Source organism: Pseudoxanthomonas suwonensis J47 (genome assembly GCF_000513955.1).
Taxonomy (GTDB): domain Bacteria; phylum Pseudomonadota; class Gammaproteobacteria; order Xanthomonadales; family Xanthomonadaceae; genus Pseudoxanthomonas; species Pseudoxanthomonas suwonensis_C.
This window is the reverse complement of sequence record NZ_AZUZ01000001.1, coordinates 171,684-283,938: the sequence shown is the minus strand read 5'-3', so window position 1 is coordinate 283,938 and position 112,255 is coordinate 171,684. Positions and strand designations below refer to the sequence as shown.

Sequence of the window (112,255 nt, the reverse complement as noted above, 5' to 3'; positions counted from 1 at the left end):
CGCGCCTGCGCGGGAACCCGGCCCCGCATGCGCCCGGCCGTGGCCGGCCGGGCGCCGGGGCGCTTACTTGGCTTCGACGAAGACGTAGTCGGCACCGGTCGGCTGCAGGGCGACCTGCACGCGCGGGTTGTCGGCCGCGTCGCCGATGAACAGGATGCGCACGCCCTTCATGGTGTCCGGCGGCACGTCCTTGAACGCGATCTCGATCAGGTCGGCCATCTTCGCCGAGGCCGGCGAACCGAAGGCCAGCAGGTTGCCCTTCTGCACGCCGCGGGCCATCGCGGTCCTGGCCGCTTCCACCTGGCGCTCGTACTTGGCCTCGAACTCCGGATCGGTCTCCGGCGGCAGGTAGTACAGGAACGGGTTGGTGGTGATGTTGCCCATGTTCTCCTGCACCACCGCAGGCAGGTACGCCTTCCAGCCGGCGTCGTCGTCCTTGGCGGGCGCGGTCAGCACCTTGGCCTCGGCGGCTTCGTTGGACACCGGCGCCTCCTTCTTGCAGGCAGTCAGCGCCAGCGGCGAAACCAGCAGGCTTGCGAGCAGAAGCGCGCGCGTCGTGTTGTTCATCAGGAACCTCCCGTCGTTGCTAATGTGAAGTTACTCGGTGTTTCCGGTGCCGCCCTCTGTCACGCACCGCCGCGCCTGGCATCCCGCAGGGCCGAAGCCACCTCCGGGGTCACGAAGCCGGACACGTCGCCCCCCAGGCGCGCGATCTCGCGCACCAGCGAAGAGGAAATGAAGCTGTACTGCTCGGCCGGGGTGAGGAACAGCGTCTCCACCTCCGGGATCAGGTGGCGGTTCATGCTCGCCATCTGGAACTCGTATTCGAAGTCCGACACCGCGCGCAGCCCGCGCAGCAGCACGCCGGCGCCGACGTCGCGGACGAAGTGGGCCAGCAGCGAATCGAAGCCGCGCACCTCGACGTTGTCGTGCGACGACAGCGCGGTGCGGGCCAGGTCCACGCGAAGGTCCAGCGGCAGGGTCGGGCCCTTGGCCTGGCTGGCGGCCACGCCGACGATCACCTTCTCGAACAGCGGGGCGGCGCGCGCGACCAGGTCGATGTGGCCGTTGGTGATCGGGTCGAAGGTGCCGGGGTATACGGCGATGCGGCGATGGGCCACGGTTCGGGTCTTTCAGGTCGCCGGATTGGCACCGGCAAGTGTATCAGCGCCTTCACGCGAGGGTGTATCGCCCTCCGGCGCCGGCACCGGGCCGCGGTAGAGCGCCGCGCGCGCCTGCGCGGTGCGCAGCTCGCGATGCAGCGTCCAGCCCGGCGGCAGCGTGGGCGCCTGCGTGGCCGGCGATTCGACGTAGAGCCAGCCACCGGGCGCGATGCGCGGCAGCAGCGCCGCCAGCGCCGGCTCCCACAGGTCGCCGGCGAAGGGCGGATCGACGAAGGCCAGGTCGAAGCGCTGCGGCCCGGCCTGTGCCAGCCAGCGCAACGCATCGTCCTGCACCACCTGCACCTTCCCGCCGGCATCCAGCCTGTCGACGATCGCGCGGAGCCCCCCGGCCTGGGCGGGGTCGCGCTCGACCAGCACTGCGCTGGCCGCGCCGCGCGATACCGCCTCCAGTCCCAGCGCGCCGCTGCCGGCGAACAGGTCCAGCACCACCGCGCCCGGGGTCACCGCCTGCAACCAGTTGAACAGGGTCTCGCGGACCCGGTCGGAGGTCGGGCGCAGGCCGTCGACGTCCGGCACCGGCAGCCGGGTCCCGCGCCAGCGGCCGCCGACGATGCGCACGCTGCCGGCGCCGCGCGCAGGCGCGGCCGGGCGTCGCGCGGGACGGCGCGGAGGCAATCTGTTCATCGGGGAAATGCGGGGCGCGGTGCTAGCATGACGCGCATTCTCCGACATCCGCAGGCAATGGTCAGTTTCTTCCGCCGCAAGAAGCCGCAGGACACGCCGTCCAGCACCCAGGGCAACCGGTTCACGGCCGAGGAACTGGCCGCGGCGTTCCCGCAGGCGCCCTCCGCTCCCTCCGCTCCCTCCGCTCCCGCCGTCCCGGTCGCGCCCGAAGAACCCGCCGCCGCGCCGGTGGAGCCGGCCGCGACCGTGGTCGAGCCGGTCGTGGTCGAGCAGGCGCCGGTGGAGGAAACCGCGACCGCGGTGGTCGAACCGGAGGCCGGCAACATCGCCGATGCCGAGGCCGCGATCGCCCCGCCCGCCCCCGCGGGCAAGCCCGGCTGGCGCGAGCGCCTGCGCAACAGCGTGTTCGCACGCAGCTTCGGCGGCCTGTTCTCGCGCAATCCGAAGCTCGACGACGACCTGCTCGACGAGATCGAGACCGCCCTGCTCACCGCCGACGTCGGCGTCACCGCCACCACCGCGCTGGTCGAAAGCCTGCGCAAGCGGATGAAGGCGCGCGAGTTCGCCGACGCCAACGCCCTGCTGGCCGCGCTGCGCGCCGAGCTGGTGGCGATGCTCAAGCCGGTGGCCGTGCCGCTGGTCATCGACCGCGGCGCGAATCCTTTCGTGCTGCTGACCGTGGGCGTCAACGGCGTCGGCAAGACCACGACCATCGGCAAGCTGGCGCGCCGTTTCAAGGACGAGGGGCGCGGCCTGATGCTCGCCGCCGGCGACACCTTCCGCGCCGCCGCCGTGGCCCAGCTGCAGGCCTGGGGCGAGCGCAACGGCGTCACCGTGATCGCGCAGGGCCAGAACGCCGATGCCGCCTCGGTCGCCTACGACGCGCTGCAGGCGGCGAAGGCCCGCGGCACCGAAGTGCTGATCGCCGACACCGCCGGGCGCCTGCACACCCAGGTCGGCCTGATGAACGAGCTGGGCAAGATCAAGCGCGTGCTGCAGAAGCTCGACCCGGCCGCACCGCACGAGGTGCTGATGGTGATCGACGGTACCACCGGCCAGAACGCGCTCAACCAGCTGCGCCAGTTCAACGCCGCCGTCGGCGTCACCGGCCTGGTGGTGACCAAGCTCGACGGCACCGCCAAGGGCGGCGTGGTCTTCGCCCTGGCCCGCGAGTTCGGCATCCCGATCCGCTTCGCCGGCATCGGCGAACGCCCCGAGGACTTGCGCGTGTTCGATGCCGAAGCCTTCGTCGACGCGCTGCTGCCGGAAGCGCTGGGCGGCAACTGAGGATGGACGCGACCCGGCGTGGCGCGCGCCGCGCCCGCGGCGCGCCGGCAGTGGCAACCGATGCCCCGCCGTCGATCGACGGCGACAGCTTCGCCCGTCCGCTGCTGGCCTGGTTCGACCGGCACGGCCGCCACGACCTGCCCTGGCAGCATCCGCGCACGCCGTACCGGGTGTGGCTGTCGGAGATCATGCTGCAGCAAACCCAGGTCGCCACGGTCGTTCCCTATTTCCTGCGCTTCGTCGGGCGCTTCCCCACCCTGCCCGACCTGGCCGCGGCGTCCACCGACGAGGTGATGGCGCACTGGGCCGGCCTGGGCTACTACGCCCGCGCCCGCAACCTGCACGCGGCCGCGCGCCGCTGCGTCGAACTGCACGGCGGCGACCTGCCGCGCGATGTCGAGGCGCTGCAGGCGCTGCCCGGCATCGGCCGCAGTACCGCCGCGGCGATCCTGGCGCAGGCCTGGGGCGACCGCTTCGCGATCCTCGACGGCAACGTCAAGCGCGTGCTGGCCCGCTGGCATGGCGTGCATGGCTGGCCCGGCACGCCGGCGGTGGAGAAGCAGCTGTGGGTGCTGGCCGAAGCGCACGTCGCCGCCGTCCCGGAGGGACGCCTGGCCGACTACACCCAGGCGCAGATGGATTTCGGCGCCACGCTTTGCAGGCGCGCGCGCCCGGCCTGCAGCGAATGCCCGGTGTCTTCCGGCTGCACCGCGCTGCGCGAAGGCCTGGTCGAAGCGCTGCCGACGCCGCGTCCCGGCAAGACCCTGCCCGAACGCGAGGCGGTGGCGCTGCTGCTGGAGAACGCACGCGGCGAACTGCTGCTGCAGCGCCGCCCGCCGACCGGCATCTGGGCCTCGTTGTGGACCCTGCCGCAGGCCGACACCGAAGCCGAACTGCGCGCCTGGTTCGAACGCCAGGTCGAAGGCGACTACGATGCCGCCGACGAACTGCCGCTGATCGTCCACACCTTCAGCCACTACCGCCTGCACCTGCAGCCGCGCCGCCTGCGCCGCGCCACCCCGCGACCCGGCGTGGGCGACAATGACGACCAGCGCTGGGTATCGCGCGCCGAACTGGCCACGCTGGGCCTGCCTGCGCCGATCCGCCGCCTGCTCGACAGCCTCTGACCACGGAAACCGCCATGACCCGCACCGTCTTCTGCCAGTACGAACAACGCGAGACCGAAGGCCTGGACTTCGCGCCCTGGCCCGGCGAGCTGGGCCGGCGCATCCACGACAACATCGGCAAGGCCGCCTGGGCCAAGTGGCTGGCGCACCAGACCATGCTGATCAACGAGAACCGGCTGTCGCCGCGCGACCCGCAGCACCGCGCCTTCCTGCAGGCGGAAATGGAGAAGTTCCTGTTCGGCGGCGGCGCGGAGAAGCCGGCCGGTTACGTGCCGCCGGAAGAATGATCCAGCGATGCGCGGCATCGCCGCGCGCCGCCCGGCAACGGAGCGGCAACGGACAGGCAAAAAGAAAGGCGCCATCGGCGCCTTTTCTCGCTACCACCTGTTGTGAATGGTGGCCGGGGAGGGAATCGAACCCCCGACACGGGGATTTTCAATCCCCTGCTCTACCAACTGAGCTACCCGGCCATGCGCGGCATGACCGCGGCGAGGTGCGGAATCATACCGGGGTAAAAAGCGAACGACAAGCATGTCGTGCATCGGTCATCCGGATCGGCCGCCACGCACCTTCTATTGGCAACCTCCACGGCCGGGCGCATGATCGCCGCGGGGAACCCACCGCAGGGAGGAAACCATGAAGAGGATCCTGTCACTGATGGTGCTGTCGATTGCCGTGGTCGCGGGCCTGGCGGGATGCAGGAGCACGCCGCGGGCTACCGATGCGGAACGGCTTGCGTTCTACGAAGCCCACGCCGGCGAACCGGTGCGCAACTTCCGCCTGTTCGGGCGGCTGACCGGGTGGACTCCCCTGGGCAATTCGGCGCTGCTGGTCTGGCCCCGGCCCAACCAGGCCTACCTCCTGGACGTGACCACCTGCCAGGACCTGCCGTTCGCCTCGGCGATCTCGCTGTCGCACTTCGCCAGCACGGTCACTGCCCGCTTCGATACGGTGACCCCGCATGGTGCAGGGCTGACCGCGCCCGGGCGCATCCCGTGCCGGATCACCCAGATCAGGCCGATCGACACCCAGGCCGTCAGGGATACCCGCGAGGAGATGCGGCAGGCCGACGCCGAGGCGCGCTCCGAGGCGCCGCCGGCCGAGGAACCGCCGTCCAACTGAGCGCTGCCGGGGGACCGGGCACGGTCTGCCCGTGCCCGCTCCTTCGCGTGCTGACGAAGACCGCCGGCACCGCGCCGCAAGGCGCGGGGACCGGGTTTGTCTGCGACGCGGCAGGACGGATTCGGACCTTTCCTACAGCAACTTCCATGGAAGCCTGATTCCAGCGGCGGCGCGACGCGCTCCAGACTGGGCCGGTCCGGCGCACCACCGCGTGCCGGCAAGCCCGGGGACCGACCATGGACCAGCGACAGCTCGTCGTACGCAGGGACCTCCGCGGCTGCACGCTCCTCGACGGCGGCAGGCCGCTGGCGTGGTATCCGCAGCTCGGCCAGGCTTTGGCGATGGCGCGGCTGCTGGCCGAGGCCAATGCCCTGCGCTTCGGCGCGCCGGCGCGGGTGGAACTGTGCGAGCGCGGCCAGGCACCCCGGCACCTCTACTGGCGCGTCTGAGCCGAAGGCCGCGGCCGCGGCAACCCCGTCCCGCCTCCCGGCAGCCACCCTGGCGGCCGATGCTAGGATCGCCCGGTCGATCCGTGGAGGCTCCATGCGCGCCCCGACCACGCTGCTCCTGGCCTGCGCCGCTGCGCTGGCCGCGCCCTTCGCGCTCCCGGCCCATGCCGCCGAACCGGTCGTGTCCGTGCCGGAGATGGACCTGACCCGCTACGCCGGGCACTGGTACGAAATCGCCCACCTGCCGGTCTCGTTCCAGCGCAGGTGCGCGGCCGACATCACCACCAGCTACGCCCTGCGCGCCGACGGTCGCATCGAGGTGCGCAACACCTGCCGCACCGGCGACGGCGAGCAGCTCCAGGTCCACGGCACCGCCCGCACCGTGCCCGGCCACCCCGGCCGGCTGCAGGTGCGCTTCGCCCCGGCGTGGATGTCCTGGCTGCCGTGGACCTGGGCGGACTACTGGGTGATCGAGCTGGACCCGGACTACCGGTGGGCGATGGTCGGCGACCCGGACCGCGAATACCTGTGGATCCTCGCGCGCGAACCGTCGATGGACGCGGCGCTGTTCGCCCGCCTGCAGGCCCGGGCCAAGGCGATGGGTTACGACCTGGCGCCGCTGGTGGTGGCCGCCCCGCTGCGCTGAATGCCCCGCGCCGGCTAACATCGCCCGACCTGTGATCCCGGAGCCGGCATGAAGTCGACCCTCAAGCTGTTCGCGACCCTCTGCGCCCTGCTCGTCCTCGCCTCGTGCGGGGGCAACGTCCGCCGCGTCTCGCCGCCGGCGGCGGCGATCCAGCAGCTGACCGTGCAGGCCAACGGCGACTGGCTGGTCGACCTGCGCCTGCACAACTACAGCAGCATCTCCATGCGCTTCGACAGCGTGCGCCTGGAACTTAGCGTGGACGAACACGCCGCCGGCACCGTGCAGGCCGCGCCGGCGATGTCGATCGGCCCGACCTCCGCCGACGTGGTGCAGGTGACGCTGAAGCCGTCGGCGATGGCGAAGATCGCGGTGGCCGACGCCCTGGCCACGCGCCGCTCGCTGTCGTACCGGCTGCAAGGCAAGGTCAGCGCCACCCCGGACGAGGCGAGCAAGCCGCGCGAGTTCGACGTCGACGGACGCAGCGCGCTCAATCCCGCCCCCGGCCTCGACGGCGTGCTGCGCTGACCCGGCACCCGCCTACCCAAGTCCGCACCATTCGGGTATAAGCTGTTTCCCCGATGGAGACGGACACAGCGCAAGCAGGTCTGGTCTGCACCGGGGCCCCGGCCCCGGTTGCCGCCCCTCCCCCGCGGGAGCATGCCCCGGCGGTGAGGGTACTGTCGCTGGACGCCCATGGCCGCGCCATGGACTGGATCGGCTGGCAGGACGCCACCTGCCTCTACGCACGCGATGCCGTCGCCTGGACCCTCGGCGATCCCTGCCTGCGCATCCGCGGCGGCGTGTGCCGGCTGACCGGCGCGCGCAGCATCATCGAACTGCACCCGATCATCGCCACCCGCGGCCACGCCCATGCGCGCGCCCTGGACCCGACCCCGAGCCTCACCAACACCGCGCTGTTCGCCCGCGACTCGCACCTGTGCCTGTACTGCGGCCAGCAGTTCCCGCGCCCGCACCTGACCCGCGACCACGTCGTGCCCCTGTCCAGGGGCGGCCGCGACGTCTGGGAAAACGTGGTCACCGCCTGCTTCCACTGCAACTCGCGCAAGGGCAACCGCACCCCGCAGCAGGCGCACATGCCGCTGCTGGCCGTGCCCTACCGGCCCAGCTGGATCGAGCACCTGATCCTGTCCAACCGCAACATCCTGGCCGACCAAATGGCCTTCCTGCGGGCCCAGCTGCCCAAGCGCTCCAAGCTCGCCGCCTGACCCCTGCCCCGCCGCTGAACGGCCTTGCTTGCCCCGTCACGCCCGCGGGGAGGAAAATGGGCACCCGTATGGTGCCTGCCCGATGAGTATCGACGCCTCCCGTTACCCGCGCCTGTCGCGCATCGATTCGCCCGCCGACCTGCGCCGGTTCGACGAGGCCGAGCTGCCGGCCATCGCCGCGGAGCTGCGCGCCTACCTGATCGAATCGGTCGGCCGCAGCGGCGGCCACTTCGGCGCCGGCCTGGGCGTGGTCGAACTGACCGTCGCCCTGCACTGGCTCTACGAGACGCCGGTCGACCAGCTGGTGTGGGACGTGGGCCACCAGACCTACCCGCACAAGATCCTCACCGGCCGCCGCGACCGCATCCACACGGTCAAGCAGAAGGACGGCGTGGCGCCGTTCCCGAAGCGCGAGGAAAGCGAGTTCGACACCTTCGGTGTCGGCCATTCCTCGACCTCGATCTCCGCCGCATTGGGCATGGCCATCGCCCTGCAGCAGGCCGGCGACGACCGCAAGGTGGTCGCGGTGATCGGCGACGGCGCGATGACCGCCGGCATGGCCTACGAGGCGCTCAACCATGCCGGCGGCATGGACGAGGAGCCGAACCTGCTGGTCATCCTCAACGACAACCGCATGTCGATCTCCGAGGCGGTCGGCGGGCTGACCAAGATGCTCGGCCGCATGTCCGGCAGCGCCACCCTCAACAAGCTGCGCGAGGGCGGCAAGAAGCTGCTGGGCGACAAGAACAAGCCGCCGGCGCGCTTCGTGCGCCGCTGGGAAGAACACTGGAAGGGCATGTTCGTGCCGTCCACGCTGTTCGAGGAAATGGGCTTCCACTACACCGGCCCGATCGACGGCCACGACCTGCCCTCGCTGATAAGCGCGCTGCGCACGCTCAAGACCCTCAAGGGTCCGCAGCTGCTGCACGTGATCACCACCAAGGGCAAGGGCTACGAACTGGCCGAAGGCGACCAGATCGGCTACCACGCGGTCGGCCCGTTCGACCCGGCCAAGGGCCTGGTCGCCAAGCCCGGCGCGAAGAAGCCGACCTACACCGACGTCTTCAGCGACTGGCTGTGCGACGCCGCCGCGGCCGAACCGAAGCTGCTGGCGATCACCCCGGCGATGCGCGAAGGCTCCGGCCTGGTCCGCTTCAGCAAGGAATATCCGCAGCGCTACTTCGACGTGGCCATTGCCGAGCAGCACGCGGTGACCCTGGCCGCGGGCATGGCCACCCAGGGCGCCAAGCCGGTCGTGGCGATCTATTCGACCTTCTTGCAGCGCGGCTACGACCAGCTCGTCCACGACGTGGCGACCCAGCACCTGGACGTGCTGTTCGCGATCGACCGCGGCGGCGTGGTCGGCCCGGACGGCGCCACCCACGCCGGCAACCTCGACCTGAGTTTCCTGCGCTGCGTGCCGGGCATGGTGGTGATGGCCCCGGCCGACGAGAACGAGTGCCGGCAGATGCTCAGCACCGGCCTGGCCCATGAAGGCCCGGCGGCGGTGCGTTATCCGCGCGGCACCGGCCCGGGCGTGGCCGTGCAGCCGACCCTCGATACCCTGCCGATCGGCAAGGCGCAGCTGCGCCGCAGCGGTTCGCGCGTGGCCCTGCTCGCCTTCGGCGCGACGGTGCCGGCCGCCGAGGCGGTGGGCGCGGAGCTGGGCCTGACCGTGGTCAACATGCGTTTCATCAAGCCGCTGGACCGCGCCCTGCTGCTGGAACTGGCGCGCACCCACGAAGGCTTCGTCACCATCGAGGACAACGTGGTGGCCGGTGGCGCCGGTTCGGCCGTGTCCGAGCTGCTCAACGCCGAAGGCGCGACCATGCCGATCCTGCAGCTGGGCCTGCCGGACGCGTTCCAGCACCACGCCAGCCGCGAGGAGCTGCTGGCCGAAGCCGGCATCGACGCGGCCGGCATCCGCGAGGCGGTGCTCAGGCGCTGGCCGCAGCTGGCCGCGCACGACGGCGACCTGCCGCTGGCGGCGGGGGCCTGATCCGGAGGGGGCCCGCTGGTCCCCTCGTATGGCAGACCTGGTTCCGCGGCCGCCCGAGGCGGCGACGCTGGGCGGCGCGTGCTGACGCCGCACGCGCCTGGGCTTCAGGAAGCGGCTGCCGGTTCCAGGTCGTCCTCGAGCACCGCGTCCGCTGCCTCGTCTGATTCCTCCACCTCGTCCGGCGCCTGGATCCGGTAGCCCTTCGCGGCCAGCGCGGCGAGGTAGCCCTCGCGGTCATGCAGCAGCGTGTCGATGCCCATCGTCGCGAACGAGACCCGGTGTTCGGCCAGCGCCTTCTCGGCGGCGGCCAGCCAGCGGTCGCGGATCCTCGTGTCGACATCGGTGAAGCCACGCTTGCGCGCCGCCTCCGTCTGCATCCACGCGTCCATGCAGTCGGCCAGCTGCTGGCGGTTCTGCGGCATCGCGCGCAGCGCGGCGACGTCGCCCACCGCCCAGGCATTGGCGCGCGCGGCGATGCGCGGCAGGTCCTGCTCGATCACGTCCAGGGTGCCGGCGAAGCACTCCAGGTCCTGCGGCTTGAGTCCCTCGCCGCGGAAATCGGCCAGCGCCTGGCGGGGATCGTCGATCTTCAGGGCCAGTACGGTCGAGGTGGACTCGAGGCCGCGCGCCTTCATCTCCTTCGCCAGCACCGGGCCGACGATGCCGCCCTGGCGCAGGCGGTTGCGCTCCAGCGCGGCCTTGTAGAGCTCGTAGACGGCGATCAGCGGACGCTTCTTCTCCACGCCCCGGTCGCGGCCCATGTAGCGCTGCCTGAGCACCGACCAGCGCGCGTACAGTTCCGGCGGCAGTACTTCGTCGAGGGTGGCGCCACCGGGATTGCGCATCGCCTTCAGCGCCGCCGGCGCCAGGGTGAGCCCGCGGAAGAAGCCGATGTCCGCGCCCACCGAGATCCCCGGCGAGCCGAGCACCGCGCCGGCCCCGGCCAGCACCCCGCGCACTTCGCGCGCATCCCAGTCCATGTCGCGCGGCAGCGGCGACTGGGTACCGAGGATGTAGAGGACGTGGCCGTCCCTGCTGACCCGCCACAGCCCGGGGCCGGGCTGGACGCCGCTGACCACCACCGCGTCCATGTCGACGACCGGCGGATCGGCCTGCTGCGCCCCCAGCGGGGCGGCGACCGCCAATGCAGAACCGAAGACCAGCGCCAACATCCGTGCCGACATCCCTGCCCTCGCACCAGCGGAAGATCGCCGGAGCATAAGCAGCGCGACGGCGCCTTTGTTAAGCGTGGTGGGCAACGTTCAGCTTCGACCACGGCGCAGCGTGCCACGGCGTCCGGCGCCGCCACGAGGGTGGACACTGGCGGGCTTCAGGGCGCGGATGACAAGTCTCGCCGCGCCGCCGGACGCGACGATGCTCGCCGAAGCGGGCCGGGCATGCAACGCGCCGGCGGGAACGCCGGGCAACAAAAAAGCCCCGGTTCCCCGGGGCTTCTTCGGGATCCCTGGCGGATCCGTGTCGCTGGATTTGGTCGGGGTAGCCGGATTCGAACCGACGACCACTTGTCCCCCAGACAAGTGCGCTACCAGGCTGCGCTATACCCCGGGAAGCATTCCCGCCCAGGCGGGAGGGCGGATTATACCGGTTTGGCGCCCGCCGGCGCGAGCCGGCCGTGAAACGACGCTCAGCGCCGCAGCAGCTGCAGCACTTCCTCCAGCTCCATGCGCACCTGGCGCACGATCTGGCTGCTCAGCGCCGATTCCTGCCTGGCGCCCTCGCCTTCCAGGCGCAGGCGCGCGCCGCCGATGGTGTAGCCCTGCTCGTACAGCAGGCCGCGGATCTGCCGGACCATCAGCACGTCGTGGCGCTGGTAGTAGCGGCGGTTGCCGCGGCGCTTGACCGGGCTGAGGCTGGGGAACTCGGTCTCCCAGTAGCGCAGCACGTGCGGCTTCACGTCGCACAGCTCGCTGACCTCGCCGATGGTGAAGTAGCGCTTGGCCGGGATCGGCGGAAGCTCGCGGTTGCTGCCGGGATCAAGCATGCGGCTCGGCTCCCGAATAGGCTTCCACGCGTTCCTTCAGCTTCTGGCCGGGACGGAAGGTGACCACGGTGCGCGCCGAGATCGGGATCTCCTCGCCGGTCTTCGGGTTGCGGCCGGGACGCTGGTTCTTGCGGCGCAGGTCGAAGTTGCCGAAGCCGGAGAGCTTCACCTGGCGGCCGTCCTGCAGCGCTTCGCGCAGCACGTCGAAGAAGGCGTCGACGAATTCCTTCGCCTCGCGCTTGTTCAGGCCCACTTCGTCGAAGAGACGTTCGGCCATTTCAGCCTTGGTCAATGCCATTCCCTGTCCCCTGTATCAGCCGCGGATCCGGGCGCCGTGGTCGCGGCCCAGTCCGGCCACCACCCGCTCCACGACCGCATCCGCGTCCTGGTCGGTCAGAGTGCGCGTGCTGTCCTGCAAAATCAAGCCCATAGCCAGACTCTTGCATCCGGATTCAACCCCGGGGCCCTGGTAGCGGTCGAACAGCAGCAGGTCGCGCAGGACCGGGCCAGCGGCCGCGCGGACGCTGGCGGCCAGGGCCGACCAGGCCACGTGCTCGGCGACCACGAAGGCCAGGTCGCGGCGCACGGCCGGGAAGCGCGACAGCGCCTCGGCGCGCGGCAGGGCGCGCGGCTGCAGCGCGTCCAGGTCCAGCTCGAAGCCGACCACCTCCACGTCCAGGTCCAGCGCCCTGGCCAGGCGCGGGTGCAGCTGGCCGATCCAGCCCAGCCGGATCTCGCCGCCTTCCAGGTCGGTGCGGAACACGTCGGCGCTGCGGCCCGGATGGCCGAACGGCTCGGCCGACGGGCGGAACTCCAGCCTCGCGCCGGCGCTGGCGGCCAGCGATTCCAGGTCGCCCTTCAGGTCATGGAAGTCGACCTTGCGCGCGGCCAGGCCCCACTGCTCGGCGGCGGCGTCGCCACAGGCGACGGCGGCGATGCGGCGGGTCTCCAGCGGCGCGCCGGCCACGCCCGCGGCGGGCGCGGCGAACACGCGGCCCAGTTCGAATAGGCGCACGCGGCCGGCCTGGCGCGCGGCGTTGCGCGCCAGCGCGTCGACCAGGCCGGGCAGCAGGCGCGGGCGCATCACCGCCAGCTCGGCGCTGAGCGGGTTGGCCAGCGGCACGGTGCCGGCGCTGCTTTGCCACTTCTCCAGCAGTTCTGCCTCGACGAAGGCGAAGCACACCGCCTCCAGGTAGTCGCGGGCGACCATCTGCCGGCGCAGGTCGGACTCGGCCACGCGCGACTCGCTCGGCGCGGCGATGCGCGCCGGACCACCGGGCACGGTGGCCGGGATGCGGTCGTAGCCGTGGATGCGCGCCAGCTCCTCGATCAGGTCTTCCTCGATGGCGATGTCGAAGCGGCGGCTCGGCGCGGTGACCTGCCAGCCCTCGCCGGTGGCGGCGACCTCCATGCCCAGCGCGCGCAGGATGCGCTCGACCTCGGCATCGTCGATGGCCACGCCCAGCACGCGGGCGATGCGCGCGCGACGCAGCAGGATCGTCGCCGGCTGCGGCAGGTGCTCCGGCAGCACCGCCTCGGTGACCGGGCCCGGCGTACCGCCGGCCAGCTGCATCACCAGGCGCGTGGCGTACTCGATGGCCACGCGCGGCAGCTGCGGATCGACGCCGCGCTCGAAGCGATGGCTGGCGTCGGTGTGCAGGCCCAGGCGGCGGCTGCGGCCCATGATCGCGGCCGGGGCGAAGTGCGCGGCCTCGAGGAACACGTTCCGGGTGGCGTCGCCGACCTTGGTGGTCTCGCCGCCCATGATGCCGGCCAGGCCGATGGCGCGGTCGCCGCCCTGCCCGTCGCAGATCACCAGGAAGGCGCCGTCGTCCAGCTTCGCTTCCTGGCCGTTGAGCAGGGGCAGCGACTCGCCGGCGCGCGAATGGCGCACGCCGATGGCGCCGTCGAGCTTGTCCAGGTCGTATGCGTGCATGGGCTGGCCCAGCTCCAGCATCACGTACTGGGTGATGTCGACCAGCAGCGACACCGGGCGCACGCCGGCGCGGCGCAGGCGCTCGGCCATCCACACCGGGGTCTTCGCCGCCGGATCCACGCCCTCGATGACGCGACCGACGAAACGCGGCGCATCGGCGCCGGCCTGCAGCCGCACCTCCAGCGCACGCGAACTGGCGACCGGGACCTCGGCCACGTCCAGCGCGACTACTTCGCTGGAGAGCGCGGCGGCCACGTCGTAGGCGATGCCGCGCACGCTGAAGCAGTCGGCGCGGTTCGGGGTCAGCTTGATCTCGATGCTGGCGTCCGGCAGGCCCAGGTACTCGACCAGCGGCGCACCGACCGGCGCGTCGTCCGACAGTTCCAGCAGGCCGGAGGCGTCGGCGTCCAGGCCCAGCTCCTTCGCCGAGCACAACATGCCGTTGGACTCCACGCCGCGCAGCTTCGCCGCCTTGATCGCGATGCCGCCGATGTTCGAACCCACCGTCGCCAGCGGCGCGACCAGGCCGGCGCGCGCGTTCGGCGCACCGCATACGATCTGCAGCGGCTCGCCCTGGCCGATGTCGACCTTGCACACCTGCAGGCGGTCGGCCTCGGGATGCTTCGCCGCTTCCACGATGCGCGCCACCACCACCCCGGCCAGGCCGTCGCCCAGCGCGGTGACGTCCTCGACTTCCAGGCCGATCGCGGTCAGCGTCGCGACCAGGTCGTCGCGGCTGGCGGAAGTGGGCACGTGGCTGCGCAGCCAGTTCTCGGAGAATTTCATTGGGAGCCGTGATTCGGGATTCGGGATTGGGGATTCGTCTTGCGCATCGATGCCGGGCCTGGGGTCCGGGCCGGGAACGAATCCCCAATCCCGAATCCCCAATCCCCGCCGTCAGGCAAACTGCCTGAGGAACCGCACGTCGTTCTCGAAGAAGGCGCGCAGGTCGTTGACGCCGTAGCGCAGCATGGCGAAGCGCTCCACGCCCAGGCCGAAGGCGAAGCCGGTGTAGCGCTCCGGGTCGATGCCGCAGTTGCGCAGCACGTTCGGGTGGACCATGCCGCAGCCGAGGACCTCCAGCCAGCGCATGCTGCCGTCCGGCTGCTGCCAGGCGATGTCGACCTCCGCGCCCGGCTCCACGAACGGGAAATAGCTGGGGCGGAAGCGCATCTCGAAGTCGCGCTCGAAGAACGCGCGCACGAACTCGCTCAGCGTGCCCTTGAGGTCGGCGAAGGTCGAATGCTCGTCGACCAGCAGGCCTTCGACCTGGTGGAACATCGGCGAATGGGTCTGGTCGCTGTCGCTTCGGTAGACCTTGCCGGCGGCGATCATGCGCAGCGGCGGCGCATGATCGTCCATGTAGCGCACCTGCACGCCGGAGGTGTGGGTGCGCAGCAGGCGCGACACGCCGCTGGCGTCCGGCGGGAAGTAGAAGGTGTCGTGCATGGCGCGCGCCGGGTGGTGCGGCGGGAAGTTCAGCGCCTCGAAGTTGTGCCAGTCGTCCTCGATCTCCGGGCCGTCGGCCAGCTCGTAGCCGAGGCGGCCGAAGATCTCGGCGATGCGTTCCAGCGTGCGCGAAACCGGGTGGATGCCGCCACGCGCGGCGCCACGGCCAGGCAGGGTCACGTCGACCGCCTCGCCGGCCAGGCGCGCGTCCAGCGCGGCCTCCTCCAGTACCGCCTTGCGCGCGGCCAGGGCCTGGCCGACCGCGTCGCGGGCGCGGTTGATCGCCTCGCCGGCGGCCTTGCGCTGCTCCGGCGGCAGCGCGCCCAGCTGCTTGAGCTGCGCGGTGATGCTGCCCTGCTTGCCGAGCAGGCCGACGCGCAGCGCTTCCACCGCCTCGGGGGTCTGCGCCGCGGCGATGTCGGCCAGCGCCTGCGCCGACAGGGATTCGATTTCGCTCATGGAGTTTCGCCTTCCGGAAAAACAAATGGGGAAGGACTCGCGCCCTTCCCCATGCTCAGTCGTGTCCTCGGACAGGGACCCGCGCACGGATGCGCGGGCGCCTGCGAGGGACTCGCACTTATGCCGCCAGGGCGCTCTTCGCCTTCTCCGCCAGCGCCGTAAACCCGGCCGCGTCGTGCACGGCGATGTCGGCCAGCACCTTGCGGTCGAGGGTGATGCCGGCCTTCAGCAGGCCGTTCATGAAGCGGCTGTAGCTCAGGCCGTTGCTGCGGGCAGCCGCGTTGATGCGGGTGATCCACAGCGAGCGGAAGTTGCGCTTCTTCTGCTTGCGGCCGATGTACGCGTACTGCTGCGCCTTGATGACCGCCTGCTTGGCGACGCGGAAGACCTTGCGGCGGGCGTTGTAATAGCCCTTGGCGAGGTTGAGGACCTTCTTGTGACGGCGGCGCGCCTGGACGCCACGCTTGACTCGTGCCATTTGTCAGTCCTCCTCAGAGATACGGCAGCATGCGGGTCAGACGGCCCGCGTCCTCGGCACGAACGTGGTTCGTCTGCCGCAGGTTGCGCTTCCGCTTGGTCGCCTTCTTGGTGAGGATGTGGCTACGGTTGGCGTGGCCGGCCTTGAACTTGCCGGAGGCGGTCTTGCGGAAACGCTTGGCCGCCGCCCGGTTGGTCTTGATCTTGGGCATTGCTATGTCCTTGATGGGATCTGTCACTGGTGCGGGCGGTGGTTCTCCTTAACGCTTTGCGACTTCGTCGCAAGCGTGTGGATACCCACGCTTTCCATCCATGCCCATACCGGTCTGTAAGCCTTTGATTCCCCTAAAGAATCTCGGCAGGTCCTATGGCTGTTGCCAGCCACTCCGGCGAACCGGAGCCGCGCATTATGGCAGGCGGCGGATTTCCATGCAAATCATGGGGTTCCGGGGCCTGGATTGGCGTGGGGGGCCTTGCGCCGTTGTGAAGCCGGGCGCCCAAGGGAACCCGACCCTCACCGCTGACCCCTCTCCCGGCGGGAGAGGGGAGCAAGAAACGAAGCCGCGCCCTGGACGCGCCCGAAGACGCGGTAGCGCAGGGGTGTCACCAGCAGGTCGCTGACTGTTGCGGTAAGGAGGCTGGCGCGTGGCGACGCGCCAGACGTCGCCAGCGCCCGGACTCATTCCCGGCGCGGTGCAAGCGGCACATGGATGCGCCGCGCTTGCGAACGCAGTACGAGCGGTGAGCCTGCTTGCGCGTGGCGACGCGCCAATCCTCGCCAGCGCCTGTGTTCATTCCCGGCGCGGCGGAACCGCACGATGCGCCATATCCCCGCGCCGCCCCGGCTCCGTCCGAAGCCGGCCACCCGGATGCCACCGGACCTGCCGACGCCCAGGCGAGCCGTAGCACGATGCAGTAATGAAGCCGCGCGTGGCGACACGCCGGGACGTCGCGGGGCCCACTCCGGCGCAGCGGCAAAAACGAAGGGCGCCCCGTGGGGACGCCCTTCGCCTGGGCCCGGGCGGTCCGGGCCGGTGTGCCGGTTACTTCTTCTTCGGCGCGATCATCATGACCATCTGCCGGCCTTCAAGGCGCGGACGCGATTCGATCACGATGTCTTCGCCCAGGTCGGCCTCGATCCGCGCCGCCATCTGCCGGCCGAGCTCCTGGTGGCTCATCTCGCGGCCACGGAAGCGGATGTTGACCTTGACCTTGTCGCCCTCTTCCAGGAAGCGGCGCATGTTGCGCAGCTTGATCTGGTAGTCGCCCTCGTCGGTGACCGGGCGGAACTTGAGTTCCTTGATCTCGACCTGCTTGGACTTCTTCTTGGCCTCGTTGGCCCGCTTCTGCTGTTCGAAGCGGAACTTGCCGAAATCCATGATCTTGCAGACCGGCGGGTCCGCATTCGGCTGGATCTCGACCAGGTCGAGGCCTTCGTCCTCGGCCATGCGCAGGGCTTCGTCGCGCGACAGGACGCCGATCATCTCGCCATCGGATCCGATCACGCGCACGCGCGGAACGCGGATCTCGTGGTTCTTTCGGTTTAGCTTCTCGGGGGTGCTGATTTTTCAGTCTCCGGGGGTGGTCTGGACGGCGCGCCGGCCGGGGGCCGGCGGCGCCTCTTGTCTTACGCCATCTGCTGCGAACGCAGCGTCTCGGCGAAGGCGGACACCGACATTGTGCCCAAATCTTCCCCGGAACGCGTACGCACCGCCACGGCGCCGTTCTCCTTTTCGCGGTCCCCGACCACGAGCAGGTACGGCACCCGCTGCAGCGTGTGCTCGCGGATCTTAAAGCCGATCTTCTCGTTGCGCAAATCGGCCTCGACCCTGAACCCTTGATTTGCAAGGGTTTTCCGGACCTCATCCACGTATTCAGCCTGGGCGTCGGTGATGTTCATCACCACCGCCTGGACCGGGGCCAGCCAGGCCGGGAAGGAACCGGCGTGGTGCTCGATCAGGATGCCGATGAAGCGCTCCATCGAGCCGACGATGGCCCGGTGCAGCATGACCGGGTGGCGGCGCTGGCTGTTCTCGTCCACGTACTCGGCGCCCAGGCGGCCGGGCATCATGAAGTCCACCTGCATGGTGCCCAGCTGCCAGGTACGGCCGATCGCGTCCTTGAGGTGGTACTCGATCTTCGGGCCGTAGAAGGCGCCCTCGCCCGGCAGCTCCTGCCACTCCACGCCGGAGGCGCGCAGCGCCGAACGCAGCGCGTCCTCGGCCTTGTCCCAGGTGGCGTCGTCGCCCAGTCGCGAATCCGGGCGCAGCGCGATCTTGATCTGGATGTCCTCGAAGCCGAAGTCGGCGTAGACCTTCAGCGCCTGCTCGTGGAACGCCCGCACCTCCGACTCGACCTGGTCCTCGGTGCAGAAGATGTGGCCGTCGTCCTGGGTGAAGCCGCGCACGCGCAGGATGCCGTGCAGCGCGCCGGACGGCTCGTTGCGGTGGCACGAACCGAACTCGCCGTAGCGGATCGGCAGGTCGCGGTAGCTGTGCAGGCCCTGGTTGAACACCTGGACGTGGCCCGGGCAGTTCATCGGCTTGACCGCGTAGGTGCGCTTCTCCGACTCGGTGAAGAACATGTTGTCCTGGTAGTTGTCCCAGTGGCCGGACTTCTTCCACAGCGACACGTCCAGGATCTGCGGGCAGCGCACCTCGCCGTAGCCGGTGTTGCGGTACACGCGGCGCATGTACTGCTCGACCACCTGCCACACCGACCAGCCCTTCGGGTGCCAGAACACCAGGCCCGGGGCCTCTTCCTGCAGGTGGAACAGGTTCTGTTGCTTGCCGATGCGGCGGTGGTCGCGCTTCTCGGCTTCCTCGATGCGCTGGATGTAGGCCTTCAGCTGCTTCTCGTCGGCCCAGGCGGTGCCGTAGATGCGCTGCAGCTGTTCGTTCTTCGCGTCGCCGCGCCAGTAGGCGCCGGAGATGCGGGTCAGCTTGAAGGCCTTCAGGAAGCGCGTGTTCGGCACGTGCGGGCCGCGGCACATGTCCACGTATTCCTGGTGGTAGTACAGGCCCATCGCCGTGACCTCCGGGCCCATGTCCTCGATCAGGCGCAGCTTGTAATCCTCGCCCCGCTCCTTGAAGACCTTGATGACCTCCTCGCGCGGGGTCATCTTCTTGATCACGTCGTAGTCCTGGGCGATCAGCTCGCGCATGCGCTGCTCGATCGCGGCCAGGTCCTCGGGGGTGAACGCGCGCTCTGAGTAGATGTCGTAGTAGAAGCCCTCGGCGATCACCGGGCCGATGACCATCTTCACTTCCGGGTACAGCTGCTTGACCGCGTGGCCGACCAGGTGTGCGCAGGAGTGGCGGATGATCTCCACGCCCTCCTCGTCCTTCGGGGTGATGATGCGCAGGGTGGCGTCGTGGTCGATGACGTCGGAGGCGTCGACCAGGCGGCCATCGACCTGGCCGGCCACGGTGGCCTTGGCCAGGCCGGCGCCGATCGACTGGGCGACCTGCATGACGGTGACGGGGGCTTCGAACTCGCGGCGGCTGCCGTCGGGGAGGGTGATCGTGATCATCTGGAGCCGGGATTCGGGATTCGGGATTGGAGAGTCGGATTTCGAGCGGCGGGATCCGGGCGAGCGGGACGGCCTGGCCATCCCCGATCTCGAATCCCGGATCCAGTCGGCCGCATCGCGGCCAACAAAAAAGCGCCTCGAGGGCGCCAGCTGGAAGTCCGGGGCCTCGGCGGCGTTCAGCGGTGGGCGGTGGTAGTGCTCATGTCGCACGCTCGGCCGGCGTTTCCGCGGGCCACCTTGTGACTGCCGCGCCGGCACCCTGCCGGCGGCGATGGCGCCGATTCTACCCCGCCCCCGGAGCGGCGCAAACCCGGCGCCGGCGGTGGCATGATGCCGCCACGCCACGGCAGCCGGCCCGGAGGGGGGCGGTCAATGACCATCAAGGGCAAGCCCACATCGCTGGACATCGCGCACCTGGCCGGGGTTTCCCAGCCGACGGTATCGCGTGCCCTGCGCGGCAGCCCTTCGGTCAACCCGGAGACCCGCGAGCGGATCCTGGCCATCGCCCGGCAGCTCAACTACAAGGTCGACAAGAACGCCTCCAACCTGCGGGCCCAGCAGTCCGGCACCCTCGCCCTGCTGTTCTTCGAGGACCCGACCCCGGACGACTCGCTGATCAACCCATTCTTCCACTCGATGCTCGGTTCGATCACCCGGGCCTGTGCCCTGCGCGGCTACGACCTGCTGGTCTCGTTCCAGCAGCTGTCGACCAACTGGCACGCCGACTTCGAGGACAGCCACAAGGCCGACGGCCTGATCCTGCTCGGCTACGGCGATTACCTGGAAGCGGAATCGAAGCTGCAGCAGCTGGTCGCCCAGGGCACCCACTTCGTGCGCTGGGGCGCGGCCCTGCCCGGCGAGCCCGGCGTGTCGATCGGCTGCGACAACTTCCAGGGCGGGCACGACATCACCGCCCACCTGCTCGGCCAGGGCCGGCGCCGGATCGCCTTCCTCGGCCACGCCTCGGCCCACTACCCGGAGTTCTTCGAGCGCTACCGCGGCTACGCCGGGGCGCTGCGCGAGGCCGGACTGGAACCGGACCCGGCGCTGCAGGCCGACGCCATCACTACCGAGCAGGCCGGCCATGCAGCGGCGCGGGCCCTGCTCGACGCTGGCGCAGGGTTTGACGCCGTGTTCGCCGCCAGCGACCTGATCGCGCTGGGCGCAATGAAGGCGCTGCGCGAACACGGCAGGCAGATCCCGGAAGACGTGGCCGTGGCCGGCTTCGACGACATCGCCATGGCCAGCTTCGTCCAGCCGGGGCTGTCCACCGTGCAGCAGGACACCAAGCAGGCCGGCGAGGTGCTGGTCGACAGCCTGATCCGGCTGATCCAGGGCGAGGCCGTGGAAAGCCGCACCCTGCCGGTGAAGGTGGTGCTGCGCGGCTCCAGCGGCGCGGGCTGAAGCCGGCGCCGCCTTCCAGGCAGGCTCAGCGCCCGGCCATCAACGCATCCAGTCGCTCGCGCAGGTCCGCGCGGCTCACCGGCGCGTCCAGGAAGAACACCCTTACCCCGTGCGCCGGCACCTCGACCCGCAGCTGGCGCCCGACCTCGAGCGTTTCGCCGCTGAAGCCATCGCGCCAGCGCCCCGGCTGCAGGTACTCGCGCACGGTGAAGTCCTGCGCGCGGTCGCCCTTGTTGAGCAGCACCAGCGCGGTCTGCGCCTGCCCGTCGTGCTGGTAGACGCGGTAGAACACCGCCTGGTCGCCCTGCAGGCGCACCGGCAGCTGCAGGCCGCGCTGCAGCGCCGGCGATTCCCGGCGCAGGCCGGCGATGCGCTTGAGGCTGGCGTGGATCGGGCTGGCCGGCGCGGCGGCGATGCGCTCCTGGCCGAAATAGGCGCGGTTGCCGCCGTGTTCGGCCTGGCCGCGCATGAAGCCGGTCTCCGAGCCGTAATAGACCACCGGGATGCCGCGCGCGGTGAACAGCCAGTTGTGCGCGTCGATGAAACCGCTGTCCTCGGCGTCGAGCCGGCGCATGTCGTGGTTGTCGTAGAACGTGGCCAGGTCGTAGACGTTCGCGTACGGGCCGCCGCTGAGGTGCAGCGCCTCTTCCAGGCGCTCGAAGCCGGCGCCCTTGCGCCCGAACACGTCTTCCATGGCCTGGCGCATCGGGAAGTCGAGCACGCTGATCGAGCCGTTCTCCGGGAGGGTGAACTGCGCGATCTTCGCCGGGTCGTAGTCGAAGGCCTCGCCGAACATGTACATGCCCGGGTGCTGCGCGCGGATGCGTCCGGCGAACTCCTTCCAGAACGCCAGCGGCTGGTGGCGGATGGTGTCGATGCGCAGCGCGTCCACGCCCTGCCCGATCCACTGCAGGTAGGCGCCGACCAGGTAGTCCATCACTGCCGGATTGGCAGCGTCCAGGTCGGACAGCTGCGCCAGGTCCGGCCGGGTGTTGTAGAAAGCGTGCAGCGGATTGCCGGCCGGGTCGAGCTGCTCCGGCGGCAGGTTCTGGTGGTCGGCCACCAGCTTCCCGTCCGCGTCGAACAGCTGGCCGTACTGCGGCTGCGCCACCGGCATGGTCCACGCCGGCGAGCCGTGGTTGCCGACGATGTCCAGCACCGTCTTCAGTCCGTGCGCGCGCAGGCCGGCGGTCAGCCCGGCGAAATCCAGGTCCGCACTCGGCAGGTGTTCGTCCAGCCGGTAGAAATTGATGCCCCAGTAGCCGTGGAAGCCGGACTTGCCGCGGTCGGTGAGGAAGCCGTCGCAGCTGATCTCGTCGCCGCCGGTGAAGGCCTGGTCCGGGTTGTCGACGATCGGCGTGATCCACACCGCGGTGAAGCCCAGGTCGCGGATGTAGCCGGCGTTGTCGAGCAGGCCGCGGAAGTCGCCGCCGAGGTAGCCGACGTTGCCGACCTCGCCGTCGCAGGCCTCCTTCAGGGGGATGTCGAAGGTGCGCAGCTCCGGCCGGGCCGGATCCACGCCCTGGTCGCGGTGGTCGTTGGCCGGGTCGCCGTTGGCGAAGCGGTCGGTCATCACGAAGTAGATCGACTCGCTGGCGAACGGCTCCAGCGTGCCGTAGTAGTCCGAAGCTGCGGCGCTGCCGGCCAGGCCCAGCGCCGTGCACAGCACCGCCTGACGCAGCCGGCTCATGCCCGCACCTCCACCGCGCGCGGCACCGCCAGCGTGCACAGCCCCGCCAGCAGCAGGCTGGCGCCGCCGATGGCCAGCGCCCACAGCGGCTGGTTGCCGAACAGCGACTTCAGCAGGAAGCCGAGCAGGCTGGCCGCGACCAGCTGCGGGATCACGATGAAGAAATTGAAGATGCCCATGTAGATGCCCATCTTGGCGGCCGGGACGCTGTCGGAGAGCATCGCGTACGGCAGGGAAAGGATCGACGCCCAGGCGAAACCGACCCCGACCATCGACAGCAGCAGCCATTGCGGGTCGCGCACGGCCAGGAAGGAAAGCAGGCCGGCCGCACCCAGCAGCAGGTTGACCAGGTGGGTGGCGCGCAGGCCGAGCGCGCGCACCATCCACGGGATGGCGATGGCGGCCAGCGCGGCGAAGCCGTTGTAGGCGGCGAACAGCACGCCGACCCAGTTGGCGCCCTCGTTGTAGACGGCCGACGTCGGATCGCTGCTGCCGAAGTGGGTCCCGGCCACGGCCGCGGTGGTGTAGATCCACATCGCGAACAGCGCGAACCAGGAGAAGAACTGGACCACGGCCAGGCACCGCATCGCGCCGGGCATGGCGTGCAGGTCGGCGACGATGGCCGGCAGCATGCCGCCCGGCCGCAGCAGGCGCGAGACCAGCACCAGCACGCCGTAGGCGGCGAGCATGCCGGCCAGCACGTAGAGCATCCGGTCCCAGCCGTGCGCGGCCACGACAGCGGCGAAGGCGAGGCCTGCAGCCAGCCAGGCCAGCGCCGGGCCCACGGCGGCCTTCGCTGCGGGGGCCGCGGCATGCGCGGCGGCGTCACCGGGCTCCTCGAACGAGGCCAGCACTTCCGGCGGGTACTCGCGGCTGCGCAGCACGGTCCAGCCGATCGCCGCGAACAGCACCGCCCCGCCGAGGTAGAAGGCGTAGCGCACCGTCCCGGGTACCTCGCCGGGCCCGGCGGTATTGGCCACGCCGGCCTTGGCCAGCAGCCACGGCAGCATGCTCGCCACCACCGCGCCGACGCCGATGAAGAAACTCTGCATGGCATAGCCGCTGGCGCGTTGCGAGGTGGGCAGCTGGTCGCCGACGAAGGCGCGGAACGGTTCCATCGCCACGTTGATCGAGGCGTCGAGGATCCACAGCGTGCCGGCGGCGATCCACAGCGCAGGCGAGTTGGGCATCACGAACAGCGCCAGCGTCGCCAGCAGCGCGCCGGCGAGGAAGTACGGCCGGCGCCGGCCCAGGCGGGTCCAGGTGCGGTCGGACAGGTAGCCCACCACCGGCTGCACCAGCAGGCCGGTCAGCGGCGCGGCGATCCACAACCCCGGCACCTGGTCCATGTCCGCGCCCAGGGTCTGGAAAATGCGGCTGGCATTGGCGTTCTGCAGGGCGAATCCGAACTGGATGCCCAGGAAGCCGAAGCACATGTTCCATATCTGCCAGAACGACAGACGCGGTTTGCGTTCCATCAGGCGGTTCCCCCCTCCGGGAATCACGGGATGCGATGTGGGGCCATGGTAGGGGCGCGGTGCGCGCGGCGCACAGCCGGTGCATACGTATTCATTGCCCGGAGGCTGGAAGCGCGCGGCCGTCTGCGGGAATAGTGGAAAGGCCACGCCTGCGCGGCGCTACCACGTACAGCGGATCCCGGGAGGGGACATGCACGATCCAACCTGCGGCGGCGACGCCCGCACGCTTCCTTGCGCGCCGGCCGCACCCGGCGTTTTCCCGCGCAGCGCCGCTGGACGCATGGGCCTGCGCGGCCTGTTCATCCTGCTCTTCGCCGCCAGCCTGCCGGCCCAGGCGGAAACGCTGGCGCGCGTCGCCTCGCCCGGCGGCACCCTGTCGGTGACCCTGGAATCGCAGCACGAAGGCCGCCTCGCCTACCGCGTCGACCGCGGCAGCCGCCCGGTGATCGCACCTTCGCGGCTGGGCTTCCTGCTTGGCGACGGCCGCCTCGAACGCAACCTGGAACTGGTCGGCCAGTCCAGCCGCAGCTTCGACGGGACCTGGGAACAGCCGTGGGGCGAACGCCGCCTGGTGCGCAACCACTACAACGAGCTGCGCGCCAGCTTCGCCGAGAAGCCGCACGGGGGCCGCGACCAGGGCCGCCGCTTCGACGTGGTGTTCCGCGTCTACGACGACGGCGTCGGCTTCCGCTACGAGTTCCCGCGCCAGCCGGCGATGGACGAGGTCCGCATCCGCCAGGAGCTGACCGAGTTCGCGGTCGCCCGCCCGGCCACCGCCTGGTGGATCCCGGCGTTCGAATGGAACCGCGAGGAATACCTGTACGCGCGCACCCCGCTGTCCGAGGTCGGCATCGCGCAGACCCCGATCACCCTGCGCAGCGACGACGGACTGCACATCTCGATCCACGAGGCCGCGCTGGTCGACTATGCCGGCATGAACCTGGCCCGCAGCGGCGACGGCGTGCTGCGCGCGGCGCTGACCCCGGGCAACGACCACTCCGCGGCCGTGGTCCGGACGGCGCCGTTCAACACGCCGTGGCGCACCATCCTGGTCGGCGGACGCGCCGGCGACCTGGCCGAATCCAGCCTGATGCTCAACCTCAACGAGCCCAACCGCATCGGCGACGTCAGCTGGTTCAAGCCGGCCAAGTACGTCGGCGTGTGGTGGTCGCTGCACCTGGACGAGGAAACCTGGGGCACCGGCCCGCGCCACGGCGCCACCACCGCCAACACGAAGCGCTACATCGACTTCGCCGCCGCCAACGGCTTCCGCGGCGTGCTGGTGGAAGGCTGGAACCCCGGCTGGGACGGCGACTGGTTCGCCAACGGCTGGAACTTCGATTTCACCCGCTCCACTGCCGATTTCGACCTGGAAGGCCTGGCCGCCTACGGCGCCGAACGCGGCGTGCACCTGATCGGCCACCACGAGACCGCCTGCGCGGTCAGCCACTACGAGCGGCAGCTGCCGGCGGCGCTGGACCTGTACGCGCGCAACGGCGTGGACGTGGTCAAGACCGGCTACGTCTGCGACGCCGGCGACATCCAGCGCCAGGACAAGGCCGGCGGCCCGGTGATCCGCGAGTGGCACGAGGGCCAGTGGATGAGCAACCACCACGTGCGCGTGCTGGAGGCGGCGGCGAAGCGCCATATCGCGATCAACTCGCACGAGCCGATCAAGAGCACCGGCCTGCACCGCACCTGGCCGAACTGGGTCTCGCGCGAAGGTGCGCGCGGCATGGAGTTCAACGCCTGGGCGAAGCCGCCGAACCCGCCGGAGCACGAGGCCAACCTGGTGTTCACCCGCATGCTGGCCGGGCCGATGGACTTCACCCCGGGCATCGTCAGCCTCAAGGGCCGCGGCGGCCAGCAGATCGAGAGCACCCTGGCCAAGCAGCTGGCGCTGTACGTGGTGATCTACAGCCCGATCCAGATGGTCGCCGACCTGCCCGAGCACTACGCCGAACATCCGGACGCGTTCCAGTTCATCAAGGACGTGGCCGTGGACTGGGAGGAAAGCCGCGTGCTCGCCGGCGAGGTGGGCGACCACGTCACCTTCGCGCGCAAGGTCCGCGGCGGCGACGAGTGGTTCCTCGGCAGCGTCACCGACGAAGAGGCGCGCATCGTCGAGGTGCCGCTGTCGTTCCTGGATCCGGGCCGCCGCTATCGCGCCGAGATATACCGCGACGGCGACCGCGCGCACTGGAAGACCGCGCCGTTCGAGTTCGTGCGCGAGACCCGCGAGGTGCGCAGCAGCGACCGCTACACGCTGAAGCTGGCCGCAGGCGGCGGCCAGGCCATCCGCTTCGTACCCATCGACTGATCGTTCCAGGGGCGCGGCGCGCATGCCGCGCCCTGCTCTTTCCGGCGGGCTTTCCCCCGCCGTTTCCGCGTACCCGGAACACGGATGCGGGCGCGGACTCCCGGCCTTCGATGACACCGCTGTCCATCGCATTCCCGCCAACGATGGATGCAATGAATACGTATGCAGCCATCTTCCCGCGTGGCAACGCACGCCTACCATAGCCACGCACCGTCAAGCCGCCACCCGCACGACCAAGACACGCGGATAACCGGCACACCACAACCCGAATCCGACATTACCTGGGAGGGGAAAATGTTGAACCTTCAGCGCAACCTGCTGAGCGCGGCGCTTGCGTCCGCGATCCTGCTTACCGCCCAAGGCGCGCACGCGCAGGACGCCACCGCCACTGCCGCCCAGGACGAAACCACCCAGCTGGACACGGTGGTCGTCACCGGCATCCGCCGCGGCATCGAGGGCGCCATCTCCACCAAGCGCGATTCCAGCTCGATCGTCGAGGCGATCTCCGCCGAGGACATCGGCAAGCTGCCCGACGTGAGCATCGCCGAATCGATCGCGCGCCTCCCCGGCCTGGCCGCGCAGCGCGTCGCTGGCCGCGCCCAGGTGATCAGCGTGCGCGGCCTGTCGCCCGACTTCTCCACCACGCTGCTCAACGGCCGCGAGATGGTCAGCACCGGCGACAACCGCAGCGTCGAGTTCGACCAGTACCCGTCCGAGCTGGTCAACGGCGTCACCGTGTACAAGACCCCCGACGCCGGGCTGGTCGGCCAGGGCCTGTCGGGCACGGTCGACATGCGCACCATCCGCCCGCTGGCCTACGACGGCAGCGCGGTGATGGTCGGTGGCCGCTACCAGCGCAACTCGCTGGGCTCGGCGGCCAACGCCGATGCCGACGGCCACCGCCTCAACGCGACCTGGATCGGCAAGTTCGCCGACGACACATTCGGCATCGCGCTGGGCTACTCGCATTCCAGCACCCCGATCCAGGAGAACCAGGTCGGCCTGTACGAGCCCTGGCAGCAGCTGGGCGACGGCTGGCGCCCGGGCGTGCCCGAAGGCACCTGGTATTCGGACGGCGCCAAGGCGCTGCGCCGCACCGGCTACACCGACCGCGACGGCGTGATGGCGACCCTGCAGTTCCGCCCGTCCAACGCCTGGACCAGCACCCTGGACCTGTTCTACACCCGCGCCGAGCAGGAAGATACCGCCAACCAGTTCGAGGTCCACCTCGGCGGCTACAACGGCGGCTTCGACCCGGGCCTGGAGCTGACCGGGGTGACCGTCAACGGCAACGACACCTTTACCGGCGGCGTCGCGCACAACGTCTACCCGCTGGTCCGCGGCATGTACAACAAGCGCGACGACCGGATCAAGGCGTTCGGCTGGACCAACGAGTTCAGTGCCGGCAGCGTCGACATCGTGGCCGACATCGGCTGGTCCAAGGCCACCCGCGACGAGCTGAACCTGGAGAACAACACCCAGCTCTACCCGATGCCGCAGCTGGACTCGGTGGCGATCGACCTGCGCAGCTCCGGCTTCTCGCAGCTGGTCCCGGGCCTGGACTACTCCAACCCGGCGGCGCTGTACCTCAACAACACCATCTACGGCTCCGGCTACGGCAAGGTGCCGAGCGTGGACGACGAGCTGAAGACCTTCCGCCTGTCGGCCAGCATCCCCGCCGGCGGCTGGTTCGCCGACGTCGACGTCGGCGTCAACTACGCCGACCGCGAGAAGGACAAGGTGCAGCCGGAGGGCAACATCAACCTCGGCGCGCAGGGCCCGGTCGCGATCGGCGACGACCTGCAGTACGGCCGGGTCAACCTCGGCTTCGCCGGGATCGGCTACATCCCGTCCTGGAACGTGCCGGCGGCGGTCGCGCGTTACATGGAATTCGAACCGGTCGACGACCTCTCCTACCTGATCCCGAAGGCGTGGACGGTCAACGAGAAGATCACCACCGGCTACGCCCGCGCCAACATCGACACCGAGTGGGGCTCCGTGCCGGTCACCGGCAACATCGGCTTCCAGGTGCAGCACGTCGACCAGTCGTCGGATTCGCGCTACTGGGATTCGACCCGTCCGGCCGGCCAGGAGATCCAGCCGTTCCACGGCGGCAAGACCTACACCGAGGTGCTGCCCAGCCTGAACCTGGCGTTCTCCTTCGCCAACGACCAGATGCTGCGCGTGGCCCTGGCCAAGCAGGTCGCGCGTCCGCGCGTGGACCAGCTGCGTTCGGCGCTGGAGTTCGGCGTCAACACCGCCACCGGCCGCCCGGGCGGCGCCGGCGGCAACCCGGAACTGGAGCCGTGGCGCGCCAACGCCTTCGACGTCTCCTACGAGAAGTACTTCGGCACCAAGGCCTACGTGGCCGCCGCCTACTTCTTCAAGGACCTGAAGAGCTACATCTACACCCAGACCCGCGACGACTTCGACTTCTCCGACCTGGTCGGCGACTACGTGCCGCCGCCGGGCAGCCCGCCGGTGCAGCCCATCGGCGACTTCACCCAGCCGCTCAACGGCGAGGGCGGCAAGCTGCAGGGCCTGGAGCTGACCGCGTCGCTGCCGTTCGACCTGTTCAGCGACACCCTCGCCGGCTTCGGCATCATCGCCAGCGCCAGCTTCTTCGACAGCGACATCGAGATCCTGGATCCGGAAAGCGCCTCCAGCGTCGGCAGCGACCCGATCAGCCTGCCGGGCCTGTCCGACCGCGTGTACAACTGGACGCTGTACTACGAGCGCAACGGCTTCGAGGCGCGCGTGAACCAGCGCCGCCGTTCGGACTTCATCGGCGAGATCGGCAACTTCAACGGCAACCGCACGCTGCGCTACGTGGTCGGCGAGAACATCACCGACGCGCAGGTCAGCTACACCTTCAGCAGCGGCAGCCTGGCGGGCATGACCCTGCTCCTGCAGGGCAGCAACCTGACCAACGAGGCCTACCGCACCTACGCCGGCAGCAAGGACCGCCCGCTGGAATACATCGAATGGGGCCGCACCATCCTGTTCGGCGTGAACTACCGCTTCTGACCTGCCCTCCCCCCGCCGCGCCGTGCGCGGCGGGTTCCGTCGCGCTGCACCCCCTGCGGCGCGGCGGCCTTTCTCCACGACCGCCAAGGGGAACCGCCGGGACGGCGGTTCCCCCCGACCGGAACGGAACCCGATGAACCAGTCCCCGTGGTGGCGCGGCGCCGTCATCTACCAGATCTATCCGCGCAGCTTCCTCGACACCGACGGCGACGGCGTGGGCGACCTGCCCGGCATCGTCGAGCGGCTCGACTACGTGGCCTCGCTCGGCGTGGACGCGATCTGGATCTCGCCCTTCTTCAAGTCGCCGATGGCCGACTTCGGTTACGACATCGCCGACCAACGTGCGGTCGACCCCCTGTTCGGCACCCTCGACGACTTCGACCGCCTGCTGGCCAAGGCGCATGCGCTCGGCCTGAAGGTGATGATCGACCAGGTGTTCAGCCACACCTCCGACCAGCACGAGTGGTTCCGCGAGAGCCGCCAGGACCGCACCAACCCGAAGGCGGACTGGTACGTGTGGGCCGACGCCAGCGAGGACGGCACCCCGCCGAACAACTGGATGTCGCTGTTCGGCGGCGTGGCCTGGCGCTGGGAGCCGCGCCGCTGCCAGTACTACCTGCACAACTTCCTGGCCTCGCAACCGGACCTGAACTTCCACAACCCTGCGGTGCAGGAAGCGACGCTGGACTACGTCCGCTTCTGGCTGGACCGCGGCGTGGACGGCTTCCGCCTGGACTCGATCAACTTCTGCTTCCACGACGCGCAGCTGCGCGACAACCCGCCCAAGCCGGTGGAGCAGCGCGTCGGCCGCGGCTTCAGCGCCGACAACCCCTACGCCTTCCAGTACCACTGGTACAACAACACCCGCCCGGAGAACCTGCCGTTCCTGGAGAAGGTGCGCGGGCTGCTGGACGAGTACCCGGGCGCGGTGAGCCTGGGCGAGATCTCCTCGGAGGATTCGCTGGCCACCACCGCCGAGTACACATCGGGCAACCGCCTGCACATGGGTTACAGCTTCGAGCTGCTGGTCGACGACTTCAGCGCCGGCTACATCCGCGGCACGGTCGAGCGCCTGGAAGCGGCGATGACCGAGGGCTGGCCGTGCTGGGCGGTGTCCAACCACGACGTGCGCCGCGCGGTGACCCGTTGGGGTGGGGCCTCGCCCTCACCGGCGCTGGCGAAGATGCTGGTGGCGATGGTCTGCTCGCTGCGCGGCTCGGTCTGCATCTACCAGGGCGAGGAGCTGGGCCTGCCGGAAGCGGACGTGCCCTTCGAGGCGCTGCGCGACCCCTACGGCATCACCTTCTGGCCGAACTTCAAGGGCCGCGACGGCTGCCGCACGCCGATGCCCTGGACCTCCACGGCCGACGCCGGCTTCAGCAGCGGCACGCCGTGGCTGCCGGTACCGGATGCGCACCGCACGCTGGCGGTGGCCGTGCAGGAGGCCGATCCCGATTCGGTGCTCAACGCGTTCCGCGCCTTCATGCGCTGGCGCAAGGCGCAGCCGGCGCTGGTGCGCGGCTCGATCGCCTTTCTCGACACGCCCGAGCCGGTTCTGGCGTTCGTGCGCGAAGGCGAGGGCCAGCGCGTGCTGGCCGCGTTCAACCTGTCGGGCAGCCCGGCGACGCTGCAGCTGCCGGCCGGCAGCTGGACCCCGCTGGACGGCCACGGCGCGCCGCTGGCGGCGATCCGCGACACGCAGGCCATCCTGCCGCCCTGGGGCTACCTGCACGCGCAGGCAGGTTGAGGCCCGCCACGCTTCCCGCCGCCGCGCCGGTCACATCCCGGTGCGGCTGCCACCGTTGACGTGCATCACCTGGCCGGTGACGAAGCTGCCGTCGTCGCTGGCCAGGTAGACGTAGGCCGGCGCCACTTCCGCCGGCTGGCCCGGCCGCTGCATCAGCGTGTCCGAGCCGAACTCGGCCACCTCCTTCGGCTTGAACGAGGCCGGGATCAGCGGCGTCCAGATCGGGCCCGGCGCCACCGCGTTGACCCGGATCCCGCGATCGGCCAGCGACTGCGCCAGCGAGAAGGTCATGGCGTGGATCGCGCCCTTGGTCGAGGCGTAGTCCAGCAGCGTGGCGTGGCCGCGCACGCCGGTGATCGAGCCGGTGTTGATGATGCTGGCGCCGCGACGCAGGTGCGGCAGCGCCGCGTCGACCAGGTAGAAGAACGAGAACAGGTTGTTGGCGAAGGTGTCGCGCACCCGTTCCGGGGTGAGTTCTGTGGCTTCTTCCACCGGGTACTGGCGGGCGTGGTTGTTGACCAGCACGTCGAGCCGGCCGAAGTGCTTCACCACCCGCTCCACCAGCGCACGGCAGCGCGCCGGCGTGCGCAGGTCCACGCGCACGGCCAGGCATTCACCGCCGGCTTCCTCGATCATGCGCACGGTGCGTTCGGCATCCCCGGCTTCGCGCGGCGACAGGTAGGCGATGGCCACCCGCGCGCCCTCCCGTGCGAAGTGCACGGCCACCGCCTGGCCGATGCCGCTGTCGCCGCCGGTGACCAGGGCGACGCGTCCCTGCAGCTTGCCGCTGCCCAGGTAGCTGTCGCGGATCACGAGCGGTTCCGGGTTCATCTTCGACTGCACGCCCGGCTGGCGCTTCTGGCGCTGCGGCGGGTTGATCTTCTTCTTGCCGGGCATGGCGGCCTCCTTCGCATCGGGAACTCCCCAAGCCTAGGAGCGGCGGCGTCGGCGTACCGTGTGCGCGGCGGCCGCGACCTTCGCGGTGGTTTCACCGCCGGCGCGGCAGCGTGCGCGTTCACCACGCGGAAGCCGCCGCCATGCCCAGCCGCACGCGACGCACCGTATTCACCCTGAGCACCCGCAGCGGGCGCTGCGCGCACGAAGCGACCACGCACGCCTGGATCGCACGCCAGCTGGCCACGCTCTTCGAGTGGGAATACGGCGGCGAATACCGGCCCGGCGAGGCCCCGCCCGATGCGTTCTTCGTGCCCGACGACACCCTGACCTCGGCGCAGGCCGCGGCGCTGGGCATCGCCGGCGAGGGCGACCTGTTCGGCGGCGTGGTACCGCACGGCTTCGTCGCCAGCAAGGTCATCACCCATCCCCTGCCCAGCGCCGGCGCGCTGGCCCCGCATGGCTGGGACCACGGCCTGGCCACGCGGCTCGGCGACGCGGTGCTGCCCGGCTTCAGCGTGTTCGAACCGGCCGACATCGGCCCGGCCGGACTGCGCCTGCTCGGCGGTGGCGGGATCCGCCTCAAGGAGGCGGCAGCACGCGGTGGGCACGGCCAGTACCGGGTCGCCGACGCGATGGCCCTGCGCATGACCGTGGCCGAGCTGGACCCGGAACGGGTGCGCCACGACGGCGTGGTGCTGGAACTGGACCTCGCCGACGCCACCACCTGCAGCGTTGGCGAGGTCCGCATCGGCGGCCTGCGCCTGGCCTACCTGGGCACCCAGCACCAGGTGCGCGACCGCGAAGGCGACGAGGTGTACGGCGGCTCCGCGCTCAGCGTCGTCGAAGGCGGACTGGACGCGCTGGAGAAACTGCCGCTGGCACCCGCGGCGCGCGCCGCGCTGCGGCAGGCGCGCCGCTACGACGCCGCGGTGGCGGCGACCTGGCCCGGCTTCTTCGCCTCGCGCCGCAACTACGACGTGGTCTGCGGCCACGACGGCGACGGGCGCTGGCGCTGCGGCGTGCTGGAACAGTCCTGGCGCGTCGGCGGCGCCTCGCCGGCGGAGATGGTGGCGCTGGCGGCCTTCCTCGGCGCCGATCCGCCGCTGGCGGTGGAGGTGTCCTGCCACGAATCCCACGATCCGGCCGAGCACCTGCCCGCCGGCGCCGAGGTGCACTTCAGCGACCCTGCCGCGGCGAGCGGGCCGGTGCTGAAATACGCCCTGGCCGCGAGGAGGTTGCATGCAGATCCGGCTTGATCCGGTAGAGATCGGCACCAACGGCGACCGCGTCGGCGGCACTGTGATGTACCCGGCGCTGGCCTTCCCCGGCGTGCTGTTCGTGCACGGCTGGGGCGGCAGCCAGGAACACGACCTGGGCCGCGCCCGCCAGGTCGCCGGCATCGGCGCGGTCTGCCTGACCTTCGACCTGCGCGGCCACGAGAGCACCGCCTCGCAGTGGGAAACGGTGAGCCGCCCGCAGAACCTGCAGGACCTGCTGTCGGCCTACGACTGGTTCGCCGCGCGGCCCGGCGTCGATGCCGGCTCGATGGCGGTGGTCGGGATCAGCTACGGCGGCTACCTGGCCGCCCTGCTGACCGAGCTGCGCCCGGTGCGCTGGCTGGCCCTGCGATCGCCGGCGCTCTACAAGGACGAAGGCTGGGAGCTGCCGAAGCGGCGCCTGCACGACGACCCGGACCTGGCCGCGTTCCGCCGCCGCAAGGTGGCATGGGAGGAGAACCGGGCATTGCGCGCCGCGCGCGCCTTCCAGGGCGACGTGCTGCTGGTGGAAGCCGAGCACGACCCGATCGTGCCGCATGCGGTGATCGAGAACTACGCCAACGCCTTTTCCACCGCGTCCTCGCTCACCCGTCGCCGCATCGCCGGCGCCGACCACGCATTTTCCGGCAAGCCGCAGCAGAAGGAATACACCGACGTCCTGGTCGGCTGGCTGCGGGAAATGGTCACTGGCGCGCGCGAGCGGGAGGCCAGCGAACGGGTCGCCGAACGCAAGCGGATGCGCCAGTCCGGCGAGTCCGGCGGCAGGGGGTAGCCGGCCAGCCGGTGCGACGGTCGGCGTCCCGGAGCGCGTTTGCCGGGTTTTTTCCGCATTTTCCCCTTGGCGGACGGCCGCGCATGGCCTACATTCGCGTTGCCGACGCCGTCGGTCAACAAAACCATCCAATCCAACGGAACAGGAAAGTTATGGCGAAGACCACCAAGAAGCCGGCCGCCAAGAAGGCCGCGCCGAAAGCGGCGAAGGCCGCCCCGAAGAAGGCGGCTCCGGCTGCCGCCAAGCCGCTGAAGGAAGTCCTGGGCAAGTCCGCCCTGGTCAAGCACCTGGCCGAGGCCAGCGGCGTCGCCGCCAAGGACGTCAAGTCCGTGCTGGCTTCGCTCGAGGGCGCCATCTCCGGCGCGATCAGCAAGAAGGGCGCTGGCGCCTTCACCCTGCCAGGCCTGTTCAAGGTCACCGCGGTCAAGGTTCCGGCCAAGCCGAAGCGCAAGGGCGTCAACCCGTTCACCAAGGAAGAGCAGTGGTTCGCCGCCAAGCCGGCTTCGGTGAAGGTCAAGGTGCGTCCGCTGAAGAAGCTCAAGGACGCCGCGGCATAAGTCGCGCGACACCCAGCTTTCCCGCGGGGCGGCAGCGATGCCGCCCCGTTTTTTTGCCCGCGTCCCGTGTGCCAGCGCCCGATCACGCGGGCGGCGCGGGGCAGCCGCCACACTGGTGGCATGGCCACTCCGACTCCCCGGCGTAGGCGCCCGGCCATCCGCCTGCTTCGATCGCTCGGCCGCCTGCTGCTCGCCGTCGCCCTGCTTTGCCTGCTCGCGCTGGCCGCGCTGTGGGCGTGGAAGCAGCCGCTGTTCGACACCCCACGCACGCTGTGGGAGCTGTCGCGGATGCCGCCGCCGGAGACGCTCCCGGTGCCGGTGCAGGGCGTACAGGCCCGGCGCATCGCCGCCACCTTCGGTGCGCCGCGCGACGGCGGGCGCAGCCATGCCGGCGTGGACATCTTCGCCGCGCGCGGCACGCCGGTGACCAGCACCACCCGCGGCGTGGTCCGCACGATCGCCGACCGCGGACTCGGCGGCCGCCAGGTCTGGGTCCTCGGTCCAGGCGGCGAGCGCCACTACTACGCGCACCTGGAGGACTGGGCCCCGGGCCTGGCCGAAGGCGACATCGTCCAGCCCGGCACGCCGCTGGGCACGGTGGGCAATACCGGCAACGCCCGTACCACCCCGCCACACCTGCACTACGGCATCTACGGCAGTGAGGGCGCCATCGACCCGCTGCCACGGTTGCGTGCCAGCCACTGAACGGCATTCCGCCGGCGTGGAACGGTCCATCGTGGCCATGGCCCTCGTCCTGGCGGGGGGGCCGGGCCTATGGTGTGGTCATCCCCTCCGCAAGACCGTTCCACCATGGCTTCCACTCCCAAACGCTACCGGGTCACCGTCACCCCGGTCGAACGCGACGGCCTGCCCTGCAGCGGCCGCTGCAGCATCGAGTTCGAGCAGGCCTGCGGCGAAGACTGGATGCGCATGATCGAAAACACCCAGCGCCTGCCCGGCTACAGCGGCGACGAACGCATCGCCCTGGTCGTCGGCGCGCGCCTGCTCGACGCGCTGGCCCGCACCCGCCGCGACATCCCGGACGACCCGCTCGCCGAACTGCGCGCGCCGCTGGAAAAGCTGCTGGCCCGGATCAGCCCGCGCACCGCCTGATCCCGGGGCCCTGCCGCGCCTCGGCTCGCCGCGCCTCGCGCGGATGTCCTCGGCCTCCCTGGCGCTCCCGGCTGGCCGCGCTTCACCCTGCGTCCAGCCGCGCCGCGGCCATCATGGCCCGTCCCCCGACGGAGCCTGCCCATGCGATCGCGTCCTTCCCTGCCCTGGTTGCTCTGCGCCTGCCTCGCCCTGGCCGGTGCCCTGCCCACCGCGGCCGCGCCGCAGGTGGACGGCCGCCGGGTCAGCGTCGGCGCCGAGGATGCGCGGCTGTTCCTGGAGGGGCGCTTCCCGGTGACGCGGGACGCGCTGGGCGGGCTGGTCGAAGTCACCGCCAGCCGGCCGCAGCTGGAGATCCCGCCCGGCTCGCGGATGCGGCTTTCGCTGGACCTGGCCCTGGCGACGATGGGCGGCGCACCAGTACCGATGGGGCGTGCCGACCTCAGCAGCGCGCTGCGCTACGACGCCGCGCGGCAGGCGTTCTTCCTCGACCAGCCGCGGGTCGAGGCTTTCCATCCCGCCACGGGCGGCGAAGGCCTGGACGCGAAGACCCAGGCGCTGCTCAACGCGTAGCTGGCCGACTACGCGGCGTCCGAGCCGGTGTACCGGATCGACCCGGCCATCGCCGCGCTGCTGGGCGGGATGCAGGTGGAATCGGCCGGCATCGAGGACGGGCGCCTGGTGGTCACCTTCGACCGCGAGGTCGGGATGGCCGCGCCGGCGCCCTGAGCGCTCAGCGCTTGGGCTGCAGCATCGTGCCGGTGCACCTGGGCGAGCCGCAGCGGCAGGCCCAGATCTTCTTCAGCCGCGGCGTGTGCCGCTCGGCCAGGGTGATGCCGTAGTTGTAGGTCAGCTCCTCGCCCGGGGCGATGTCGCGGATCGCCTCGATGAACACCCGGTCCTTGCGGGTGTCGCCGTCCTCGTTCTCGTCGATCAGCGCTTCGCAGTTCGGGTCGCAGCTGTGGTTGATCCAGCGCGCGTCGTTGCCCTCGTAGCTGGCGTCGATCACCCAGTCGTCGTTGAGGGTGAACAGGAAGGTGTGGCCGCTTTCCACGTCCCCGCCGCTGTCCTGGTCGACCTCCTCGTGGGTGCGGCGGCGCCCCTTGTACTCGATGATGCGCTCGCCCTTGCGGATCGGCATCGCGGCGAACACGCCGTTGCCGTGGATGGGCGACTTGCGGGCGACGATCTTGCGGGGCATCGGGGTTCCAGTGGCTGGCGGGGGGAAAGGCCGATTCTCGCCCATGCACCTCCACAACCCAAGCCCGGCCCCCGGAGGGGCGTGACGGTCGTGCCGGAAGTCAGGGTGACCCTCGCCACGGCATGGCTTCCGGCTGTCCGGGTGCCGCCGCGGCCGGCGTTCAAATCGCCCAACGTCCACCACCCGCAAGGTTCCACCATGCCGTTCGCCCTGTCCCGGCACGCGCTGCGCGTGCTCCTGCTGCTCCTGCCCGTCCTGCCCCTGCTCGCCGCCTGCGGCGGCGCCACCGCGGAGGCCACGGCCGCCGCCGTGCCGCAGGCCGCCACCGATGTCGACCTCGTCGCGCGCGGCGAGTACCTGGTCCGGATCGCCGGCTGCAACGACTGCCACACGCCCGGCTATGGCGAAGCCCAGGGCGAGGTGCCTAAGGAGCAGTGGCTGGTCGGCTCCGCCCCCCTCGGCTACACCGGCCCTTGGGGCACCACCTATGCGACCAACCTGCGCCTGCGCATGCAGGAGCTGACCGAGGCGCAGTGGTTGGAGTACAGCGCCCACCTGCGCGCGCGGCCGCTGATGCCGGACTTCAACCTGCGCGCGATGACCGAAGAGGACCGCCGCGCCCTGTACCGCTTCATCCGCGACCTGGGTCCGGCCGGCGAGAAGGCGCCGCCGGCGCTGCCGCCGGGCCAGACCGCGCCGCCGCCGGTGCTGGCCCTGGTGATGCCGGAAGCGCCCGCGGGGGCCACCGCGGCGGCCGGCGCCGAGGCCGACTGAAGCCCGCCTGACCCCCGGAGTTGGCCGGGCGGCGGCGAAAGCGTACAATTTCGGTACGCTTTCAAACCCGCCCCGCCATGCTCCGTGTCACCAAACTGACCGACTACGCCACCGTGGTCCTGACCGTGCTCGCCGCACGGCCGGGCCAGGTGCTGAGCGCGGCCGACCTGGCCGAGTATTCCGGGCTGGAACAGCCCACCGTCAGCAAACTGCTGAAGCCGCTGGCCCAGGCCGGGCTGGTCGAAGGCCTGCGCGGCGTCCATGGCGGCTACCGCCTGAGCCGCGACGCCGACCGGATCAGCCTGATCGAGATCGTCGAGGCCATGGAAGGGCCGCTGGCGATGACCGAATGCAGCCAGCACGAGAGCAACTGCGGCATCGCCCACCAGTGCGGCGTGCGCAGCAACTGGCGGCTGATCAACGACGTGGTCGCCGACGCCCTGCGCGGCGTCACCCTGGCGCAGATGCTGCGCCCCCTCCCTCCCGCTTCCCAACCCCCGACCACGCGCCGGCGCGAGATCGCCGTGCGCGTCGACAGCTGAAACCCGTAGGCAGCCCATGGCCACCGAAACCGAAACCCCCACCACCGCCGAAGCGCCGGTGCAGAACGCCGAGATCCTCGAGCGCCTGGGCCGCCGTTACGACGCCGGCTTCGTCACCGAGATCGAGTCCGACTCCCTGCCCCCGGGCCTGGACGAGGACGTGATCCGCGCGCTCTCGGCGAAGAAGGACGAGCCGCAGTGGATGACCGACTGGCGCCTGGAGGCCTACCGCCGCTGGCTGCAGATGCCGGTGCCGCACTGGGCCAAGCTGCAGATCGCGCCGATCGACTTCCAGGCCATCAGCTACTACTCCGCGCCCAAGGGCCCGAAGTACAACTCGCTGGACGAGGTGCCGAAGGAGCTGCTGGATACCTACGACAAGCTGGGCGTGCCGCTGCACGAGCGCGCCAAGCTGGCCGGCGTGGCCGTGGACGCGGTGTTCGACTCCGTGTCCGTCGGCACCACCTTCCGCAAGGAGCTGGCCGAGAAAGGCATCATCTTCTGCTCGATGTCCGAGGCCATCCGCGAGCATCCGGAGCTGGTGAAGAAGTACCTCGGCAGCGTGGTGCCGCACGGCGACAACTACTTCGCCGCGCTCAACTCCGCCGTGTTCTCCGACGGCAGCTTCGTGTTCATCCCGAAGGGCGTGCGCTGCCCGATGGAGCTGAGCACCTATTTCCGCATCAACGCCGGCCATACCGGCCAGTTCGAGCGCACCCTGATCGTGGCCGAGGAAGGCGCCTACGTCTCCTACCTGGAGGGCTGCACCGCGCCGATGCGCGACGAGAACCAGCTGCACGCGGCGGTGGTCGAGCTGGTGGTGCTGGACGACGCCGAGATCAAGTACTCGACCGTGCAGAACTGGTACCCCGGCGACGAGGAAGGCCGCGGCGGCATCTACAACTTCGTGACCAAGCGCGCCGAGTGCCGCGGCGCGCGCAGCAAGGTGACCTGGACCCAGGTGGAGACCGGCTCTGCCATCACCTGGAAGTACCCGTCCTGCGTGCTGCTGGGCGACGACTCGGTGGGCGAGTTCCACTCCGTGGCGCTGACCCACCACCGCCAGCAGGCCGACACCGGCACCAAGATGATCCACGTCGGCAAGCGCACCAAGTCGAAGATCGTCAGCAAGGGCATCAGCGCCGGCCGCGGCCAGAACACCTACCGCGGCCTGGTGAAGGTCGACCGCAATGCCGACGGCGCGCGCAACTACACCCAGTGCGACAGCCTGCTGATCGGCAAGCAGTGCGGCGCCCACACCTTCCCCTACATCGAGGTGAAGAACCCCGGCGCCACCGTCGAGCACGAGGCCACCACCTCCAAGATCAGCGACGACCAGCTGTTCTACTGCCGCTCGCGTGGCATTTCGCAGGAAGACGCGGTCTCGCTGATCGTCGACGGCTTCTGCAAGCAGGTCTTCCGCGAGCTGCCGATGGAGTTCGCGGTCGAGGCCAAGAAGCTCCTGGAAGTGTCCCTTGAAGGCAGCGTCGGCTGAGGCCGCCGCCTTCTCCGGATCCCTATCCCCAATCCCGAATCCCCAATCCCATGCTGAAGATCGAAAACCTCCACGCCAGCGTCGCCGGCAAGGAAATCCTCAAGGGCCTGTCGCTGGAAGTGAAGCCGGGCGAGGTGCACGCCATCATGGGCCCCAATGGCGCCGGCAAGTCCACCCTGGGCAACGTGCTGGCCGGCCGCGAGGGCTACGAAGTCACCGCCGGCTCGGTCCAGTTCGAAGAACAGCCCCTGCTGGAGCTGCAACCGGAGGAGCGCGCCGCCGCCGGCCTGTTCCTGGCCTTCCAGTACCCGGTCGAGATCCCGGGGGTGAACAACACCTACTTCCTGCGCAGCGCGCTCAACGCGCAGCGCAAGGCGCGCGGCCAGTCCGAGCTGGACTCGATGCAGTTCCTCAAGCTGGTCCGCGAGAAGCTGGCCGTGCTGCACCTGAAGGACGAGCTGCTCCACCGCGGCGTCAATGAAGGCTTCTCCGGCGGCGAGAAGAAGCGCAACGAGATCTTCCAGCTGGCCGTGCTCGAGCCGAAGCTGGCGATCCTCGACGAGACCGACTCGGGCCTGGACATCGACGCGCTGAAGACCGTCGCCGACGGCGTCAACGCGCTGCGCACGCCCGAGCGCTCCTTCCTGGTGATCACCCACTACCAGCGCCTGCTCGACTACATCAGGCCGGACGTGGTCCACGTGCTGGCCGACGGCCGCATCGTCCAGACCGGCGGGCCGGAACTGGCGCTGGAACTGGAGAAGCACGGCTACGCCTGGCTGAAGGACCGGATCGCGCCGGAGGCGGTGGGCTGATGTCCGCACTGCTGGATTCGTTCCGCGACGCGTTCGCGGACCTGCGCGACGCCGAGGCCCAGCAGCTGGGCCGCGGCCGCCGCCAGGCGCTGGAGGCGCTGCTCGCCGACGGCCTGCCCGGCCCGCGCGAGGAAGCCTGGAAGTACACGCCGCTGCGCGCCCTCGAGCGACGCAGTTTCGCCGCGCCCGACCCGGCGCCGGCGGCGATCGACCCGGCGCTGCTGGCCGGTATCCCCGCGCCGCGCCTGGTCTTCGTCAACGGCCGCCACGACGCCGCGCTGAGCGACCTGTCCGGCCTGCCCGCCGGCATCGAGGTGCAGGCGCTGTCGCAGGTGCTGGTCCATGGCGAGCCGCGCGACGCCAACTTCCTGCTGCGCCGCTACGAGCAGCGCGCCGACGTCTTCGCCCGCGCCAACGCCGCCCTCGCCGAGGACGGCGCGGTGGTGCGCCTGGAGACCGGCGTGCACGCGACCGCGCCGCTGCACCTGGTGAGCATTGGCGCCGCCCAGGCCGGCGACCGCGCCTGGCACCTGCGCCACTTCGTCGAACTGCACAACGACGCCCGCCTGGACATCGTCGAGCACCAGCTGGCCGCCGGCGACCACGCCAACCTCGGCACCGCGGTGCTGCACCTGCACCTGGGCCAGCGCTCCGTGGTGCGCCACGCCCGCGTCCAGGACGAAGCCGCCCGCGCCAGCCTGTTCGCCCGTACCGACGCGGTGCTGGCCCGCGACGCGCGCTACCAGCGCATCGACCTGGAACTGGGCGCCGCGCTCAGCCGCCACGAACTCAACGTGCGCCTGGAAGGCAACGGCGCGCAGCTGGTCGCCAACGGCGTGCTGCTGGGCGACGGCCGCCGCCACGTCGACACCCGCCTGGGCATCGAGCACATCGCCCGCGACACCGCCTGCGAGCTGGTCTGGCGCGGCATCGGCGAAGGCCGCAGCCGCGTCGTGTTCCACGGCGGCATCCACATCCGCCCCGGCGCCGACGGCACCGACGCGGCGCTGTCGACCAAGAACCTGCTGCTGTCGGCCGACGCCGAAGTCGACGCCCAGCCGGTGCTGGTGATCGACGCCGACGAGGTCAAGGCCGCACACGGCGCCACCGTCGGCCAGCTCGACGCCAACGCGCTGTTCTACCTGCGCTCGCGTGGCCTGCCCGAGGCGCAGGCGCGGCGCCTGCTGACCGTGGCCTTCTGCCGCGAACCGCTGATGGCGCTGGAGGACGACGGCCTGCGCCAGTTCCTGCTGGCCCGCCTCGACGCGGCGCTGGCCACGGCCCTGACCCTGGGAGAAACCGCATGAGCACGCTGCCGGCGGCCGTCCACGATGCCGCGCTGGGCAACCACGAGGGCGGAGTGGACTGGAACCGCGTCCGCGCCGACTTCCCGCTGCTGATGCGCGAGGTGCACGGCAAGCCGCTGGTCTACCTGGACAACGCCAACACCGGGCAGAAGCCGCTGCAGGTGATCGCCTCGCAGGACGAGTTCTACCGCCGCCACAACGCCAACGTCAGCCGCGCGGTGCACGCGCTGGGCACCGAGGCGACCGAGGCCTACGAGGCCGCGCGCGGCAAGCTGGCGCGCTTCCTCAACGTCCGTCCGGAAGAGCTGGTGCTGTGCAGCGGCACCACCTTCGCGATCAACCTGGTCGCCTATTCATGGGCGCTGCCGCGGCTGAAGGCCGGCGACGTGATCCTGGTCTCGCGGATGGAACACCACGCCAACATCGTGCCCTGGCAACTGGTCGCCCAGCGCACCGGCGCCACGATCCGCGTCGCCGGGATCCTGCCCGACGGCCAGCTCGACCTGGACGCGCTGTACAAGGCGATGACCGGCGAGGTGAAGCTGCTGGCCGTGGCCCATGTGTCCAACGTGCTGGGCACGGTCAACCCGGTGCGCGAGATCTGCCGCGAGGCGCGCCGCCGCGGCATCACCACCGTGGTCGACGGCTCCCAGGCCGCGCCGCACCTGAAGCTGGACGTGGCCGCGATGGGCTGCGACTTCTACGCCATCACCGGCCACAAGATGTGCGGCCCCACCGGCACCGGCGCGCTGTGGGCGCGCCGCGACCTGCTGGAATCGATGCCGCCGTTCATCGGCGGCGGCGAGATGATCAAGGAAGTCAGCTTCGACGGCACCGTGTTCAACGACCCGCCCCACAAGTTCGAGGCCGGCACGCCGAACATCGCCGGCTTCGTCGGCCTGGGCGCGGCGGTGGACTACCTCGAGTCGGTCGGCATGGACGCCATCGCCGCGCGCGAGTCCGAGCTGCTGGCCCACGCCACCGAGGCGCTGCAGGCGATCCCGGGGCTGCGCATCTTCGGCACCGCGCCGGGCAAGGCGGCGGTGATCTCGTTCCTGGTCGAAGGCGCGCACGCGCACGACCTGGCCACCCTGCTCGACCTTGAGGGCGTGGCCGTGCGTTCGGGCCAGCACTGCGCCCACCCGCTGTTGCAGTTCTTCGGCGTAGCGGCCACGCTGCGTGCCTCGCTGGCCTTCTACAACACCCACGACGAGATCGACCGCTTCGCCGCCGCCCTGGTCAAGGTGCGCCGGCTGCTGGGCTGACCGGCCAGCCGCATCGTTCCACTCGCATACGCCGTCCATGACTCCGCTGACGTTCCGCCACGCCACCTCCGCCGACATCCCCGCCATCGTCGCCCTGGTGACCTCCGCCTACCGCGGCGAGAGCAGCCGCCGGGGCTGGACCACCGAGGCCGACCTGCTCGACGGCCAGCGGATCGATCCCGAGGTACTGGCGGAAGACCTGGCGCGCCCGCGCAGCGTCGTCCTGCTGGCCGGGCGCGATGGCGAACTGCTGGCCTGCGCCCACGTGGCCGAGGAGGACGGCGCCGGCTACTTCGGCATGTTCGCCGTGCGCCCCGACCTGCAGGGCGGCGGCGTCGGCAAGGCGGTGATCGCCGAGGCCGAGCGTATCGCCGCGGCCGACTGGGGCCTGCCGGCCATGCGCATGACCGTGATCGACGTGCGCGACACGCTGATCGCGTACTACCAGCGCCGCGGCTACGTCCGCACCGGGATCCTCAAGCCCTTCCCCTATGGCGACGAGCGCTTCGGCATCCCGCTGCGCGACGACCTGCGCTTCGAGGTGCTGGAGAAGCCGCTGCGCCAGGAGGCCGTGGCATGAACGGGACCTGGACCTTCGTCTGCGCCACCAGCGAACTGCTGCCCGGCGAGATGCGCCCGGTCTTCGACGAGGTCACCGGCACCCCGATCCTGGTGGTCAACCTGGATGGCGAGTTCTACGCGCTGGAGGACCGCTGCAGCCACGAGGACTTCGAACTGTCCTCCGGCGTGGTCGACCCGGCCGAGGGCAGCATCGAATGCGTGCTGCACGGCGCCCGCTTCGACCTGCGCGACGGGCGCGCGCTCTGCGCGCCCGCCTATTCGCCGGTGCCCAAGTTCCCGGTGAAGCTCGAGCACGGCGGCGTCTGGACCCGCGACGACCGCGGCTGATTCTCCCGGTGCCGGCAGGCGCCTGCCAGTAAATGCACGACTCCGGCGCCGCATGCGGCGCCGGACGGCCATGCCTGTCCGTCCTCCCGCCCTTCCTCCGCTCCGGACGACGGGCACGGTCCCGCCGCCGGCGGAACAGGATCCATCCTCGATTGCATTTGATAACTATTCTTGTTTAAGCTATTCACGTTCGGCCTGGCCGTACCTGTGGGGAACGCTTGAACCAGCACCGCCCAATCGACTCCTGCCCCGCCCGGGACGTGGCGTATCGCGCCCGCGCGGCGCTGGCAGGCCTGGCGCTGGCGCTGCTGTCCGCTTGGCTCCTGTTCGCCGGCCAGGCCCCTGCCGCCATGGTGGCGGCGGCCCGTCCCGCGCCGCAGATGCGGGCGATCACTTTCGATCTGGTCCTGCCCCCTGCTGGCCACGCCCACGGCGGTGTCGCTGATCCCCTGTCGCCCGCGGGAAAGCCGCGCCCCGGGGCCGCCCTCCAGCCGTCCTCCACGGAGACTGCGGCTACGCCGCCCGCCTGGCATTCCGCCGCGTGCCTGCCGCCCGCCAGTCCGCACCCGCCCCCCGTTCCGGCATTCGCCGGCCTGCTGCGGCTGGATCCCGCCCTGCACCTGCATCCAGGCCAGGCACCGCCCACGGGCTGACCTGCTTACCGCCCCCGCATACGCCAGGGCATCCCGCTTTCCCAGCAACGCACCCGCGCGCCGCCGACCCAGCTGGTCGCCAGGCTGCCGTGCGCGCCCAACCCCGGACTACTACCACCATGTCGCAGCCCTATCCGTTCCGTTCCGCCGCCCTTGCCGTCGCCCTCGCTGCCATCCTGGCCGCCCCGCTGGCGAAGGCCGATCCAGACCCGGCCGGCGAGCCGGTCGACCTCGCCACCGTCGTGGTCACCGCCGCCGGCTTCGAGCAGAAGCTCACCGACGCCCCGGCCAGCATCAGCGTGATCACCCCCGAAGACCTGGCCAGGCGCCCCTACATCACCCTGCTGGACGCGGTCCGCGACCTGGAGGGCGTGGACATCGGCGAGACCCGCGACAAGACCGGCCAGGGCACGATCTCGATCCGCGGCATGGGCGCGGACTACACGCTGATCCTGATCAACGGCAAGCGCCAGAACAACCACGGCGACATCTACCCGAACTCCTTCGGCGGCAACCAGTTCAACCACATCCCGCCGCTGGACGCGATCGAGCGCATCGAGGTGATCCGCGGCCCGATGTCGACCCTGTACGGCGCCGACGCGATGGGCGGGGTCATCAATATCATCACGAAGAAGGGCCTGGACAGCTGGTCCGGCTCGGTCACCGTCGGCCGCACCTTCGAGGGCAACAGCGACTACGGCGACGACACCACCGCCGACTTCTTCGTCACCGGTCCGCTGGTGCGGGGCGTGCTGGACCTTGCCGCGCGCGGCAGCTGGTACCGGCGCGACGCCTCCAACCCGACCTACGGCGACGTGGTCGACCCGGCCGGCGAGGTGCACAGCCGCGCCCTGGGCTTCGGCGGCGGCGGCAAGACCGTCGACAACACCAACAAGGCCGGCGGCATCAGCCTGGCCTGGACGCCGTCGGACGCCCAGACCGTCACCTTCGACTACGACGTCTCGCGCCAGGAATACGACAACGCGATCAAGATCAACGACGCCGGCGTCGAGGAATATCCGGTCGGCACCGTCGACAACCACGGCGCGATGCTGCGCATCGGCAACACCGGCCGCATCGAGCCGCGCGCCGGCTACGCGCCGACCCAGGAATTCACCCGCGACAGCTGGTCGCTGACCCACGAGGGCCAGTGGAGCTTCGGCAACAGCTTCGTCTCGCTGTCGCACGTGGAGACCAGCAACAAGGGCCGCACCCTGCCGTTCACCGTTGACGAGCGCAAGAGCCTGCAGCAGCTGTGGAACGCCGCCTGCACCAGCCTCGGCGGCAGCGTCGGCGCCAGCGGCTACTGCGCGCCGTCGGCCGCGATCGGCTTCCGCAACGCCAATGCCTGGAACAACCAGTCCGAGGCGCAGAAGCTGGCGATCATGCAGGCCAACCTCACCCCGGAGCAGTACCGGCAGCTGCTGGCCTACCTCCCACGCCCGCAGCGCACCCTGGAAAGCGCGCAGTACACCCTGGACGGAAAGCTCGAAATCCCGTTCCAGGCCGCCGGCGAGCACGTGGCGGTGGTCGGCGCGCAGGTGATCCGCGGCGAATTGACCGACGGCGTGTTCGGCATGGAGGCCGGCCAGCCCGGCGGCGTGCAGGAGCACAACATGTACTCGCTGTTCGCCGAGGACACCTGGAAGGTGCTCGAACCGCTGTCGCTCACCGCCGGCCTGCGCTACGACGACCACCAGGTGTTCGGCAGCCACGTCAGTCCGCGCCTGTACGCGGTCTATACCGCCAGCGACCGCTGGACGTTCAAGGGCGGCGCCAGCACCGGCTTCAAGACACCCAAGACCACCCAGCTGTACGACGGCGTGGTCGGCTTCGGCGGCCAGGGCACCTCGCCGATGTTCGGCAACCCGGACCTCAAGCCGGAGACCAGCACCAGCTACGAGCTGGCCGTGTACTGGCACCACCCCGACGGCCACGACTTCAACGCCACCGTGTTCCGCAACACCTTCGACGACAAGATCTCGTCGCAGCCCTGCGGCAACGGCCTCGCCCAGCCGTGCAGCGCCACCGGCGAGTACGCCGAGCTCGGCTACGCCAACAGCACCCGCACGGTGAACATCGACAAGGTAGTGATCCAGGGCGCCGAGGTGTCCGGCCGCTGGCAGGTCGCCGACGCGTTCGGCCTGCGCGCCAACTACACCTACACCGACAGCGAGCAGCGCAGCGGCGCCGAGACCGGCCTGCCGCTGGGCGACAGCGCCCGGCACATGGCCAACGCCACCTTCGACTGGCAGGCCTCGGACCGGCTGCATCTGTTCCTCACCGCCGAATCACGCGCGAAGCGCTACCGCGGCGTGCACGCGATCACCGGCGAGCCGCTGTACTACAAGGACTACACCGTCCTGCACCTGGGCGGTTCGTTCGAGGTCAACGACACGCTGACGGTGAACGCGCGGATCAACAACCTGCTCGACCGCGACTTCACCACCTACGCCACCGAGTTCCGCGACCTGGACGGGGACGGCACCTACCTCGACGGCAGCAACGAAGTCCTCTACTTCGACGACTACAACAACAAGGACAAGGCGCGCAGCTTCTGGCTGAGCCTCAACCTCCGCTTCTGACGCGGTACGCGGCCCGTGCGGTCAACCGCCCGGGCCGCGGCGCGTTACCGGGAACAATGAGAACAGTTCTCATCGATCCCCTATACTGGGCGACCCCTGACGACCGCGTGCCCGTGCCTGCCACTTCCCGCCACGATCCCGTTTCCGCCCAGCAGCGCCGCGGCTTCTGGCTGCGCACCCTGCACCAGTGGCACTGGATCAGCTCGGCGGCGTGCCTGGTCGGCATGCTGCTGTTCACTGCCACAGGCATCACCCTCAACCACGCCGCGCGGATCGAGGCCAGGCCCACGGTCGACAACCGCGTGCTGGAGCTGCCGGCGCCGCTGCTCGAAGCGCTGGCCGCCGCGCCGGAGGACGGCAACGCCCCGCTGCCGGAACCGGTGGCACGCTGGCTCGACGACACGCTGGACGTGCCGGTCGGCCGCCGCCCGGCCGAGTGGTCGCCGGAGGAAGCCTATGTCTCCATGCCCGCGCCCGGCGCCGACGCCTGGCTGAGCATCGACCGCGAAACCGGCGCGGTGGAGTTCGAACGCACCGACCGCGGCTGGGTCTCCTACTTCAACGACCTGCACAAGGGTCGCAACGCGGGACCGGCCTGGGGCTGGTTCATCGACGTGTTCGCCATCGCCTGCCTGGTGTTCTGCATCACCGGGCTGTTCCTGCTGCACCTGCATGCGCGGCAGCGCCGCCTGACCTGGCCGCTGGTCGGCCTGGGCCTGGTCGTGCCGGTGCTGCTGGCCCTGCTTTTCATCCATTGACGAGGTCCAACCGATGCGCGCCAAGCTGTTCTTCGCGGTGAGCGGCCTGCTGACGCTCCCGGCTTACGCCGCCGAGCTCGAGGTCGACGTCGAGATCCCCAAGCTCAACGTCGCCGAGTATCACCGCCCCTACGTGGCGATCTGGCTGGAGGGCGCCGACCAGAAGGTCGCGGCCAACCTGGCCGTCTGGTACCAGCAGAAGGACACCGCCGAGGGCCACGGCACCAAGTGGCTGCCCGACCTGCGCCAGTGGTGGCGCAAGTCCGGCCGCAACCTGGACCTGCCGGTGGACGGCGTAACCGGCCCGACCCGTCCGGTCGGCCGGCACGTGCTGAAGTTCGACGAACGCAGCCCGCAGCTGGGCAGGCTGCCGGCCGGCCAGTACACCCTGGTGGTAGAGGCCGTGCGCGAGGTCGGCGGCCGCGAACTGCTGAAGATCCCCTTCGAGTGGAACGGCAAGCCGCAGTCCGGCAAGGCCCGGGGCAGCAGCGAACTGGGCGCCGTCGGCCTGTCGATCAAGTAACCATCTTCCCCGGAGTACCCGCATGAAGAAGCAAGCGTTCGTTGTCGCCCTCGCGCTGGCGCTGTCCTTCCCCGCCGCCGCGCACAAGCAGTGGCTGCTACCCTCGCAGGCCACGGTCAACGGCAAGGAGGTCTGGGTGACCTTCGACGGCGCCGTTTCCAACCAGCTGTTCTTCCCCGACCACGTGCCGATGCGCCTGGACAACGTGGTCGCCACCGCGCCCGATGGCAGCAAGGTGGAACTGCAGAACGCCAGCACCGGCAAGTACCGCAGCACCTTCGACCTGCGCCTGGCGCAGGAAGGCACCTACCGCGTCGCCAACGTCAACCGTGGCGTGTCGGCCAGCTGGGATACCGCCGCGAGCCTGGCGGCGAAGGAAAAGGCCAGGGCCGAGGGCAAGCCGACCACCGGCCCGGGCGCGCCGCGCGGCGGCTTCCTGCGCAACGCCACGCCCGAGGAACTGGCAACGAAGATCCCGGCCGACGCGAAGAACCTGCAGGTCACCGAAACCATCGGCCGCGTGGAGACCTTCGTCACCAACGGCCGCACCACCGACGTCGAGCCGGTCGGCGAAGGCCTGGAGCTGGTCCCGCTCACCCACCCGAACGACCTGTTCGAGGGCGAGGAGGCGAAGTTCGTCCTGCACGTCGACGGCAAGCCGGCCGCCGGCCTGGACGTCGAGGTGGTCCGCGGCGACACGCGCTTCCGCAACGCCCAGGAAGAGATCAGGGCGACCAGCGGCGCGGACGGCAGCTTCACCGTCACCTTCCCGCAGCCGGGCCGCTACTGGCTGGAGGTGTCCAGCGAGGACGCGAAGTCCGGCGTGCCGCAGGCGACGAAGCGCCGCCTGATGTACGTGGCGACACTGGAAGTGCTGCCGCAGTAAGCGGACGCGACGCGATGCAGCCGACGGCGGCCGCCGCGGATCTGGCGACCCTCGGTGGCCAGACCATGGGGACGACCTGGAGCGTGCGCCTGCTGGCGCGCGCCCGGGCCGACCTGCATGCGATCCACGCCGGCATCCAGGCGCAGCTGGACCGGGTGGTGGCGCAGATGAGCACCTGGGAAGCGCACTCGGACATCAGCCGCTACCGCGACGCGGCCGCCGGCAGCTGGATCGCGTTGCCACAGGAATTCGCCACCGTGCTCGACTGCGCGCTGGAAGTGGCCGCGGCCAGCGACGGCGCCTTCGATCCCACCCTCGGGCCGCTGGTCGACCTGTGGGGGTTCGGCAGCGCCGGTACGCCGCGGCGTGTGCCGGCGGAGGCCGGGATCGCGCAGGCGCGCGAATGCTGCGGCTGGCAGCGCCTGCAGCGCCGCGCCAATGGACGCGAGCTGCTGCAGCCGGGCGGGCTGCGCCTCGATCTGTCCGCGATCGCCAAGGGCTACGGCGCCGACCTGGTCGCCGCGCACCTGCGCGCCGGGGGCATCGGGGCCGCGCTGGTGGAAGTGGGCGGCGAGATCCACGCCTTCGGGCGCAAGCCCGACGGCACGCCGTGGCGCGTGCTGGTCGAGTCGGCGGCCGACGAACAGGCCGACCTCGAGGCGATGCCGCCGCGCGTGCTGCAGTTGGAGGACGCGGCGGTGGCCACCTCCGGCGACCGCTGGCACCGCTTCGAGCAGGACGGGCGCCGCTACGCGCACACCATCGATCCGCGCACCGGCATCCCGGTTGCCGATGCCGCCGTCGCGGTCACCGTGGTCGCAACCGATGCCATGCACGCGGATGCCTGGGCTACCGCGCTGACGGTGATGGGCGCGCAGGCCGGCCTGGAGTTCGCACGCAACCACGACCTGGCCGCGCGCTTCGTCATCCGCGAAGCCGGCAGGCTGCGCGAAGCGATGACCGACGCCTTCGCCGCCCGGCTGGTGCAGGCATGAGCAGCACTTCGAGCGGCCCATCCGGCGTCTTCCCTTGGTCGCTGGCCGCCAACCTGCTGGTCGCCTGCGTGCTGGTGCTGGCGGCGCTGCTGCTGCTGCCGCTGCACGGAGACGCCTGGTGGCTGGCCGCGCCGCGTCCGCGCCGCTGGTGGCTGGCGGGCATCACGCTGCTGGCGTGGCTGGTCGTGTCGGCGCTGTTCCTGCGCAGGAACCGCATCGCGGAAGTCGCAGCGGCGGAGGGCGAAGCACCGTTGCTGGTCTGCTGGGCGAGCCAGACCGGCTTCGCCCGCGAGCTGGCCGAACGCAGCGCGGCGCTGCTGCGCGACTCCGGCACCGCGGTGCGGGTGGTCCCGCTGGAAGCGGTGGATGCGGACCTGCTGGCAGGCACGCGCCGCGCCCTGTTCGTGGCCAGCACCACCGGCGAGGGCGACCCGCCGGACCACGCCATCGCCTTCCTGCGCAGCACGATGGCGCATGCGCCGGCGCTGGACCTCGATTACGCGCTGCTGGCGCTGGGCGACCGCAGCTACAGCGACTTCTGCGCCTTCGGCCGCCAGCTGGACGAGTGGCTGCGCGCCTGCGGAGCACGGCCGCTGTACGACCGCGTCGAGGTCGACAACGCCGACCAGGCCGCGCTGCGCCACTGGCAGTACGAACTGGGCCGGATCGGTGGCATGGACGAACTGCCGGACTGGACACCGCCGGCCTACGCCCCCTGGATCCTGCAGTCGCGCAGCTGCCTCAATCCTGGCAGTCCTGGCGCGCCGGTATTCGACCTCGCCCTGCAACCCGCCGATGGCGCGCTGCCGGAGTGGCAGGCCGGCGATGTGGTCGAAATCGGTCCGCGCCACCTGCCTGCCCAGGTGCAGGCACTGCTCGACCGGCTCGGCCTGGACGGTACGCAGCCGGTCGAACGCGCCGGCGTCCGCGAACCGCTGGCGCAGGCGCTCTCGCGCCTGCAGCTGCCCGCAGCGGACACCGTCTCCGGGCTGGCGCCGCAGTCACTGGTCGACGCGCTGGCGCCGTTGCCGCACCGCGAGTACTCGATCGCCTCGGTTCCCGGCGAAGGCTGCCTGCGCCTGCTGGTGCGGCGCATGGCCCACCCCGACGGCCGTCCCGGACTGGGTAGCGGCTGGCTATGCGAGGGTGTCGCCCCCGGCCAGGCCATCGACCTGCGCCTGCGCGCCAATCCCGGCTTCCGGCCGCCGCCCTTCGACCGGCCGCTGATCCTGGTCGGCAACGGCACCGGCATCGCCGGCCTGCGCGCGCACCTGCAGGCCCGCGTCGCCGCCGGCGCGCGCGGCAACTGGCTGCTGTTCGGCGAACGCAGCCCGGACCACGACCGCTACTACGACGCCGACCTGCAGCGCTGGCAGGCCGAGGGCTGGCTGGACCGCGTGGACCTCGCGTGGTCCCGCGGCCCCGAACCGGCCTACGTGCAGCATCGCCTGCGCGCCGCCGCCCACCTGCTGCGCGAATGGGTGGACCGCGGCGCCGCCATCCTGGTCTGCGGCAACGCCACCGGGATGGCGCCAGCAGTCGATGCGGTGCTGGCCGAGGTGCTGGGCGAGGAACGCCGCGACGCCCTGCGCGCCGAAGGCCGCTACCGCCGCGACGTCTACTGACCGAAGCCGGCGACCTCCATGGCCGGTGGCGTCCCGCCCTCCGGCCATTCCACCTGGACCAGCAGCAGCGCGCCGGCGCCGTCGATCGCATGGCCCCGGCGTCCGTCCGCGCTGGGCGGCAGCCAGGCGCTGTCGCCCTGGGCCAGGGCGAGCTCGCGACCGCCCTCGCCGATACGCGCCGAGCCGGCGAGCACATGCACCGCCCACGCCGTGTGCGGATCGCAGAAGCACAGCATGGTGCCGACCAGCGGCCGATGGAACAGCGCTGCGGCCAGCGCCGGCGGCCGCCACATCAGGTTGAACACCTGCACCGGACCGTCCACCGGGATGCCGGTCACCGGGCGCGCGCCATCGAAATGGGCGCGCTGGTGCGGCGGCAGCAGCTCGCGCGTCTCGCCATCGTCGAAGTGCAGGCGCAGGCCATTGCCGGACAGCAGCAGCTGTTCGCGCCGCAGCCCCGGGAAAGGCGAGAAGTCCGCCACCACGTCGAGCTCGGCTATGGACAGGCGGAGGTTCCAGTCCGGATCGCCCGGCAGGGCCAGGATCTCGCGGGTCCAGCCACGGCCGTTGCGCCAGCGCGCGCGGCGGTATTCCGTGGCCGGGATGGGCAGGACGCCAGGTTCGCTCATGCACCCATTGTGCCCCAGGCGGCGACGGATCCCGCGAGCCCCCACGCGCCGGCGTGGAGGCCTGCTTGGCGCTGTGGTCCACGCGAAGCGTGGAGCCGGCAGACCGGCACCGGAGGCGCGTCCCTGCGCGATCCGGTGCCGTGGCTCCCTGCCTGCCCCTGCGCGCCCGAACGGCGCGGTGGGTCCCTGCATCCTTCGCAGGCCTGCGGGTCAGAAGACGCAGGCGGCGCGGGAAACCGGCCAGCTCAGCGCCGCGCCACCGGCGCCGGGGCTGCACCCTGCGCGGCACCCCCCTTGGCCTCGGCGGCGGGCTGCGCAGGCTTGGCCGCCGGCGCGGCCTCGCCGACCGTGATCAGGTCGCGGTTGCGCTCGACGGTCTTCAGGCCGATGCCCTTGACGTTGGCCAGCTCGTCCGCGCTCTTGAACGGGCCGTGTTCTTCACGGTACTGGACGATGGCAACGGCCTTGGACGGGCCGACCCCGACCAGGACCTTCTCCAGGGTCGCCGCATCGGCGGTGTTGATGTCGACGGTGTCGGAGGCCAGCGCGCCGCCGGCCACGACCAGCAGCAGCGACAGCAGCAGTGACTTGAGCAGGAGGGAAACGGATTTCATGGCAACGCTCCTTGTCTGGATGGGTGGTGGACCGGCCGGGCCTCGTGCCCCGCGCGCCGGTGTCGGCAGCTTCCCGCACGCGCCGGCGCCGGGCCATCGGCCGAGGGCGCGCCGTCGCGCGGGAAGCCGCCCCGTTCACCTGTAGGAAATTTCCCGCCAGGGGCCGGGGCGTAGAATGTCCGTCTCTCCGTTACACGCTGGGAACACCATGGAAGCCAACCGGCTCGATCCGCAGGCTGCGGCCGACTACCTCTCCTCCAAGTGGGACGACGACATCGTTCCGCAGCTCGTCGAATACATCCGCATCCCCAACAAGTCGCCGATGTTCGACAAGGACTGGCAGGCCGCCGGGCACATGGACGCCGCCGTCCGCCTGATGGAGGACTGGGCCCGGGCGCAGGACATCCCCGGCCTGCAGGTCGAGGTGGTCCGCCTGGAAGGCCGTACCCCGCTGATCTACGTGGAAGTGCCGGCCAGCGGCAAGGACGCCGGCGACGACACCGTGCTGCTGTACGGCCACCTCGACAAGCAGCCGGAAATGACCGGCTGGGATCCGGACCTGGGTCCGTGGAAGCCGGTGCTGAAGGGCGACCGCCTGTACGGCCGCGGCGGCGCCGACGACGGCTACGCGATCTTCGGCTCGCTGGCCGCGATCCAGGCGCTGCAGAAGCAGGGCGTGCCGCATGCGCGCTGCGTGCTGCTGATCGAGGCCTGCGAGGAATCCGGCAGCTACGACCTGCCCGCCTACGTCGACCACCTGGCCCCGCGCATCGGCAAGCCGTCGCTGGTCGTGTGCCTGGACTCGGGCTGCGGCAACTACGAGCAGCTGTGGTGCACCACCTCGCTGCGCGGCCTGGCCGGCGGCAACCTGACGGTGAAGGTGCTCAGCGAAGGCGTCCACTCCGGCGACGCCTCCGGCATCGTCCCGTCCAGCTTCCGCCTGCTGCGCCAGCTGCTGTCGCGGCTGGAGGACGAGAACACGGGCAGGATCAAGGTCGACGGCCTGTACGTCGAGATCCCGGCCGAACGCCTGGAGCAGGCCGGCAAGGTCGCCGCGGTGCTGGGCGACGAGGTGTTCGACAAGTTCCCGTTCCTCGAGGGCATGAAGCCCATGTCCGACGACCTCACCGAGCTGGTGCTCAACCGCACCTGGCGCCCGGCGCTGTCGGTGACCGGCGTCGACGGCATGCCGGCGCTGTCCTCGGCCGGCAACGTGCTGCGCCCGCACACCGCGGTGAAGCTGTCGCTGCGCCTGCCGCCGACCCTGGACGGCAAGCGCGCCGGCGAGCTGCTGCAGGAAGTGCTGCTGAAGGATCCGCCGAACGGCGCCAAGGTCGAGCTGGAGCTGGAGAAGGCCTCCTCGGGCTGGAACGCGCCGGCGCAGTCGCCGTGGCTGACCGGGGCGATCGAGGCGGCCTCGCAGGCGGCCTTCGGCAAGCCGGCGATGTACATGGGCGAAGGCGGCTCGATCCCGTTCATGGGCATGCTCGGCGAGAAGTTCCCGGGCGCGCAGTTCATGATCACCGGCGTGCTGGGCCCGCACTCCAACGCGCACGGCCCGAACGAGTTCCTGCACATCCCGATGGGCAAGAAGGTCACCCAGTGCGTGTCGCACGTGATCGCCGAGCACTACCAGGCCAGCGTCCGCGGCGAGACCACCGGGGTGGGCGCGGTGGCCGGCGGCGAACAGCATGGCGGCCACGGCTGCTGCTGAGCCACGCTTCGGCTGTTGAAGGAAAGGCGCCGGTCTACCCCGGCGCCTTTTCCTTTTCCGGGCTGGCGGAGCCGCATTCGCCCCCCGGGCGCCGCTGCGCTACGCTGGCCGCGCCCCCACATCCCCAAACCGGAGTCTGCGAATGGAACAGATCTTTGGTGGCGGCATCATCTGGACGATCTTCATCGGCCTCATCGCGGGACTGCTGGCCCGGGCAATCAAGCCGGGCAACGACAAGCTCAGCCTGTTCTGGACAATCATCCTGGGCATCGGCGGCGCGCTGCTGGCCTGGTACATCGGCGGCCTGGTGGGCTGGTACGAACCGGGCGAGCCGGCCGGCTTCATCGCCTCGGTGGTCGGCGCGATCGTGCTCCTGTTCCTCTACGGAGTGCTTCGCAGGAAGAAGGCCTGAGGCCGGACGCGAGACAGGAAGCCCCGCCATCGCGCGGGGCTTCCTCCTAGCGCGAGGGGGCTTGCAGGAACCGCTGGCGTTCCCGCTGCTCCACGCGCTGCCGCTCGCGGCGCGCGGGCACCCCGGTTTACCCTGTGCATCCACACACAGGCACCAGGGCTGCGGCATGGCCAGCGACGAACAGGCGGCTTCCGGACGCGAGACGCAGCGGCTCCACTGGGCCCGCGGCGCGCTCGGCGATCCGCATGCCACGCTGGGACGCGCCTCGGTCGATGCCGGCTTCCGCAGCTACTGGCGCAGCCAGGGCAGCGGCCCCAGCCGCATCGTGATGGATTCCCCGCCGGGGCTGGAGGACGTGCGCCCCTGGCTGGCCATGCGCGACCTGCTTGAAGGCGGCGGCGTGCGCGTGCCGCAGGTGCTCGCGCGCGACGTCGAGCTCGGCTTCCTGCTGCTGGAAGACCTGGGCGGCCCCACCCTCGCCCAAGTGATCGACGCGCGCAACGCCGACGCCTGGTTCGATGCCGCCGTCGGCCAGCTGCTGCGCCTGCAGGCGATCGCCCCGCCGGAGGGCATGGGCGAATTCGGCGAGGCGCTGCTGCAGCGCGACGCCGGCCTGTTCGAGGAATGGTTCCTGGGACGTCACCTCGGCATCGGACTCGACTGCGGCGAAGCCGAATCGCTGCAGCTGGTGCAGCGCCGGCTGATGGACAACGCCCTCGGCCAGGCGCGCGTGCTGGTCCACCGCGACTTCATGCCGCGCAACCTGATGCCGGTGGAACCCGGCCCGGCCGTGCTCGACTTCCAGGACTGCGTGCGCGGCCCGGTCGCCTACGACGCGGTGAGCCTGTTCAAGGACGCGTTCCTGTCCTGGCCGCTGGAGCGGGTCGACGGCTGGCTGGCGCGCTACCACGCGCGCGCCGCGGCCGCCGGCCTGCCGGTGCCGGCGCTGGCCACCTTCCTGCGCGATGCCGACTGGATGGGCGTGCAGCGCCACCTGAAGATCCTCGGGATCTTCGCCCGCCTGCACTACCGCGACGGCAAGAGCCGCTACCTGCCCGACGTGCCGCGCTTCATCGCCTACCTCGACGAGGTGCTGCCGCGCTATCCGCAGCTGGAACCGCTGCGGCGCCTGCTCGACGCCCGCATCCGCCCGGCGCTGGACGCGAAGAAGGCGGCGGCATGAAGGCGCTGGTCTTCGCCGCCGGGCTGGGCGAGCGCATGCGCCCGCTCACCGACCACACGCCCAAGCCGCTGCTCGAGGCCGGCGGCAAGCCGCTGATCGCCTGGCACCTGGAGAAGCTGGCGGCGATCGGCGTGCGCGAAGTCGTGGTCAACATCTCCTGGCTCGCCGAACGCTTCCCCGGACGCCTCGGCGACGGCTCGGCCTGGGGCCTGCGCCTGCACTACAGCCACGAAGGCCCCACCCCGCTGGAGACCGGCGGCGGCATCCTCCACGCGCTGCCGCTGCTGGGCGAGGATCCGTTCCTGGCGGTGAACGGCGACATCTGGACCGACTACGACTTCGACCGCCTGCCACGGGAACCGGCCGGCGATGCCCACCTGGTGCTGGTCGACAACCCGGAACACCATCCCCAGGGCGATTTCGTGCTGGACGACGAAGGCCGCGTGCATGCCGACGGCGGCGCACGCCTCACCTTCTCCGGGATCGGCGTGTACCGCCCCTCGCTGCTGCTGGGCTGGCGCGACACCGTCGATGGCGATCCCGGCGATCCGCCGCGCTTCCGCCTCGCCCCGCTGCTGCGCGCGGCGATGGCACGCGGCGCGGCCAGCGGCGAACACCATCGCGGCCGCTGGACCGACGTCGGCACGCCGGAACGGCTGCAGGCGCTGGACCGGCAACTGCGCGCGGGCTGACTGCGACGGTTCGGCCGCCGGCTACGTACAGCAGGACGATGGGCGAACCGCCAAAGGACCCGACAAGCGAGGCAGAGCGACTGCGCCGGGCACGGCACGGCGACGATGCCGCGTTCGAGGCGATCTACCGCGACCACGCCCGCGCCATCCACGCCCTGGCCCTGCGCCTGACCGGCAACAGCGCCGCGGCCGAGGACATCGTCCAGGAAACCTTCCTGCGCATGTTCGGCTTCCTCTCCGGACTGCGCGACGACACGCCGCTGCGTCCCTGGCTCAAGCGCGTGGCCGCCAACCTGGCGATCGACCGCCTGCGCCGCGAGCATCGCCTGGCCGACGACCACGCCCTCGCGGAAGCCGTCGATGCGGCCGCGCCCCCCGCCACCCTCGCCGAAGCCGATGCGCTGCTGCGACGACTGCCGCCCCTGGTCCGTACCCTCGTCTGGCTGCACGAGATGGAAGGCTGGTCGCACGAGGAACTGGCACAACGCTTCAGGCGCAGCCCGAGCTGGTCCAAATCGATCCTGTCGCGCGCGCTGGCCCGGCTGCGCGCCGGTCTGGATCCGGAGAACGAGGCATGAACACCCCCGACCGTTTCCACGAACTGCTGCAGTCGCTGCCGGAACCGCCGGAGCCAGGCCTGTGGCCGCGCGTGCTCGCCGCGCGCCAGCGCCAGCGCCACCGGCGCCGCGTCGTCGCCGGCGCCGCCTCGTTCGGCGTCGCCGCGCTGCTGGCGGTGGCGCTGTGGCCGGGCGTGCAGGCGCCGCCGATGGACACGCCGGCGGTCGTGCAGGCCACGCCCGATGTCGACGAGCAGCTGCGCGCGCTCGACCGCGCCCTGCAGACCGCCTACGACCGCGGCGCCAGCGACGACGAACTGGCGCCGCTGTGGGAAGTGCGCCAGGCCCTGGCCGCGCAGCTGGACGGCGGCAGCCGTCCCGGCAGCAGCATCTGATCTGGAGGTTCCATGCCGAAGACCCCGCTGCGCGTCCTGTTCCTGCTGCTGGCCACCGCCCTGCCGGGCGCCGCGTCCGCGCAGGTATATCCGGCGATCCCCGTCGACGGCGTGCCGGTCGACACACCCGGGTGCGGCCTGGTCAGCAGCGCCGCGCGGCCGATCCCGGAGAGCATGGACCTGTTCCCCGGCACGATCATGCGCATCGACAACGACGGCATCAACGCGGTGCGCGAGACCTACCGCCTGCAGCCGGGCAAGCACGTGCTGGTGGTCGCCGAGAACATCCCGGCCTATCGCCTGGGCAGCGCCAAGCAGGTGCAGATCCAGAAGATGAAGCGCCGGCGCAGCTTCGGCGAGATCTACAAGCCGCTGATCCTCGACGTGCGCGCCGACCGGCTCTACCGCATCGGCGTGCACCTGCGCCGCGACCGCCTCGACACGGAAAGCATCCGCAACAACGAGTACTGGTACCCGGTGGTGTGGGAGGAGATTCCGCAGGCATGCCGCTGAATCCTTCCACCGTGCGATCCATGCCCGCGGCGCCGGCCGGCCGCCATCGCGGCCGCGCGCTGCTGCTGGCCGCGCTGTGCCTGCCCTGGGCACCGGGCGTACTGGCCCAGCCTGCGCCGCCTGCGACGCAGGCCCCGCGCGATGCCTTCGAGCTGGGCGCGGTGGTCGACGTGCGTCGTCCCCAGACCGAAGGCCTGCGGGTGATGGCGGTGACACCGGGCGGCGCCGCCGACCGGCTCGGCCTGCGCGCCGGCGACCGCCTGCTGTCGCTCAACGGCCAGGCCCTGGCCGGCGTGGACGCGCCGCGCGAGGCACTGGCGCGTGCGCTGCAGGCCGGCGACGGCCGCCTGCAGGTGCGCGTGCGGCGCGACGGCGAAGAACTCGATCTGGCGGGCACCGCCGACCTGCAACGCGCGACCGGCTCGGCGCAGTGCGGCCTGGTCGCCACGTACCGGCCCGGCGGCACGCTGCCGGCCGGCCTGCTGGCGGTGGACATCGTCCAGGTCGAAGGTCGCGGCGTCCCGGCCGACGGAAGCGAGCCGTACCGGCTTCCGCCCGGCCCACGCGTGGTGATCGTGCGCGAGCACATCCCGCCCGCCGCGCAGCGCTCCCGCGCCCTGAACAGCTACGCGTCGCGCGCCGTGGTCATCGACGTCGCCGCCGATACCCGCTACCTGCTCGCCGGCCGCACCCACGGCCCGACCGCGCCCGGCAACGCGCCGGCGTGGCAGCCGGTCGTGGTGCAGGCACGCAGCGAACCCTGCCGCTGAGGCAGTCCCCCAGGTCCAGGAGAACGACATGAACCGACCGACCCTGCTGCTCGCCGTGATGCTGGCCGCCACGCAGCCGGCCGCCCTCGCCCGCGCCGACACCCCGCCGCTGCCCGGCGACGCGACCAGCACCTGCGGCTGGGTGACCGGCGAACGCCCCGCGGTCCCGCGCAGCCAGGACATCTTCCGCGTCGAGATCACCCGCATCGACGGCGACAGCACGCCGCTGCACCCGGTGCCGCGGCATCGCGTCCAGCCGGGCCAGCGCGTGCTCACCGTCACCGACCACATCGACACCCACCGGTTGCCCGGGGCCGCCATCGCCCAGATCGAGCGGATGAAGAAGCTGGAGATGCAGCGCGCGTACAAGACCTTCACCGTCGACGTGAAGCCTGGCGTCAGCTACGCGATCGGCGCGCGCCTGCTGCGCGACCGGCTGGACGCGCAGAGCATCCGCGACAACGCCTACTGGGAGCCGGTGGTGTGGGACGAGCGCGCCGAGCGCTGCCCCTGAGCGCGACGTGCCCGCTCAGTCCAGGCCGAGCGCGCGGCGCAGGAACGGCACGGTGACCCGGCGCTGCGCCGCCAGCGATTCGCGGTCGATCCGCTCCAGCAGCGCCAGCAGCTGCGAGAGGTCGCGCCCGGTGCGGGTCAGCAGCCAGTCGATCGCCGCTTCCTCCAGCACCAGGCCGCGGCGGCGGGCACGGTCGCGCAGCACCTCGCGGCGGCCCTCGTCGTCCAGCGTGGCCAGGGCGATACGCGTGCACTGGCCCAGCCGCGAACGCAGGTCCGGCAACACCAGCGGCAGCGCCGCCGGCCCCGCCGAGGCCAGGTAGAGCACGCCGCGGCCGGAGGCGCGGGCGCGGTTGTGGAAGTCGAACAGCGCGACCTCGTCGTCGCGGTTGCCGGCCACCGCCTCCAGTCCGTCGAGGGCGACGACGTCGACCGCCTCCAGCGCCTCCAGCGCCTCGTGCAGGCGGCCGGCGGCCGCGCGCAGCGGCAGGTAGGCCGGGCGGCGCCCGGCCTGCTCGGCCTCGGCGCACACCGCCAGGCCCAGGTGGGTCTTGCCGGTGCCGCTGGCGCCTTCCACGTACAGCCAGTCCGCGCCGGCCTCGCGCGCCAGCGCGCGCAGCTGCGCGATCGCGCCTTCGGGGGCGCGCACGAAGCCCTCCAGGCGCTGGTCCGGCGGATACCGCAACGACAACGGCAGCTGGGGCGTGGCCCCGGGAGCACCACTCACGGTTCGCTCCGCTCCTGCACCACCGTTTCCTCGACCGTGCCGGGGTCCATGTACGGGTCCAGCAGGATCGTCGGGTGGTCGCCGGTGTACAGCCCGCTCTCGCGGTAGCGCTCGTTGGCGAAGCGCAGCAGCACGTTGGCCACCGCCGCCACCGGCAGCGCCAGCAGCATGCCGAGGAAGCCGAACAGCTGGCCGCCGGCGAGGATCGCGAAGATCACCGCCATCGGGTGCAGGCCGATCTTGTCACCGACGATGCGCGGGGTCAGCACGTAGCTCTCCAGCAGCTGGCCGACCGTGAACACCACGCCGACCAGCACCAGCAGCTTCAGGTCGAAGCCCTGCGCCTGGACCAGCGCGGCGACCACCGCCAGGACCACGCCGGTCGTCGCGCCGAGGTACGGGATGAAGCTGATCAGGCCGGCGATGATCCCGATCAGCACGCCGAGCTTGAGCCCGACCAGCTGCAGGCCGATCGCGTAGATCGCGCCCAGCGCCAGCATCACCAGGAACTGGCCGCGCAGGAACGCGCCGAGCACCTCGTTGGATTCGCGCGCCAGCCGCGAGGCCGTGCCGACGTGGTCGCGCGGCACCAGCGCGGCGACGCGTTCCACCAGCAGGTCCCAGTCGCGCAGGAAGTAGAAGGTCAGGATCGGCACCAGCACCACGTTGGCGACCCAGGCGATCATCGCCACGCCCGAGCGCGACAGGTAGCCGAACAGGGTCGCGGCAAAGCCGCCGGCCGTGCTCCAGTGCTCGCGGACCCAGCCGTACAGGCGCTCGGTGTCGAACCAGCCGACCAGGTCCAGCCCGCTCTTCGCCTCCAGCCACGGCAGCGCGGTGGTCATGAACCAGTCGCGGTAGCCCGGCGCGGCCTCGACCAGGGTGCGCACCTGCCGCTCCAGCAGCGGCACCAGGATCAGCAGCCCCAGCAGCAGCACCAGGGTCATCAGGAAGAACACCAGGCCCACGGCGACGTTGCGCGAATAGCCGCGGCGCTGCAGCCGGTCGGCCAGCGGATCGCCCAGCCAGCCCAGCAGCGCGCCGAGCACGAACGGGGTCAGGATCGGCGCCAGCACCCACAGCAGCCACAGCGCGCCCAGGCCCACCGCCAGCCAGCGCAGCTGGCGCAGGAAGCGCGCGATCTCGTATTCGGGCGAGTTCTCGGGACTGGTGCTCATCGGATCCGGTACTCCGCGGTCGCGCCTTCCACGGCCACCACCGGCGCGTCGGGGCCGAGCATGCGGTTGAAGCCGGATACGCCGGTCAGCAGCTCCAGGTCCAGCTCGACGCGGTCGCCGTCGGCGCGTGCCGGCACGATCCCGCGCACCACCGGCATGCGCTGCAGCGCGGCCGACAGGCGCAGGTAGTCCTCGGCGCTGTGCAGGCCGGTGAACACCAGGCGGTAAGTGCCGGCCGGCTCGGAGGGCGGCGCCTTGGCGTAGCGCTGGACCAGCGCGTCGGCGGCCACGTCGGCGCCGGAGGCGATGGCGCGGCGCGCGTCGGCCTCCTCGACCGTGCGCGTGGCCAGCACCCGGCCGGCGTCGACGAAGGTCCAGTCGGCGGTCCAGCCGGGGCCGTTGCGGTAGAGCTTGCCGATCAGCTGCATCGGCGGGCTGTAGCGGGCCGAGGCGCGGGCCACGGCGGCCGGGTCGTTGCGCCAGATCGCGCCGACCGCGGCCTGCTCGGCGGCGGCGCCGGCCGGCAGGCCGAGGCGGAAGCCGCGCTCCTGGGCGCGATCGAGCACGCTGCGCGCGGCGTTGACCTGGGCGGTGGTGAGCAGGCGCGGGCCGCTGCCGTCGTCGATCGCCAGCCAAAGCACCGGCTTGGGCCGCGGCTGCGGCCACACCGGCAGGCCCAGCGCGGCGATCATCCCGTCCACCGCTTCCGGCTTGAAGCGCACCACCAGCATGGTGCGGAAGGTGGTCGCGCCGGTCGCGCCCACGCCCTGGTCCTGGCGGAAGTCGTAGGAATCGACGTAGTTGCGGGCGTTGCGCAGCTCCTGGGCCACCCCCGGGCGGTTCACCACCGCGGCGTCGCCGGACAGCTTCTCCAGCACCCGCGCCAGGGCGCGGGCATAGCCGGCCTCGCGGGCCTCGCCGGTCTGGCTGCCGACCGGGACCTCGGCGGCGTACAGGCCCTCGGCGCGGGCCACGTCGCCCTCGGTGCGCAGGCCCTCCTGGGCGCGCGCGGGCACGGCGGCCGCGCCCAGTGCCAGGCACAGCCACAGCAGTGGGGTCAGGCCAGCGTTAGCACGGAGGGCTCGCATGCGGTGTCCTTGCCGGGGGCGGTAATGCGGTGAATTGTTGCCCGAATGCCCGTATCGCGCCAATCAAGGCGCGCGGCCGCCTTCACGCCCCGGCCGCCGGGCGGACGCGGCTGGTAGAATGCGCGCCTTCCCCGCTAGCGCTGCCGCAGGCCTTGAACGTGAGCCAGACCCCGACGCCCGCCCCCCTCACCTACCGCGACGCGGGCGTGGACATCGACGCCGGCAACGAAGTCGTCGAGCGGATCAAGCCGCTGGTGCGGCGCAGCTTCCGCCCCGAGGTCATGGGCGGCCTGGGCGGTTTCGGCGCGCTGTTCGACCTGTCGAACAAGTACCGCGAGCCGGTGCTGGTTTCCGGCACCGACGGCGTCGGCACCAAGCTCAAGCTGGCCCAGCAGCTGGGCCGCCACGACACCATCGGCATCGACCTGGTCGCCATGTGCGTCAACGACATCCTGGTCCAGGGCGCCGAACCGCTGTTCTTCCTCGACTACTTCGCCACCGGCAAGCTGGACGTGGACACCACCGTCGCGGTGGTCGGCGGCATCGCCCGCGGCTGCGAGGAGTCCGGCTGCGCGCTGATCGGCGGCGAGACCGCCGAGATGCCGGACATGTACCCGCCGGGCGAGTACGACCTGGCTGGCTTCGCCGTCGGCGCAGTGGAGAAGTCGCAGCTGCTGGACGGCGCCAGGGTGCGCGAGGGCGACGTGCTGCTCGGCATCGCCTCCTCCGGCCCGCATTCCAACGGCTATTCGCTGATCCGCCGCATCTTCGACCGCGCCGGCCGCCCGGCCGATGTGCAGGTCGGCGGCGTGGCCCTGGCCGACGCGCTGATGGCGCCGACCCGCCTCTACGTGAAGCCGGTGCTGGCGCTGCTGGGCGAGCACGGCGAATCGATCCACGCCATGGCCCACATCACCGGCGGCGGCCTGACCGAGAACATCATCCGCGTTATCCCCGACGGCCTGGGCCTGGACATCGAGGCCTCGGCGATCGTCCTGCCGCCGGTGTTCGACTGGCTGCAGCGCGAAGGCGCGGTGGCCGACGCGGAGATGTGGCGCACCTTCAACTGCGGCGTCGGCTTCGTGCTGGTGCTGCCGCAGGAAGCGGTCGCCGCGGTGTCCGCGAGCCTGGACGCGCAAGGCCTGGCGCATCGCGCGATCGGCCAGGTGGTGCGCGCCGCCGGCGACGGCGAACGCGTCCGCATCGGCTGACCGGGCCGTGGACACCGCCCCGCCCCCGCTGGAAGCGACGGCCGACGACCTGCGCCACCTGCAGCTGCTGTCGGTATTCCACTACGTGCTGGGCGGCGTGACCGGGCTGTTCGCGCTGTTCCCGGTGATCCACCTGGTCATGGGCCTGGCCATCGTCAGCGGCCGCCTGCCGATGGAGGCCGCCGGCGCGGCCCCGTTCGACCCGCGGATGTTCGGCTGGATCTTCGTGGTGGCCGCGTCGCTGATGATCGGGTTCGGCCTCGCCCTCGCCGGCCTGATGGTCTACGCCGGCCGCTGCATCGCCCGCCGCCGCCGGCACCTGCTGTGCCTGGTGGTCGCCGCCCTGTCCTGCATGATGATGCCGCTGGGCACGGTGCTGGGCGTGTTCACCCTGTTGGTGCTGACCCGGCCGCGGGTCCGCGCCCTGTTCCCGGAATCCTGAATGCCGCCGGTGTCCGCCCGCCTCCCGGCCGCGGGGGCCGCCGCATGAGCGCGCGCGTCGCCGTCCTTGTTTCCGGCCGCGGCAGCAACCTGCAGGCCCTGCTCGACGCGATCGCCGACGGCCGCCTCGACGCCGAAGTGGTGGGCGTGTTCTCCGACCGCCCGGGCGCGCCTGCGCTGGCCAAGGTGCCCGGTCCGCTGCGCTGGAGCGCCAACGCGCGCGCCTTCCCCGACCGCGCCACGTTCGACGCCGCGCTCGGCGACGCGGTGGCGGCCGTGCGGCCGGACTGGATCTTCTGCGCCGGCTACATGCGCATCCTCGGCGACGCCTTCGTGCGCCGCTTCGAGGGTCGCCTGCTGAACGTGCACCCCTCGCTGCTGCCGCTGTACAAGGGCCTGCACACCCACGCGCGAGCGCTGGAAGCCGGCGACGTCGAGCACGGCGCCAGCGTCCACTTCGTGGTGCCGGAGCTGGATGCCGGGGCGGTGGTGGCGCAGGTGCGCATCCCGGTCGAAGCCGGCGATACGCCCGAAACCCTGGCCGCGCGCCTGCTCCCGCATGAACACCGGCTGGTGGTCGCGGTCATGGCCCTGGCGGCATCCGGCCGCCTTGCTGAACAGGATGGCCAGGTCCGGGTCGATGGTCAGACCCTGTTTAGACCGCTGCAACTAGATTCCGCTGGCATCCTGCATCCGGAATCACGCGGCTGAGCCGCTGTTCCGGGCATGCTGCAGCCTTTCCCGCCGATCCGCCTGCATGCCCCTTCCCGCGAACATCTTCCGCCTCCCGATCCTCGGCCTGTGCCTGCTTGGCGCCGGCTGGCACGCGGCTGCCCTCGCCCGGGCCGGCGCGGCGGATGAACCTGCGTCCTCGGCGCTGGGGCCCACCGGATCGCCGCCGCGGCTGCTGGAGCCGTTCTACGCGACCTACGAGGCGCACTACCAGGGCAAGCCGGCCGGAAACGCCAGCATGCAGCTGGTCCACACCGGCGACGGGCGCTGGCGGCTGGACCTGTCGATCCTGGGCGAACGCGGCATCGCCGGCGCCACCCGCCTGCGCATCGAACAGAGCACGGTGTTCGACGAGGCCGGCGGGTACTACCGGCCGCTGAGCCAGAGCACGGTGCGCAAGGTGCTGATGTTCGACCAGCGCGCCACCGGCACCTACGACTGGTCGCGGATGCAGGCGCAGTGGCAGGGCAAGCTGAAGAAGGACCGGCGCAAGCCGCTGGAGCTGCAGCCCGGCGACATGAGCGCGCTGCTGCTCAACCTGGCGATCATGCGCGACGCCGATCCCGGCGATACCCTGCACTACCGCCTCGTGGACATGGGCCGTGCCCGCGACCACACCTACGTGGTCTCCGCCGAACCCGAGATCATGGCCGTCGGCGACATGAGTTACGACGCCCTGCGCGTGGCCCGCACCGACAAGCCCGGCGACGAGACCGTCCTGTGGGTCGCCAGCGGCGTGCCCACACCCGTCCGCATCCTGCAGCGCAAGGATGGCGAGGACGAGATCGACCTGCGCCTGGTCGAATACCGAGGAGTCTGAAATGTTGGGACGCATCCGCTTCCGTTACGCCCCCTGGCTGGCCGTGCTGCTGGCGCTGGCCGCCACCACCGCGCAGGCCGCGTCGCTGGAGCCGTTCACCGCCGACTACCAGGCCAGCTACCTGGGCATGCAGGCCACCGGCACCATGAGCCTGGCCCAGGAGGGCGGCAACCGCTGGAAGTACAGCCTGGCCATCCGCAACCAGGTCGCCGACGTGAGCCAGAACACGGTGTTCGACGAACACCAGGGCCGGCTGCGCCCGCTCAGCAGCAGCGACCGCTCGGCGGCGGTGTTCAAGAAGAAGAACGTCGACGCGACCTACGACTGGAAGGCCGGCACCGCCACCTGGAGCGGCGACGTCAAGCCCGAACGCCGTGGCCCGGTGAAGCTGCAGCCCGGCGACATGGACGCGCTGCTGATCAACCTCGCCGTGGTCCGCGACCTGGCCGCCGGCCGCCCGCTCAAGTACCGCATGGTCGACGAGGGCCGCGTGCGCGAGATGGAGTGGGAAGTGGTCGGCAAGGAAGCGGTCACCGTCGGCGGCGCCAGCAAGCAGGCGACCAAGCTGGTGCGGCGCACCGACAAGCGCGAGATGCTGGTGTGGATCGTGCCGGAGCTGCCGGTGCCCGCGCGCGTCCTGCAGCGCGAGAACGGCATGGACACGATCAACCTGGTCCTGCGCTCGGTGCGCTGAACCCGGAGGGCGCCGGCCACGGCGTCCGCGCCGCTACTCCTCGCGGAACACCGTGCGGCAGTCGACCCGGATGGCTTCGCCGCCGGAAAAGCGGCGGAAGGTGGTGCATTCGCGGTTGCCGTCGCGCGAATGCTCCGCCGTGACCGCGTAGAAGGACTGCAGGATCTCGGCGCGGGTCACCGTGCCGTCGCCGTCCCAGTCCATGTCGCGGGTCTCGACGCCGCGGGTCACCGCCATCCCGACCCAGCCCATCCAGCCGACCAGCAGCAGCAACGCCGCAAGCAGGGCCAGCAGCAGCTTGCGGCGCGGCGTCAGCTTGCCCCGCAACAGCATCAGCCGTCGATCCTGCGGATCCGCGCGCCGAGCGCACCGAGCTTCTCCTCGATGTTCTCGTAGCCGCGGTCCAGGTGGTAGATGCGGTCGATGGTGGTATCGCCGCTGGCGACCAGGCCGGCCAGCACCAGCGAAGCCGAGGCGCGCAGGTCGGTGGCCATCACCGGCGCGCCGCTGAGCTGCGGCACGCCGCGCACGATCGCGGTATGCCCGTCGACGCGGATGTCCGCGCCCAGGCGCAGCAGTTCGTTGACGTGCATGAAGCGGTTCTCGAAGATCGTCTCGCTGATCACGCCCACGCCATCGGCGATGCAGTTGAGCGCCATGAACTGCGCCTGCATGTCGGTCGGGAACGCCGGGTACGGCGCGGTGGTCAGGCTCACCGCCTTCGGCCGCCTGCCGTGCATGTCCAGGGTGATGCTGTCGGCGGTGGTGGTGATCTCGGCGCCGGCCTCGGCCAGCTTCACCAGCACCGCGTCGAGGGTGTCGGCGCGCGCACCGAGCGCGGTGACGCGCCCGCCGGTCATGGCCGCGGCGACCAGGAAGGTACCGGTCTCGATGCGGTCCGGCAGCACGGTGTGGCGGCCACCGCCCAGGCGCTCGACGCCATGGATGGTGATGCGCGGGGTGCCGGCGCCCTCGATCCGCGCGCCCAGCGCGTTGAGGCATTCGGCCAGGTCGGTGATCTCCGGCTCCATCGCCGCGTTCTCGAGCACGGTGGTGCCCTCGGCCAGGGTGGCCGCGGCCATCACGTTCTCGGTGCCGGTCACGGTGGCCATGTCGAACACGAAGCGCCCGCCCTTGAGGCGGTTCGCACGGGCCTTGATGAAGCCGTTCTCGACGCTGATTTCCGCGCCCAGCGCCTGCAGGCCGCGGATGTGCTGGTCGACCGGGCGCGAGCCGATCGCGCAGCCGCCCGGCAGCGAGACCTCGGCCGCGCCGTGGCGGGCCAGCAGCGGGCCCAGCACCAGGATCGAGGCGCGCATGGTCTTGACCAGTTCGTAGGGCGCCACGTGCTGGTCCACGCTGCACGGGTCGACCACCAGGCGGCTGCCGCGCGCCAGCGTGCCGCGCTCGAGCTCGACTCCGGCGCCCAGCTCGCGCAGCAGCTTGATCGTGGTGACCACGTCGTGCAGGTACGGGACGTTGAGCACTTCCACCGGCGCGTCGGCCAGCAGGGTCGCGCAGAGGATGGGAAGGACGGCGTTCTTGGCGCCGGAGATGGCGACTTCGCCGCGGAGCGGCGTGCCGCCGCTGACTACGATCTTCTGCATTGGAACCTGCTTTGTCCGGGCGCGGGGGCGGTGGCGGGGCGGCTCAGGCCGCCTCGTCGGGAGTGACGGTCTTCAGGGCCAGGGCGTGGATCGCCCCGCCCATCAGCTCGCCCAGGGTGGCGTAGACCATGCGGTGGCGGGCCAGCGGCAGCTTGCCGCGGAAGGCCTCGCAGACCACGGTGGCTTCGAAGTGCACGCCGTCGTCGCCGTGCACCTGCGCACGCGCGCCGGGCAGGCCGTCCTCGATCATGCGGCGGATGGTGTCGGCGTCCATGTAGCGCTTGGCCTAGAATGAAGCCCCGCATTCTAGCGAATCCGGCCGTTCCGGACCGAGCCCTGCATGAGCCAGTCCCCACTCCCGGCAGCCCCCCGCCCCGTCTCCGCCGATCCCGCCGGGCTGGTGGCCAGCGGCCGTCGCGTCCTGGAAATCGAGGGCCAGGCCCTTGCCGCCGTCGGCGCCCGCATCGGCGACGACTTCGCCCGCGCCTGCGCACTGGTGCTGGCCGGGACCGGCCGCGTGGTCGCCACCGGCATGGGCAAGTCCGGCCACGTGGCGCGCAAGATCGCCGCGACCCTCGCCTCCACCGGCACCCCGGCCTTCTTCGTCCACCCCGGCGAGGCCGGCCACGGCGACCTGGGCATGATCACCGACACCGACGTGGTCCTGGCGATCTCCTACTCGGGCGAATCGGACGAGATCCTGATGCTGCTGCCGGCGCTGCGCCGCCAGGGCAACGCGGTGATCGCGATGACCGGCCGGCCGCAGTCCAGCCTGGCGCGCGAGGCCGACGTGCACCTGGACGTGTCGGTGCCGACCGAGGCCTGCCCGCTGCACCTGGCGCCGACCTCCAGCACCACCGCCACCCTCGCCCTCGGCGACGCGCTGGCGGTCGCGCTGCTCGAGGCGCGCGGCTTCACCGCCGACGACTTCGCCCGCTCGCACCCGGCCGGCAGCCTCGGCCGCCGGCTGCTGCTGCACATCGACGACGTGATGCATGGCGGCGAGGCGCTGCCGGCGGTCCGCGCCGGCGCCACCGTCGCCGAGGCGCTGGTGGAAATGAGCCGCAAGCGCCTGGGCATGACCGGCATCGTCGACGCCGACGGACGCCTGCTCGGCATCTTCACCGACGGCGACCTGCGCCGCGCCCTCGACCAGGGCGTCGACGTGCGCGGCACCCCGATCGACGCGGTGATGACCCGCAACCCGCGCACCGTGCGCGCCGGGCAGATGGCCACCGAAGCGGCGCGGCTGATGGAGCAGCACCGCATCAACGGCCTGCTCGTGGTCGACGACGACGGCCGCGCCGTCGGCGCGCTCAACATTCACGACCTGTTGCGCGCGCGCGTGGTTTAACCGGCTTCCTGCATACGGACCCCTACGTGCCCTACGACCCCCTCGCGACCGTCGCCCCCGACATCCACGAGCGCGCCCGCCGCATCGGCCTCGTGTGCCTGGACGTGGACGGCACGCTGACCGACGGCCGCCTGTACTTCGACAGCGCCGGCAACGAGATGAAGTCCTTCAGCGTGCTCGATGGCCAGGGCCTGGTGCAGCTGCGCCGGTTCGGCTTCCAGGTCGCGCTGATCACCGCGCGGCCCAGCCTGGTGGCGCAGAAGCGCGGCGCCGACCTGGGGCTGGAAACGCACATCGGCGTGCTCGACAAGCTGGCCTGCATGGACGAACTGATCGCCCGCCACGGCCTGTCGCGCGAGCAGACCTGCTTCGTCGGCGACGACCTGCCCGACCTGGACTGCCTGCGCGCCGTCGGCCTGTCGGTGGCGCCGGCCACCGCGCATCCGTGGATCGCCGAGATCGTGCACTGGCGCACCCGCGCCAACGCCGGCGAAGGCGCGGCGCGCGAGGTCTGCGACGTGCTGCTGGCCGCGCAGGGCCACGTCGGCGACATCCTCGCCGGCGGCCACGGCGCGCGCGACGGACGCCGCGCATGAGCTGGCGCACCGTCCTAGGCCTGGTCCTGCTGGCCGCCGCCATCGTCAGCGGCTGGTCGGCCTGGCGCATGCGCGACCGCGGCGCCGCCCCGGCCGAGGCCGGGCAACGCTCGGACTACGTGCTGCGCGACTTCGAGATGGTCACCCTGGCCCGCGACGGCACCGAGGCCGTGCGCCTGAAGGCGCCGGAACTGCAGCGCAGCCGCGAGGACGAGAGCCTGGCGATCACCGAGCCGGTGTTCCTGGTGCCCGCGCAGGAGGGCATGTGGCGGCTCAGCGCCGACCGCGGCTGGGTCGCCCCGGGCGGCGACCTCGCCCGCCTCGAGGGCAACGTCGCCGGCGACGGCGAAGGCGACAATCCCTCGCAGGTGTCCCTGCGCACCGGCTGGCTGGAACTGCTCCCGGAGACCCACCAGGCGCGCACCGGCGACCGCGTCACCCTGACCCAGCCGGGTATCATCCAGACCGGCGTCGGCATGGAAGCCGACCTCCGCAACCGCAATTACCGCCTGCTCTCCCAAGTCAAGGTCCGTTATGAGCTCTCCAAGCGCTAGAGGGACCGCACTGGCCCTGGCCTGCCTGCTGCTGGTCCCCGGGCTGGCCGCGGCCCGTTCCGCCGACCGCAACCAGCCCATGGACCTGGAGTCGGACCACCAGGACTGCAACGTCGCCGACGAGAACAGCAAGTGCGTGTTCTCCGGCAACGTGATCATCCGCCAGGGCACCCTGGACGTGCGCGCCTCGCGCGCCGAGGTGCTGCGTCGCGGCGGCGACGTCGACCAGGTGGTGCTCACCGGCAAGCAGGCCACCATGCGCCAGGAGCTCGACGACGGCACGGTGATGAACGCGCGCGCCGACCGCATCGTCTACGAGCCGCGCAAGGAGATCCTGACCCTGACCGGCAACTTCAGGATCGAGTCGCCGCGCGGCAGCAACAGCGGCCAGCGCATGGTCTACAACATGGCCACCGGGCAGATGCAGAGCGGCGGCGACGGCACCCGCGTGCGCACGGTGATCCAGCCGCGCGTGCAGGCGCCGGCCAAGGGCGGGGACAACTGATGCTGGTCGCCGAAGGCCTGCGCAAGCGCTACCGCCAGCGCGAAGTGGTGCGCGAGTTCGGGCTCAGCCTGGACGCGGGTGAAGTCGTGGGCCTGCTCGGCCCCAACGGCGCCGGCAAGACCACCTGCTTCTACATGATCGTCGGCCTGGTCGCCGCCGACGCCGGGCGCATCGTGCTCGACGGCCGCGACATCACCGGCGAGCCGATGTACACCCGCGCCCGCCTGGGCGTCGGCTACCTGCCGCAGGAAGCCTCGGTGTTCCGCAAGCTCACCGTGGCCGACAACCTGCGCCTGGTCCTGCAGCTGCGCGAGGACCTGGACGGCGAAGGCATCGAGCGCGAACTCTCGTCGCTGCTGGACGAACTGCAGATCGGCCACGTCGCCGACCAGCTCGGCGCCAGCCTGTCCGGCGGGGAGCGCCGCCGCTGCGAGATCGCCCGCGCCCTGGCCGCCAAACCCCGCCTGATCCTGCTCGACGAGCCCTTCGCCGGCGTCGACCCGATCTCGGTCGGGGAGATCCAGCGCATCGTCACCCACCTGAAGAACCGGGGCATCGGGGTCCTGATCACGGACCACAACGTGCGCGAGACCTTGGGAATCTGCGACCGGGCGTATATCCTGAACGAAGGAAGCGTACTGGCGCAGGGGGCGCCGGACGCGCTGCTGGCCAACCCGGACGTGCGCCGGGTGTACCTCGGGGACGCGTTCCGCCTGTAGTCCGCCCGCACCCCCGGCTGGCCGGCAGCCCATGGCACCCAACCTGGCAGGGACATGAAGGCACGGCTGCAGACATCGCTGGGACAGCACCTGGTCATGACGCCGCAGCTGCGCCAGGCCATCCGCCTGTTGCAGATGTCCACCCTCGAACTGCAGGCCGAGGTCACCCAGGCGATTGAGACCAACCCGCTGCTGGAGTGGTCCGAGGACGCAGGCTACGACGCCGCCGCGCCGGCCGACGGCTCGCCCCCGGGCGAGGGCGACGGCGACCGCGAACATGCCGACGGCGAGGCCGACGCGATCCGCGAGGCCACCGACGACTGGTCGCCCGACGAGGGCGGTGTCTGGGAAGGGAGTTCCGGCAGCGGCGGTGGCGGCGGCCAGGACGACGACCGCGAGGACGCCGCCGAGCGCATGGCCGAGCCGGAGAACCTTGCCGACCGCCTGCTCTGGCAGCTGCACCTGTCGCACCTGTCCGAACGCGACCGCCGCATCGGCGCGGCGCTGATCGACGCCCTGGACGAGGACGGCTACCTGCGCGAGCCGCTGTCGGCGATCGCCGAGACCCTGCTGCCGGAAACCGTGGCCGACGAGGACGAGATCCTCACCGTGCTGCACCAGCTGCAGCGCTTCGACCCGGTCGGCGTGGCCGCGCGCAACCTCGGCGAATGCCTGCGCCTGCAACTGGAAGTGCTGCCCGGATGCACGCCCGGCCGCGCCCTCGCCCTGCGCATCGTCGACGGCCCGCTGGAGCGCCTGCCGCGCAGCGGCGTGGCCGGCATCGCCCAGGAACTGCACGCCGCGGTCGACGAGGTCGAACAGGCGGTGCAGCTGGTGCGCTCGCTGGACCCGCGCCCGGGCAAGCAGATCGGCGAGGTGGAAACCGACGCCTACGTGATCCCCGACTGCGTGGTCTGGCGCCAGCGCGGCGTGTGGAAGGTGGCGCTGTCGCAGCAGGCGATGCCGAAGGTGTCGATCCACCGCGGCTACGAACAGATGATCCGCCGCTGCGGCGAAAGCGACGCCGGCTACCTGCGCACCCAGCTGCAGGAGGCGCGCTGGCTGCTGAAGAGCCTGGAGGCGCGCGGCGAGACCCTGCTGAAGGTGATGCGCTGCCTGCTGCGCATGCAGTCCGGCTTCCTCGAGTTCGGCGAACAGGCGCTGCGCCCGCTGACCCTGCGCGAGATCGCCGCGGAGATCGACCTGCACGAATCCACCGTTTCCCGCGCGATCGCGCGCAAGTACGTGCGCACCCCGCGCGGCACCCTGCCGCTCAAGGCTTTTTTCGCATCCGGCATCGACACCGAGGGCGGCGGCGAGGCGTCCAGCACCGCGATCCAGGCCCTGATCCGCCGTCTCATCGAAGGGGAGAACCCGCGCAAGCCGTTGTCTGACGCCAAGCTGGCCGACCTGCTCAAGGAAGCTGGAATTCCGGTGGCGCGGCGGACCGTGGCGAAGTATCGTGAAGCCATGAACATTTCGGCTTCGCACGAGCGGGTCCGGATCGCCTGAATCGGATACCGCCCCCGGCGGAGCCGCCCACGCGGCAACGACCAGGAGGTACATGATGCGCATCGAAACCTACGGCCAGCAGCTGGAGATCACGCCCGCGCTGCAGGAATATGTCGAGAGCAAGCTGCAGCGCCTCGACCGCCATTTCGACCAGCCCATCGAGGTCCGCGTGCAGCTCGCCGTGAGCAAGCCCGACCACCGCGCCGAAGCCACCGTCACCGTCCCCGGCAGGACCATGCACGCCGACGCCGCCGGCGAGAACATGTACGCGGCCATCGACGTGCTCGCCGACAAGCTCAACCGCCTGATCCTAAAGCACAAGGAAAAGCAGCAGGACCGCCACGCCCCGCGGGCGGTGTCCGACGCCCTCTGACCCCGCTGGCGCGCCCGCCGGTGGCCCACGCGCCACCGGTTTGGGCGACAATGCGCGCACTTCCCAGCCGAGGCCAGGGCCGCATGAGGAACGCCAGCATCACCGCGCGCGAACTGTTCGAGCAGCAGCAGGAGAAACTCGGGCTGCGCTGGCTGGCCGGCCAGGGCGGTGGCAACCGCAGCATCGAATCCGGCGACACCAACGCCCGCCGCCCCTCGCTGGCCGGCTACCTCAACGCCGTCTACCCCAACAAGGTGCAGATCCTCGGCAGCGAGGAACTGGCCTGGCTCGATTCGCTGGACGCGCGCCTGCGCTGGGAAACCATCGAGAAGATCATCCAGTTCCGCCCGCTGGCGCTGGTGATCAGCAAGAACCAGTCCTGCCCCGAGGACCTGCGCACCGCCGCCGAGGAAAGCGACACCCCGCTGTGGGTCTCGCCCAAGCGCGGCCATGAACTGCTCAACCACCTCTCCTACCATCTGGCGCGCACGCTGGCGCCGCGGGTCACCCTGCACGGGGTGTTCATGGAGATCTACTCGATCGGCGTGCTGATCACCGGCGAGGCCGGCTCGGGCAAGAGCGAGCTGGCGCTGGAACTGCTCAGCCGCGGCCACCGCCTGGTCGCCGACGACGCGCCCGAATTCACCCAGATCGCCCCGGACGTGCTCGACGGCACGTGCCCGGAGCTGCTGCAGGACCTGCTCGAGGTGCGCGGCCTGGGCGTGCTCAACGTGCGCGAGATGTTCGGCGACACCGCGGTGAAGAAGAACAAGTACCTGCGCCTGATCGTGCACCTGACCCGGCCGATGACCGAGCCCAACCCGCACGGTTACGAACGCCTGACCGGCGACTCCGGCACCCGCCATGTGCTGGACCTGGACGTGCCGCTGATCACCCTGCCGGTGATGCCCGGCCGCAACCTGGCGGTGCTCACCGAAGCCGCCACGCGCCTGCACATCCTGCGCACCAAGGGCATCGACCCGGCGGCGATGTTCATCGCCCGCCACAGCAGCCTGCTGGAGCGCCGCGGATCATGAACACCGGCCAGCCCGCCCTGGTGATCGTCAGCGGCCTGTCCGGCTCGGGCAAGTCGGTGGCGCTGAAGACCTTCGAGGACCTGGACTACTACTGCGCCGACAACCTGCCGGTGGACCTGCTGCCGGCGTTCGTGCGCAGCATGGTCCGCGGCGATGGCCTGCCCCAGCGCATGGCCGTGGGCATCGACGTGCGCAGCCGCAACAGCGACCTCACCCGCCTGGCCGAATGGCGGCAGATCGCCGACTCGCTGGGCGTGGACGCGCGCCTGCTGTTCTTCGAGGCCAGCGACGAGGTGCTGCTGCGCCGCTTCGCCGACACCCGCCGCCGCCACCCGCTGACCCGCCTGGGCCTGTCCCTGCCGGAAGCGCTGGCCCGCGAACGCGAGCTCACCGCGCCGCTGCGCGGCGAGGCCGACGCGGTGATCGACACCAGCGCGCTCAACGTGCACCAGCTGCGCCGCCTGGTCATCACCGGCTTCGCCCTGGAGCAGAGCCCGGGCCTGTCGCTGCTGTTCGAGTCGTTCGCCTACAAACGCGGGGTGCCGGAGGAAGCGGACTTCGTGTTCGACGCGCGGGTCCTGCCCAACCCGCACTGGCACCCCGACCTGCGCCCTCTCACCGGCCGCGACGCCCGCGTCCGCGACTACCTGGACGCCGACCCGGACGTGGCCACCTACGTGGCCCAGGTGTCCGGCTTCCTCGACACCTGGCTGCCGCGCCTGCGCAACGAGACCCGGGCCTACGTGACCGTGGCCTTCGGCTGCACCGGCGGCAAGCACCGCTCCGTCTACCTGGCCGAGCGCCTGGCCGCCCACGCCCGGGACCAGGGCTGGGAAGAGGTCGCGACCTACCACCGCGAACAGGACTGAGCGGCCGCCGGCGCGACCGGCGCCGTGGTACCGGTTCCAGCCGCAAGGCAATGACCGGGAACACTGACGCCGGTCACGGGCGTCTGTTAACTTTCCGCCATGGCCTGTGGCATCCTCCTGATAACCCACCCCGGCGTCGGCAGCGCGTTGCTGTCGGTGGCGACCACCCTCCTGCGCACCCTGCCGCTGCGGGCGGAAGCCTTCGAAGTCCCGTTCGACGCCGACCTCGAACAGTTGCTGCCCGCGGCCTCGGCGGCGCTGCGCCGGGTCGACCAGGGGGACGGCGTCCTGGTGCTTACCGACCTGTACGGCGCCAGCCCCAGCAACCTGGCGGCGAAGGTGGCCAGGCTGGGAACGCCGGTACGGCGGGTGGCGGCGCTGAGCCTGCCGATGCTGCTGCGGGTAATGAACTATCCGGAACAGGGACTGGACGACCTGCCCGCCACCGCGGCGGCGGGAACGCGCAATGGAGCGATCATCGACGATGCTTGAACGTGAACTCACCGTCTCCAACCGCCTGGGCCTGCACGCCCGGGCCACCGCCAAGCTGGTGCAGGAGCTGGCTCCGTTCCGCTGCGCGGTGACCCTCCAGGCCAAGGGGCGCGAGGTCAACGCGAAGAGCATCATGGGCGTGATGCTGCTGGCGGCCGGCCAGGGCACCCCGATCACCGTGCGTACCGAAGGCGAGGACGAAGCCGCCGCCATGGAGGCGATCACCTCGCTGTTCGAACGGCGCTTCGACGAGGACGCCTGAGCATGGTCGCGCCGGGCCAACACCGCGCTCGGCCGCCCTTCGTCGCGCCCTCCCTCGCCGGGACGGCGCGCTCCCACCCCCTCCAGGAGGCAGACCGGTGAGGCAGGCCTTCGCCGGCCATGGCGCGTCCCGTGGGCTGGCCCTGGGCCGCGCCCGGGTGCGCCTGCCGCACGTGCTGGAGATGGCCGAGCAGCACGTGCCCGCGGCCAAGGTCGCCGCCGAGGCGCAGCGCCTGCACGAGGCGCTTGAGGCCGCCCGCTCGGAAATGCGCGCGCTGCGGGTGAAGCTTCAGGGCGCGCTGTCCAGGGAAGCGGTCGAGTTCATCGACCTGCACGCGCTGCTGCTGGACGACCCGGAACTGGTGTCCGCGCTCGACGGTCTGGTCCGCAATGAACACTACTCGGCCGCCTACGCGCTGCGCCTGCAGCGCGACCGGCTGGCCGCGGTGTTCGATTCGATGGACGACCCGTACCTGAAGAGCCGGCTGGACGACCTCGACCACGTCATCGGCAGGATCAACGCGCACCTGCACCGCAGCGAGCCGGTGCCGCGCGGCACCGCCGGCGAGGTGCTGGTCTGCGACAACGTCGCCCCGTCGGAGGTGGCGCAGCTGCTGACCCAGGGCGTGGTCGCGATCGTCTCCTCCGGTGGCAGCCCGCTCTCGCACAGCGCGATCCTCGCGCGCAGCCTGCACCTGCCGCTGGTGGTCGGCGCGTCCGACGCGCTGTCCCGGATCAACGACGGCGACGTGGTGATGGTCGACGGCGAGGCCGGCACGGTGGTGGTCGAGCCGGACGCCGAGGACCTGCGCCGCTACCACCAGCGCGAGCAGCAGGAAGCGCGCGAACGCCGCGACCTGGAGCGCCTGCGCAGCAAGCCCACCCGCACCCTCGACGGCGTCGACATCGCCCTGTACGCCAACGCCGAGTCGCGCGAGGACGTGGGCCGCGCGCACGCGCTGGGTGCGGCCGGGGTCGGCCTGTTCCGCACCGAGTTCCTGTTCCTGCAGCGCAACGAGCTGCCGGACGAGGACGAGCAGTTCCAGGTCTACCGCGACGCGGTGCTGGGCATGAGCGGCCGCCCGGTCACCTTCCGCACCCTCGACCTGGGCGCGGACAAGGTCGACCGCACCGGACTGAGCCTGGAGAACGAGGACAACCCGGCGCTGGGCGTGCGCGGCGTGCGCCTGTCGCTGCTGTACGACCGGGTGTTCGATACCCAGCTGCGCGCTATCGCACGCGCCGCCGCCTACGGGCCGGTGCGGGTGCTGGTGCCGATGGTCAGCTGCCGCGAGGAGGTGATGCTGGTGCGTCGCCGCCTGACCCGCGCCGTTTCCGCGGTGCGCAGGCAGGGCGTCGCGGTGGAGGTCCCGCCGCTGGGCGCGATGATCGAGGTGCCGGCCGCGGCGATCGGGGTCTACGGCCTGCTCGACGCGGTCGACTTCATGTCGATCGGCACCAACGATCTTATCCAGTACCTGCTGGCGGTGGACCGCAACAACGACGCCCTCGGCGACCTCTACTCGCCGCTGCACCCGGGCGTGCTGCGCCTGCTCGCGCACGTGATCCGCGCCGGCGAGGAATCGCACACGCCGGTGGCGGTATGCGGGGAGATCGCCGGCGACCCGCGGATGGCGCCGCTGCTGCTGGCGCTGGGCCTGCGCGAGTTCAGCCTGCACCCGGCCAACCTGCTGGAGCTGCGCCGGGCCATCCGTGACTGCCGGCTGGAGCATCTGCGCGCCCAGGCAGGCAAACTCCTGCAGGCGCGCGACCGCAACGGAATCGAGCGCTGGCTGGCCGGAGCCACGACCGGGGCCCGGACGAACGAGTAACAGGGGAACGTAACCGATGCTGCACCTGATCGACCCGGCCGTGCCCGGCCGGGAGGACGAGATCCGTCGCGCCTTCGCCGGCGCCCGCCCGTTCCGGCACTGCGTGATCGACGGCTTCCTCGACGAAGGCTTCGCCCGGCGCCTGCTCGAGCGCTTCCCGGACTTCGAGCGCGGCAACCACCTCGACGAGGACGGCCGTCCCGGCGGCAAGTCCACCCACGAACAGCTGCGCGGCCTCGGCGAGGACTACGCCGCGCTGGACGACCTGGCGCGCTCGGAGGAGTTCCTCGCCCTGGTCGGCCGCATCACCGGCATCCCCGACCTGCTCTACGACCCGATGTACTTCGGCGGCGGCACCCACGAGAACCGCCAGGGCCAGGCGCTGGACGTGCACATCGACTTCAACCACCACCCGGCCACCGGCTGGCACCGGCGGCTGAACCTGATCGTCTACCTCAACCCTGGCTGGCAGCCGGAATGGGGCGGCGCGCTGGGACTGCACCGCGACCCGTACGACGCGGCCAACGACGAGGTGGTCGAGGTCCTGCCGCTGTTCAACCGCTGCGTGATCTTCGAGACCACCGAACACAGCTGGCACGGCTTCCGCCGCATCACCCTGCCGCCGGAACAGGCCGGCACCAGCCGCCGCTCGCTGGCGCTGTACTTCTACACCGCGGAGCGTCCGGCCGAGGAAACCGGTCCGACCCACTCGACCGTGTACGTCGACCGCGGCCTGCCCGAACGCTTCGTCGCCGGCTACACCCTGACCCAGGCCGACCGCGACGAGCTCGATGCGCTGGTCACCAACCATACGGGCCACAACCGGCGCCTGTACCGCGAGATCGAGCGCCTGCAGGCCGAACTGGAGCGCACCACGCTCAACCGCCTCGCCGGCGCGCTGCGCAGGCGCTGGGCGCGCTACCGGGTGCGGCGCCAGCGGCCGCAGTAGCCGCCCGGCGACGGCATGGGCGATAATGCGCGCATGAACGCCTGACCTGCCGCGCACCTCCACCGCGGCACCCCCGCCCGCCACTGGAGCCGCGCATGGCCGAAGCCGTCCGCCACGACAAGACCGCGCGCCAGCTGCGCATGCTGTCCGATGCGCTGGACAGCGGGCGCCTGGGCCCGGTGCGGCGGCTGGTCAACACCCTCTCCCCCGCCGAGATCGGCAACCTGCTCGAGTCGCTGCCGCCGGGCAAGCGCGAGGTGGTGTGGGGCCTGGTCGATCCCGAGGACGACGGCGAAGTGCTGCTGCACGTCGGCGACGAGGTGCGCGAGAGCCTGATCGCGGACATGGACCCGGACGAGCTGGTCGCCGCGGTCGAGGACCTCGACATCGACGACCTGGCCGACCTGGTCGAGGACCTGCCGGACACGGTCATCGACGAGGTCCTCAAGTCGATGGACCGCGAGAACCGCGAGCGCCTGGAGCAGGTCCTCTCCTACCCGGAGGACACCGCCGGCCGCCTGATGAACCCGGACGTGGTCACCGTGCGCGCCGACGTCAACGTCGACGTGGTGCTGCGCTACCTGCGCCTGCGCGGCGAACTGCCGGACCACACCGACCACCTGTACGTGGTCAGCCGCCGCCACCAGTACCTCGGCCGCGTGCCGCTGGCCGCGCTGGTCACGCACGAGGATTCGACCCCGATCAACCGCCTGATCGACGACGAGCAGCCGGCGATCGACGTGGGCGAGAGCGCGCAGGAAGTGGCGCGCCGCTTCTCCGACCACGACTGGGTGTCGGCGCCGGTGGTGGACGAGAACAACATCCTGCTCGGCCGCATCACCATCGACGACGTGGTCGACATCATCCGCGAGCAGGCCGAGCACCAGGCCCTGGGCGCGGCCGGCCTGGACGAGGACGAGGACCTGTTCTCGCCGGTCAGGCGCGCCGTGCGCGGCCGCGTGGTGTGGCTGGGCATCAACCTGTTCACCGCGTTCATGGCCGCCGGCGTGATCGGCCAGTTCGAGGCCACGCTGGAGAAAGTGGTGGCACTGGCGGTGCTGATGCCGATCGTGGCCGGCATCGGCGGCAATGCCGCGGTGCAGGTGCTGACCCTGATGGTGCGCGGCCTGGCCCTGGGCCAGGTCGGCTCCAGCAACGCCAGCATCCTGATGTGGAAGGAAATCCGCGTGGCGCTGATCAATGGCGTGCTGATCGGCGGCATCGTCGGCGTCATCGCCTTCGTCTGGTTCCAGAGCCCGCTGCTGTCGCTGGTGATCGCCATGGCACTGGTGCTGAACTTCTGCGCCGCGGCCAGCGCCGGCGTGCTGCTGCCGCTGCTGCTGCGGCGGATGAACATCGACCCGGCGGTGGCCGGCACGGTGGTGGTTACCGCGGTCACCGACGTGATGGGCTTCTTCTGCTTCCTCGGCCTGGCCACGCTGATCCTGCTGCACTGAGCCGTGGCCATGGAGCAGCTGGGCAAGGTCGCCGAGTGGAACGGGGATCGCGGCTACGGTTTCATCCAGCCGCTCGAAGCCGGCCTGCCGCGGGTGTTCTTCCACGTCCGCGAGTACCGCCAGGACGGGCGCCGCCCGGAAGCGGGCGAGCTGGTCCGCTACCGCGCCAGGCGCCAGGAGGACGGCCGCTGGCGCGCCGACGCGGTGCGCCGCGCGGTCGCCCCGCGCCGCCGGGAGGCGACGGCACCAACCCGTTCCGCGAAACGCACCGGCGGTGGCGACGCCTGGGCGGTCTGGCTGGCCGTGGCCGCGCACGGGGTCGCGCTGGGCTGGGCCTGGCAGTCCGGTCGCCTGCAGCCGCTGGTCCCGCTGGTGCTGCTGTGCCTGTGCTGCGTCGCATGGATCGCCTGCGTCCTGGACAAGCACGCGGCCCGGCACGGCCGCTGGCGCATCCCGGAAAGCACCCTGCACCTGCTGGAACTGCTCGGCGGCTGGCCGGGCGCCGCCGCGGCCCAGCAGATCCTGCGCCACAAGACCCGCAAGCTGTCCTACCGGATCGGCTTCTGGCTGGCGGTGCTGGCGAACGCGGCGGTGTTCTGGGGCTGGGTGCTGGGCCTGTTCTGATCCCGTGCACGCCGCAGCGCCTATCCTGCCCCGGTTCCGATCCAGGCCCGTCCCATGCCCCGGTGGCCCTCCCGTCTCCTGCTTGCCTGCCTGCTGGTCCTGCTGATGGGCGCCTGCGGCTCCACGCCTGATCCGTCCACGATCCCGGCCGGCTTCGTCCAGCGCAGCCTGGAATTCGAGGGCCGCAGCCTTCGCTACGCGGTGTTCGTGCCGGCGCACGCACCCGGCGCGAGGCTGCCGGTGGTGCTGTTCCTGCACGGCTCCGGCGAGCGCGGCGACGACGGCGACGCCCAGACCCGCGCCGGCCTGGGCCCGTACCTGCGCCGCCATGCCGATAGCTTCCCCGCCCTGGCGGTGATGCCGCAGGTCGGCAAGGGCGAGGAATGGATGGGCGACAACGCGCGCATGGCCCTGGCCGTGCTCGACGCGGCCAGCGCCGAATTCGGCGGCGATCCCGATCGCACCTATGCCACCGGCATGTCGATGGGCGGCTACGGGACCTGGGAAGTGGCGCTGGCGGCGCCGCGCCGCTTCGCCGCGCTGGTGCCGGTGTGCGGTGGCGTGCGCGCGCCGCGCCCCGAACGCCCCACCCTCCGCGTCACCGGGGTCGCCGACCTGCCCGACCCCTACACCACCCTGGCCACCCGCCTGCGCCACGTGCCGGCGTGGCTGTTCCATGGCGCGCTCGACGACGTGGTGCGGCCGGACGACGATCGCCGCCTGCACGCCGCGGCCCAGGCCGTGGGCGCGGACTTCCGCTACACCGAATACCCCGAAGGCAACCACAACGCCTGGGACGCCACCTACGCCAGCCAGGCCATGTGGGACTGGCTGTTCGCGCAGCGGCGCCCGGAGGAGACGCGATGACCGTACTGGTCGAAAACTACTTCCAGGTCGACTGGCGCAGCCGCACGCTCGAATGCGAGGCCTGCGAATGGCGCGGCGACAGCCGGCAGATGAGCCTGGAGCCGCACGAGGACCTCAGCGAATACCTGTGCCCGCGTTGCGAGGACATCCTGCTGGTCGTCCGCCACCCGGACATGGACCAGGTGCGCGCCGCCGCCGCGGCCGGGCATCCGGAAGCGCTTGAGCAGCTGGCCCTGGTCGAGGAATACCTGCAGCGCGCGCAGGACTGAGCGGCGCTGCCCGCGCGCCGCGTGGCGCGCGGGTCGCGATGCGCCGGCTCAGCGGCGCAGGCGCGCGATCAGTTCGGCGGTCACCGGGTCGGACGCCTGGCCCTCGCCGCGGAGCGCCGGCAGCAGGGTGTTGGCCACCTGCTTGCCCAGCTCGACGCCGAACTGGTCGAAGGCGTTGATGCCCCACACCACCGACTGCACGTAGACGCTGTGCTCGTACATGGCCAGCAGCGCGCCCAGCGACTGCGGGGTCAGCGCATCGAGCAGGATGGTCGTGCTCGGGCGCCCGCCCGGATAGACCCTGTGCGGATCGTCGCTGCCCTGGCCGTTGGCCAGCGCTTCGGTCTGCGCCAGCAGGTTGGACAGCAGCGCCTCGTGGTTGACCGCGTAGGGATCGTCGTTGTGGATGGTGCCGATGAAATCGGCCGGCACGATCCCGGTGCCCTGGTGCAGGGCCTGGAAGAAGCTGTGCTGCACGTCGGTGCCCGCCCCGCCCCACCACACCGGCACGGTGTCGGCCTCGACCGGGCTGCCGTCGAGCTTCACCCGCTTGCCCAGCGACTCCATCACCAGCTGTTGCAGGTAGGCCGGCAGCAGGGCCAGGCGCTGGTCGTAGGTCATCACCGCGTGCGAGGCCAGGCCCAGCGCGTTGCGGTTCCACACCGCGGTCAGGCCGTGGCGCACGGCGAGGTTGGCTTCCAGCGGCGCCTCCAGCGCGTGGCGGTCGAACTCCGCGGCGCCGGCGAGCAGCTGCTCGAACGCCTCGAAGCCGATCGCCAGCGCTATCGGGAAACCGACCGCCGACCACAGCGAATAGCGGCCGCCGACCCAGTCCCACATCGGCAGCACCCGCTCCGGGGCGATGTCGAACGCCGAGGCGGCGCGCTCCGGGTTGGCGCTGACCGCATAGATGCGCCCGCTGCCACCGAGCCAGTCGCGCACGATCGCGCCGTTGAGCAGGGTCTCCTGGGTGCCGAAGGTCTTGGAGATGAAGATCGCGGCGGTGCGCTGCGGATCCAGCGGCGCCAGCACGCGCTGCGCGGCGGCGCCATCGACGTTGGAGATGAAGTGCACGCGGAAGCGGCCCGGCAGCGGCCCGCGCAGCGCGTCGGCCACCAGCCGCGGGCCCAGGTCCGAACCACCGATGCCGACGCTGACGATGTCGGTGACGTCGCTGGCGTCCAGCGCCTCGATCAGCCCGCGCATGCGCTGGCGCACTTCGGCGGCGGTGCGGTAGGCCTCGCGCGCCACCGGCGCCGGCGACAGGTCGCCGCGCAGCGCGGTGTGCAGGACCGAACGGCCCTCGGTGCTGTTGATCTTCCCGCCGTCGAACAGGCGCCGGAACGCGCCGGCCAGGTCGTGCTGGCGGCCCAGCTGCAGCAGCGCGTCCCAGGCCTGCGCGTCGTAGCGCTGGCGGGCAAAGGTCGCGTACAGCGGTCCGACCTGCAGCGCCTGCGCGGCGATCCGCTCCGGTTCCGCTTCCAGCAGTTGCGCGATGCTTGCGCCGGCAAGGCGCGCGGCATGGGACTGGAGCTGGGCGAAACCGGGAGCGGATGCGGTCATCAGGCGGCCTGCTTGGGGATCGTGTGGTTGGTATGGGTGATGCGGTTGGCCGAATCCACGTACACCAGGTCCGGCTTGAACGTGGCGGCCTCGGCGGCGTCGACCTGGGCGAAGGCGGCGATGATCACCAGGTCGCCCACCTGCACGTGGCGCGCGGCGCCACCGTTGAGCGAGATGATGCCGCTGCCCTCGTCGGCGCGGATCGCGTAGGTGGTGAAGCGCGCGCCGTTGCTGACGTCCCACACGTGCACCTGCTCGAACTCGCGGATGCCGGAGGCATCGAGGAGCAGCCCGTCGATCGCCACCGAGCCTTCGTAGTTGAGCTCGGAATGGGTGACGGTGGCGCGGTGGATCTTGGCCTTGAGCAGGGTGAGCAGCATGGGGGATTCGACTCCTGAGTGGGGGATGTTAGCAATGCGGTTTGCGTTGCGCAGGAAACCGAACGCAATGCGGCGCCGCACGGCGCCAAGGAATGGACTGCAACGCCACGGCGGTCCGCCGCGGCGCGGGGGGTCAGAACTCGAGGTTGTCGATCAGGCGCGTGCGGCCCAGCCGCGCGGCGACCAGCGCCACGCGCGGCCCCGGCTCGCCGTCGGCCGGCTCACTGAGGTCCGGACGGCGAACCACGGCGTAGTCGACGTCGAAGCCGGCGTCCTGCAGCTGGCGGCTGCCCTGCGCCTCGACCTGCGCGCGCGGGGTGCCGGCGAGCGCGGCGTCGCGCATCGCCAGCAGCACGCGGTGGATGGTCGGCGCACGCGGCCGCTCGTCCGGGCCGAGGTACTGGTTGCGCGAGCTCATCGCCAGGCCGTCGGCCTCGCGGACGATGCCGCCGCCGACGATCTCGATCGGGAACTGCAGGTCGGCGACCAGCTGCCGGATCACCGCCAGCTGCTGGTAATCCTTCTTGCCGAACGCGGCCACGTCCGGCTGCACCTGGTGGAACAGGCGGCTGACCACGGTGCACACGCCGTCGAAGTGGCCGGGGCGGTGCTCGCCCTCGAGCACCTGGCTGACGCCGGGCACGCGCACCTTCGAGGCGAGCTCCACGCCGAACGGGTACATCGACTCGACCGTCGGCAGCCACAGCACGTCGCAGCCGGCGCCTTCCAGGCCGGCGGTGTCGGCGTCCGGGGTGCGCGGGTAGCGGGTGAAGTCCTCGTTCGGGCCGAACTGGGTCGGGTTGACGAACACGCTGGAGACGACGCGGTCGGCGTACTGCCGGGCCAGCATCACCAGCGAGTAGTGGCCGGCGTGCAGGTTGCCCATGGTCGGGACGAAGCCGACGCGCAATCCCTGGCGCTTCCATTCGCGCACGCGGGCGCGCAGGGCATCCAGTTCGGTGATGGTTTCGATCATTGTTCCTGCTCGATGGGGGAGCCGCGCCGGCAGGTGCCGGTCAGGCGTAGGCGTGTTCGGCGTCGGGGAAGCTGCCGTCGCGCACCGCCTCGGCGTAGGCGCGCACCGCGCCGGCGACCGAGCCGCCCTCGGCCAGGAAGTCCTTGACGAAGCGCGGACGGCGGTGGCCGCTGTCCAGGCCGAGCATGTCGTGCAGCACCAGCACCTGGCCGTCGCAGTGCGGGCCGGCGCCGATGCCGATGGTGGGGATGTGGACCGCGGCAGTGATCTTCTGCGCCAGCGGGGTCGGCACGCATTCGAGCACCAGCAGCGAGGCGCCGGCCTCGGCCACGGCCTGGGCGTCGGCCAGCAGCTGCGCGGCGGCCTTCGCGTCGCGGCCCTGCAGCTTGAAGCCGCCGAGCTTGAGCACCGACTGCGGGGTCAGGCCCAGGTGGGCGCAGACCGGGATGTCGCGTTCGGCGAGGAAGCGGATCACCTCCAGCTTGTGGCCGGCGCCTTCCAGCTTGACCATCTGCGCGCCGGCCTGGAGCAGCGCCACCGAGGCGTCCAGCGCGCGCTCGGGGGTGGCGTCGGACTGGAACGGCAGGTCGCTGACCAGCAGCGCGCGCTGCAGGACCCGGGCCACGGCGGCGGTGTGGTAGGCCATGTCGGCCACGCTGACCGGCAGGGTCGAACCGTGGCCCTGCACGACCATGCCCAGCGAGTCGCCGACCAGGACCAGGTCGATCCCGTTGCGGTCCATGACCCGGGCAAAGCCCGCGTCGTAGGCGGTCAGCATCGCCAGGCGGCGGCCTTCGCGCTTGGCCTCGGCCAGCGCCGGCACGGTCCACGGCTTCTGCTCGGCATGTACGCTCATCGGTATTCTAGGTTCGGCAGGCGGGCATTATCGCCCAGGGCCCACGCCAGGGGGGTCGTCGCCTTGCGGATCACTGCGTTTCCGGGGGCTCGTCGAGCACCTCGATGCCGCCGGCATCCAGCCCGCGCAGGGCATCGCCGACGCTGCCGCGGCCCGGGAACGGCTCGGCCGCGGCGATCTCGGCCAGCGGCACCAGGGCGAAGGCGCGTTCGTGCAGGTGCGGGTGCGGCACGCGCAGGCCCGGCAGGTCGATCACCCGGCCGGCGTACAGCAGCAGGTCCAGGTCGAGCACGCGCGGGCCCCAGCGCTGGCCGTCGCCGCGGTCGCGGCCGGCCTCGCGCTCGATCCGCAGCAGGTGCTGCAGCAGCTCCAGCGGCTCCAGCCGGGTCTGCAGCAGCGCCGCGGCGTTGATGAAGTCTGGCTGGTCGACCCGGCCCCAGGCCGGGGTGCGGTAGAAGCGCGACAGCGCCAGCAGGCGCGTGCCGGGCAGCGCCGCCAGCGCGGCGGCGGCCCGGCGCAGCGTCGGCACCGGCTGGCCCAGGTTGGCGCCCAGGCCGATGCAGGCGTGTACCGCCGGTTGCGGGGGTTCGGGGGCGCTCATTCCGCCGCCGCGGCCGGACGCCGGCGACGACGGCGGCGGCGGCGGGCCGGGGCATCGCCGTCCCCTTCGTCCATGGCCGCCCCCGCCTCGAGGCTGGCCGCCAGCTCGTCCCCGGAGACCTGCTGGGCGGTCCGCCAGAACTCCACATCGGCCGCATGCGAATCGGCCGCGGCCTGGCGCAGGACCAGGAAGTCGTAGGCCGCGCGGAAGCGCGGGTGCGCCAGCAGGCGGAACACGCGCTTGCGCTGGCGCCCGGAGAAGCGCGACTGCAGCAGCCAGATCTCCTGCATCGGCAGGGAGAAGCGCTTGGGCAGGGCGATGGTCTGGACCTGGTGCAGGGTCACCCGGTCGGCGGCGCGGCGCTGCGCCTCCTCGGCGTGCATGCCCTGCGCCTGCAGCCCGGCCAGGGCGCGGCAGTACGCCGGCCACAGCAGCAGGGCGAACAGGAACGCCGGCGACACCGGCTCGTCCGCGGCGACCCGCGCGTCGGTGTTGGCCAGGCCCTGCAGCAGCATCCGCCGCAGCGCGCCGCTGCGGTTGGAGCGCAGCGCGGCGGCGGTTTCCGGCATCAGCGCCGCCAGCAGGCCGTGCCGCTCCAGGCCCTCGAAGCTGGCCACCGCGTGCCCGGACAGGAACAGCTTGAGCATTTCCTCGAACAGCCGCGCCGGCGCCGCCTCGCCCAGCAGCGGCGCCAGCAGCGGGATCGGCGCGGCGGTGGCCGGCTCGATGCTGAAGCCCAGCTTCGCCGCCAGGCGCACCGCGCGCAGCATGCGCACCGGATCCTCGCGGTAGCGGGTTTCCGGATCGCCGATCAGGCGCATGACCCGCGCCTGCACGTCCTCGTAGCCGCCGACGTAGTCGCGCACCGAGAAGTCCTCGATGGCGTAGTACAGGGCGTTGCAGGTGAAGTCGCGGCGGACCGCGTCCTCCTCGATGGTGCCGTAGACGTTGTCGCGGACCAGGCGGCCGTCCTCGACCTCGCGGTCGCCGCTGCCGTCGTCGCTGTTGGCGCGGAAAGTGGCGACCTCGATGATCTCGCGGCCATAGACCACGTGGGCCAGGCGGAAGCGGCGGCCGATCAGGCGGCAGTTGCGGAACAGCTGCTTGACCTGCTCGGGCGTGGCGTCGGTGGCCACGTCGAAGTCCTTCGGGTGCAGGCCCAGCAGGAGGTCGCGGACCGCGCCACCGACCAGGTAGGCGCCGAAACCGGCTTCGCGCAGGCGGTACAGGACGCGGAGCGCGTTGGGGCTGACGTCCCGGCGCGACAGGATGTGCTGGTCGCGGGGAATGATGCGCAGGACGGGCTGCGGGAGGGCTTGCGGATTGATGGGCGTGCTTCCGTGAACAAAAACATGCCGGACCGATTGCCGTCCGGCTGGCGCGTGAATATACTAGCGCGCCTTCGCCGGCGACACCCGCAACGCTCCCTTCGTCTAGTGGTTAGGACGTGGCCCTCTCAAGGCTAAAACAGGGGTTCGAGTCCCCTAGGGAGCGCCATCCCGGCGTCGAAGAAGACAGAAAACCCCGCGCAGGCGGGGTTTTTTGTTGCCCGGAAGCCGGCCCGGGCCCTGCCCGGGAGGTCCGGGCGGCAGCGGGGCCAGCCAGGCCGGCCCGCCGCCTTCACGGCCGCGGCGTCGCCGCCGCGGCCGCGCGCAGGCCTCAGCCTTCCATCTGCTCCAGGGCCTTGCCCTTGGTCTCGTGCACGAACTTCAGCACGAAGAACACCGACAGCACGGCGAAGAAGGTGTAGATGCCATAGGCCGCGGCCAGGCCGATGCCGGCCAGCAGCATCGGGAAGGTCCAGGTGATCAGGAAGTTCGCGGTCCACTGCGCCAGGCCGGCCACCGCCAGGCCCGAGCCGCGGATCTGGTTCGGGAACATCTCGCCCAGCATGACCCACATCACCGGGCCCCAGGACAGGTTGAAGAAGACCACGTAGACGTTCGCCGCCACCAGCGCCAGCACGCCCATCGAGCCGGACAGTTGCAGCCTGCCGGAGTCGTCGAGGCCGCCGGAGGCGAACGCCACGGTCACCAGGCCCAGGCTGATCGCCATGCCCACCGAGCCGACCCACAGCAGCGGCTTGCGCCCGACCTTGTCGATCAGGGCCACGGTCAGCAGGCAGGCGCCGATGCTCACCGCGCCGGAGATGACGTTGGTCATCAGCGCCTGGTCCTCGGTGAAGCCCACCGCCTGCCACAGCACCGCGCCGTAGTAGAAGACCACGTTGATGCCGACGAACTGCTGGAAGGTGGCAAGACCGATACCCACCCACACGATCGGGCGGATCCTGCCGGTGACCTTGCTGACCAGGTCCGACAGGCGCGGACGGTGGTGGTCCTGGGCGAGCGAGGCGTCGATCTCGCCCAGGGTGCGCTCGCCCTGGGCGGCGCCATACAGGCGGGTCAGGACGCCAAGGGCGCGGTCGCGCAGGCCGCGCGCGACCAGGTAGCGCGGGCTTTCCGGGATGAAGAACAGCGCGACCAGGAACAGGAAGGCCGGGGCCAGCTCGGCCCAGAACATCCAGCGCCAGGCCTCGTAGTCCCACCACAGGACGTCGGTGGAGGCGCCGGCGTGGCGGGCCAGCCACCAGTTGCTGAGGAACGAGAAGAACAGGCCGGAGATGATCGCGATCTGCTGCACCGTGGCCAGGCGGCCGCGGTAGCGCGCCGGCGCCACCTCGCTGATGTACGCCGGCGCCATCACGCTGGCCGCGCCGACGGCCAGGCCGCCAAGCACGCGATAGACCACGAACTCGGCCGAGGAGGTGGCGATGCCGGACCCCCAGGCCGAGACGATGAAGAACACCGCCGCCCACAGCTGCATGGTGCGGCGGCCGTAGCGGTCGGCCAGGGTGCCGGCGAACCACGCGCCGACCGCGCAGCCCAGCAGCATCGAGGCGACGTTGAAGCCGGTGACCGCCGCATCGGAGCCGAAGGCCTGCTTCAGGCCGTCGACGGTGCCGTTGATGACGCCGCTGTCGTAGCCGAACAGGAAGCCGCCGATGGTGGCGACCAGGCTGATGAGGATGATGAAACGGGTGTTTTCCCCGCCTTGCGCGGCCGCGTGGCCCGTGATCGATGGACTGCTCATTTCAACCCTTGTCGTCGTGTTGGTCTTACACGCCGGCAAGCCGACGCGCCCCTCCCTCGCGGTCCCGCCTGCGCGGTCCCGCTACCACCGCCACGGTGCCTCCCAGCGCTCCGGGGCACTCCTGCCGCGGAAGTCCCCCGGGCAGGTCGTCGCGGCACAGCTTACCCGTACTGGCAGCGCTGTCGTCACCCGCCGCAGGCGTATGGCGAAACGGTCCAATCCGTTGTTTTTCCGGGCCTGCCATGGCGTCCGCCGGCGCTGCCGCGATCGGCGCCCCGGACCCGACCGATGCCGGACCGGCATCCGCCCACATGGACGCGCCATCGCCCTTCCAGGCCCGACCCATCCGCGGTCATGCGCGGACCAGCGCCCCGCCCCGCCAGGCCAGCGTGGCCGCCTGCCCCGCCGCCAGTTCGAGCTCCACCGCCTGGCCGCCGTATTCGATCCGGTAACGGCCGCCGCGCTCGCTGGCGATCCGGGTCTGGCGCAGCTGGCCCCCTGCCCATTCGAGGTCGACCCCGGCCGCGCCGCGCACGCGCAGGCCGCGCACGCTGCCGTCCGTCCAGGCCCGCGGCAGCGCCGGCAGCAGGAACACGCTGCCGCCCCAGCTCTGCAGCAGCATCTCGGTGATCCCGGCGGTGCCGCCGAAGTTGCCGTCGATCTGGAACGGCGGGTGCGCGTCGAACAGGTTCGGATAGGTGCGCGCCGGGCTCAGCAGCATCCGCAGCACCTTGTACGCATGCTCGCCGTCCCACAGCCGCGCCCACAGGTTGAGCCGCCAGCCGATGCCCCAGCCGGTGGCCTCGTCGCCGCGGATCTCCAGCGAACGGCGTGCGGCGGCGGCCAGCCCGGGGGTGTCGCGCACGTTGACCTGGCTGGACGGGTGCAGCGCATACAGATGCGAGACGTGGCGGTGGTCCATCTCCGGCGCATCCATGTCCCAGTCCTGCTGCCACTCCTGCAGCTGGCCGGCGCGGCCGATGCGGTGCGGCGGCAGGCGTTCGCGCAGCGCGGCCAGCCGCTCCGCGAGGTCGGCATCCACGCCGAGCAGGCCGGCGATGGCGATGCACTGGCCGAACAGGTCGCGCAGCAGCTGCGCATCCATCGACGGCCCGGCGCACAGGGCGGCGCCATGCGGATGCCGGTTCTCCGGCGAGATCGACGGCGCGGTGACCATCGCCCCGGTGGCCGGGTCCTCGACCAGGGTGGCGGCGAAGAACTCGGCCGCGCCCTTGAACAGCGGCCAGACCTTCTCCAGGTAGCCCGGCTCGCGACCGTAGTCCCAGCGGTCCCACAGGTGCTGCAGCAGCCAGGCGCCGCCGGTCGGCCACAGGCCCCACTGCGCGCCATCGATCGGCGCGGTGCGCCGCCACAGGTCGGTGTTGTGGTGGACCACCCAGCCCGGCGCGCCGTACATGCGGCGGGCGGTGTCGGCGCCGGCTTCGGCCAGTTCGGCGACCATGCGTTCCAGCGGCTCGACGCATTCGGCCAGCGCATTGGCTTCCGCCGGCCAGTAGTTCATCTCGGTGTTGATGTTGATCGTGTACTTGCTCTCCCACGGCGGGGCGAGCAGGTCGTTCCAGATGCCCTGCAGGTTGGCCGGCTGGGTGCCGGGCCGCGAGCAGCCGATGAGCAGGTAGCGGCCGAACTGGTGGTACAGCGCGGCCAGTTCCGGATCGTTGCCTTCGGCGAAGCGGGCCACGCGCTCGTCGGTGGGCAGCGCGGCCACTTCCGGGGCGCTGCGCCCCAGGTCGATGGCGACCCGCCGGAACAGGTGCTGGTGCCCGGCCTCGTGCGCCGCCAGCAGCTGCTCCCACGGCTTGCGCGCGGCCGCGTCCAGCTGCGCGCGCGTCGCCGCTTCCGGATCGCCGCCGATGTCGTCGTAGCGGCGGAAGCTGGTGCCCGCGGCGAGCAGCAGCACCACCTCGTCGGCGCCCTCGACCTCGATGCGCCCGTCGCGGCGCCGTAGCGTGCCGCCCGTGGCCAGCACCTTCAGCCGCGCGGCGAAGCGCAAACCGCCTTCGATGCCGAAGGCGTCGCCGTTGCGGCCGCGTAGCAGCAGGCCATCGTCGCCGTCGGGCACGACGCCGGCCTCGGCATGGTCGCTGTCCAGGCCGATGCGCACCCGCACCCTGCCCGGCTGGCTGGTGGCCAGGCGCACCACCAGGCACTGGTCTGCTGCCGAGACGAAGGCCTCGCGCACGTGCTGCAGCTTCCAGCCCGACCCGAAGGTGGTCGTGGCCAGCGCGCGGTCCAGGTCCAGCTCGCGCCGGTAGCCGTCGAGGCCGGAGATCTCGAGGAAATCCAGGCGCAGCTCGCCCAGCGGCTGGTAGGGCATCTGCTTGCGCGGCTGGCCCATCATGGTGGCGTCGGCCAGCCCCTCCGCGTCGGCGTAGCGCCCGGCGAACAGCAGGCGGCGCACTTCCGGCAACGCGGCCAGCGCCCCTGCTGGCGTCGGGTCGTAGGGCTGGCCGGCGTAGAGCGTGTCCTCGTTGAGCTGCAGCCGCTCCGTCCGTCCGCCGCCCCAGACCATCGCGCCGAGCCGGCCATTGCCCAGCGGCAGCGCCTCGACCCATTGCGTGGCCGGGCGTGGATACCAGAGCTTCAGCGGTTGCGGCGGCGATGCGCCAGCGGCCGCGGCCGGAGCAGCTGGCGCGACGCTGTTCGCCGCGCCGGGAGATGCCGCCAGCGCGGCCGCCGGCGCGCTGCCGGCGGCCAGCGCCGCCGCGGTGGCCTTGATCAGTTCGCGCCGGGTCAGGCTCATGCGGTCACTGGATTCCTTCAATGCAGGAAGCTGCGCGCCGGCCATCGTGGCGCGGCGCGCCGCATCGCTCAGCCGCGCGGACGGCGCACGGTGACGGGCTTGCCGGTGTAGCGCACCGTGGTGTCGGCGGCCGGCTCCAGGGCGCCGGCATCGGCGCGCGGACCGTCGATCCAGCGCACCCGGATCTCGCGCTGCCCGACCATGCCGGGGTAGGTGCCTTCGCGTGCGCCGATCACCAGCTCGCCCCTGGCCTCGTTCCAGGCCAGCGGGATGCGCGCGGACTCGCCACGCTCGTAGCCGTAATTGCGGCCGTCGTCCTCGTACAGCGAGAAGCTGCCGTCGGCGCCGGTGTAGACCTCGAGGGTCAGCGGCGCATCCGGCTTCTCGTCCACGTACTGCTGGACCACGGTGCGCGGCACGATCGAACCGGCGCGCACGAACAGCGGGCTGCGCTCCAGCGGCGCGGCGGCGGCGACCTCCTGGCCGCCCGGGTAACGCCTGCCGGTGTGGAAGTCGATCCAGCTGGTGCCCGCCGGCAGGTACACCTGGCGCTCGCGTGCCTGGTAACTGGTGACCGGAGCGACGAGGAAGGCCGGGCCGAACAGGTACTGGTCGGCGATGTCGCGCACCTTCGGGTCGTCCGGGAAGTCCATCGCCAGCGCGCGCAGGAGGGTGCCGTCGCGGTGCCAGGTGTCGCCGGCCAGGGTGTAGATGTACGGCAGCAGGGTGTAGCGCAGTTTCAGGTAGTGGACGAAGCTGTCGTAGTGCGGCGTGCCTTCCGGCGCGATCTCCCAGATCTCGCGGTACGGGAACTGGCCGTGCAGGCGGAACACCGGCACGAACGCGCCGTACTGGAACCAGCGCAGGTTCTGCTCGCGCCACTCGTCCAGATGCGCCGGGTCCTTCTGTTCGTAGCGGCGCTCCGGCGAGAAGCCGCCGATGTCCATGCTCACGTTCGGCGCACCGGCCATCGAGGCATTCACCAGGCCGGAAATCTGCTCGCGCAGGTCGTCCCAGCGCGGCACGATGTCGCCGCTCCAGAACGCGGACGCGGCGCGCTGCTGACCGGCGAAGAACGCGCGCGACAGGATGAACACGCGCTTGTCCGGATCGACCTCGCGCGAGCCGCGATACACGCCTTCCGAATGCGGCAGCGGATAGGCGTTGAAGTACTCCACCGACGAACCCAGCGCGTTCGGCATCGTGCGCGCCTTGCGCTCGCCGACGTCGAGGTTGCTGTGCAGGTCCGGCTCGGAAGCGTCCAGCCACCAGGCATCGAAGCCCTTGCTGTTGAGCTTGCTGTTCACCTGGCGCCAGAAGATGGCCTGCGCCTGCTTCGCGAACGGGTCGTAGAACGAGTTGAGGTAGCCGGGCCCGATCCAGTCGCGCTCGCCGACCTCGACGTTGCGCCTGTACATGAAACCCGCGGCATCGAGTTCCTTGTAGTGTTCGGTGGTCGGGTAGAACTTCGGCCACACCGAGATCATCACCTGCGCGTGCTGGTCGTGGACGTGGCGGACCATGCCTTCCGGATCGGGGAAGTTGGCCGGATCGAAGTCGTGCGAACCCCAGGCGTCCTCCGGCCAGTAGGACCAGTCGAGCACGATCGCGTCGATCGGCAGGCCGCGGCGGCGGTACTCGTCCAGCACCCCGGTCAGCTCGGCCTGGGTCTTGTAGCGCTCGCGGCTCTGCCAGAAGCCGTACGACCACTTCGGCAGGATCACCGCCTTGCCGGTGAGCTCGCGGTAGCCGGCGATCAGCCGGTCGGCATCGGCGCCTGCGACCACGTAGTAATCGATCATCTGCCCGGCCTCGGACCAGATCGACAGGTCGGAGGCCTCCTGCGCCGGCAGCGGGTCGCGGTGCAGCAGGGCGATGTAGGCCGGGTCGATGGTGTCCCACTCGACCTTGACCTGGTGGCGCCGGCCCGGCTCCAGCTCCAGGGCGAATTCGTGGTGCCACGGGTTCCAGTTCTGGCGCCAGCGGTCGATGACCAGCTCGCCGTCCACGTACACCTTCACGTACTCGCTGTTGTACATGGAGAAGGTGTGGCGGCCGCCGGTCTTCGCCTCGATCGCGCCTTCCCAGGTCACCAGGGTGCGGCCGCCTTCGGCCTTGTTCTTCGCCTGCTCCGGGAACGCGGCCAGGTCCTTGATGTACTGGTAGTTGATCTCGGCCTCGCGGCGCTGGACCCTGGTCCTGCCGTCGATCGAATAGGTCGCGGTGAAACCGCCCGGCCTGCCCCTGGCGTCGTACACCAGCAGCGACTCCTGCAGCGGGCGCAGGCCCTTCGGGTCGCCGTAGCGGGTGATCGAGTTGTTGTCCCAGAGGATGCCGTAGCCGCGGGTGGAGAACAGGTACGGGATGGCGTTGTCGATGTTGTGCTGGAGCAGTTCGACGTCGCGGCCCTTGAGGTTCATCCAGCCCTGCTGGTGCAGGCCGGTGCCGTACCAGGCTTCGTCCGGGGTGGATGCGAAGCGCTGGCGCAGGCTGTAGTACTCGCGCCCGTCGAACGTCGCCGGCTGGAATTCGCGCGCGCCGCCACGCTCGGCCAGCAGCGGCCTGCCCTGGGCGTCGAAGAAGCTGACCTGGCCGTCGGCCAGGGCGACTTCGGCGGCGATGCCCGGCGCCTGCAGCCGCACCCGCTTGCCATCCTGCTCCACCTCGAATGCCGGCGGCGTTCCCGGCGAGGGCACGCGCATCAGGCTGGGGCTGCGCTGGAAGTCGCCATCGGGATCGGCGCTGACCCGGACGATGTGGTCGTTGACCAGCTGCAGGCGCACATCCGCGGCTTCCGGATCGGCCGGCCGCACGACCACGCCGTCGGGCTGCCGCTCCACCGTCTGCGCCAGCGCCGCCAGCGGCAGCAGCATCGCCACCGCGGCCGCCAGCCCCGTCATCCGCCACGCCGGCGTCGTCTGTCCCCTCATGGTGCTTCCTCCCTTGCGGCGCCCGCGACGCCCTGCTGTATGCGGTTCAATAGGTCGCCAGCTTCACCCGCAGTAGCTGCGGAGCGCTGGAGAAGTTGAGGCCGTAGTCGGTCTGGTCGCCGTTCCAGCGGCGCTGGAACACCCATTCGCCGTCGACGTACGTGCCCTCGTCCACGTATTCGTATATCTGCCGCGCGGCCATCGCCGGGTCGTAGGCGACCAGGTTCACCCGGGCATGCAGGCCGGTCACCAGAAACTCGTCCGGTCCCAGCTGCACCACCAGCGCGCCGCCTACCGGCTCGGGATTGCCCGGCGGTTCGCCCTGGAACCAGAACTGCGGCACGCCGTAGGTCACCACCGCCTTCCAGCGCCCGTCGATGGGCAGGGTCTGCACCGGCTGGCCGGGCTGTTCGGCCGTGCCATGGACCCTGCCCTCGAGGCTGGCCCTGGCGATCACCCGCGCCGCGGGCGCCACTAACCGGTAGTTGAGAGCGAACGGTTCCAGCGTCTCCGCGGTGACGTGCTTCGCACCCAGCGGGTAGTTGCTGTAGCGGGTGAAGTCGATGCCGAACGGCGACCAGCCGATGGCCTGGTGGCCCAGCGCGGCGAAGAAGTAGCGCGCGTACTCGGCGCGGTTGCCGGTCTCGGCGACGAACAGCGGGTTGTCCGGCCGCGAGTAGCGGTCCAGCACGGTGGTGTAGTTCACGTACTCGGGCATGTAGATGTCCGGCGCCAGCAGGTCGATATGCGGCGCGGCGGCCTTGTACACGTCCAGTACGTTGTCGGTCGGGCCGCCGCTGGCGTACTGGCCCGGCTGCCCGGGGTTGAACGGCCCGCGCAATGCCGCGTTGATGTACATCGGCAGCGGGTACTCGGCCTTGCCCGCCTCGGCGACCTGGTCGATGAAGCGGGCGATATGCCAGGCGTGGAAGAACTCGTCGGCGTCGGCACCGAACACCTCGCGCCAGGTGCCGGGCGGCTTGCCCAGCTTCTCGAGCAGCGGCCGTGGGACCTGCGCCTCGAACTGCTGCTGCGCCAGCGCCGAGAAGTCGCGCACGCCACCGTAGGTGCCCGGCTCGTTCTGCGGCTGGACCATGACCACCGTGCGCTGCGGATCGGCGGCCTTCAGGTGGCGCATCAGCTGGACGAAGGCCTTGCGGTCGGCTTCCAGCGTCTCCTCGCCGTGCGGCGACAGCGAATCGAGCGTGCGCCCGTCGGCGGTGACCACGCGCGGGAAGCGCGCGTTGTCCAGCTTCACCCACTTCGGCGCGTAATGCGGCGCGTTGTTCTTCCAGGTGGCGAACCACAGCAGGACCAGGCGCACCTCGTGCTCGCGTGCCTGCCTGAGCAGTTCGTCGACCCAGGAGAAATCGAACCTGCCCTCCTCCGGCTCGACCTGTTCCCAGGCCACCGGCACCATCACCGTGTTCGGCCTGACCACCTCGATCGCCGGCCACACGTGCTGCAGGGCCCAGGGCCAGTTGCTGGAATTGTTGACCTGGGCGCCCAGGATGAGGAACGGCTCGCCGTCGACCAGCAGCGCGTGGCGGCCGTCGCGGGTGACGATGCCGGGGATCGGGGCTTCGGCAGCCGGCTGCGCATCCTTCGCCGGCCTCGCCGCCGCCGGCGCCGCGCCCGCATCGGTCGTGGCGTCCGCCGTGCCATCGCGCGCGCCGCACGCGGCCAGCAGCAACGCCAGCACAACTGCTGCCAGCGCGCGACCAGCACGCATGCCTGCCATTCCCGCTCCATTCCGCATCGCCTGCTCCTCCCGCCGCTTCGCGGCCTTCATGCTCACCACGCCTGCGTCCGGAACGGCGACGCCGGCAGTCCGTCCTGTCCCACGAGGTCGGCCTCGCCCGGATCGTCCTTCCAGGCATAGCGCGCCATGGCCGGCTGCCGCACCTTGGCGCTGCGCAGGACCACGGTGTCGCCTTCTATCCGCGCTTCCGCAGGATGGAAGCGCCCGTCCTTGCCGGCGACCTCGAAGCCGCGCGGCGCGTTGCCGCCGCCACGGGTGGCCAGCACGCCGCCGGCGGCATCGAACTCCAGCACCAGTTCGCGGCCTTGCGGGCGCGCGGCGCGGAAGACCGGGCCGCTGTGGACCAGGTCGCGCTCGCCATAGGCGAAGCGGCGCGCGCCCAGCGCCAGGCGGTGGCCGACCGTGCGCTTGTCGCGCGGATGGATGTCGTGGCTGTCGCCGACGTCGATGCTCACCGCCTGCGCCGTGACCGGCAGCACCAGCGCCGCCGACTGCGATTCGCGCAGCGTGGCCCAGGGGCTGTCGGCGACCGTGCCGTCCGCGTGCAGCCGGTCGTCGCCGGAATGGAAGGCGGCCAGCTGCACCCACAGGAACGGCATCGCCGGCGACCGCCAGGCGCCGCGCCAGCCCTCGATCATGGCCTTGAACTGGCCGCGGTAGCGGAAGGCCGCGTCGTCGCGGGCATTGGCCTCGCCCTGGTACCAGATCACGCCCGCCAGCGGATACGGCTGCAGCGGGTGGACCATGGCGTTGTACAGCAGGGTCTCGATCTGGTTCTTGCCTTCGTCGGCGGACACGACGACCGTGGCGGTACGGAAGCGCCAGCCCTCAAGCGCGCGGCGCCGGCCGCCTTTGGTCTCGACGAAAACCTCGCCCGGCGCGCCGGCGATCCCGCCGCCACCGCCGGTGTCCTCGACCCGCACCGCGACGGCATTGCGACCCGGCTTCAGCGCGGCGGCGGGCACGCGGTACACGCGCGGCACGTTGTAGGCATTGGTGGTCGCGCCGACGCGCTGGCCGTTGACCCAGGCCACGTCGCTGTCGTCGATCTGGCCCAGGCCCAGGGTCACGCCCGCGGCGGCCTCGGCGCCGGTCAGCTCGAAGTGCGCGCGGTACCAGGCCACGACGTCCATGCCGGCATAGCCTTCGGTTTCCCACAGTGCGGGCACGGCGATCGATGCCCAGTCCGCATCGTCCAGTTCCGCGGCGGCGAAGGCCTCCGAATCCGGATCCACCGCCGGCCACCGGGCCACGCGCTCGCGGGTGGCCGCCTCGGTGCGCGCATCTTCTGCACGGCGTTCGGCCATCCGTGCTTCCAGCTCCGCCGCATCCAGTCCGAGCATCGAGGCGTCCATCCACGCCTCGATCGCGCTGCCGCCCCAGGTGCTGTCGATGATGCCCACCGGCACGTCGAGCACCTGGCGCAGTTCGCGGGCGAAGGCGTAGCCCACCGCCGAGAACTCGCCGACGTGTTGCGGGCTGGCCGCCAGCCACTGCCCGCCGGCCAGCTGCGCCTGCGGCGTGGCCGCCCACGACTTCGGCACCTTGAAGTGGCGCAGCAGCGGATCGTTGGCGCCGGCGATGTCCTCGGCCGCGTGCAGGCTCGTGGCTACCGGCCATTCCATGTTCGACTGCCCGGAGGCCAGCCAGACCTCGCCGACCAGTACGTCGGCAATGCGGCGCTGCTCGCTGCCCGCGCGCACCACCAGCACCTGCGGCCCGCCCGCCGGCTGCGCCGGCAGCTGCAGCGACCAGCGTCCATCGGCACCGGCCACGGCGCTGGCGCGGTGGCCGGCGAACTCGACCTGCACCTGCGCGCCCGGCGCCGCGCTGCCCCAGACCGGCAACGGACGGTCGCGCTGCAGCACCGCGCCGTCCGAGAACAGCAGCGGCAGCTCGAGCGGGGCGGCCATCGCGCATAGCGGCGCCAGCCAGGCCAGAAGCAGCAGGAAGAGGCGTTGCTTCATCGTGCAGGTTCTCCGTAGATGACACCGCGGCCGCCGGTGGCCAGGTAGACGCGCCCGGGTACGCGGGCGTCGCCGGTGAGCATGCGCAGGCTGCCGAAGCGGTGTTGCGGATCGTCGATGCGCAGCCAGCGCCGGCCACCGTCGTCCGAGCGGAACAGGCCGTCGACGCCGTCGACCACGCCGGCCACGAACAGCGCCGGCACCTCGCTTCCGGCGGCCGGTGCACCCAGGCCGGCGGCATGCGCCACCTCGACGCCAGCAACCGGTTCGAGGCCCTCCCCGCTCCAGTGCAGGATGCCACGGTCGCCGGCGACGACGTGGACCAGGCCGCGCGTATCCGGCGCAGGCAGCAGCTCGACGCGGTAGCGCGCATCGACCGGACCGGTGCCGACGGACACGCGCTGGAAGCGCGCGGCGCCGTCGCCGCTGAGGTACAGGCCGCCGTCGGACGGATCGAGCGCGTACCAGCGCGCCGCATCGACGCGGTCGGCGGCGGTGATGGCGCCGTGCGGCAGGCCTTCGACGCGCTGCCAGTGGCGGCCGGCGTTGGTGGTCAGCCAGTGCGGGCCGCCGCGCGCATGCCAGACCACGCGCGCGCCGTCGGCCGACATCGCCACCGCGACGCGGCCTTCTCCATCCGTTGCCGGCGGCTCCTGCGCGAACGCGGTCCAGGTGCGGCCACCATCGCGCGACTGCGCCACGCGCACCACCGCCGGATCCGGATGGTGCAGGTGGCCGGCGCGCACCAGATGCAGCGGGTCCTGGCCGGCATAGTCCAGGCTCTCGGTATTGCTGTAGCGCGGGCCGGCGAACTGTGTGGTGGTGCGTTCCAGGTCGTCGTGGCGGAAGCCGTCGATATCGCCCAGCCCGCTGACCAGCGGCGCGCCCTGCGTGGTGCTCAGCAGGTCCAGCGGCACGGTTTCCTCCAGCCCGGCATCGTCGAAGACCCAGCGCACGGTACCGCCGCGATCCAGCGCGCGCATGTCGCGCGAGGCCCACACGCCATAGCCGGTGACGAACAGCACCCGGTCCGGGTCGTGCGGGTCGATCTCGATGTCGGCCATCCAGTGCGGCGTGGCCTGCGCGGTCCAGGGCGAAGCGGCGTGGTCGAACTCCGAGGCGGCGAGCACCGGCGTCCAGTGGCGGCCGCCGTCGATGCTGCGGTAGACCTCGTCGCGAGGCTGCCAGCGGCGGAAGGTGGTGGCGACGATCACGTCGGGATTCGAGGCGTCCACCGCCACCGCGCCCCAGCCGAAGCCGTCGCCCTCGCCATCGGTGGATTGCGGCGCGGGGGTGATGTCGGTCCACGCGCCGCGCGCCGGCGAGTAGCGCCACACCGCGCCGTCGTTCATCCGGTCCGGGCCCGGTTCGTCGCCGTAGCTGAGCAGGAAATCGCCGCGCGCGTCGCGGACCATGTGGCTGGGACGCAGCCCGGTCGGCTGGCCTTCCACCGGCGCCCAGCTGCGGCCGGCATCGTCCGAACGGAACAGTCCGCCCTCGCGGCTTGACACGCCGGCGTAAACCACCGGCGTCGGTTCCCCCGCGCGGCCGTTGGCCGGATCGAACACCACGAACACGATGCCGATCGCCTGGCGGCGGCCGGCGTGGTTCACCGCGCTGGCCGAATCCGAGGTCGCCAGCGCCGGGAAGCCGTCCACGCGCTGCCAGCTGGCTCCATGGTCGCCGCTGCGCCACAGGCCATGCGCGCGCGTGCCGAGGAACAGCACCCGGCCGTCGCCCGGATCCACCGCCAGGCGTTCGCCATTGCCACGGCCGAGCTCGTTGCCGCCGAGCTTGAACGGCAGGTCGCTGCGCCGGAAAGTCGCGCCGCGATCATCCGAGCGCAGGATCGCGCCATTGCCGGCGCGCTCGTGGGTATAGGTGCCGGCGGCCAGGTACACGCGCCCCGGATCGGAAGGATCCAGCGCCAGGCTCTCGATCCCGGTGAGGTTGGCATCGGCCTGGCCGAGCCAGTCGGTCAGCGGGATCCAGCGCCCGCTGGCCGCATCGCGGCGGTAGGCGCCACCGACGTCAGTGCGCGCGTACAGCAGGCCCGGCTCGGACGGATGGAACACCAGCCCGGTGACGAAACCGCCGCCGCCGATGGCGACGTTGCGCCACTGGTACGGGACCTGGTCCTGCGCGGCCGCGGACGCGGGCGCCATGCAGGCCAGCAGAAGCACGACGAGGACGGACGCCGGGTGGAGCCTGTGCATCGGGTTCCCTGTTCGTGGAGCGCGCCCCGCATCGGGCGAAACGCGCTCCCTGGAGCCGGTGAAGCCGGCGGGGGAGGAGCCGCGCCCTCCCCCGCCGCGGTCAGAACGTCAGGCGCAGCGTCGCCGCGTAGCGACGGTCGTTGAGGTACCAGGAGGTGACCCGGCTGCCGGCCCCGTTCTGGTCCATGATCGTGCGCTGCTCGGCGTCGTTGAGGTTGTTCATCTCCAGGCCCAGCTGCACGTGGTCGCTGAAGCGGTAGAAGATCGAACCGTCCAGCTGGCCGTAGTCGTCGCTGTAAACCGGCAGCTTCCAGACGATGCCGTTGTTGTCGCCGTTGTAGCCGTTCGGGCCGACCGACAGCAGGTACTTGCTGCGCCAGTTGTAGGCCAGGCGGATCTGCCACGGGCCCTTCTCGTAGAACACGGCCACGTTGTAGGCGTTCTTCGACAGGCCATCGGCCGGCAGGTCGTCGAACAGCGAGCCGTCGGTATCCACCGGCACCACGTCGACGTTGTCCGGCACCCTGGTCGAGCTGTCGATGTAGGTGTAGTTGGCCGACATGCCCAGCCCGTCGAACGGCGCCGGCAGGAAATCGAAGAACTGGTTCCAGCCCACCTCCGCGCCGCGGACGGTGGCGGTGCCGACGTTGACCGGGCGGCTGATCAGGTAGTCGTAGCTGTTGCCGTCGGCACCCGGGAACGACACCACCTCGGTCTGGCGGCGGAAGTAGTCCTTGATGTCCTTGTAGAACAGGTTGATCCAGGCCATGCCGCCGTGTTCCGGATCGAAGTACCACTCCGCCGACACGTCGAACTGGTTGGCCTTCATTGGCTCCAGGTATGGGTTGTCGTACGAGCTCCCGGTCAGGGTGAGGCAGGCGGGCGTCACCACGCTGGTGCCGTCGCAGCTGTTGCCGGCGTCGTCGAAGTCGCGGATGCCGACCTGCAGCTCCTGGTAGGCCTGCATGTCGCTGAAGTTCGGGCGGGCGATCGCCCTGGACGCGGCGAAGCGGAAGATCAGGTTCTCCACCGCTTCCCAGCGCATGTTCAGGCTGGGCAGCACGTCGGTGTACGAGTTCGACGCGGTGATCGGCTCCGACTCGCCCGCGCCCAGGTACGGCGCGCGGAACTCGTTCGGGTAGATCAGGAAGCCCTTGGCCGAGTTCTCGGTGCGCACCACGCGCACGCCGACGTTGCCGTCGAAGGCCACGTCGTCCAGGCCGAAGCTGAGCATCAGGTAGCCGCCGGTGGTGTCCTCTTCCTGGTCGTTGGTGTGCTGCGGGCCCGGCAGGGTCGGCTCGTACGGCGGCGGGTTGTCCAGGTAGTACGGCTGGGCCGCGTCGTGGATAGCCTGGTAGCTGGCCGGGAAACCCAGCGCGTTGGACAGCACCGGCGCGTAGAAGCCGCCCGGCGTGTTGGCCTTGCCGCGGTAGAAGTTGTTGAAGGTGTTGAGGTGGGTCAGGCTGGAGTTGATCTGGCCGTTGAGGTCCAGGCCCGGCAGCGGCTGGTCGCCCGGCAGGCGCCACCACTGCATCCACGGCTGGATCACCGCCACCCAGTTGTAGCCGGTGTCGATGCTGGTCGCTTCGCGCCGGGTCAGGCGCACGCCGCCCTTGATCGAGCGGAAGAAGCCGCTGTCGAAGCTGTACTTCAGGTCGGCGCGCCAGGCGAACTGTTCGGCCTCGTTGTCGTCCTGGTGGTCCATGGTGAACCCCCAGTAGTAGTTGGCGGGGTTCGCGGTGAACTGCTGGTCGACGCCGATCGACGGCAGGCCGCCGCCCAGGTCGACGTCGATGTACGGCATGCGCAGGCCCAGCGCCACGGTGGAGTCGAGGCTCTTCGTGTCGGCCTTGATGTACTGCAGGTCGGTGGACAGGTCGACGTGGTCGTTGACCGTCCAGCGCAGCCCGGCGGAGAAGTCGGTGGTCTTGGAGCGGCGGTTGGAGGCGCGGATGTCGGTGCCCATCGGCACGCCGTCCGGCTGGGTGATGCGACCGGAACGCACCACGTTGCCGTCCAGCTGGTACGGCTGGCCGGGGTCGAGCAGGACCTGGGTCGGGTCGTTGTCGACGAAGATCGCGTCCTCGTTCCACAGCTCGTTGTAGCTGCTCTGGAACGCGGTGGCGACGACCTCGACGTCGTCGTTCGGCCGCCACTGCAGGGCCAGGTAGGCGCCGCTGCGCTCGCGGTCGTAGTTGAGCGTGCGCCAGTCGGCACCGCGCGGCACCCACAGCGCGTCGTTGCTGCCGTCGCCGTCGACGTCGGAGTTGCTGTTGAGGAAGAACGGGCGCACGAACATGCCGTCGGTGCGCGTGGCCAGGTCGGAACGGGCCAGGTCGACGAGGATGCCGAAGTCGCCGGCGCCGGTGTTCCAGCGGTTGCTGTACAGCACCGAGGCCGACGGGCTGGTCTTCTTTGCGAAGTCGCCGCGGTTGGCGCTGAAGCTGGCGGCCAGCTTCTCGCCCTCGAAGTCGAACGGCAGCCGCGTGCGCAGGTCGACGCTGCCGCCGAGGCCGCCTTCGATCATCTCGGCGGTCTGGTTCTTGTACACGTCCACGCCGGCGAGCAGTTCCGACGGCACGTCCTGGAAGCTGAGGCCGCGGCCGCCGGAGGCGGAGAAGCTGTCGCGGCCGTTGAGCTCGGAGCGGACCTGGGTCAGGCCGCGCACCTGCACGCCGTTGCCCTCCGCCGAGAAGTGTTCCGGGTCGCCGACGGCGAGGAAGCGGTCGATGGTCACGCCGGGGATGCGCGACAGGGTCTCGGTGACGCTGCGGTCCGGCAGCGCGCCGATGTCCTGGGCGGTGACCGAATCGACGAAGGTGTCGGCGTCGCGCTTGATGTCCTGCGCGCGCATCACGCTGGCGCGGATGCCCTGGACCTGCACGGTCTCCAGTTCGACGGCGTCGGAGGCGGTGGCGGACGGCTCCTCCTCCCCCGTCGCCTCCTGGGCGCTGAGCGCGCCACCGGGCAGGGCCAGGGCGATGCCCAGGGCCAGGATGGAGCGGACGAGACGGACAGGCAGGCGCGACGTGGCGCCGGCGGCGGCGCGGACGGGGTATTTCGACATCACAGTTCCCTCCCAGGACACTGACGACCGAAAACTTCGTTGTGGGCCGGCAGGGCCGGCGGGGGTTCGCCAGCGCTGTCATTCGCGGAGGAAGGACTGCAACGCGCGGCCGGGGATACCCTCGGCCGGCACCATAGGCAGCTGCCGCTGCCCAAAACCAATGAAGATTTGCGCCTGAGCTATATCGACGCGGAATATCACACCGGTAAACCTATGGTTTTCCAAGCTCCCCGGACGCTGGCGCGGCCCCCATTGATGTGACGGCGGCCACGCTTTGCGGGGCGTTGCACCCCGGACAAACGGAAGCCCGCGCGGCTCCCCACCGCGCGGGCTTCCCTGCCGCACCCTCTTACCAGCTGGCGCGCAGCACCAGCGAGTAGCGACGGTCGTTCTCGAACCAGGCGCGCTTGTACAGCGTCTCGTCGATGAACCCGTCGCGACGGTAGCCACGCGGCCCCATCAGCAGCTTGGTGGTGCTGTTGGTGAGGTTGTTGGCCTGCAGGCCCAGCTGCATGTTCGCGTTGATGTTGAAGAAGATCGAACCGTCCAGCTGGCCGTAGTCGTCGTTCCACACCGGCTGGCGCATCGCCGGCATCACGTCGCTGGAGGTCAGCAGGTAGCGCGAACGCCAGTTGTAGGCCAGGCGAAGCGAGACCGGCCCGCGTTCGTAGATGCCCATCACGTTGTAGCTGCGGCGGGACAGGCCTTCCAGCGGCAGCTCGACCGGGACTTCCGCCGGCGTGCCGTCGGGGATGCTCACGTCGGCGTTGGTGCCGCCCGAGCTGTCCACGAAGGTGTAGTTGGCCTGCACGCCGAAGCCCGGCAGGAAGTCGAAGAACTGCGAGTAGCCCAGCTCGAAACCGCGGATCTTGCCTTCGTCCAGGTTGCGGGTGCGGGTCATCACGTACTCGCGGCCGTCCTGCAGGATCTCCGAGCCGAGCGAGGTCGCGAAGTAGTCCTTGACGTCCTTGGCGAACACGGTGATGTAGGCGCTGTTGGCCGGACCGAAGTACCACTCCAGCGCGGTGTCGAACTGGTTGGCGCGCATCGGCTTCAGCTCGGGGTTGCCGCCGCTGCCGCTGTAGCTCAGGTCGTCGAAGCCGCACATCTCCTCGCGCAGGCCGTCGCGGCGGGCGGTGGCGCAGCCGGCCGCGCTGGCGCCGAGCGTGATCCAGTTCTGCATCAGGCGGAACTCCGGACGCGCGATGGCCTTCGACGCGGCGAAGCGCCACTGCAGGCCGTGGTCGAAGCGGACGCGGACGTTCAGGCTGGGCAGCACGTCGGTGTACGAACTGCGGGTGGTGTTCTCGAAGTACTGGCCGTAGAACGCCTCGCGGACTTCCGGCAGGACGTCCTCCAGGTACGAGCCGGTCATGTCCGGCATCAGGCCGCCGCCGACGGACTCGACGCTGGTCTTGACCACGCGCACGCCGACGTTGCCGTCCACCGGCAGGCCGTTGGCGCTGTTGTCGAAGTACAGGATGCCGTAGGCCGCTTGGGTGCGCTCATCCTGGCTGTTGACCGCATCCGGCGAGTAGGCGATCGGCTGCCACTGCGCGCCGGGAATGGTCGCCAGCGTGTCGCGCACCTTGGCGATGTCGACGAAGCTGTCGGCCGCGGCCCAGAACTGGGTCGGGACGTTGGCCTTGCCGCGGAAGAAGTCCTTCAGCGTGTAGAGCTGCGACTGGTCGCCGTAGAACTGGTCGATCCAGGCCACCGGCGGGCGGGTCGGATCCGGGTTCTGGATGCGGTTCCAGTCGTCGGAGATCACCCGCCAGTTGTAGGTGGTGTAGAAGCTGGTGTACTCGCGGTCGGCCAGGCGGACGCCGAAGCGGGCCATGCGCCACCAGTCGCTGTCGAAGCTGTACTCGAAGTCCAGGCGCGCCGCGCGCTCGGTGCCCTCGTTGTCGGCCAGGTGGTCCATGGCCGAACGCCAGAAGTAGTTCTGCTGCTGCAGCGGGAAGCTCGGGTCGTCCAGGGTGACCGACGGGTACTTGCCGGTCAGGTCCAGGGTGATGCCTTCCATCAGCGTCGAGGTGTGGACGGAGAAGTCCACCTGGTCGCTCTCGGCCTTCACGTACTGGAAGTCGGCCCGCATGATCAGCTTGTCGGTCATGTAGTGCCGGATGCTGGTCGACCAGTCGGTGGTCTGCGAGCTCTGCACGTTGTAGCGGTTGCCGACGGCGAACTGGATGCCCGGGCCCTGGTACATGCCGTTGGAATCGTCGCCCGGCTGGCCGCGCCAGCCGCCCAGGCGGATCGAGCCCTTGAGGAAGCGGCCGTTCTCGTCGTACAGGAAGCGGGTGCCCGGCATCGGGATCAGGCGGTTGGTGCGGTCGGCCAGGCCGTCGCCGCCGTCGTAGGCGTTGCCGAAGTAATTGGGGTCGCCGGTCCAGTTGTCGGTGTTGTTGGCCTCGCCGGCGCCGGCGTACTCCATGAAGTGCTCGCGCCAGGTCATGTCGTACTTGGAGGTGATGACCTGGGTGGAGATCTCGGTGTCGTCGTTCGGGCGCCACTGGAACGCGATCGCGCCGCCCTGGCGCTTGCGCTCGAAGTCGGTGCGGCGCCAGTTCACGCCGCCGGGAACGAACACGTGGTCGCGGTCGGTGCCTTCCAGCAGCAGGTCGCGCTGGCTGTCCGAGGGAACCCAGTTGTCGACTTCCCAGTCGTACACCCAGCCTTCGCCGTTGGGCAGGCCTTCCGGCTGCTCGGCCGGGGTGCGGCCGCGACGGGAGAACGGCTGGATCTGGATGCCGTCGGACTGGGTGGCCAGCTCGGAGTACGAAGCGTTGACCAGGAAGCCCATCTCGCCGACGCCGGTCTGCCAGCGGTCGGAGAACAGGAACGAGGCGGACGGACGCGCGTCCTTGGCCTTGTCGCCGTAGTTGACGTCGACGCTGCCGGCGATCTTGCGGCCCGGCTCGTCGAACGGCTTGCGGGTGCGCAGGTTGACCGTGCCGCCGAGGCCGCCCTCGATGATCTCGGCCGACGGGTTCTTGTACACGTCCACGCCGGCCATCAGCTCGGACGGGATCTCCTCGAAGCTCAGGCCGCGGCCGCCGTTGGCGCTGAACACGTCGCGGCCGTTCAGTTCGCCGCGCACGAAGGTCAGGCCGCGGATCATCACGCCACTGCCTTCGGCGGAGAAGTGGTCGGTATCGTCACGCGCCGCGAAACCGGTAACGGTCACGCCCGAAACGCGCTTCAGGGTCTCGGTGACGCTGCGGTCGGGCAGCGCGCCGATGTCCTCGGCGGTCACCGAGTCGATGATCTGTTCGGCGTCCTGCTTGATGTCCTGCGCGCGCATCAGGCTGCCGCGCAGGCCCTTCACTTCGACGGTCTCGAGATCGACCGCTTCGTTCGCGGGAGCGGGATCGGCCGTCGCCTGGGCCTGGGCCTGCAGGGCGACGGATGACAGCGCCAGGGCGATCCCCAGCGCCAGCGTGCATCGGTTGGTACGGAAAGACGCGTACGGCATGGCGCCGGCGCGGGCGGCGCGAAGGTGTTGCCTCGACATTGCAGTTCCCCTCCCAGAGACCTGTAAACGATCGACCAGCTTGTGTTTGGGTTGTGGACGGCGGCCGTGCGTGAGCTCCCCAGGCCGGACCGTCATCACAAAGGTAGCGCTAACATTCCAAAAAAAGAAGCACTTCATTCCCCCCCTACCTTGGTCGGGAGACGCACCCATCGGGGGAACCCCGAGGGAAACCGCTCAGCGGGCGCCCGCGGAATACAGCTCCTGGGCCGTGCCGCGCAGCGCTTCCAGCATCTTTTCCGCGGCCGGCGACAGCTGGTGGCCACGGCGGCGGACGATGCCGAACGATTCCATGCTCACCCCCAGCTCGAGCGGCAGGACCGCCAGTTGCTGCGCCTGCACATAGGGCGCCACCGCCTCCACCGGCAGCGCGGTGAGCAGATCGCTGGAGCGCAGCAGGTTGATCGTCACCGGCAGCGAGGAGGTCTCGACGGTACTGCGCGAGCCCACCAGGCCGCGCTCGAGGAACATCGTTTCCAGGCGCGCGCGCAGCACGCTGTCCGGCGGCGGCAGGATCCAGCCGTACTCCTCCAGGTCCGCGTGCGCGACCGCGGCGCGCCCGGCCAGCGGGTGGCCGGCGCGCACCACCACCGAATGCGGTTCGTCGGCCAGCGGTTCGAACACCAGCTCGGCGCCGTCCTCCGGATCCATGATCCGGCCGATGACCAGGTCCAGCTGGCCGTCCAGCAGCTTGGCCACCAGCGGCCGGCTGTAGTCCATCTCGATCCGCACCAGGATGTCCGGGTGCTGGCGCTTGACCGCGGCCACCGCCTGCGGGACCAGGTTGGTGCCCGGATTGACCACGGTGCCGATCGAGGCCTGGCCCATGCGCCCGTCGCGCAGCGCGGCGATCTCCTCCTGGGCGCGGCCGATCTCCAGCAAGGCGCTGCGCGCGCGCCGGATCAGCACCTGGCCGTACCATGTCGGCGCCACCCCGCGGGCATGGCGCTCGAACAGCGGCACGCCGAGCAGGCCCTCCATCTCGGCCAGCAGCTTCGATGCCGCCGGCTGGGTCATGCGCGCCGCCTCGGCCGCGCGCAGCACCGAGCCCTGCTCGTCCAGATGCATCAGCAGGAGCAGGTGCCGCGTCTTCAGCCGCGACGGATTGGACCAGTGCGCATGGTTGATCGGCTTTGCCATCTCCCCCTCCGGAGATCTATTCAGCATGGGAATAGATTACGGCGAAAATTTCATTTGCCCAACATAGCTGCCCGAGCGAGGCTACCGCCGCTCGAATCCACCCCTGCCCCGCACCATGGCGCGGCCGGGATTCGCGACGCCTGGGAGGAGGCCATGGCTGGTTCCACTACACCGCGGCGCGGAACGGAACCCGTGTCCGCTGCACCGTCCCGTTCGACGCCGCGTCCTGCGTGCGTGCCTGCGCATGACTGATCCGGCCTCGCCGTCGCCCGCCGACGGACACCCTGCCCGCCTGCCGTTCCGGCTGCCGCTGGTCGCGATCCTGCGCGGCGTCGGCGCGGACGAGGCCCGGGCACACCTCGGCGCGCTGGTCGACGAGGGCTACGACGCGATCGAGATCCCGCTCAATTCGCCCGACTGGGCGCGGGGCATCGCGGCTGCCGTGCAGGCATACGGCGACCGCGCCTGGATCGGCGGCGGCACCGTGCTGCGCCCGGCCGAAGTGGACACCCTGCAGGAGCTTGGGGCGCGCTTCATCGTCACCCCGAACACCAACCCGCTGCTGATCCGCCACGCCGTGGCGGCCGGGCTGCAGGTGGTCGCCGGCTTCGCCACCGCCAGCGAAGCCTTCGCCGCGCTCGACGCCGGCGCGCAGATGCTCAAGCTGTTTCCCGCCGCCACCTATGGCCCCGGCCACGTGCGTGCGCTGCGCGCGGTGCTGCCGCCGGTGCCGCTGTTCGTGGTCGGCGGCGTGAGCCCGGATGCGCTGGTCGCCTACCTCGCCGCCGGCAGCGACGGCGCGGGCATCGGCGGCGAGCTCTACCGCCCCGGCCAGGACGTCGAAACCACGCGCGCCAACGCGCGCCGGTTCCGCCTGGCCTTGCGCACGGCGTCGATGAAGGACCACGGATGAAGGACACCCGATGAAGGACACTCGATGAAGATCAGCCGCCTCACCACGTGGCATGCCGCGCCACGCTGGCTGTTCCTCAAGGTCGAGACCGACGAGGGCATCAGCGGCTGGGGCGAGCCGGTCGTCGAGGGGCGCGCGCGCACTGTCGAGGCGGCGGTGCACGAACTGGCCGAGTACCTGGTCGGGCGCGATCCGTCGCGGATCAACGACCTGTGGCAGACCCTGTACCGCGGCGGTTTCTATCGAGGCGGGCCGGTGCTCATGAGCGCCATCGCCGGCATCGACCAGGCGCTGTGGGACATCAAGGGCAAGGCCCTGGGCGTGCCGGTGTACGAACTGCTCGGCGGCCTGGTGCGCGAGCGCATGAAGACCTACCGCTGGGTCGGCGGCGACCGCCCGGCCGAGCTGGTTGAACAGATCCGCGGCTACCGCGAACTGGGCTTCGACACCTTCAAGTTCAACGGCACCGAGGAGCTGAAGCTGCTCGACAGCCCGCGTGCGGTCGACGCGGCGCTGGCGCGCGTCGCCGCCGTACGCGAGGCCTTCGGCGACAGCGTCGACTTCGGCATCGACTTCCACGGCCGCGTCGCCGCGCCGATGGCGCGCGTGCTGCTGCGCGAGCTGGAACCGTACCGGCCGCTGTTCGTCGAGGAGCCGGTGCTGCCGGAACAGGCCGAGTACTACCCGCGCCTGGCCGCGGCCACCCCGATCCCGCTGGCTGCTGGGGAGCGCATGTACTCGCGCTTCGAGTTCAAGCGCGTGCTCGAGGCCGGCGGCCTGTCGATCCTGCAGCCGGACCTGTCGCATGCCGGCGGCATCACCGAGTGCGTCAAGATCGCGGCGATGGCCGAGGCCTGCGACGTGGCCCTGGCCCCGCACTGCCCGCTCGGCCCGGTGGCGCTGGCCGCCTGCCTGCAGGTGGACTTCGTCGCCCACAACGCGGTGCTGCAGGAACAGAGCATCGGCATCCACTACAACCAGGGCGCCGACCTGCTCGACTACGTCCTCAACAAGGAGGACTTCGCCTGCGTCGACGGCGACATCGCCGCCCTGCCGAAGCCCGGCCTGGGCGTGGAAGTCGACGAGGACCGGCTGCGCCACGCCCATGCCAACCCGCCCGACTGGCGCAACCCGGTCTGGCGCCATGCGGACGGCAGCGTCGCGGAATGGTAGAAAGGCGGCAATGGAGCCCGCCGAACCCATAGCCCGACTGGTCGCCCCCTCGCGCTGCGCGCATGGCGAGGGCGTGCTGTGGTGCGAACGGCGCGGGATCGTGCTGTGGGTCGACATCGACGGCTCGCGGCTGTGGATGCACGCACCGGCCCGCGGCATCTCGCGCTGGTGGGTGCTGCCCGACCGCCCCTGCTGCATGGCCCTGGCCAGCGACGGCTCGCTGCTGCTGGCCCTGGCGAAATCGCTGCAGCGCGCGGACCTGGACGCGGCGCTGCGCGGGCATGGCGAACTGCCCCTCCAGTACCTTGCCGACGTGCAGGCCGACGAGCCGCGCACCCGCAGCAACGACGGCCGCGCCGATCGCCACGGCAACTTCGTGTTCGGCACGATGGACGAATCGGCAGGCAAGTCCGCGATCGGCGTCTTCT

Annotated in this window: 106 protein-coding genes, 3 tRNA genes and 1 pseudogene (1 of these 110 running past the window's edge); 69 read left to right on the top strand and 41 right to left on the bottom strand. The window is 71.1% G+C overall.

Annotated features, from left to right (window positions below; translation table 11 throughout):
• Positions 1-63: 63 nt before the first annotated feature.
• Genes M503_RS0101285 through rsmD form a run of 3 tightly spaced genes read right to left on the bottom strand, consistent with a single transcriptional unit; the run spans position 64 to position 1,808 of the window.
• Positions 64-567, bottom strand: coding sequence for a hypothetical protein (locus M503_RS0101285; RefSeq protein ID WP_028918636.1), 504 nt, complete (start codon positions 565-567; stop codon positions 64-66).
• Between the two features lie 59 nt (positions 568-626).
• Positions 627-1,121 (bottom strand): pantetheine-phosphate adenylyltransferase, encoded by a 495-nt coding sequence (gene coaD, locus M503_RS0101280; protein ID WP_024868260.1) that lies wholly within the window; start codon positions 1,119-1,121, stop codon positions 627-629.
• 12 nt (positions 1,122-1,133) lie between these two features.
• Positions 1,134-1,808 carry a 16S rRNA (guanine(966)-N(2))-methyltransferase RsmD gene (gene rsmD / locus M503_RS0101275; protein WP_028918635.1) on the bottom strand — a complete coding sequence of 225 codons (675 nt, stop codon included), beginning with the start codon at positions 1,806-1,808 and terminating at the stop codon, positions 1,134-1,136.
• Between the two features lie 57 nt (positions 1,809-1,865).
• Here rsmD and ftsY point away from each other — a divergent pair, with 57 nt between their 5' ends.
• The 3 genes from ftsY to M503_RS0101260 are packed head-to-tail and all read left to right on the top strand — an operon-like array spanning position 1,866 to position 4,509.
• Positions 1,866-3,095 (top strand): signal recognition particle-docking protein FtsY, encoded by a 1,230-nt coding sequence (gene ftsY / locus M503_RS0101270; RefSeq protein ID WP_028918634.1) that lies wholly within the window; start codon positions 1,866-1,868, stop codon positions 3,093-3,095.
• 2 nt (positions 3,096-3,097) lie between these two features.
• The gene (gene mutY / locus M503_RS0101265) at positions 3,098-4,222 is read left to right on the top strand and encodes an A/G-specific adenine glycosylase (RefSeq protein WP_081720892.1); all 1,125 of its coding nucleotides are present in this window, start codon (positions 3,098-3,100) and stop codon (positions 4,220-4,222) included.
• A gap of 14 nt (positions 4,223-4,236) precedes the next feature.
• A complete protein-coding gene (locus tag M503_RS0101260; protein WP_024868256.1) occupies positions 4,237-4,509 on the top strand; it encodes an oxidative damage protection protein in 273 nt (90 codons plus the stop codon).
• A 107-nt stretch (positions 4,510-4,616) separates the two neighbouring features.
• On the opposite strand, the gene M503_RS0101255 is transcribed toward M503_RS0101260, so the two are convergent.
• A tRNA-Phe gene (locus M503_RS0101255) sits at positions 4,617-4,692 on the bottom strand.
• Between the two features lie 166 nt (positions 4,693-4,858).
• Here M503_RS0101255 and M503_RS0101250 point away from each other — a divergent pair.
• The 6 genes from M503_RS0101250 to dxs all read left to right on the top strand — a co-directional run bounded on the left by M503_RS0101250 (position 4,859) and on the right by dxs (position 9,664).
• Positions 4,859-5,344 (top strand): DUF6491 family protein, encoded by a 486-nt coding sequence (locus M503_RS0101250; protein WP_028918632.1) that lies wholly within the window; start codon positions 4,859-4,861, stop codon positions 5,342-5,344.
• A 236-nt stretch (positions 5,345-5,580) separates the two neighbouring features.
• A complete protein-coding gene (locus M503_RS0101245; RefSeq protein WP_028918631.1) occupies positions 5,581-5,793 on the top strand; it encodes a hypothetical protein in 213 nt (70 codons plus the stop codon).
• A gap of 94 nt (positions 5,794-5,887) precedes the next feature.
• Positions 5,888-6,439 carry a lipocalin family protein gene (locus M503_RS0101240; protein ID WP_028918630.1) on the top strand — a complete coding sequence of 184 codons (552 nt, stop codon included), beginning with the start codon at positions 5,888-5,890 and terminating at the stop codon, positions 6,437-6,439.
• Positions 6,440-6,487: 48 nt separating this feature from the next.
• Positions 6,488-6,964 carry an LEA type 2 family protein gene (locus tag M503_RS0101235; RefSeq protein ID WP_024868252.1) on the top strand — a complete coding sequence of 159 codons (477 nt, stop codon included), beginning with the start codon at positions 6,488-6,490 and terminating at the stop codon, positions 6,962-6,964.
• A 53-nt stretch (positions 6,965-7,017) separates the two neighbouring features.
• Positions 7,018-7,665: an HNH endonuclease gene (locus tag M503_RS0101230; RefSeq protein ID WP_028918629.1), complete on the top strand. Its 648-nt coding sequence runs from the start codon at positions 7,018-7,020 to the stop codon at positions 7,663-7,665.
• 82 nt (positions 7,666-7,747) lie between these two features.
• Complete coding sequence (gene dxs / locus M503_RS0101225; protein WP_028918628.1) at positions 7,748-9,664, top strand: 1-deoxy-D-xylulose-5-phosphate synthase; 1,917 nt, start codon at positions 7,748-7,750, stop codon at positions 9,662-9,664.
• 104 nt (positions 9,665-9,768) lie between these two features.
• Here the strand turns inward: dxs and M503_RS15385 are convergent, their stop codons facing one another.
• The 10 genes from M503_RS15385 to thrS all read right to left on the bottom strand — a co-directional run bounded on the left by M503_RS15385 (position 9,769) and on the right by thrS (position 19,519).
• Entirely contained in the window at positions 9,769-10,836 is a 1,068-nt protein-coding gene (locus tag M503_RS15385; RefSeq protein WP_231472282.1) for a TraB/GumN family protein, read from the bottom strand.
• A 317-nt stretch (positions 10,837-11,153) separates the two neighbouring features.
• Positions 11,154-11,230: transfer RNA gene (locus tag M503_RS0101215), tRNA-Pro, on the bottom strand.
• 79 nt (positions 11,231-11,309) lie between these two features.
• Positions 11,310-11,666 carry a MerR family transcriptional regulator gene (locus M503_RS0101210; RefSeq protein ID WP_024868248.1) on the bottom strand — a complete coding sequence of 119 codons (357 nt, stop codon included), beginning with the start codon at positions 11,664-11,666 and terminating at the stop codon, positions 11,310-11,312.
• Positions 11,659-11,964 carry an integration host factor subunit alpha gene (locus M503_RS0101205; RefSeq protein ID WP_024868247.1) on the bottom strand — a complete coding sequence of 102 codons (306 nt, stop codon included), beginning with the start codon at positions 11,962-11,964 and terminating at the stop codon, positions 11,659-11,661. Before M503_RS0101205 ends, M503_RS0101210 begins: the two co-directional genes overlap by 8 nt.
• Before the next feature lie 15 nt (positions 11,965-11,979).
• Positions 11,980-14,388, bottom strand: a complete 2,409-nt coding sequence (gene pheT / locus M503_RS0101200) for a phenylalanine--tRNA ligase subunit beta (RefSeq protein ID WP_028918627.1) — start codon at positions 14,386-14,388, stop codon at positions 11,980-11,982.
• 111 nt (positions 14,389-14,499) lie between these two features.
• Entirely contained in the window at positions 14,500-15,510 is a 1,011-nt protein-coding gene (gene pheS / locus M503_RS0101195; protein ID WP_028918626.1) for a phenylalanine--tRNA ligase subunit alpha, read from the bottom strand.
• A 118-nt stretch (positions 15,511-15,628) separates the two neighbouring features.
• The gene (rplT, locus tag M503_RS0101190; protein ID WP_024868244.1) at positions 15,629-15,988 is read right to left on the bottom strand and encodes a 50S ribosomal protein L20; all 360 of its coding nucleotides are present in this window, start codon (positions 15,986-15,988) and stop codon (positions 15,629-15,631) included.
• A 13-nt stretch (positions 15,989-16,001) separates the two neighbouring features.
• A complete protein-coding gene (gene rpmI / locus M503_RS0101185) occupies positions 16,002-16,199 on the bottom strand; it encodes a 50S ribosomal protein L35 (RefSeq protein ID WP_024868243.1) in 198 nt (65 codons plus the stop codon).
• A gap of 831 nt (positions 16,200-17,030) precedes the next feature.
• Complete coding sequence (gene infC, locus M503_RS0101180; RefSeq protein ID WP_081720891.1) at positions 17,031-17,552, bottom strand: translation initiation factor IF-3; 522 nt, start codon at positions 17,550-17,552, stop codon at positions 17,031-17,033.
• A gap of 62 nt (positions 17,553-17,614) precedes the next feature.
• Entirely contained in the window at positions 17,615-19,519 is a 1,905-nt protein-coding gene (gene thrS / locus M503_RS0101175; protein ID WP_028918625.1) for a threonine--tRNA ligase, read from the bottom strand.
• Between the two features lie 372 nt (positions 19,520-19,891).
• On the opposite strand from thrS, the gene M503_RS0101170 reads away from it, so the two are divergent.
• Complete coding sequence (locus M503_RS0101170) at positions 19,892-20,923, top strand: LacI family DNA-binding transcriptional regulator (protein WP_028918624.1); 1,032 nt, start codon at positions 19,892-19,894, stop codon at positions 20,921-20,923.
• A 25-nt stretch (positions 20,924-20,948) separates the two neighbouring features.
• On the opposite strand, the gene M503_RS0101165 is transcribed toward M503_RS0101170, so the two are convergent.
• Both M503_RS0101165 and M503_RS0101160 read right to left on the bottom strand, forming a co-directional pair.
• Positions 20,949-22,613: an alpha-amylase family glycosyl hydrolase gene (locus M503_RS0101165; RefSeq protein WP_028918623.1), complete on the bottom strand. Its 1,665-nt coding sequence runs from the start codon at positions 22,611-22,613 to the stop codon at positions 20,949-20,951.
• A complete protein-coding gene (locus M503_RS0101160; RefSeq protein ID WP_028918622.1) occupies positions 22,610-24,091 on the bottom strand; it encodes an MFS transporter in 1,482 nt (493 codons plus the stop codon). The genes M503_RS0101165 and M503_RS0101160 overlap by 4 nt, the downstream gene beginning before the upstream one ends.
• A gap of 280 nt (positions 24,092-24,371) precedes the next feature.
• Between M503_RS0101160 and M503_RS0101155 the strand changes: the two genes are divergently transcribed.
• The 3 genes from M503_RS0101155 (at position 24,372) to M503_RS0101145 (ending at position 31,185) form a co-directional block, all read left to right on the top strand.
• Entirely contained in the window at positions 24,372-26,411 is a 2,040-nt protein-coding gene (locus M503_RS0101155; RefSeq protein WP_051414079.1) for a glycoside hydrolase family 97 protein, read from the top strand.
• A 294-nt stretch (positions 26,412-26,705) separates the two neighbouring features.
• Positions 26,706-29,438 carry a TonB-dependent receptor gene (locus M503_RS0101150; RefSeq protein WP_028918620.1) on the top strand — a complete coding sequence of 911 codons (2,733 nt, stop codon included), beginning with the start codon at positions 26,706-26,708 and terminating at the stop codon, positions 29,436-29,438.
• Between the two features lie 133 nt (positions 29,439-29,571).
• A complete protein-coding gene (locus M503_RS0101145) occupies positions 29,572-31,185 on the top strand; it encodes an alpha-glucosidase family protein (protein WP_028918619.1) in 1,614 nt (537 codons plus the stop codon).
• A 30-nt stretch (positions 31,186-31,215) separates the two neighbouring features.
• On the opposite strand, the gene M503_RS0101140 is transcribed toward M503_RS0101145, so the two are convergent.
• The gene (locus M503_RS0101140; RefSeq protein ID WP_028918618.1) at positions 31,216-32,082 is read right to left on the bottom strand and encodes an SDR family oxidoreductase; all 867 of its coding nucleotides are present in this window, start codon (positions 32,080-32,082) and stop codon (positions 31,216-31,218) included.
• A gap of 140 nt (positions 32,083-32,222) precedes the next feature.
• On the opposite strand from M503_RS0101140, the gene M503_RS0101135 reads away from it, so the two are divergent.
• The 6 genes and pseudogenes from M503_RS0101135 (at position 32,223) to M503_RS15375 (ending at position 36,527) form a co-directional block, all read left to right on the top strand.
• The gene (locus M503_RS0101135) at positions 32,223-33,338 is read left to right on the top strand and encodes a DUF3182 family protein (RefSeq protein ID WP_037060076.1); all 1,116 of its coding nucleotides are present in this window, start codon (positions 32,223-32,225) and stop codon (positions 33,336-33,338) included.
• On the top strand, positions 33,322-34,131 hold the full coding sequence (locus M503_RS15380) for an alpha/beta hydrolase family protein (RefSeq protein ID WP_037060074.1): 810 nt from the start codon (positions 33,322-33,324) through the stop codon (positions 34,129-34,131). The genes M503_RS0101135 and M503_RS15380 overlap by 17 nt, the downstream gene beginning before the upstream one ends.
• Positions 34,132-34,283: 152 nt before the next feature.
• On the top strand, positions 34,284-34,688 hold the full coding sequence (locus tag M503_RS0101125; RefSeq protein WP_028918616.1) for an HU family DNA-binding protein: 405 nt from the start codon (positions 34,284-34,286) through the stop codon (positions 34,686-34,688).
• A 120-nt stretch (positions 34,689-34,808) separates the two neighbouring features.
• A complete protein-coding gene (locus M503_RS0101120; RefSeq protein WP_024868230.1) occupies positions 34,809-35,393 on the top strand; it encodes a M23 family metallopeptidase in 585 nt (194 codons plus the stop codon).
• Positions 35,394-35,498: 105 nt separating this feature from the next.
• Entirely contained in the window at positions 35,499-35,801 is a 303-nt protein-coding gene (locus M503_RS0101115; RefSeq protein ID WP_028918614.1) for a DUF3861 family protein, read from the top strand.
• A gap of 141 nt (positions 35,802-35,942) precedes the next feature.
• Positions 35,943-36,527, top strand: a pseudogene (locus M503_RS15375) (DUF1439 domain-containing protein).
• A 4-nt stretch (positions 36,528-36,531) separates the two neighbouring features.
• On the opposite strand, the gene M503_RS0101105 reads toward M503_RS15375, so the two are convergent.
• On the bottom strand, positions 36,532-36,999 hold the full coding sequence (locus M503_RS0101105; protein WP_024868227.1) for an SET domain-containing protein: 468 nt from the start codon (positions 36,997-36,999) through the stop codon (positions 36,532-36,534).
• Between the two features lie 198 nt (positions 37,000-37,197).
• On the opposite strand from M503_RS0101105, the gene M503_RS15370 reads away from it, so the two are divergent.
• The 15 genes from M503_RS15370 to M503_RS0101030 all read left to right on the top strand — a co-directional run bounded on the left by M503_RS15370 (position 37,198) and on the right by M503_RS0101030 (position 52,131).
• On the top strand, positions 37,198-37,773 hold the full coding sequence (locus M503_RS15370; RefSeq protein ID WP_081720890.1) for a hypothetical protein: 576 nt from the start codon (positions 37,198-37,200) through the stop codon (positions 37,771-37,773).
• Positions 37,774-37,850: 77 nt separating this feature from the next.
• Positions 37,851-38,315 (top strand): SUF system Fe-S cluster assembly regulator, encoded by a 465-nt coding sequence (locus M503_RS0101095; RefSeq protein WP_024868225.1) that lies wholly within the window; start codon positions 37,851-37,853, stop codon positions 38,313-38,315.
• Between the two features lie 16 nt (positions 38,316-38,331).
• The gene (gene sufB, locus M503_RS0101090) at positions 38,332-39,810 is read left to right on the top strand and encodes a Fe-S cluster assembly protein SufB (RefSeq protein ID WP_028928069.1); all 1,479 of its coding nucleotides are present in this window, start codon (positions 38,332-38,334) and stop codon (positions 39,808-39,810) included.
• 50 nt (positions 39,811-39,860) lie between these two features.
• Positions 39,861-40,625 carry a Fe-S cluster assembly ATPase SufC gene (gene sufC / locus M503_RS0101085; RefSeq protein ID WP_024868223.1) on the top strand — a complete coding sequence of 255 codons (765 nt, stop codon included), beginning with the start codon at positions 39,861-39,863 and terminating at the stop codon, positions 40,623-40,625.
• Entirely contained in the window at positions 40,625-41,932 is a 1,308-nt protein-coding gene (gene sufD / locus M503_RS0101080; protein ID WP_028918610.1) for a Fe-S cluster assembly protein SufD, read from the top strand. The genes sufC and sufD overlap by 1 nt, the downstream gene beginning before the upstream one ends.
• Positions 41,929-43,197: a cysteine desulfurase gene (locus M503_RS0101075; protein ID WP_037060072.1), complete on the top strand. Its 1,269-nt coding sequence runs from the start codon at positions 41,929-41,931 to the stop codon at positions 43,195-43,197. Before sufD ends, M503_RS0101075 begins: the two co-directional genes overlap by 4 nt.
• A gap of 37 nt (positions 43,198-43,234) precedes the next feature.
• Entirely contained in the window at positions 43,235-43,777 is a 543-nt protein-coding gene (locus M503_RS0101070; RefSeq protein ID WP_028928067.1) for a GNAT family N-acetyltransferase, read from the top strand.
• Positions 43,774-44,106, top strand: coding sequence for a non-heme iron oxygenase ferredoxin subunit (locus M503_RS0101065; protein WP_028918607.1), 333 nt, complete (start codon positions 43,774-43,776; stop codon positions 44,104-44,106). Before M503_RS0101070 ends, M503_RS0101065 begins: the two co-directional genes overlap by 4 nt.
• Positions 44,107-44,324: 218 nt before the next feature.
• Positions 44,325-44,759, top strand: a complete 435-nt coding sequence (locus M503_RS0101060; protein WP_028928066.1) for a hypothetical protein — start codon at positions 44,325-44,327, stop codon at positions 44,757-44,759.
• Positions 44,760-44,878: 119 nt separating this feature from the next.
• Positions 44,879-47,344 carry a TonB-dependent receptor domain-containing protein gene (locus tag M503_RS0101055; protein WP_028928065.1) on the top strand — a complete coding sequence of 822 codons (2,466 nt, stop codon included), beginning with the start codon at positions 44,879-44,881 and terminating at the stop codon, positions 47,342-47,344.
• 56 nt (positions 47,345-47,400) lie between these two features.
• Positions 47,401-48,102, top strand: coding sequence for a PepSY-associated TM helix domain-containing protein (locus M503_RS0101050; RefSeq protein ID WP_081720889.1), 702 nt, complete (start codon positions 47,401-47,403; stop codon positions 48,100-48,102).
• Between the two features lie 13 nt (positions 48,103-48,115).
• Complete coding sequence (locus tag M503_RS0101045; protein ID WP_024868215.1) at positions 48,116-48,625, top strand: DUF2271 domain-containing protein; 510 nt, start codon at positions 48,116-48,118, stop codon at positions 48,623-48,625.
• Between the two features lie 22 nt (positions 48,626-48,647).
• Positions 48,648-49,511, top strand: coding sequence for a DUF4198 domain-containing protein (locus tag M503_RS0101040; RefSeq protein WP_028928064.1), 864 nt, complete (start codon positions 48,648-48,650; stop codon positions 49,509-49,511).
• A gap of 14 nt (positions 49,512-49,525) precedes the next feature.
• Positions 49,526-50,506 (top strand): FAD:protein FMN transferase, encoded by a 981-nt coding sequence (locus M503_RS0101035; protein WP_028928063.1) that lies wholly within the window; start codon positions 49,526-49,528, stop codon positions 50,504-50,506.
• The gene (locus M503_RS0101030) at positions 50,503-52,131 is read left to right on the top strand and encodes a sulfite reductase subunit alpha (protein ID WP_051414077.1); all 1,629 of its coding nucleotides are present in this window, start codon (positions 50,503-50,505) and stop codon (positions 52,129-52,131) included. The genes M503_RS0101035 and M503_RS0101030 overlap by 4 nt, the downstream gene beginning before the upstream one ends.
• On the opposite strand, the gene M503_RS15365 is transcribed toward M503_RS0101030, so the two are convergent.
• On the bottom strand, positions 52,125-52,760 hold the full coding sequence (locus M503_RS15365; RefSeq protein WP_051414075.1) for a HutD/Ves family protein: 636 nt from the start codon (positions 52,758-52,760) through the stop codon (positions 52,125-52,127). The two genes, M503_RS0101030 and M503_RS15365, sit on opposite strands and share 7 nt — an antisense overlap.
• Before the next feature lie 245 nt (positions 52,761-53,005).
• Positions 53,006-53,374, bottom strand: coding sequence for a ComEA family DNA-binding protein (locus M503_RS0101020; protein ID WP_024868210.1), 369 nt, complete (start codon positions 53,372-53,374; stop codon positions 53,006-53,008).
• 208 nt (positions 53,375-53,582) lie between these two features.
• Here M503_RS0101020 and M503_RS0101015 point away from each other — a divergent pair, with 208 nt between their 5' ends.
• The 9 genes from M503_RS0101015 to M503_RS0100975 all read left to right on the top strand — a co-directional run bounded on the left by M503_RS0101015 (position 53,583) and on the right by M503_RS0100975 (position 60,124).
• Entirely contained in the window at positions 53,583-55,088 is a 1,506-nt protein-coding gene (locus M503_RS0101015) for a M20 family metallopeptidase (RefSeq protein WP_028918600.1), read from the top strand.
• Positions 55,089-55,230: 142 nt separating this feature from the next.
• On the top strand, positions 55,231-55,500 hold the full coding sequence (locus M503_RS0101010) for a GlsB/YeaQ/YmgE family stress response membrane protein (RefSeq protein WP_037060068.1): 270 nt from the start codon (positions 55,231-55,233) through the stop codon (positions 55,498-55,500).
• 166 nt (positions 55,501-55,666) lie between these two features.
• Positions 55,667-56,683: an aminoglycoside phosphotransferase family protein gene (locus M503_RS0101005; RefSeq protein ID WP_028918598.1), complete on the top strand. Its 1,017-nt coding sequence runs from the start codon at positions 55,667-55,669 to the stop codon at positions 56,681-56,683.
• A complete protein-coding gene (gene murU, locus M503_RS0101000; RefSeq protein WP_028918597.1) occupies positions 56,680-57,375 on the top strand; it encodes an N-acetylmuramate alpha-1-phosphate uridylyltransferase MurU in 696 nt (231 codons plus the stop codon). Before M503_RS0101005 ends, murU begins: the two co-directional genes overlap by 4 nt.
• Positions 57,376-57,413: 38 nt before the next feature.
• The gene (locus M503_RS15360; RefSeq protein ID WP_051414071.1) at positions 57,414-57,953 is read left to right on the top strand and encodes an RNA polymerase sigma factor; all 540 of its coding nucleotides are present in this window, start codon (positions 57,414-57,416) and stop codon (positions 57,951-57,953) included.
• Positions 57,950-58,327, top strand: a complete 378-nt coding sequence (locus M503_RS0100990; RefSeq protein ID WP_028928061.1) for a hypothetical protein — start codon at positions 57,950-57,952, stop codon at positions 58,325-58,327. The genes M503_RS15360 and M503_RS0100990 overlap by 4 nt, the downstream gene beginning before the upstream one ends.
• Positions 58,328-58,339: 12 nt before the next feature.
• Entirely contained in the window at positions 58,340-58,840 is a 501-nt protein-coding gene (locus tag M503_RS0100985; protein WP_028918595.1) for a hypothetical protein, read from the top strand.
• Positions 58,831-59,610, top strand: a complete 780-nt coding sequence (locus M503_RS0100980) for a PDZ domain-containing protein (RefSeq protein WP_081720888.1) — start codon at positions 58,831-58,833, stop codon at positions 59,608-59,610. The genes M503_RS0100985 and M503_RS0100980 overlap by 10 nt, the downstream gene beginning before the upstream one ends.
• Positions 59,611-59,638: 28 nt before the next feature.
• Positions 59,639-60,124 (top strand): hypothetical protein, encoded by a 486-nt coding sequence (locus M503_RS0100975; RefSeq protein ID WP_024868201.1) that lies wholly within the window; start codon positions 59,639-59,641, stop codon positions 60,122-60,124.
• 15 nt (positions 60,125-60,139) lie between these two features.
• Here the strand turns inward: M503_RS0100975 and hda are convergent, their stop codons facing one another.
• Genes hda through M503_RS0100960 form a run of 3 tightly spaced genes read right to left on the bottom strand, consistent with a single transcriptional unit; the run spans position 60,140 to position 63,116 of the window.
• Positions 60,140-60,850, bottom strand: coding sequence for a DnaA regulatory inactivator Hda (gene hda, locus M503_RS0100970; RefSeq protein WP_037060065.1), 711 nt, complete (start codon positions 60,848-60,850; stop codon positions 60,140-60,142).
• Positions 60,847-62,028 carry an AI-2E family transporter gene (locus M503_RS0100965; protein WP_028918592.1) on the bottom strand — a complete coding sequence of 394 codons (1,182 nt, stop codon included), beginning with the start codon at positions 62,026-62,028 and terminating at the stop codon, positions 60,847-60,849. Before M503_RS0100965 ends, hda begins: the two co-directional genes overlap by 4 nt.
• Positions 62,025-63,116 carry a DUF2066 domain-containing protein gene (locus M503_RS0100960; RefSeq protein ID WP_037060062.1) on the bottom strand — a complete coding sequence of 364 codons (1,092 nt, stop codon included), beginning with the start codon at positions 63,114-63,116 and terminating at the stop codon, positions 62,025-62,027. The genes M503_RS0100965 and M503_RS0100960 overlap by 4 nt, the downstream gene beginning before the upstream one ends.
• 158 nt (positions 63,117-63,274) lie before the next feature.
• Here M503_RS0100960 and purM point away from each other — a divergent pair, with 158 nt between their 5' ends.
• The 5 genes from purM to M503_RS0100935 are packed head-to-tail and all read left to right on the top strand — an operon-like array spanning position 63,275 to position 67,014.
• Complete coding sequence (gene purM / locus M503_RS0100955; RefSeq protein WP_028918590.1) at positions 63,275-64,327, top strand: phosphoribosylformylglycinamidine cyclo-ligase; 1,053 nt, start codon at positions 63,275-63,277, stop codon at positions 64,325-64,327.
• A 7-nt stretch (positions 64,328-64,334) separates the two neighbouring features.
• Positions 64,335-64,769 carry a hypothetical protein gene (locus M503_RS0100950; protein ID WP_028918589.1) on the top strand — a complete coding sequence of 145 codons (435 nt, stop codon included), beginning with the start codon at positions 64,335-64,337 and terminating at the stop codon, positions 64,767-64,769.
• 44 nt (positions 64,770-64,813) lie between these two features.
• On the top strand, positions 64,814-65,479 hold the full coding sequence (gene purN / locus M503_RS0100945) for a phosphoribosylglycinamide formyltransferase (RefSeq protein WP_028918588.1): 666 nt from the start codon (positions 64,814-64,816) through the stop codon (positions 65,477-65,479).
• 46 nt (positions 65,480-65,525) lie between these two features.
• Complete coding sequence (locus M503_RS0100940) at positions 65,526-66,320, top strand: DUF3108 domain-containing protein (RefSeq protein ID WP_037060060.1); 795 nt, start codon at positions 65,526-65,528, stop codon at positions 66,318-66,320.
• A gap of 1 nt (position 66,321) precedes the next feature.
• Entirely contained in the window at positions 66,322-67,014 is a 693-nt protein-coding gene (locus M503_RS0100935) for a DUF3108 domain-containing protein (RefSeq protein ID WP_051414070.1), read from the top strand.
• Positions 67,015-67,047: 33 nt separating this feature from the next.
• Here M503_RS0100935 and M503_RS0100930 read toward each other — a convergent pair whose 3' ends face one another.
• Genes M503_RS0100930 through M503_RS0100920 form a run of 3 tightly spaced genes read right to left on the bottom strand, consistent with a single transcriptional unit; the run spans position 67,048 to position 68,895 of the window.
• Positions 67,048-67,347 (bottom strand): hypothetical protein, encoded by a 300-nt coding sequence (locus M503_RS0100930; RefSeq protein ID WP_028918585.1) that lies wholly within the window; start codon positions 67,345-67,347, stop codon positions 67,048-67,050.
• Positions 67,347-68,621, bottom strand: coding sequence for a UDP-N-acetylglucosamine 1-carboxyvinyltransferase (gene murA / locus M503_RS0100925; protein WP_028918584.1), 1,275 nt, complete (start codon positions 68,619-68,621; stop codon positions 67,347-67,349). Before murA ends, M503_RS0100930 begins: the two co-directional genes overlap by 1 nt.
• Before the next feature lie 43 nt (positions 68,622-68,664).
• The gene (locus tag M503_RS0100920) at positions 68,665-68,895 is read right to left on the bottom strand and encodes a BolA family protein (RefSeq protein WP_024868191.1); all 231 of its coding nucleotides are present in this window, start codon (positions 68,893-68,895) and stop codon (positions 68,665-68,667) included.
• Between the two features lie 66 nt (positions 68,896-68,961).
• Here M503_RS0100920 and M503_RS0100915 point away from each other — a divergent pair, with 66 nt between their 5' ends.
• From M503_RS0100915 to M503_RS0100835, 17 genes are all read left to right on the top strand, one after another.
• The gene (locus M503_RS0100915) at positions 68,962-69,975 is read left to right on the top strand and encodes a KpsF/GutQ family sugar-phosphate isomerase (RefSeq protein WP_028918583.1); all 1,014 of its coding nucleotides are present in this window, start codon (positions 68,962-68,964) and stop codon (positions 69,973-69,975) included.
• Between the two features lie 26 nt (positions 69,976-70,001).
• The gene (locus M503_RS0100910; RefSeq protein WP_028918582.1) at positions 70,002-70,571 is read left to right on the top strand and encodes a KdsC family phosphatase; all 570 of its coding nucleotides are present in this window, start codon (positions 70,002-70,004) and stop codon (positions 70,569-70,571) included.
• Positions 70,568-71,125 (top strand): LPS export ABC transporter periplasmic protein LptC, encoded by a 558-nt coding sequence (gene lptC / locus M503_RS0100905; RefSeq protein WP_028918581.1) that lies wholly within the window; start codon positions 70,568-70,570, stop codon positions 71,123-71,125. Before M503_RS0100910 ends, lptC begins: the two co-directional genes overlap by 4 nt.
• Complete coding sequence (gene lptA, locus M503_RS0100900; protein ID WP_024868187.1) at positions 71,106-71,630, top strand: lipopolysaccharide transport periplasmic protein LptA; 525 nt, start codon at positions 71,106-71,108, stop codon at positions 71,628-71,630. The genes lptC and lptA overlap by 20 nt, the downstream gene beginning before the upstream one ends.
• Positions 71,630-72,349 (top strand): LPS export ABC transporter ATP-binding protein, encoded by a 720-nt coding sequence (gene lptB, locus M503_RS0100895; RefSeq protein ID WP_028918580.1) that lies wholly within the window; start codon positions 71,630-71,632, stop codon positions 72,347-72,349. The genes lptA and lptB overlap by 1 nt, the downstream gene beginning before the upstream one ends.
• A gap of 54 nt (positions 72,350-72,403) precedes the next feature.
• Positions 72,404-73,861 (top strand): RNA polymerase factor sigma-54, encoded by a 1,458-nt coding sequence (locus M503_RS0100890; protein ID WP_028918579.1) that lies wholly within the window; start codon positions 72,404-72,406, stop codon positions 73,859-73,861.
• Between the two features lie 55 nt (positions 73,862-73,916).
• The gene (gene hpf / locus M503_RS0100885; protein WP_028916143.1) at positions 73,917-74,234 is read left to right on the top strand and encodes a ribosome hibernation-promoting factor, HPF/YfiA family; all 318 of its coding nucleotides are present in this window, start codon (positions 73,917-73,919) and stop codon (positions 74,232-74,234) included.
• Positions 74,235-74,317: 83 nt separating this feature from the next.
• The gene (gene hprK, locus M503_RS0100880) at positions 74,318-75,271 is read left to right on the top strand and encodes an HPr(Ser) kinase/phosphatase (RefSeq protein WP_028916144.1); all 954 of its coding nucleotides are present in this window, start codon (positions 74,318-74,320) and stop codon (positions 75,269-75,271) included.
• Positions 75,268-76,140 carry an RNase adapter RapZ gene (rapZ, locus tag M503_RS0100875; protein WP_028918578.1) on the top strand — a complete coding sequence of 291 codons (873 nt, stop codon included), beginning with the start codon at positions 75,268-75,270 and terminating at the stop codon, positions 76,138-76,140. Before hprK ends, rapZ begins: the two co-directional genes overlap by 4 nt.
• 99 nt (positions 76,141-76,239) lie before the next feature.
• Positions 76,240-76,632, top strand: coding sequence for a PTS sugar transporter subunit IIA (locus M503_RS0100870; RefSeq protein WP_024868181.1), 393 nt, complete (start codon positions 76,240-76,242; stop codon positions 76,630-76,632).
• Positions 76,625-76,894 carry an HPr family phosphocarrier protein gene (locus M503_RS0100865; RefSeq protein ID WP_024868180.1) on the top strand — a complete coding sequence of 90 codons (270 nt, stop codon included), beginning with the start codon at positions 76,625-76,627 and terminating at the stop codon, positions 76,892-76,894. The genes M503_RS0100870 and M503_RS0100865 overlap by 8 nt, the downstream gene beginning before the upstream one ends.
• 97 nt (positions 76,895-76,991) lie before the next feature.
• Positions 76,992-78,725, top strand: coding sequence for a phosphoenolpyruvate--protein phosphotransferase (gene ptsP, locus M503_RS0100860; RefSeq protein WP_028918577.1), 1,734 nt, complete (start codon positions 76,992-76,994; stop codon positions 78,723-78,725).
• A gap of 16 nt (positions 78,726-78,741) precedes the next feature.
• Entirely contained in the window at positions 78,742-79,674 is a 933-nt protein-coding gene (locus M503_RS15355; protein ID WP_051414068.1) for a 2OG-Fe(II) oxygenase, read from the top strand.
• A 95-nt stretch (positions 79,675-79,769) separates the two neighbouring features.
• Entirely contained in the window at positions 79,770-81,131 is a 1,362-nt protein-coding gene (gene mgtE, locus M503_RS0100850; RefSeq protein WP_028918576.1) for a magnesium transporter, read from the top strand.
• Positions 81,132-81,140: 9 nt separating this feature from the next.
• Positions 81,141-81,755 carry a DUF1294 domain-containing protein gene (locus M503_RS15350; RefSeq protein ID WP_051414065.1) on the top strand — a complete coding sequence of 205 codons (615 nt, stop codon included), beginning with the start codon at positions 81,141-81,143 and terminating at the stop codon, positions 81,753-81,755.
• A 54-nt stretch (positions 81,756-81,809) separates the two neighbouring features.
• The gene (locus M503_RS0100840) at positions 81,810-82,622 is read left to right on the top strand and encodes a PHB depolymerase family esterase (RefSeq protein ID WP_051414064.1); all 813 of its coding nucleotides are present in this window, start codon (positions 81,810-81,812) and stop codon (positions 82,620-82,622) included.
• Entirely contained in the window at positions 82,619-82,891 is a 273-nt protein-coding gene (locus M503_RS0100835) for a hypothetical protein (RefSeq protein ID WP_028918574.1), read from the top strand. The genes M503_RS0100840 and M503_RS0100835 overlap by 4 nt, the downstream gene beginning before the upstream one ends.
• Positions 82,892-82,939: 48 nt before the next feature.
• Here the strand turns inward: M503_RS0100835 and pgi are convergent, their stop codons facing one another.
• From pgi to pcnB, 6 genes are all read right to left on the bottom strand, one after another.
• Positions 82,940-84,454 carry a glucose-6-phosphate isomerase gene (pgi, locus tag M503_RS0100830; RefSeq protein WP_028918573.1) on the bottom strand — a complete coding sequence of 505 codons (1,515 nt, stop codon included), beginning with the start codon at positions 84,452-84,454 and terminating at the stop codon, positions 82,940-82,942.
• Positions 84,454-84,834 carry an aspartate 1-decarboxylase gene (gene panD / locus M503_RS0100825; RefSeq protein ID WP_024868172.1) on the bottom strand — a complete coding sequence of 127 codons (381 nt, stop codon included), beginning with the start codon at positions 84,832-84,834 and terminating at the stop codon, positions 84,454-84,456. Before panD ends, pgi begins: the two co-directional genes overlap by 1 nt.
• 133 nt (positions 84,835-84,967) lie before the next feature.
• Positions 84,968-85,810: a pantoate--beta-alanine ligase gene (gene panC, locus M503_RS0100820; RefSeq protein ID WP_028918572.1), complete on the bottom strand. Its 843-nt coding sequence runs from the start codon at positions 85,808-85,810 to the stop codon at positions 84,968-84,970.
• A 40-nt stretch (positions 85,811-85,850) separates the two neighbouring features.
• On the bottom strand, positions 85,851-86,666 hold the full coding sequence (gene panB / locus M503_RS0100815) for a 3-methyl-2-oxobutanoate hydroxymethyltransferase (RefSeq protein ID WP_028918571.1): 816 nt from the start codon (positions 86,664-86,666) through the stop codon (positions 85,851-85,853).
• A gap of 70 nt (positions 86,667-86,736) precedes the next feature.
• A complete protein-coding gene (gene folK, locus M503_RS0100810; protein WP_037060058.1) occupies positions 86,737-87,267 on the bottom strand; it encodes a 2-amino-4-hydroxy-6-hydroxymethyldihydropteridine diphosphokinase in 531 nt (176 codons plus the stop codon).
• Positions 87,264-88,595, bottom strand: coding sequence for a polynucleotide adenylyltransferase PcnB (pcnB, locus tag M503_RS0100805; RefSeq protein WP_051414063.1), 1,332 nt, complete (start codon positions 88,593-88,595; stop codon positions 87,264-87,266). Before pcnB ends, folK begins: the two co-directional genes overlap by 4 nt.
• Before the next feature lie 94 nt (positions 88,596-88,689).
• Here pcnB and M503_RS0100800 point away from each other — a divergent pair.
• A tRNA-Glu gene (locus M503_RS0100800) sits at positions 88,690-88,764 on the top strand.
• Between the two features lie 162 nt (positions 88,765-88,926).
• Here the strand turns inward: M503_RS0100800 and M503_RS0100795 are convergent.
• The 9 genes from M503_RS0100795 to M503_RS0100750 form a co-directional block, all read right to left on the bottom strand.
• On the bottom strand, positions 88,927-90,360 hold the full coding sequence (locus M503_RS0100795; protein ID WP_028918568.1) for a sugar porter family MFS transporter: 1,434 nt from the start codon (positions 90,358-90,360) through the stop codon (positions 88,927-88,929).
• 352 nt (positions 90,361-90,712) lie between these two features.
• Positions 90,713-93,124 (bottom strand): glycoside hydrolase family 95 protein, encoded by a 2,412-nt coding sequence (locus M503_RS0100790; protein ID WP_028918567.1) that lies wholly within the window; start codon positions 93,122-93,124, stop codon positions 90,713-90,715.
• A 68-nt stretch (positions 93,125-93,192) separates the two neighbouring features.
• Positions 93,193-96,054, bottom strand: a complete 2,862-nt coding sequence (locus tag M503_RS0100785) for a TIM-barrel domain-containing protein (protein ID WP_028918566.1) — start codon at positions 96,052-96,054, stop codon at positions 93,193-93,195.
• A gap of 46 nt (positions 96,055-96,100) precedes the next feature.
• On the bottom strand, positions 96,101-97,813 hold the full coding sequence (locus M503_RS0100780) for a DUF5597 domain-containing protein (RefSeq protein ID WP_155951934.1): 1,713 nt from the start codon (positions 97,811-97,813) through the stop codon (positions 96,101-96,103).
• A gap of 35 nt (positions 97,814-97,848) precedes the next feature.
• Positions 97,849-99,783 (bottom strand): sialate O-acetylesterase, encoded by a 1,935-nt coding sequence (locus tag M503_RS0100775; RefSeq protein ID WP_028928060.1) that lies wholly within the window; start codon positions 99,781-99,783, stop codon positions 97,849-97,851.
• The gene (locus tag M503_RS15345) at positions 99,780-101,999 is read right to left on the bottom strand and encodes a cellulase (RefSeq protein WP_037060057.1); all 2,220 of its coding nucleotides are present in this window, start codon (positions 101,997-101,999) and stop codon (positions 99,780-99,782) included. The genes M503_RS0100775 and M503_RS15345 overlap by 4 nt, the downstream gene beginning before the upstream one ends.
• Before the next feature lie 100 nt (positions 102,000-102,099).
• On the bottom strand, positions 102,100-105,066 hold the full coding sequence (locus M503_RS0100765) for a TonB-dependent receptor (protein WP_051414062.1): 2,967 nt from the start codon (positions 105,064-105,066) through the stop codon (positions 102,100-102,102).
• Positions 105,067-105,415: 349 nt separating this feature from the next.
• Positions 105,416-108,583 carry a TonB-dependent receptor gene (locus M503_RS0100755; protein WP_081720887.1) on the bottom strand — a complete coding sequence of 1,056 codons (3,168 nt, stop codon included), beginning with the start codon at positions 108,581-108,583 and terminating at the stop codon, positions 105,416-105,418.
• Between the two features lie 195 nt (positions 108,584-108,778).
• Entirely contained in the window at positions 108,779-109,741 is a 963-nt protein-coding gene (locus tag M503_RS0100750; RefSeq protein ID WP_028918561.1) for a LysR substrate-binding domain-containing protein, read from the bottom strand.
• A 244-nt stretch (positions 109,742-109,985) separates the two neighbouring features.
• Here M503_RS0100750 and M503_RS17565 point away from each other — a divergent pair, with 244 nt between their 5' ends.
• The 3 genes in view from M503_RS17565 to M503_RS0100735 are tightly spaced (at most 24 nt apart) and all read left to right on the top strand, a layout consistent with a single transcriptional unit that may run on beyond the window.
• Positions 109,986-110,654, top strand: coding sequence for a 2-dehydro-3-deoxy-6-phosphogalactonate aldolase (locus M503_RS17565; RefSeq protein ID WP_051414060.1), 669 nt, complete (start codon positions 109,986-109,988; stop codon positions 110,652-110,654).
• A gap of 24 nt (positions 110,655-110,678) precedes the next feature.
• Positions 110,679-111,827 carry a galactonate dehydratase gene (gene dgoD / locus M503_RS17560; RefSeq protein ID WP_024868160.1) on the top strand — a complete coding sequence of 383 codons (1,149 nt, stop codon included), beginning with the start codon at positions 110,679-110,681 and terminating at the stop codon, positions 111,825-111,827.
• A 10-nt stretch (positions 111,828-111,837) separates the two neighbouring features.
• Positions 111,838-112,255, top strand: the 5' portion of a protein-coding gene (locus M503_RS0100735; RefSeq protein ID WP_051414059.1) for an SMP-30/gluconolactonase/LRE family protein. The gene runs 500 nt beyond the window's last position; only the first 418 of its 918 coding nucleotides appear in the window; the start codon lies at positions 111,838-111,840; its stop codon lies beyond the right edge, outside the window.

Coding starts and splice junctions, on each gene's coding strand:
- M503_RS0101285 (WP_028918636.1), bottom strand. CDS start 567: ATGAACAACACGACGCGCGCGCTTCTGCTCGCAAGCCTGCTGGTTTCG.
- rsmD (WP_028918635.1), bottom strand. CDS start 1,808: ATGAACAGATTGCCTCCGCGCCGTCCCGCGCGACGCCCGGCCGCGCCT.
- ftsY (WP_028918634.1), top strand. CDS start 1,866: ATGGTCAGTTTCTTCCGCCGCAAGAAGCCGCAGGACACGCCGTCCAGC.
- mutY (WP_081720892.1), top strand. CDS start 3,098: ATGGACGCGACCCGGCGTGGCGCGCGCCGCGCCCGCGGCGCGCCGGCA.
- M503_RS0101260 (WP_024868256.1), top strand. CDS start 4,237: ATGACCCGCACCGTCTTCTGCCAGTACGAACAACGCGAGACCGAAGGC.
- M503_RS0101250 (WP_028918632.1), top strand. CDS start 4,859: ATGAAGAGGATCCTGTCACTGATGGTGCTGTCGATTGCCGTGGTCGCG.
- M503_RS0101245 (WP_028918631.1), top strand. CDS start 5,581: ATGGACCAGCGACAGCTCGTCGTACGCAGGGACCTCCGCGGCTGCACG.
- M503_RS0101240 (WP_028918630.1), top strand. CDS start 5,888: ATGCGCGCCCCGACCACGCTGCTCCTGGCCTGCGCCGCTGCGCTGGCC.
- M503_RS0101235 (WP_024868252.1), top strand. CDS start 6,488: ATGAAGTCGACCCTCAAGCTGTTCGCGACCCTCTGCGCCCTGCTCGTC.
- M503_RS0101230 (WP_028918629.1), top strand. CDS start 7,018: ATGGAGACGGACACAGCGCAAGCAGGTCTGGTCTGCACCGGGGCCCCG.
- dxs (WP_028918628.1), top strand. CDS start 7,748: ATGAGTATCGACGCCTCCCGTTACCCGCGCCTGTCGCGCATCGATTCG.
- M503_RS15385 (WP_231472282.1), bottom strand. CDS start 10,836: ATGTTGGCGCTGGTCTTCGGTTCTGCATTGGCGGTCGCCGCCCCGCTG.
- M503_RS0101210 (WP_024868248.1), bottom strand. CDS start 11,666: ATGCTTGATCCCGGCAGCAACCGCGAGCTTCCGCCGATCCCGGCCAAG.
- M503_RS0101205 (WP_024868247.1), bottom strand. CDS start 11,964: ATGGCATTGACCAAGGCTGAAATGGCCGAACGTCTCTTCGACGAAGTG.
- pheT (WP_028918627.1), bottom strand. CDS start 14,388: ATGAAATTCTCCGAGAACTGGCTGCGCAGCCACGTGCCCACTTCCGCC.
- pheS (WP_028918626.1), bottom strand. CDS start 15,510: ATGAGCGAAATCGAATCCCTGTCGGCGCAGGCGCTGGCCGACATCGCC.
- rplT (WP_024868244.1), bottom strand. CDS start 15,988: ATGGCACGAGTCAAGCGTGGCGTCCAGGCGCGCCGCCGTCACAAGAAG.
- rpmI (WP_024868243.1), bottom strand. CDS start 16,199: ATGCCCAAGATCAAGACCAACCGGGCGGCGGCCAAGCGTTTCCGCAAG.
- thrS (WP_028918625.1), bottom strand. CDS start 19,519: ATGATCACGATCACCCTCCCCGACGGCAGCCGCCGCGAGTTCGAAGCC.
- M503_RS0101170 (WP_028918624.1), top strand. CDS start 19,892: ATGACCATCAAGGGCAAGCCCACATCGCTGGACATCGCGCACCTGGCC.
- M503_RS0101165 (WP_028918623.1), bottom strand. CDS start 22,613: ATGAGCCGGCTGCGTCAGGCGGTGCTGTGCACGGCGCTGGGCCTGGCC.
- M503_RS0101160 (WP_028918622.1), bottom strand. CDS start 24,091: ATGGAACGCAAACCGCGTCTGTCGTTCTGGCAGATATGGAACATGTGC.
- M503_RS0101155 (WP_051414079.1), top strand. CDS start 24,372: ATGGGCCTGCGCGGCCTGTTCATCCTGCTCTTCGCCGCCAGCCTGCCG.
- M503_RS0101150 (WP_028918620.1), top strand. CDS start 26,706: ATGTTGAACCTTCAGCGCAACCTGCTGAGCGCGGCGCTTGCGTCCGCG.
- M503_RS0101145 (WP_028918619.1), top strand. CDS start 29,572: ATGAACCAGTCCCCGTGGTGGCGCGGCGCCGTCATCTACCAGATCTAT.
- M503_RS0101140 (WP_028918618.1), bottom strand. CDS start 32,082: ATGCCCGGCAAGAAGAAGATCAACCCGCCGCAGCGCCAGAAGCGCCAG.
- M503_RS0101135 (WP_037060076.1), top strand. CDS start 32,223: ATGCCCAGCCGCACGCGACGCACCGTATTCACCCTGAGCACCCGCAGC.
- M503_RS15380 (WP_037060074.1), top strand. CDS start 33,322: ATGCAGATCCGGCTTGATCCGGTAGAGATCGGCACCAACGGCGACCGC.
- M503_RS0101125 (WP_028918616.1), top strand. CDS start 34,284: ATGGCGAAGACCACCAAGAAGCCGGCCGCCAAGAAGGCCGCGCCGAAA.
- M503_RS0101120 (WP_024868230.1), top strand. CDS start 34,809: ATGGCCACTCCGACTCCCCGGCGTAGGCGCCCGGCCATCCGCCTGCTT.
- M503_RS0101115 (WP_028918614.1), top strand. CDS start 35,499: ATGGCTTCCACTCCCAAACGCTACCGGGTCACCGTCACCCCGGTCGAA.
- M503_RS0101105 (WP_024868227.1), bottom strand. CDS start 36,999: ATGCCCCGCAAGATCGTCGCCCGCAAGTCGCCCATCCACGGCAACGGC.
- M503_RS15370 (WP_081720890.1), top strand. CDS start 37,198: ATGCCGTTCGCCCTGTCCCGGCACGCGCTGCGCGTGCTCCTGCTGCTC.
- M503_RS0101095 (WP_024868225.1), top strand. CDS start 37,851: ATGCTCCGTGTCACCAAACTGACCGACTACGCCACCGTGGTCCTGACC.
- sufB (WP_028928069.1), top strand. CDS start 38,332: ATGGCCACCGAAACCGAAACCCCCACCACCGCCGAAGCGCCGGTGCAG.
- sufC (WP_024868223.1), top strand. CDS start 39,861: ATGCTGAAGATCGAAAACCTCCACGCCAGCGTCGCCGGCAAGGAAATC.
- sufD (WP_028918610.1), top strand. CDS start 40,625: ATGTCCGCACTGCTGGATTCGTTCCGCGACGCGTTCGCGGACCTGCGC.
- M503_RS0101075 (WP_037060072.1), top strand. CDS start 41,929: ATGAGCACGCTGCCGGCGGCCGTCCACGATGCCGCGCTGGGCAACCAC.
- M503_RS0101070 (WP_028928067.1), top strand. CDS start 43,235: ATGACTCCGCTGACGTTCCGCCACGCCACCTCCGCCGACATCCCCGCC.
- M503_RS0101065 (WP_028918607.1), top strand. CDS start 43,774: ATGAACGGGACCTGGACCTTCGTCTGCGCCACCAGCGAACTGCTGCCC.
- M503_RS0101055 (WP_028928065.1), top strand. CDS start 44,879: ATGTCGCAGCCCTATCCGTTCCGTTCCGCCGCCCTTGCCGTCGCCCTC.
- M503_RS0101050 (WP_081720889.1), top strand. CDS start 47,401: ATGAGAACAGTTCTCATCGATCCCCTATACTGGGCGACCCCTGACGAC.
- M503_RS0101045 (WP_024868215.1), top strand. CDS start 48,116: ATGCGCGCCAAGCTGTTCTTCGCGGTGAGCGGCCTGCTGACGCTCCCG.
- M503_RS0101040 (WP_028928064.1), top strand. CDS start 48,648: ATGAAGAAGCAAGCGTTCGTTGTCGCCCTCGCGCTGGCGCTGTCCTTC.
- M503_RS0101035 (WP_028928063.1), top strand. CDS start 49,526: ATGCAGCCGACGGCGGCCGCCGCGGATCTGGCGACCCTCGGTGGCCAG.
- M503_RS0101030 (WP_051414077.1), top strand. CDS start 50,503: ATGAGCAGCACTTCGAGCGGCCCATCCGGCGTCTTCCCTTGGTCGCTG.
- M503_RS15365 (WP_051414075.1), bottom strand. CDS start 52,760: ATGAGCGAACCTGGCGTCCTGCCCATCCCGGCCACGGAATACCGCCGC.
- M503_RS0101020 (WP_024868210.1), bottom strand. CDS start 53,374: ATGAAATCCGTTTCCCTCCTGCTCAAGTCACTGCTGCTGTCGCTGCTG.
- M503_RS0101015 (WP_028918600.1), top strand. CDS start 53,583: ATGGAAGCCAACCGGCTCGATCCGCAGGCTGCGGCCGACTACCTCTCC.
- M503_RS0101010 (WP_037060068.1), top strand. CDS start 55,231: ATGGAACAGATCTTTGGTGGCGGCATCATCTGGACGATCTTCATCGGC.
- M503_RS0101005 (WP_028918598.1), top strand. CDS start 55,667: ATGGCCAGCGACGAACAGGCGGCTTCCGGACGCGAGACGCAGCGGCTC.
- murU (WP_028918597.1), top strand. CDS start 56,680: ATGAAGGCGCTGGTCTTCGCCGCCGGGCTGGGCGAGCGCATGCGCCCG.
- M503_RS15360 (WP_051414071.1), top strand. CDS start 57,414: ATGGGCGAACCGCCAAAGGACCCGACAAGCGAGGCAGAGCGACTGCGC.
- M503_RS0100990 (WP_028928061.1), top strand. CDS start 57,950: ATGAACACCCCCGACCGTTTCCACGAACTGCTGCAGTCGCTGCCGGAA.
- M503_RS0100985 (WP_028918595.1), top strand. CDS start 58,340: ATGCCGAAGACCCCGCTGCGCGTCCTGTTCCTGCTGCTGGCCACCGCC.
- M503_RS0100980 (WP_081720888.1), top strand. CDS start 58,831: ATGCCGCTGAATCCTTCCACCGTGCGATCCATGCCCGCGGCGCCGGCC.
- M503_RS0100975 (WP_024868201.1), top strand. CDS start 59,639: ATGAACCGACCGACCCTGCTGCTCGCCGTGATGCTGGCCGCCACGCAG.
- M503_RS0100965 (WP_028918592.1), bottom strand. CDS start 62,028: ATGAGCACCAGTCCCGAGAACTCGCCCGAATACGAGATCGCGCGCTTC.
- M503_RS0100960 (WP_037060062.1), bottom strand. CDS start 63,116: ATGCGAGCCCTCCGTGCTAACGCTGGCCTGACCCCACTGCTGTGGCTG.
- purN (WP_028918588.1), top strand. CDS start 64,814: ATGAGCGCGCGCGTCGCCGTCCTTGTTTCCGGCCGCGGCAGCAACCTG.
- M503_RS0100940 (WP_037060060.1), top strand. CDS start 65,526: ATGCCCCTTCCCGCGAACATCTTCCGCCTCCCGATCCTCGGCCTGTGC.
- M503_RS0100935 (WP_051414070.1), top strand. CDS start 66,322: ATGTTGGGACGCATCCGCTTCCGTTACGCCCCCTGGCTGGCCGTGCTG.
- M503_RS0100930 (WP_028918585.1), bottom strand. CDS start 67,347: ATGCTGTTGCGGGGCAAGCTGACGCCGCGCCGCAAGCTGCTGCTGGCC.
- murA (WP_028918584.1), bottom strand. CDS start 68,621: ATGCAGAAGATCGTAGTCAGCGGCGGCACGCCGCTCCGCGGCGAAGTC.
- M503_RS0100920 (WP_024868191.1), bottom strand. CDS start 68,895: ATGGACGCCGACACCATCCGCCGCATGATCGAGGACGGCCTGCCCGGC.
- M503_RS0100915 (WP_028918583.1), top strand. CDS start 68,962: ATGAGCCAGTCCCCACTCCCGGCAGCCCCCCGCCCCGTCTCCGCCGAT.
- lptC (WP_028918581.1), top strand. CDS start 70,568: ATGAGCTGGCGCACCGTCCTAGGCCTGGTCCTGCTGGCCGCCGCCATC.
- lptA (WP_024868187.1), top strand. CDS start 71,106: ATGAGCTCTCCAAGCGCTAGAGGGACCGCACTGGCCCTGGCCTGCCTG.
- lptB (WP_028918580.1), top strand. CDS start 71,630: ATGCTGGTCGCCGAAGGCCTGCGCAAGCGCTACCGCCAGCGCGAAGTG.
- M503_RS0100890 (WP_028918579.1), top strand. CDS start 72,404: ATGAAGGCACGGCTGCAGACATCGCTGGGACAGCACCTGGTCATGACG.
- hpf (WP_028916143.1), top strand. CDS start 73,917: ATGCGCATCGAAACCTACGGCCAGCAGCTGGAGATCACGCCCGCGCTG.
- hprK (WP_028916144.1), top strand. CDS start 74,318: ATGAGGAACGCCAGCATCACCGCGCGCGAACTGTTCGAGCAGCAGCAG.
- rapZ (WP_028918578.1), top strand. CDS start 75,268: ATGAACACCGGCCAGCCCGCCCTGGTGATCGTCAGCGGCCTGTCCGGC.
- M503_RS0100870 (WP_024868181.1), top strand. CDS start 76,240: ATGGCCTGTGGCATCCTCCTGATAACCCACCCCGGCGTCGGCAGCGCG.
- M503_RS0100865 (WP_024868180.1), top strand. CDS start 76,625: ATGCTTGAACGTGAACTCACCGTCTCCAACCGCCTGGGCCTGCACGCC.
- M503_RS15355 (WP_051414068.1), top strand. CDS start 78,742: ATGCTGCACCTGATCGACCCGGCCGTGCCCGGCCGGGAGGACGAGATC.
- mgtE (WP_028918576.1), top strand. CDS start 79,770: ATGGCCGAAGCCGTCCGCCACGACAAGACCGCGCGCCAGCTGCGCATG.
- M503_RS15350 (WP_051414065.1), top strand. CDS start 81,141: ATGGAGCAGCTGGGCAAGGTCGCCGAGTGGAACGGGGATCGCGGCTAC.
- M503_RS0100840 (WP_051414064.1), top strand. CDS start 81,810: ATGCCCCGGTGGCCCTCCCGTCTCCTGCTTGCCTGCCTGCTGGTCCTG.
- M503_RS0100835 (WP_028918574.1), top strand. CDS start 82,619: ATGACCGTACTGGTCGAAAACTACTTCCAGGTCGACTGGCGCAGCCGC.
- pgi (WP_028918573.1), bottom strand. CDS start 84,454: ATGACCGCATCCGCTCCCGGTTTCGCCCAGCTCCAGTCCCATGCCGCG.
- panD (WP_024868172.1), bottom strand. CDS start 84,834: ATGCTGCTCACCCTGCTCAAGGCCAAGATCCACCGCGCCACCGTCACC.
- panC (WP_028918572.1), bottom strand. CDS start 85,810: ATGATCGAAACCATCACCGAACTGGATGCCCTGCGCGCCCGCGTGCGC.
- panB (WP_028918571.1), bottom strand. CDS start 86,666: ATGAGCGTACATGCCGAGCAGAAGCCGTGGACCGTGCCGGCGCTGGCC.
- folK (WP_037060058.1), bottom strand. CDS start 87,267: ATGAGCGCCCCCGAACCCCCGCAACCGGCGGTACACGCCTGCATCGGC.
- M503_RS0100795 (WP_028918568.1), bottom strand. CDS start 90,360: ATGAGCAGTCCATCGATCACGGGCCACGCGGCCGCGCAAGGCGGGGAA.
- M503_RS0100790 (WP_028918567.1), bottom strand. CDS start 93,124: ATGAGCCTGACCCGGCGCGAACTGATCAAGGCCACCGCGGCGGCGCTG.
- M503_RS0100785 (WP_028918566.1), bottom strand. CDS start 96,054: ATGAGGGGACAGACGACGCCGGCGTGGCGGATGACGGGGCTGGCGGCC.
- M503_RS0100780 (WP_155951934.1), bottom strand. CDS start 97,813: ATGCGGAATGGAGCGGGAATGGCAGGCATGCGTGCTGGTCGCGCGCTG.
- M503_RS0100775 (WP_028928060.1), bottom strand. CDS start 99,783: ATGAAGCAACGCCTCTTCCTGCTGCTTCTGGCCTGGCTGGCGCCGCTA.
- M503_RS15345 (WP_037060057.1), bottom strand. CDS start 101,999: ATGCACAGGCTCCACCCGGCGTCCGTCCTCGTCGTGCTTCTGCTGGCC.
- M503_RS0100765 (WP_051414062.1), bottom strand. CDS start 105,066: ATGTCGAAATACCCCGTCCGCGCCGCCGCCGGCGCCACGTCGCGCCTG.
- M503_RS0100755 (WP_081720887.1), bottom strand. CDS start 108,583: ATGTCGAGGCAACACCTTCGCGCCGCCCGCGCCGGCGCCATGCCGTAC.
- M503_RS0100750 (WP_028918561.1), bottom strand. CDS start 109,741: ATGGCAAAGCCGATCAACCATGCGCACTGGTCCAATCCGTCGCGGCTG.
- M503_RS17565 (WP_051414060.1), top strand. CDS start 109,986: ATGACTGATCCGGCCTCGCCGTCGCCCGCCGACGGACACCCTGCCCGC.
- dgoD (WP_024868160.1), top strand. CDS start 110,679: ATGAAGATCAGCCGCCTCACCACGTGGCATGCCGCGCCACGCTGGCTG.